We start from the raw sequence: 115,343 nt of genomic DNA, 5'->3' as shown, positions 1-115,343 counted from the left end.
ATAGCGCCAGCCGTATTGCTGTTCGTTCCCGATTACGTTAGACATGGTGAACACGAATACCGTGAACGCCTTGCCGACGGTGGTCAGGTAGTTGACGTTGATGCCGAGCGTGTTGAGGTTGCGCGTGCGGTCGGTCATGAACTCGCTTTGCGGGCGGTTCGGATTGTAATACGGCCGTCCAGTCGCAAAGGTGTAGGTGGCGCCCAGGTTGAGCATCCAGTCGGGGATGAAATGTTTGTACACCAAAGTTGCCGTATGTTCCGCCGCGAAATCGGGCTGCACTTCGTACGGGAAGTTCAGGTGGTCGCGCTTTGTATCGAGCCAGGAGTAGGAAATCCAGTAGTCGGCGTTTTTGATGAGTTTTTTATCGCGCCAGAAAAGCTCCGCTCCTTTCGCATATCCTTTACCGTTATTGTTGTAGGAAGGAACGGTTTTGATCAGATCGTGATATTGTTTGTAGAATACTTCCGTCCTGAACACGCGGAATTGGGAAATGTGCTGATAGCTGGCGATGTAGTGCGTGGCGCGCATGTAGCCGAGGTTATGATCGAAGCGGAGGTACTGTGGCTCGGGCTTCTGGTAAAACTCGCCGTAGGCCAGGGCCACCTGGCTTTTGGCGTCGAGTTTATAGGCGAGCGATGCACGCGGCGCGATGTTGGGGGAACGCAGCAGCGATGAATATTCGTACCGGGTGCCGAGGCGGCCCACGAACCGCGGCGTGATGTATACGTCCGCTTCTGCGAAAGACGCGGTATAGCTGTCTGTGAAATCGGCTTCGAGGTTATTGAATTTCGAAGCTTCCGTTCCGTATTGATATTCGCTGCCGAGGCGGAGTACGGAGAATTTACCGAGGTTTTTCGACAGCACGGCCCGGAACTGCGAGAGGTCTTGCCGGGTTTTTATGCGCGTGGGCTCCGGTTGCTTGCCGAGCGTATCCATGGTGATGCGGTCGCGGTTGGTGCTGTAGGAAGTGCCGAGTTGGATCTTCCAGCCGTTGCCCAGGCTTTCTTTCCAGGAAACGTTGGTGTAGACGAACTGGTTGTTGAGGCGGAATTCTTCCTTCGATCCGGGATACTCCAGGCTTTCGCCTTTAAATCCGAACCGGCCCACGGTACCCATGACGAAGATTTTCAGCATGCCGTTCTTCGAGGTTTTGATGCGGTAGTTGCCGGAAGCGTTCAGGTATTCGGGCGCCACCACGGGCTCCTGCTTTTGCTTCATGATCTTGAAGTAAGGCCAGAGATTGGTGTAGTCCATTTCGAAGCCGTAGCCTTTCTTTTTGTCTTTCGACAGTTTGTCGATGCCGACAGACGGCCCTACAGACCCGAGGCCCACAGAATAGGAGGAGCGTTCCGGCAGGTCGATGGATTCGAGGACGAGCGCGGAGCTGAGGCCCTGGCCGTATTGCGCGGAATAGCCGCCGCTGCTGAAGGTGGTGCCTTTGAAGAGGAACGGCGAGAACCGGCCGCGCGCTGCAAAGTCGGGCATACCGCTGGAGAAGGGATTGCGGACGAGCATGCCGTCTATGAAGGTTTGTGTTTCGTACCCGGTGCCCCCGCGCACGAAGAGGCCTTCCTTCTCGCCTACCTGTTGTGCGCCGGGCAGGGTTTTGAGCGCGCTCACGATGTCGGCGTTGGCGCCGGCGGTGGTCACGATATCGAGGGGTTTTAGGACGGTGTTCTTCTTTTCGTCGCTGGCTTCGAAGCTGCCGGCCGAAATGGTGACCATTTTCAGTTCGTTCACGGTTTCTTTCAGGACGAGCAGCAGGGGTGCGCTGGAGGAAAGGTCCGTTTTTACTTCGATGGAAGCGAAGCCGGCGAGTGTGGCGGTGATGAGGCGTTCGCCCTTTTCGGAAGTGGTGAAGGAGAAGCTGCCGTCTTTGGCGGACGTGGCGCCGTCGTAGCTCCCGACCAGGGAGATGTTCACGCCTGCCAGGGGTTTCTTGCGGGCGTCGGTCACTTTACCGGTGACAACGGTCTGCGCCTGCATAGCCAGGGGGAACAAGAGGCAAACCAGGGGAAGGAATAGCTTGTACATATAAGGTTAGGTCAGAATGATGGACCAAAACTAATTCAGTTTGTTTTATAAACCAAACTATTTTTCAAATTATATTACATGTTAAAACATATATCTGCCGGGCAGAACGGGGAAGATGAAGGGAGTGACACAACGGCGGCCGGGTTGTTGTTCCTGCCGCCGGCCGCCCATGATACAACAACTTCCCTATTCGCCAGTGCCGGCAATCCTGCGCCTGGCGAATAGGGCTGCAGCGCCTTTTCATCTCCGCGCGGCAAAATTACCGGGTGGTTTTCACATACTTAAATCGGCTGATTGGCAGGGATGTGGCATAAAAAAAGCCCTCCGCAAGCGGAGGGCTTTTAAAAACTATATGCTCGATGGCTTAGGCGAAGCGGGGCTTCAGCTCGTCGGCCAGTGCAACCATTTTCTTGATGCCTTCTTCGGGCAGGTTACCTTTCTTGAATTCGCCGAGCACTTCGGGCAGGCGAACTTCCATTTCGTGCAGGAAGGCGTCCTGGAAAGCGGCTACGTTCTTCACGGGCACTTCGCGGAGCAGGCCGTTGGTACCGAGGTAGATGATCGCAACCTGTTTCTCCACGGAGAACGGGCTGAACTGCGGTTGTTTCAGGATTTCCACGTTACGGGCACCTTTGTCCAGAACGGATTTGGTAGCCGCATCGAGGTCACCGCCGAATTTGGAGAAGGCTTCCATTTCGCGGTACATCGCCTGGTCGAGTTTCAGGGTACCGGATACTTTCTTCATCGACTTGATCTGGGCGTTACCACCTACGCGGGATACGGAGATACCTACGTTGATCGCAGGACGGATACCGGCGTTGAACAGGTTGTTCTCGAGGAAGATCTGTCCGTCGGTGATGGAGATCACGTTCGTGGGGATGTATGCGGATACGTCACCAGCCTGCGTTTCGATGATCGGCAGAGCGGTCAGGGAACCACCGCCTTTCACGAGGTGCTTGATAGACTCGGGGAGGTCGTTCATCTGCTTGGCGATATCGTCTTTCGCGATCACTTTCGCGGCGCGTTCGAGGAGACGGCTGTGCAGGTAGAATACGTCACCGGGGTACGCTTCACGTCCGGGGGGACGGCGGAGCAGCAGGGACACCTCACGGTAAGCTACGGCTTGTTTGGACAGGTCATCGTAAATGATCAGCGCCGGGCGGCCGGTGTCGCGGAAGAATTCACCGATGGCTGCGCCAGCGAACGGAGCGTAGAACTGGAGGGGGGCCGGATCGGCAGCGGAAGCTGCAACGATGGTGGTGTAGGCCATGGCGCCGCTTTCCTGCAGCGTTTTCATCACACCGGCAACGGTGGATGCTTTCTGCCCGATGGCTACGTATATGCAATACACGGGTTTGCCCGCGTCGAAAAATTCTTTCTGATTGATGATGGCGTCGATGCAGATGGCGGTTTTACCGGTCTGGCGGTCACCGATCACCAGCTCACGCTGGCCGCGGCCGATGGGGATCATGGCGTCGATCGCCTTGATACCGGTTTGCATAGGTTCCTTTACCGGTTCGCGGTAGATTACACCGGGAGCTTTACGTTCCAGGGGCATTTCGTACAGTTCGCCGGAGATGGGTCCTTTACCGTCGATCGGTTCGCCGAGGGTGTTCACCACGCGGCCAACGAGGCCTTCGCCCACTTTGATGGAGGCGATCTGGCCGGTGCGGCGAACGGTGTCACCTTCTTTGATAGCGGTGGATTCACCCATCAGTACCACACCTACGTTGTCTTCTTCCAGGTTCAGCGCGATTGCTTTTACGCCGTTCTCGAATTCCACGAGCTCACCGGAGCGAACGTTGTTCAGGCCATATACACGGGCGATACCGTCACCCACCTGCAGTACCGTGCCTACTTCTTCCAGTTCCGCGGAAGCGTTGAAGTTGCTCAGTTGCTGGCGAAGTATCGCCGAAATTTCATCTGGTTTAATATCAACCATCGTTATGATTTTTTAAAGAGTCGTTAAGGTTTGTTGTTATAACGACAACAGCTTTGCGGTTACGCAGCGGCTGCTGTTAAATTGCTTGGTTAGCGGATTTCGGAAACGTAAATGTTCTTGAGGAACTGTTTCTTGATATCCTTCAGGTCGCGCAGTACGGAAGCGTCGAACAGTTCGTTGCCGGTTTCGAGGACGAAGCCGCCGATCAGTTCGGGGTTTACTGCTGTTTCCAGTTCTACTTTGCGGCCGGCGGAGGTTTCCACCTTGTCGCGGATGAGGTTCAGCAGCTGCGCGTCGAGCGGAGCGGCGGAAGTCAGTTTCACGCGAACGATGCCTTTGAGGGCATTGTACTGCTTTTCGAACTCCCCGGCGATCTCGGCCAGCACGCTTTCGCGGCCTTTGAGCGTTACCAGGCGGATGAACGCGGAAGTGATGCCGCTGATCTTACCGTCGAGGATGGCGCCCATGATCTTGATCTTCTTATCGGCCTTGATGATGGGGCTGCGGAGCAGCGCAACCACGTCGGCATTGCTGCGGGTGATGGACTGGAGCAGGAGCATGTCGCCATGCACGGCTTCCAGTTCGTTCTTGGCCACCGCCAGGTCGATCAGCGATTTCGCATACCTGTTTGCTAAACGGGGATTCTGCATATTCTTTTATTCAGCCGTTTTAATTAGTTCAGTTTGATTTCGCCGGCCAGTTGCTTGATGTAAGCTTCCTGGTTGGTTTTGTCGGACAGCTCTTTGCGCAGCACTTTTTCCGCTACTTCGATCACGAGGGTGCCTACCTGGTTTTTAACGTCGGTGAGGGCGGCCATTTTCTGGTTCTCGATGGCTACGGAAGCTTCCGCGATGATTTTTTTGGCTTCGGCCTGTGCTTGTTCCTTGGCTTCGCGAATGATCTGCTCTTTGGCGTCTTTCGCTTCTTTCAGGATAGCGCTGCGTTCGGCTTTTGCTTCGGCCAGCACATGTTCGTGCTCGGCTTTCATTTGCGCCATTTCCTCTTTCACGCGCTCAGCGGTGGCGATGGAGTCGGAGATGGAATCTTCCCTTTCTTTCAGAACTGCCAGGATAGGCTTCCAGGCAAATTTCACGAGGATCCACAGAACGATCAGGAAAATGATGAAAGAGATGGTGAATAAGCCTAATTGAGGCATCAACAAATCCATATATAATTATTTATGCGTTGAGATTGTTCGGAAAATTGAATTTACTGCATCTTTTGCCCTTTGCGCCAGATGCAGTAAAAAGTTTCTGCGATTACAGTACTACCGCCAGCAGACCCGCGATAACGCCGAACAGGGCAACACCCTCTACCAGCGCCGCAGCCAGGATCATGTTAGCACGGATGTCGTTCGCAGCTTCGGGCTGACGAGCGATGGATTCCAGCGCGCTCTTACCGATGTTACCTACACCGATACCAGCTGCGATAGCAGCAATACCAGCACCAACAGCACCACCAGCTTTAGCCAGGCCAGAAGCGGATTCAGCAGCCTGCATCATTACAGTTAAAAGTTCCATGATGAAATGTGTATTTGAATTTTAGATTAAACGATGTTATTAATGGTGATGACCGCCCTGGTGTTCCATGGCCTGACCGATGAATACAGCGGTAAGGTTGGCAAAGATGAACGCCTGGATGAAAGCCACCAGCAGTTCCAGCATCATCATCACGATGTTGAACACGATCGTAATGGGCAGGAAGCCGTAACCGGCAACTTTATTCAGCGAACCGAATATGAACACGAGGGAGATAATGCTCAGGATGATGATGTGACCCGCCAGGATGTTGGCGAAAAGCCGGATCATGAGGGAAACCGGTTTGGTGAACACACCGATCAGCTCCACCGGCGCCAGGATCACTTTCACTCCGCCCGGTACGGGAGGGTTGAAGATATGCGCCCAGAAGTGACGGTTCGTAGCCGCCATCATCGCGATGAAGGAAATCAGCGCCAGCGCCGCCGTTACCGCGATGTTACCGGTTACGTTGGCAGAACCCGGCAGCAGGCCCAGCAGGTTGTTGATGAGGATAAAGAAGAAGATGGTCAGGATGAAAGGAACGTACTTTTCACCTTTCGCGCCCGGGATGTTGGGGCGAACCACTTCATCGCGCATAAAAATGATCACCGGCTCAATGAGGCTCTGGAAGCCTTTCGGCGCCTGGCGGTGGCCACGTACGCGGTAAGCCTTGGCCACGTTGAGCATCAGCACCACCAGGAGCACCGCTGCAAAGAGCATGGACGCAATGTTCTTGGTGATGGACCAGTCGTAAATCTTCTGGCCGGTCGGATTGTCGTTCGCATCCACCTCGATGATGCTGCCTTCTGGATACTGGGCGGCGGTCAGGTGGTGAGACTCGAGGTAATGCGCATCCACCAGGCGGTACCCGTCGTACGCGTCATGCCCGTGGTGGAACCTGGAGGAAGAAAACATCGAAACGCCACGCACCGGGTTATAAATAATAACCGGCAGCGGAGCCGTCAGGTGAAAATCGCCCACGTCCAGCAAGTGCCAGTCGTGCGCATCCTTCACGTGCCCGAGGATGACTTCCTTCGCATTAAAACCTTTCTTTTCTTCATGGCCGTCTGATGCTTGGGCCGTGGTAATTGTGCCGGAAACGGTGATGAAAAACACCGTTATCAGGGCTACCAGCTTATATTTGAACCGATTCAAGGAAAACACAGTTTTCTGAAATTTTGTGCAAAGGTAACCGATTTTATATTAAATAGTATGAGGCATCAAAAAAACTGACGAGGATCATATCCACACACCCCTGTACTCCCAACCCGTTCATTATCAATCCTAAAAAAGGAAAGGGCACCCCGGCCCGGGGTGCCCTCCTACTTCTTTGCGTACCGCTTGATGGTATTTTACCACCACACAGGCACAGTATCGTTATTTGAAGGAAATGTATTTCTGCTCCTTCTCCACGATCTTATTAAAAAAAGACTTCATACCTGCAAAGGCGGCCGGCGCTATTTCCGCCCCGGTATCCGCCTGGAACGTCCGCGTCACCTTCAAACGCCCCGGCGCCACTTTCTCATAAGCGATCCCGTACCGCATCCCCTGGAACTGTTCTTCCATATTCCCCGGCACCTGGTCAAACACTTTCCCCTCCGGCAACTCGATCGTCAACTCCGTCACATATTTATCGGTATTCTCGTAAGACCAATACTGGAAAGGGTATTTCCGTTCTTCATCGGTAAAAATATTCTGCGTGGCCACCGCTTCCATGAACGCCGGGCGCAGCATGCTGAAATCCCCCACGTTCACCACCTCGTTCTTAACCACGAAGTCGCAGCTCCAATGCACCGTATCCGAATCGCTTTCCAGGTTCCGGAACGCATATTTGCCCAGTTCAACATGGTTCTTGAAACCATAGCCCACGTGCTCCCGGACGGTTTCGCGCTCCTCATCGGGCGCCTTGTGCAGGTAGCGCTCGCGGAAAATAGCGGCCAGGTTGCCGGTAGCTTCGCAGCTGGTATTCACCTGCACATCGGTCGATTGGATCTTCACATGCACCTTCCGGGTAAGCGTGGTATTTGATTTGCCACCGGAGACGGATTGCAGCGCCGCGGGCTGTTTTTCGTATTTATAAGGCACGCTCAGCATCTGCGCCATTTTCACCGTTTGCGGCAGGGTGCCGAAAGGCAGGTAACGGTCGGTCAGTTCCAGGAAATTATCCTTCCCGTCTGCCTGGTACTGCACGATGCAATGGTTGAATTCCATGCTGGGCAACGAAATACCTTTCGTACCGTTGTTGCGCGTATTCACCAGCACCAGGTTCGCGGGCAGCTCGGCCTTATGCGCGAAGGCGAGGAAAAGGGCGCTCATGTCCTTACAATCGCCCAGGCGGGTGGCCAGCGTTTTCCCTGCGCGCTGGGGCACGTAGGCGCCCTGGCGGAACGAGACGGAGCTATAACCGATGTTCCCCTCAATGTATTGATAGATCCTCCGGGCCTTTTCCGTAGCCGAAAGCCCGGCAGCGCCCTTCGGGAACACTTCGCTGTAAGCCATGTTCAGATCGTAATCTTCGCGGCTTTGCATGCGGGTGATGTCGCTGTACCATTCGCTGATATCGTTCCAGGATTTCACGGTGCTCACGGTCAACACTTCCCCGAAGTCGCCCAGCGAAGGCATATACGGCTCGGATTTGAAGGCGGGCACGTTACTGCGCTCCCAGGTGTAGAGCTTGAACTCGTCTGCCTGCCTGATGTCTGGCTTGAACCCTGGATTGTTGCGCAGGTTGTATTGCAGCGGCACGCCTTCCGCACAGAGCACGCTGTAGCGGGCGTATTTGGTTGGCACATTGGCGGAGAAATAAAAATCGTCCCAGAATTCGCGACCCATGCGGCCGATGCCATAGCTGTTCACTTTATAGTGATAGAAAATCGCATCGCCCGGCTCCAGCTTCGCATATACCACCTGGTTCTGGTACGTTTCAGCGGGGATCTTGCTGCCGTTGGCTTTCACCACTTCGGCTTTCAGGATCGTCATATTATCGTACACGCTGTTATAGGGCAGGCTTAACTCCTTCCAGCTTTCGATACCGCTGTTGTTGCGCACGTATACCGCGGTTTTCACTTCGCGCTCGCTGGCGCCGTCGGCATACAATACCACATTCTTCTCGTCGAAAATATAGCTGGAAGCATAGGCGGTATCCGCCGGTTTCTTCAATGCTTCCTGGATGCGGGCGTAATGGTCGCCGCCGGCGAAATAGGTGAACACGTCCTTCTTCCCTTCCAGGGTACGGATCTGGCGGCGGTAATTATCCATTCCCGCATGCAGGGCCAGCGCTTTCCTGAAGTATTCCAGCGCCTTGTCCGTTTTATTCTGCTGCAGATAGCTATAGGCGATATCTCCGGCCGCTTTATGGTAGTACGGAGAGTTGCTGCGCAGTTTTTCCAGGTACGTGATGGCGGAATCGTACTGCTGGCGCGAGAAATAATAGCTGGAGATCTTTTCGTAGGGGTCCATGGAATACCCCGCAAAATCGAACATCTTCCGGTAGATGGCTTCTCCTTTTTCCAGGTCGCCCCTGCTCATGTAAGACTTTATCAAACGGTTGTACAGCTCTTCGTTGTAATTGTCTGCCAGGTACTTTTCCATCATTTCGATGGCCAGATCGGGCTTGCGGTCCATTTCGGAAGCCTTGTAGCAAAGCATGGACAGGATCTGCACTTCGTCCGGGAACGCTTTGTGGCCCTCTTCGAGCAGGAGGAACATGCTGTCCAGCTTTTCCTGGTAAGCGATGGCCGTTATACGCTTCACCATGGTACTGGCGGTTTTCCGGCCGATGATCTTATCCATTTTATCGATCATCGCCACTGCCCCGGTATAATCTTTTTCTTCCAGCAGCCGGTCCACTTCCAGGTTCATGATCCAGTAGTTGCCTGGCAGCATCGTTTTCAGCTTTTCCAGCAATTCGCGCAGTTCGGTGGTGTTGTGGCCCCCGTTCAGGTTAATGTAATACTGGAGCAGCAGCAACCCGCAATCCGGGTACTTTTTCAGGACGGGCTGCAGCACGGCTTTTGCCTTATCGTATTCCGCGTTGCGGGCGTAAACGCAACCCAGGAGCAGGGGGTTGACGAGGTCGGCGGGCTTTTTGGCGATCAGGTCTTTGAAATATGCTTCCGCGAAATGGGGAATGAGCTTCACCGGCGCGGCGGACGCGTCTTTCCGGTAATCCTTCGGCTCGCTGACGCTCTTCAATCCCGCTACCGGATTGAAATTATCGTCGGTAAACCTTACGAGGAAGTTCGACCGGGCGCCTGCACCCGTATAGCCGAGCTGTACCAGCACGCGGTTATAGCCTTTGTTAAGCTTGCAGCGCACTTTCCAGTAATCGAGCTCCGTCACTTTTTCTTCCGGTTCGCCAATGAGCTGGCGGTCGTTCAGCCAAAGCTTGAAAGCGCCGCTGCCGCCGAGGCAGAGGATCACTTCCTGGTCGGCCGGCGATTCCACGAAAGTCTGCATATACCCGATCCCGCTGGCGGCATTGAAGTACATGAAGGGAAGCACCCATCCCTGCTGGCTTTCGACGGCAGGGGTGAACCAGTCGATGGTGGTATTGTTGTACGCATTAAACCCTTTGCCTTTCGCTACTTCGGTGATGGGGCCGTAGGGCTTGTCGAACCCGCTGCCGTTGATATTATCGAATACGCCCACGTACTGCCAGTTGAGGATGCTTCCCATTTTGGGATAGAGCTGGCTGGCGAGGGCGGTTTTGTTGCTGAACACATAATGCGCGCTTTTAAAATAGTTCGCGGCGGCGCGCATGGAACCGTTGAAGGCAGGGTTTTCCAGCACATAGTCGACATTGGCGAGCCGAACGGCGTCTTTCTTGCCGTAGCTGCCCAGCACCCCGTCATTGAACCAAAGGGCGTACCAGTAAGGATTGGGATCGCTGAACCGGCGGGCAGGATTGTTGTGCTTTGAAATGATGTCTTCACCGAAACCTTCGTTGTTTTCCAGCAACATCAGGGTGGCGAGCGCGCTATTGCGGCTTTCGCTTTGGTTGACGGCCTTTTGCAGGAGGGCTTTCGCTTTCGCGAAGTCGTTCTTCAGGATCGCCTCCCAGGCTTTTTCATAATCTCCGGCGTATGCGGCCGCGGGCGCCAGGGCCCAAAACAGGCAGCTAACAAACAGCCATGCAATTTTTTTCTCATGGTACAGGGTATGGGATTTAAAAACTGGGGTAAAGATAACTAAAATTGTCAGGCTGTATTCGCAGATGCCTGAAACTGCATCATATAGAGCTTGTGGTAGTACCCTCCGAGCTTCAGCAGTTCCTCGTGGGTCCCCGCCTCCCGGATCTCGCCTTTGTCGAGCACGATGATCTGGTCGGCCTTGCTGATCGTGCTCAGCCGGTGGGCGATCACGATGGCCGTTCTCCCGGCGATCAGTTTATCGATCGCTTGCTGGATGAGCATTTCCGACTCGGTGTCTACCGACGATGTGGCTTCGTCGAGGATCAGCACCGCCGGGTCGTACAGCAATGCGCGGATGAACGAAATGAGCTGGCGCTGCCCCAGCGAAAGGGTGCTGCCGCGCTCCATCACCGGGTAATCGTACCCGCCGGGCAGCTGCATGATGAAATCGTGCATCCCGATGAGCCGGGCCGCCCCTTCCACCTGCTCGCGGCTGATATGGGGGTTCCGCAACGTAATATTTTCGAAGATCGACCCGGAAAACAGAAACACGTCCTGCAACACCACCCCTATCCGGCTGCGCAGCTCCGCCAGTTTGTAATCTTCCAGCTTCACCCCGTCGATCGATATCGTTCCTTTCTGGATTTCGTACAGCCGGTTGAGAATGCTGATGATGGTGGTTTTCCCGCTGCCGGTATGCCCCACCAACGCGATCGTCTGCCCGGTTTTGGCGTGGAAACTGACGTCTTTGAGCACGTACCGGTCGTCTTTATACGCAAACCACACATGATCGAATTTGATATCGCCTTTCATATTGGCCGCCGAATGCGTACCGTTGTCGGGCATGTACTCTTCGCTGTCCAGCACCTTGAACACCCGTTCACTGGCTACCATCCCCATTTGCAGGGTATTGAACTTGTCGGCCAGGATACGGAGCGGGCGGAACAGCATGTTCAAATACATGATGAACGCGATCATCACGCCCTGCGTCACTTCATAGTTCAGTACCATGTTGGCGCCCCACCACACCATGAGCCCCAGCGAAATGGCGAGTATGATTTCCACCACCGGGAAAAACACGGAATAGGCGAAAATGGCGTCGATATTGGCTTTGCGGTGATCTTTATTGATGACGCGGAACTTCCCGAACTCGCGGTTCTCCGCCGAAAATGCCTGCACCACCGTCATGCCGGTAATATGCTCCTGCACGAACGCGTTGAGCGCCGCCACGGCATTGCGCACCCGATGGAACGATTTGTTCACCGCCTCCTTGAACCAGTACGTCGCCAGGATCAGCACGGGGAACGGGCTCAGGCTCACGAGCGTCAGCCGCCAGTCTTCGGCGAACATCACGCCCAGGATCGCCAGGATCATGAGCACATCTGCCACGATGGAAATAATCCCTTCCGAAAAAATATCGTTGATCGCCTCGATGTCGTTGATGGTGCGCGTAGTGAGCGTGCCGATGGGCGTACGGTCGAAGAACCCCAGGTTCAGCCGCACCACTTTCCGGTACACGGCCACACGCAGGTCCTTGATCACGGACTGCCCCAGCCAGTTGGTGATGTAGCTGAAGAAAAAGCGGACCGCCGTTTCCACGATCAAAATCCCGATCTGCACGAAAGTGATGATCATCAGCATCTGCGCCCACTGGTTCGTGATGTACTTATCGACCGTTTGCTGGATGAGCCAGGGCCTCACCGGAGAGATGAGCGCCAGCAGCACCGTCAGGAACATCGACAGGTAAAAATAGCGCCGGTAGGGCCTTGCAAAGGAAAAAACGCGGTTCAGCAGACTGACATCGAAAACCTTTTTGGTCTTGTCTTTATTCATCTCTGTAAAAGTAAACGGTAATTCCCAAAACGCAAAAAAGGGAGCCAGGCTCCCTTTTTCACAATCAGTTTTCGTCTTTCATCACCTGCCGGTAGGCCTTGATGAAGATGGCCCCGAGGTTTTTATGCGGCGGAACGTAGTCGTCGAACAGCGCCTTGTTGGCCCCCTCTCCCGCGAACTTGCGGCTGAGGCCGGCCCACATCTGCACCCAGTCTACATTCTTGCCGGCGCGCACCACGTCTTCCAGGCTGCGGATGATGGGCTCGTTCACCCAGCGGGTACCCACCTGTTTAGAGGAAATGATGTGCGCTTCGGGCGCTTTTTCCAGGACGGTCGCCAGGTTATGGTAACCGCCGCAGGAACCCAGCACAACGATCCTCGCCGTGCTCTGCAGGTTATCCAGCGTAGTGTTCACATGGTAACTATGGCCGCGGTGGATGAATATGGTGGGGTGGATGTCTTTCTCGTCGAGGTACTCGCCCAGCTTCTCGATCGCCGTTTTATCTTCCGGCTCTTTCAGCGGATTATTGGCGAAAATGGTGGTGGGCTTGCCTTTGGCGGATGTAATGGTCGTCCAGTAAGTATTCTTCGTCACGTTCCACTCCCCTTTCGGGAAATTCCCCATGAAGCTGGCGTAAGAGCTGATCCCGTCCTCATCCCCGTAGAAAAACACCTGCTGGTAAATGCGGCCGCTGTCGCTGGGCAGCGTGGCGAATTCCACGTAATTGATGGGAGGCAGCTGGAGCTTGGAGCTCATGTCAGACGCCCAGGAGCTGTCGCTGCCATGCCCGTCTTCCGTGAAAATGCTGTTGAGGAGGGAGTAAATGGTAACCCCGCGCTTGTCCTGCTTCTGCTGTACGAACGACAGGTTTTTCCGCACCTCTTCGCGGAGGAAGTCCAGCAGTTTGGGATCGCGGATGGAGCCGAAGGAATTGGCCACGTCCACGGCGTCTTCCAGGTCTTCCGTTTTCTCGAGGCTCCGCACGAATTTCACCATGAGGTAGTTGGCGTTTTCGGGGTCCATCGATTTGAGGAAGTTGTCGAGCGTATTGAAACCCGCCGCCATGGCGATGAATTTCTTGAAACGGTCGAAGCTCACGAGCATGAGGAGGCTGTCGCCCCGCGGCGGTTTCATGCGCAGCATCATCTGGTCGTACAGCCCCATTTTGGCAGCATTGGTGTAGCTGGAGGTGTATAATTCTTCCTGTCCGTTGATAATGAGGTAATACAGTTCTTCGGGCGTAAAGTCTTTCACGATGCGGAAGCGGACGGCGTGCCCTTCTTCGTGCAGGTCGTTCACTTCGCGGATATACCGGAGCGATTTCGCCTTCATATTTTCCTGCATGGCCTTGAGGCCCAGTATATTAGCCCCTTCCGCGCGCTTTTTCTGAAGCACGATGGAGGTGTGGACCATGAGGCGGAAATAGGTATCGTCGTTGGCGACTTTGCTTTCCAGTTCGGAAAGGGTGGCGGAGCCGTCGAGCAGTTGGTCGATGAAGGGCAGCAGTTTGGTGGACTGGCTGCTTTTGCCGATGGCGACGATCTGCTGCACGAGGGGGTCCTGGTTGCGGCGGATGGCGCTGGCGGTGGGGGTGTAGGAAGTGGCGTAGGTGAGCACCTGGTTGGGGTACTTTTTAGCCACGGCGGCCACGATGGTGTCTACGACCGGGTAGTCGAGATAAGGGCCTAGTTTGGGCATGATCTCTTCGAGGTTCTTGAACGCGAACTTGGAGAACATTTCCGCACGGGCCTCTTTGTAGCCGGGGTTTTCCTGGAATGCGTCGATCGTTCGCTCGCCGGCTTCGAAGCTCAGCGTCCGCGCGATGGGGTAAATGCTTTTCCCCCTGATGTCTGCCTGCATCATCTGGTGAAACGCCTGCAGCATGGCGGGCGCCTCTTCGGCGTCGATACGGTTATATGCGCGCTTGACGTTGTAATCGCGGAGGGTTTGGTGGAGGCCGGAAAGGTATTTTACTTTCAGGCGATGGTCCAGCGACGTATCCAGCTCAATTTCCTGCTGCATATCGTCTACCAGTTTGGTAAGGGCGCTGGTGACCTGGAGGTTCATGTTTTCGTCGTCGCCGACCTTTACGTAACCGTCCTGCTTGCCGTCCAGCTTGTCGGCGTTTACCTGCTCCTTGTCGATGTTATCATGGAAGCCTTGCCGGTTGATGGGGATCTGAACTTTCTGACCATAGCTCCAACCACTGTACACAATGCCTAAAGATATGATTAGTAATGCTTTTTTCATATTGATGTGTTACTCCTATGCTATACTGCAAATTTACTACCAATTATAGTAGATAAGCAATCCTATCGCAGGCATTCCGAACATTTTATATGCGTTTTATGTTAAATACCTTATCTGCAACCCGGTTTCATGGCGGATCTCCATTTTCCGGGGCATGTATTCTTTTTGATGGGCGGCGGAAAGGTCTGCCGGATTGGCGGGCGATCGGGGCCGAAAAGGGGCAAAAAAGCGTAATTTGCAGGCGGATAAACGATTTCAGACGGCGAAATTAACAATTACATAATGTTATCTTTTCATGAATCGGGAAAGGGCTGATTAATTTTGTGCCGTCTTTAAACACCCAAATTATGTTGATGGAACCAGCAGTAGCAGTAGGAAAAATTCTGGTAGTAGACGATGAGGCGGATATCCTCGAGATCATCAGTTACAACCTGAAAAGCGCGGGTTACGAAACGGTGACGGCAAAAGACGGGCTCGAAGCCATCCAGAAGGCCAAGATCTTCCGTCCGGACCTGATCATGCTGGACATCATGATGCCCAATAAGAACGGGATCGACACCTGCCGCGAGCTGCGCCGGCTGCCGGAGTTCAAAGAGACCATGGTACTGTTCCTCACCGCGCTCAACGATGAAAAGAGCGAGATCGAAGGGCTGAATATGGGGGCAGACGATTACATCGCGAAGCCCATCAAGCCCAGGCTCCTCGTTTCCCGCATCAACGCCCTCTTCCGCCGGCTTAACAAAACGGAAGAACAGCAAATCCACCTGGGAGACCTCATCATCGACCGCGAAAAATTCACCGTCACCTATAAAGGCACCGAAATCATCCTCGCCAAAAAGGAATTCGAGCTCCTCCAGCTCCTCGCCTCCAAACCCGGCCGCGTGTTCCTCCGCAACGAAATCCTCAACCAGGTCTGGGGCACGGAAGTGATCGTGGGAGACCGCACCATCGACGTGCACATCCGCAAAATCCGCCAGAAACTGGGCGTAGACCTCATCACCACCGTAAAAGGCGTAGGCTACAAATTCGAACTGTAATACATTTTCAACCCACCCGAACTTCCCGTATCCGCAACTCTGTGGCCACCGGCACCGTGATTTATGGCATCTACCTCTACAAGTAAAAAATTTAGTTTAATTTCCAGCTATCACAATCTATCCGCTCTCTGGAGTATGCTGAAAGCCAAAAACCTGTCGCCACAGAAACTTGCCGCCTTCACCGCGTTCATCCTCTCGGTCGTAATGGCCCTCGGATGCCTGTTCATCGGCGCCACCCTCAAACAAACGTTCCTCGCGCTCGGCCTCACCTTTATCGTGGCCTACTTCCTCTATTTCTACACCTTGCAGAACTTCATCTACCGTAAGATCAAGCTCATCTACAAGTTCATTTACCAGACGAAAGCCTCCAAGCGCGAAGAATTCTTCAATAAAAACATCCTGCCCCTCAAAACCATCGAGGAAGTCAGCGAAGACGTGGAAAAATGGGCCTCTCAGAAAAAGGAAGAACTGGAAAACCTCCGCCGCAACGAAGCCTTCCGGAAAGAATTCCTCCTCAACCTGTCCCACGAACTGAAAACGCCCATCTTCGCCGTGCAGGGATACATCCATACCTTGCTGGACGGCGCCCTGGAAGACCCCAACGTCAATAAGGACTTCCTCAAGAAAGCGACCAAGAACATCGACCGCCTTTGCCGGCTGATCGACGATCTCGATGAAATCTCCAAGCTCGAAAGCGGGGAAATGACCATCAACAAGGAACAATTCGTTATCCAGGACCTCATCCGCGACGTGTTCGACACCCTTTCCATCAAAGCCCGGCAAAAAGATATCAAGTTCGGGATAAAGAAAGGCTGCGAGGCGCCCGTGCAGGTATATGCCGACAAGGAAAAGATCCGCCAGGTGCTGATCAACCTCATCGAAAACTCGGTGAAATACGGCAAAACGGAAGGACAGACCATCGCCAGCGTATACAATATGGACGGGAAGCGCGCGCTCGTGGAGATTTCCGACAACGGGATCGGCATGGCCGAAGAACACCTCCCCCGCGTATTCGAACGTTTCTACCGGACAGACCGCGCCCGCAGCCGCGACATCGGCGGAACCGGCCTTGGCCTCGCCATCGTAAAGCATATCGTGGAAGCGCACGATCAGACGATCAACGTCCGCAGCAAGGTGGAAGTTGGTTCCACATTCGGGTTTACCCTGGAACTGGGCCGCGAGAACCTGCTGTAACTTTTCAGGCGGAGCCCCGTTTCATGAGAACAACCAAACAAATTACCCCCCTCATGAAACACATGCTTTTGTTTTTGTCGTTCGCGGCAACCATTATTTTTTCTTCCTGCAAAAAGGACAAATCCCCCGACTATGACGGTACCCCCAATGCCATCAGCGGAGAATGGAAAATAGACGCGTCCGCCATGCAGTTCTCTTCAGATGCCATCCTCCCGGAATGGGGATTCGGTACGAATTATAAGTATGAAAGGAAAGGCGGTACGAAATCCGCGCCCCTCAACGAAAAGGGAACGTACACTTTAGGCCCCGGCCCTGCCGACGGCCTGATCCTCACGCTGAAACCCGGCAGTGGCAACAGTTACACCATCAGTGTTTCCGGGCTCACCGCAAAATCGGTCAACTTCAGGGAAACGCCAGACGGGCCTACGTACACCTTCCTCCGAAAATAGCCCGCCACCGCGCTCATTTCGCAGCAAATCCAGCCCAGATGCAGGTTTCCGGGGCCGGGATGTAACTTTCCGGCCCCGGAAGCCGTTTCGCTCATATCAACCAAACAAAACACCCGATGAAACACATGATCTTGTTTTTGTCGCTCGCTGCTTCCGTTGTTCTCCCTTCCTGCAAGAAAGACAAGGCGCCCAATTATGGAGGCGCGCCAAACGCCATCAGCGGCCAATGGGTTCTGGACGCCGGATACATGCAACTCCAGGCCGGTACCATCCTCCCGGAATGGGGTTTCGGCACGGATTACAAATATGAAAAGAAAAGAGGCATGGCATTTGCGTCGGCAACCGAACAAGGAACATATTCATTAACGCCCGGCCCGGCCAACGGCTACACCCTCACCTTAAAGCCCCGAAACGGCAACAGTTACACCGTCACCGTAACCGGGATCACGGCGAAATCCGCCTATCTCAAGGAATCGGCAGATGCCCCTACGTTCATTTATCTCCGCAAATAGGCAGGCTGCGGCCATATCGCAGCAACTATCGCCAGTCAAGTCTTTCCGGGGCCAGGAAGTAACATTCCGGCGCCTAAAGCCGTTTATAAAGCTATCCACCTAATAATTCCCTTATGAAACAGCTTTTCCTCTTCGTCCTGATGGCTGCCGGCATGGCGGCCGCATCCTGCAAAAAAGATAAGAAACCCGCACCGGCACCGGATTACAACGGCACTCCCAACGTAGTGAGCGGCGTCTGGATGCGCGATGTATACACTATCGCCTCTATCGCCCCCGCGTACTACAATTACGGTTTCGGGACGAATTACATCTATGAAAAGGTGACGGGCACGCCCGATGATAAAAAGACAGAAAGGGGAAGTTATACCCTATCGCCGGTAACTGGCAGCCCGGGCGCATATACCATTCAGCTGAAACCCGGCAGCGGCAATGCTTATACGGTCCATGTAACTGAACTTACCGGGTCAAAAGCGGTTTTTGAAGAGTCGCAGCCGCAAACTAAATTCGGATTCGTAAAAATCCCCCGTCAATGAAGTATCCCCTGATCGCCTGTACCCTCCTGGCCACTACCCTCCTCTTTTCCTGTAAGAAAGACAAAGACACCGGCGTGGAGTTCAATGGGACAGCCAACGAAATCTCAGGCGAATGGATGATGAACCCGGCTACCGTTACGGGAGATCCTGCCGGCACCATCGTCCCAAAATACCAGTTCGGCACCAATTCCCGGTACTCGTTCACACAGGGCCTCCATCCCGCGCCCAGGCGGGAAACCGGTAAGTACATGGTGGTCCAGCGCCCGCCCATCGGGTACTACGTGGTGGTGTTCACGCCAGACAATGCCGCGGAATACAACCTGGAATTACATATCCAGTCGCCCACCACGGCCATGTTCGGCGCACGGATGTTCCATCGTGTAAAATGATCAGAAACGGTACTGGATGCGGGTGGTAAACACGTTGTCGGGGATATCGCCCTCGAACCCGTCGATGGAAGTGCCTTCGTTCCAGACGCGGTCGTACCAGATGGTGGCCTTCATGTTTTCGTTGAAGTATAAAACGTACCCGAAACCGAAAGTATCGAAACGGATATCTGCGGGCGTGAGGTATTTGGCGGCCGCATCGCCGATCTGGCGCCCTTTTACGCTGCGGTTGGGGTCGTACCAGTCGTATTTCATCACCAGTTGGTGCCTGGCGCTGCCGAGGTGCTGGAGGAACGAGAAATAGGCGCCGTCGAACGGCCGGATGTACAGGGGCGCGAAGGCACCGGATTTTTCCATAGGGATCGTTCCGGGCGTTTCGGTATCCAGGGCCGTGGAAGTTTGGGTGCCGCGGATGTATTCCGCACGGAACTGCGTGCTGCCGCGCCCTTTGCCGTTGGGGATTACGAATTGCGCATCGGCGCCGAAATACTGCCGGGGGGCGATGGCACCCACATTATTGGCGCTCGAGTCCACGGAAAAATCTTTCTTCCCCCCATCCATCGTATAAATTTTGTTGGTAAACTGCTCCATCCCGCCGTACAGGATGCTGCCGCCGAAGGAAAGCAGCCAGCCGGCCGAATTGACGGGCCGCGGCTTCATGGCCACCCGTGCGATGAGGTCTTTGTGGCTGTCGAAGTCCGACGGGCCGGAGAGGCCTTGCCCGTTGAACAGGCCCACATCCACTTTCAGGAAATGCAAAGGGTGGGATTTGGCGCGCGGCTCGAAGGTAAGCATGCCGCCCATATCGCGTTCGCTGCGCATCAGGATTTGGCTCATCCGCCCCCGCTCGGGCGCCTCGCGGTCGCCGGAGGAAAGGTTCACTTCGTACCCGAAAGGCCGGGCGAACATACCCATCGTGAGCGCCATCACGTCCCACTGGCCATCAAAAAAACGTCCCCAAAAGTCACGGATGTTCACGCCGCGCTCGGTTCCGTCGAACTGGAACACGAACTGTACCGTGGGCAGGTCCCGCTTGTTGAAGTGGGCGTAATCGAACCGTACACGGCCGCGGCGGAGCATGAACCTGTTGTCTGACTGTTTATTGAAATCCCCGCCGGAATAGCTTTCTATGCCTTTATGCGATGCGTACTGGAACTGGGGTTGCATGTACCCGCTGATCCGCAGGTGATCGTACCGTTTATAAATGGAAATCATCCCCTTCCCCAGCTCGGTCGTGGTGTCGATCATATCCATCAGGAACTGGGCCTTCGCTGAAAACGCAGCCGTGCTGAGAAATAATGCCAGGAAACCTGTCCGAACGATTGTGCGCATTGCCTTCATCGCGCAAAAATACGGAACCGGATACAGCAAACAAAACGCCCGGGCGGCTGCCCGGGCGCTGTAGATTATAACGATTCGACAGATGCGTGATTAGTACGCCTGCTGGCCAGGGTTGAAGTTGGTCCAACCTGCGATCCAGTTGTCGGTACCGAAAGCACCGCGGAAAGTCTCGGTTTTGATACCGGTTGCGGCCTGGAAGGTGCCTTTCAGGGGCTCGGAACCGGTTTTGGGCAGGAAGTTGGGGTTAGCAAAGTTGAACGGATCGGTGAGGCCAACCGCGTCTGCGTTAGCTGCTACCACGTTGAACTGGCCGGCGCCGGTCGCCTTGGCGGTCAGGGCGGCGATGCCTTCGTTGATCATGGCGGCGCGGTCTGCGCTGGACAGCGGGTCTGCACCATATTTGTTACCAGTTACCACGCGGGAAGCGGCGGAATCCAGTACGAAAGGTTTAGCAACGGCGAACACGATGTTGTTCTTCCATTTGCTGGTTTCGTTGTTATAGTCGTTGTAAGCAGCGGCAGACTCGATGGAGAAACCGCCTTTCTGGTTGCCGAGGAGGATCGAGTTCACGAAAGTGAAGTTCGTAGCTCTTCTCCAGCGGTTGCCGTAGTTGTGGTTGGCCAGGGTACCAGCGGCGGCGTTGGGGCCGATGATGGTAACGTTGGACAGTACGGGGTGCGTACGGGGAGTTGCGTTGGTACCGTTACCGTCGTTGTCGCACTCAACACCGTTACCGGCGTCTCCGGGGTCAACGAAATCGGGGCGGCGGAGGGCCACAGCGTATTGCAGGGTGCCGGTGTAACCGAAGTCGAAGTCGAAATCGTCGTCAGCAGTTGCGTAAGCCACCAGGTAAGTGGGGCTAACGGTACCGCCGAAGAATTCGAAAGCGTCGTCGTTAGCGAAAGAAGTCATAACGTGATCGATCACCGTGCCGCGGCCTACGCCACCGCAGGTCAGTGCGTTGATTTCGGAGTTGGGCTGGGCAGCGATACCGGCGTATTCGATACGCACATATTTCAGGATACCGGAGTTATCGTTATCGTCGTTCCCACCGTAGTAACGGCCTACACCGCCTTCGATCTGGGGCTCGGTGGTTCGGTTGGTTTTGGCACGGCCGAGGAGGATGATGCCACCCCAATCGCCGGGGTTACGCTGGCCGGCGGGTTTGCCGGAAGTGAAAACGATGGGTTTCTGGGCGGTACCGGTTGCGAAGATTTTAGCGCCGCGCTCGATGATCAGGGCGCCTTTCTCGGTTACGTCGCTTTTGATAACCGTACCTTCCTGAATAGTGAGGGTGGTACCTTCAGGGAAATACACATATCCTTTCAGCGTCCACACCTTATCATTGGTAAGGGTCTTGCTCGATGTCTGCACACCGCTCAGAACGGTTTCTACAACCGGCGTCGGATCGTCGTCGCCGGAGTCGTTGTTACGGCAGGAAGAAAACGTTACCGCAGCACCTAAAGTAAAAGCAAGGAATTTTACAAGTTTCATTCGAACAGATTTTCAGTGATTGAATTGCAGTGCAAAAGTGCCTTCGTAATGTTATGCGTACTTTAACACGGCGTTATGAAATTGTTACTGTATCGTCTTATTTATTCTTTCCCAAACCGAACTGGTAAGAGAATGTCAGCGAAACGTTCGTGCCGGGGCGCAGGGTGTTGATGATCTGGTCCACGTTCTTGTTGTACGCTTTCTTGTTGTCGTTGTTCTGATAGAAGATCAGCTTCTGGTTGAGCAGGTCGCTCACGTTCAGGCGCAGTTCCCCTTTCTTGTTCATGATCTTTTTGCCGATCTGGAGATCGACGAGGTCGCGGCCCTTTTCGTAGATGTGCTCATAACCCTGGAAGCCCACGAGGTACACGCGCTGGCCCATTTTGTTGTACAGTGCGCTGAACGACAGATCGGTGTCGGGATGCACGTATTGCACACCGGCGTTGATCAGGTAAGGGCTCTGGCCCTGCAGGCCGCGCTGCGACAACTGGTCGGGGGAAAGCCCCTGCAGATCTACGCTCGAGTGGATGTAAGAGAAGTTCGCGAATGCGGTGGTGTTGGCGAAGAAAGGTTCCTGTGACAGGAAGTCCAGCTTCTTGCGCACTTCCAGTTCAAAGCCGTAAGACTGTGCTTTAGACACGTTCTGGAACAGGATCTGGCGGCGGTTCGGCGTAGAGCTGGGGTCTACCACCTGCTCGATCGCGTCTTTAAAGTTCTTGAAGAACACGGAAGCCGTGATCGCCTCGCCAACGCCCGGGTACAGTTCGTAACGGAGGTCTCCGTTGGTGATGAGGCCGCGCTTCAGGTTCGGGTTACCGATCATGGAGCTGTAGGTCACGAAGTCGTAGAAGGAGAAGTAGCTCAGTTCGCGCAGCTCAGGACGGGAAACCGTTCTGCTGCCGCTGAGGCGGATATTCGATTTTTCGTTGAGCGCATAGGAAATGTTGGCGCTGGGCAACAGGTCGAAGAAAGTTACGTCCTGTTTCACACGCTTGCCGGAAGGGTCGGCGGTGCGGATGAACTGGTAGTAGGACTCACCACGGGCGCCCCAAACCACGCGCACTTTTTCACCGATCTTGTTGTCGAACTGAACATAACCGGCTACGAGGTCGGAAGTGGCGCTGTATTTGTCGGAGTTATTGGTGATCTCGTCGATACGCAGGCCGTTATCGTGTATGTTGGATTGTGCGAAGATCTCGCCGGGGCCCATTTTCACGATGCTTTGGTCGAACCCGGGCTTCACGCCAACATATCCGAGGATACGGGCTTCGAAATCACGCTGGCGGTATAATTTCTGTCCGCCTACCTTCACGCTTTGCTTCACGCCGGCGAGGTTGAACGGAACGGTCAGCGAACCTGTTCCGCCGATACCGTATTCATCCAGCGACGACCAGAAGCGGGAGATATTACGTGCCGCAGTATTCACGGGGATCATCGCTTTAAACTCGGCATCGCTTTGATCGTAATCGCGTTTGTAGGTCAGCACTTTCATGTCGGGCTGGTCGCGCTGGGTTTTGGAGTAGTTCAGGTTCCAGTCCAGTTTCCAGTCGCGTGCATTCAGTTTGTGGCTGCCTTCGAGCTGGGAGTTCATCATCGTTTTGATAGTGAGGTCCTGGCCATAGCTTTTCTGCACGCCGAGGATATCCCTGTTTTCGCCGGAGCGGAAAATGTAGTTGTTGTCGAGGATACGGTTGAAGATATTCTTGAACGAAATCTTGTTGTTGCGTTTCACGTACGTGAAGTTGGCGATGGCACCGAGGCTGGTGTTGTAGCGGTACATATCTTCCCCGAAGTTCAGCGTACGGTCTTTTCCGGACTCATAGTCCATACGTTCGCCTTTCTGGATATTCTCCGAATTGCGGTAGGTGACGCTGATGATGCTGCCGAAAGAACCATCTTTCTTCAGGCGGATGCGGTTGCCCCAGGTTACCTGGTAGTTCTGCGCAGGAAGGGCTTTGCCCTGGTTGGATACGGCCCAGTTGTTCTTGAAGTCGCGGGAAAGCGCGAGCTGATCGTTCAGGCCCAGTGCCACGTATTTGGCGCGGCTGGAGGGGAAGGATGCGGGTAATTTGCGCAGCCCGTCGTCGAACCCGAGCCAGTCGTTTTTACCGCGCTCCATGCTCTGGGTTTCCTTGAAAGTGGTCTGGCTGTTGTAGCCGAGGCCGATATTGAAGGAAAGGAAATTTTCGGTAGGGATATCTTTGGTATATACCTGTACAAGGCCACCGGCGAAGTCGGCGGGCATCTCGGGAGATGCGGTCTTGTTGATAACGATGTTATCGATCAGGTTGGAAGGAATGAGGTCGAAGGAGAAAGCCTTACGGTCCGGCTCGGTGCTGGGCAGCATGGCGTTGTTGATGGTGGCGGTATTGTAACGGTCGTTGAGGCCGCGTACGATAATATATTTGTTATCCTGGATGGATGCGCCGCTCACACGCTTGAGCACTTCGGAAGTATTGCGGTCCGGGCTGCGGCGGATGCTTTCGCCGGAGATGCCGCTGGAGATGCTGGGGTTGTTTTTCTGCGCAACGAAGAGGGCGTTGATGGTTTCCTGTTTGTAGGAACCGCGGATCACCACTTCCTGCAGGTCTTTGGATTTGGGCTCGTCCAGCGCGATGTCGAGGTTGGCGGTTTGCCCGGCCTTCACCACCACGTCTGCGATGGATTTGGTTTGGTAGCCCATGTATTTGAAATCGAGCGTATAAGTACCGGGAGCCACCTGGATGAGGTAGCGGCCTTCTACGTCGGTCACGGCGCCTTTTGAGGTATTCTGTACCATCACTGTCACACCGATCAGCAGTTCGCCCGTTTTCTTGTCAGTCAGTTTCCCGGTAATCTTCCCGGACCCGTCCTGCGCGAAAGAAGGAAGGCAGGCGATGCATAAAATCCCGATAATTTGTACAGCAGTAATAATGCGTTTCACGTATTTGTGTGTTGATTACGGCCGCAAAACTACCATGGTCGAATTATGCCAATGTTAAGCCAATATTACCAGAATGTTAATTGTTAAGTAATCATTAAAAAATCATTAACAGCGCTGAAAATGCGCGATGGATAAGGATTTCAGCCGAAAAGCCGGTTATATGGCGGGGTTTCCGCCCTGGCGCAGGAGCCATTCGATGGAGAGGTCGACGCCGCGGGCGGGTGGTTTTTCGGAACAAGGCGGCAGCTGGAACAGCCGGAGGCTTTTATTCATGAAGGGTTTGGAATCCTGGTTGCAGAGTTCGATGGAAAAATGGAATTTCTCTTCGACTTCTTCTTCGAACTCGCGGAGGCTGAGGGTTTCGTCTATAGGGAATTCGATCATGTCCTCTTCTTCGAGGCCGGCTTCGCGAAGGGTATTAAAACCGTTTGCCAGGGTATGACGGATATACACCGCGGCGTTGCAGTGGAGGAGCCGCTGTATCTGCATCTGTAACAGGGATATCGTCATGAGTGGGTGTAGCTTGAGCGTCTTCATCTAGTATTCGGATCGGTTACGCAAACTTATCCGTTCAGGGTTACCTGAATATTAAGCAAACGTTATAAATGTGTGAAAATTAACGTGTGAAGGAAATCGAACGGGCCACGGCGCTCCATTCGAGCTGCAGGGTTTCATCCTCTTCCTCCACCACGGGCGCTTTCTTTTCGGCGTGTCGGTACAGGCTCCACTGTCCTTCTGTGTACTCCAGGGCAGTGAGGCTCTCCACCCAGTCGCCCGAGTTGAGGTACGTCACCGTCCGCCCGTTCACCTGTTCTTCCCGGATCACGGGTTGGTGGATATGGCCGCAGCAGACGACGTCTATTTCCTTGTCCGCCGCAATTTCCACCACCGTTTGCTCGAAATCGGAGATGAATTTGACGGCCTGTTTCACGCCGGCTTTCACTTTCTGGGAGAAAGACATCTTTTCTCGGCCCATTTTCTCCAGCATATGGTTCACGAGGCGGTTGAGGATGATGAGGAGGTCGTACCCCTTTCCGCCGAGCTTGGCGAGCCATTTGGAGTTTTTCATGGTAACGTCGTACACGTCCCCATGGAAGAACCAGTGCTTCTTTCCGTCTACGTCCAGGATTAATTTGTTGTCTATCAGGAAGTTACCCAAACCGAACCCGGCATATTTGCGGAGGGCTTCGTCGTGGTTCCCGGTGAGGTAATAGACATCGGTGCCTTTGCCCATCATTTTGAGGATGCGGCGGATGACTTTGGTGTGGGATTTCGGGAAGTAGCGTTTGCTGAACTGCCAGATGTCGATGATATCGCCGTTGAGGATGAGGATCCTGGGCTGGATGGAGTCCAGGTATTGGGCGAGCTCTTTTGCGTGACAGCCGTAGATTCCGAGGTGGACGTCGGAAATGACTACAATATCCAGTGGTCGTTTGTCTGACATTTGTTGGTTTATGGGCGCTTTTTCAACTTTTTTACATAAAAAATGTTAGTTATATGATTGAGCTGAAAGGCGCCAGGATTCTATCACAAAGGAAAAATCGCTATATTACTTTCATATTAATTCAATGTTACCAAAACATTAATTCTCATTTTTTTCTGGCGCCATTTCTTTTAGAAAACTAATTTTGCGGCAAATTTTCAACAAACACAAACATTTATGGGAGGCTTTAATTCTATTGTGAAACTGTTCATGCCGAAAGACAGGGTGTTCTATTCACTTTTCGAAGATGTAGCGGCGAACCTGGTGGAAATGGGTAAAGTGCTGGTGGAGCTGGTGGAGACCAAGGACCCGGTGATCCGGAAAGATAAAGTAGTCCTGATCGAGCGGCTGGAGCACAAGAACGATGACCTGACGCATCGCATTTTCGTAGAATTGGGGCAGAACTTCATTACGCCTTTCGACCGGGAAGACATTCACTATCTCGCCTCTACGCTGGACGATGTGGCGGATTACATCCATGGTTCGGCCAAGCGTATCGACATGTACAAAGTGGTGGAAATCAACTCCAGTGTGCGCAAACTGGCTGATCTGATCAACCAGGGCGTGGCGGAGCTGGCCAAAGCGATCCCCGAGCTGCGCAACATGAACAATATGCGGGCGATCACGGATGCATGTGTGAAGATCAACAGCCTGGAGAACCATGCCGACGATATTTACGACCGTGCGATCGCGGATTTGTTCGAGCAGGAGAGCAATGCGGTGGAGCTGATCAAGATGCGCGAGATCTATCAGGCGCTGGAAATCGCTACCGACAAGTGCGAAGATTCCGCCAACGTGATAGAAACCATCATCATTAAATATGCGTAGCCGCTAATCCCGACAGCTCATGACATTTCTGGTAGTCATCATTATACTGGCATTTATATTCGATTACATAAACGGGTTCCACGATGCGGCCAATTCCATTGCCACGATCGTGTCCACCAAAGTACTGACGCCGTTCCAGGCGGTGCTGTGGGCCGCGCTCTTCAATTTTGCGGCGTTCTTCGTTTCCAAATACATTTACGGTGAGTTCAAGGTGGGCAATACCATCGCCAAATCCGTGTTCGAGGAATTCATTACCCTGAAGGTGATCTTTTCCGGACTGGTGGCGGCCATTACCTGGAACCTGCTGACCTGGTGGTACGGCATCCCGTCCAGCTCCTCCCACACGCTGATCGGCGGGTTTATCGGGGCGGCGGTAGCCAACGCACACGGGTCGTTCGCCGTGATCAACTTTTCCAAAGTATTGCCTACGGTGTATTTCATCGTGCTGGCGCCTTTCATCGGCATGGTGGTGGCATTCATCATTACCGTGTTCATCGTCAACGTTTCCAAACGGGCCAATCCGTACCGTGCGGAAAACTGGTTCAAGCGCCTGCAGCTGGTATCTTCCGCCGCATTCAGCCTTGGCCACGGTGGTAACGATGCGCAGAAGGTAATGGGCATCATCGCCGCGGCGATGGTGGCACATGGCAGCATCGGTCATTTGAAAGACGTGCCCGACTGGGTGCCGTTCGCCTGCTTCACGGCCATTGGCCTGGGTACGCTGAGCGGTGGCTGGAAGATCGTGAAAACGATGGGTACCCGCATCACCAAGGTGACGCCGCTGGAAGGGGTGAGCGCCGAAACGGCGGGTGCGATCACGCTGTACATGACCGAAAGCCTCGGTATCCCCGTGAGCACCACGCACACCATTACCGGTTCCATCATCGGGGTGGGCGCCACCAAACGCCTTTCGGCCGTGCGCTGGGGAGTGACAGTGAACCTCCTCTGGGCCTGGATCCTCACGATCCCCATCAGTGCGGCCCTGGCCGCGGTGGTGTTCTTCATCGTGAACTTCTTCGTGAAATAACATTTTCGGTCCCGAAATACAAAAGCCGCCTTCCCGGGCGGCTTTTTTTATGGCCCCGGCTTTATTTTCATGACAGTTCCGCATGACAAATCCCCGACCCAGCGGTGGCCGGGCCGCGCAAAACGGGCAAAGGTGCGTTAGATAATTGCATTAAATCCCAAAATATTAGGGGGAATCCATTTGGTTCGACTATTTTTGTGCCTCCAAAAACCTGATTTTTAAGCCATGAAAGGAATTATTCTGGCAGGGGGCTCCGGGACCCGGCTCCACCCCATCACCTACGCGATCAGCAAGCAGATCATGCCCGTTTATGATAAACCGATGATCTATTACCCCCTTTCCACCCTTATGCTGGCTGGGATCCGGGAAATTCTCATCATCAGTACCCCGCACGATCTCCCTGCCTTTCAACGCCTTTTCGGCGATGGCAGCCATATCGGGCTCCAGCTTTCCTATGCGGAACAGCCCGAGCCCAACGGCCTGGCACAGGCATTCGTCATCGGCCGGGAGTTTATCGGGAAAGATCCCGTGGCCCTGGTGCTCGGAGATAATATCTTTTACGGCGCAGGCCTCGGCGGCCAGCTGGCCAACAACACGTCCCCGAACGGCGGCATCGTGTACGCCTACCACGTGGCCGACCCCGAGCGTTACGGCGTGGTGGAGTTCGACAGCAACATGAAAGCCGTTTCCATCGAAGAAAAGCCGGCAAAGCCGAAATCCAGCTACGCAGTGCCCGGGCTTTACTTTTACGACAACGAGGTGGTGGAGATCGCCGCCAACCTGAAACCGAGCGCCCGCGGAGAATACGAGATCACGGACGTTAATAAGGTATACCTTGAAAAAGGCCGCCTGCAGGTGTCTATCCTCCCCCGCGGCACGGCCTGGCTCGATACCGGCACCTTCGATTCCCTCATGCAGGCCTCCCAGTTCGTGCAGGTGATCGAACAACGGCAAGACATCAAGATCGCCTGTATAGAGGAGATCGCCTGGCGGAAGGGCTTTATCGACAACGAACAGCTCCAAAAACTCGCGCAACCGCTGTTGAAAAGCGGTTACGGCGCATATTTGATGAATCTGATTAAATAAACGTTATTCTGTATGCAGAAAGTCCTTGTTACGGGCGGTTGCGGATACATAGGATCCCACACCATCGTAGATCTGATCAACAACGGCTTCGACGTGGTATCGGTCGACAGCAACATTCGCAGCTCCACAAAACTCCTGGAAGGTGTAGAAAAAATCACGGGCCGGAAGATCCGCAATTACAAAGTGGACCTTTGCAACCTGGAAGACACGAACGCAGTTTTCCACGAAAACCGCGACATTGTGGGCGTTATCCACTTCGCGGCCCTGAAAAGCGTCGGCGAATCAGTGAACGAGCCGCTGCTGTATTTCCAGAACAACCTGACTTCCCTTATCAACGTACTGAAATGCATCCGGGAATTCAACGTTCCCAACTTCGTGTTCTCCTCTTCCTGCTCCGTGTACGGCAACGCTACCGATCTGCCCGTGGTGGAAACCACCCCGCTCGGCGAGGCCCAGAGCCCCTACGCGCGCACCAAGCAGATGGGCGAACAGATGATCGAAGACTATAGCCGGGTGAACGCGACCAACAGCATCCTGCTGCGCTATTTCAACCCCGTAGGCGCGCATCCCTCCGCACTGATCGGCGAATTGCCCATCGGCAAACCCGATAACCTCGTGCCCGTGATCACGCAGACGGCCATCGGCAAAATCCCGAAACTGACCGTTTTCGGGACCAAATACAACACCCGCGACGGCTCCTGCATCCGCGATTACATCCATGTGATGGACATTGCCAACGCCCACACCAGGGCGCTGCAGTACCTCATCGAAAAACGCAACGCCGGCAACCTGGAAGTTTTCAACCTCGGTACCGGGAACGGTGTTACCGTGCTGGAAGCCATCCAGGCGTTCGAGAAAGTGTCGGGGATGAAGCTGAATTACGAACTGGGCCCCGAGCGCCCGGGAGACGTGATTGCCATCTACGCCAACAACAATAAGGCGAAGACCTTGCTGGGCTGGGACCCGCAGATCACCATCGAAGACTCGATCCGCACGGCCTGGCAATGGGAAGTTGCGCTGCGCGACCGTGTTTTACAGAATTAATTTATTTTATTTTCTAGCTTTGCGACACAAATTTCTGGCATTATGGTAAAAGACATACAAGTACTGAACGAGAAGGAAACCCGCGGCGGATTCGGCGAAGGGATCCTCGAAGCAGGCAGAAGGAACCCCAACGTGGTGGCCCTCACGGCAGACCTGGCCGGCTCCCTGAAACTGCAGGCGTTTATCAAGGAATTCCCCGACCGCTTCGTACAATGCGGCATCGCGGAAGCCAATATGATCGGTGTGGCCGCAGGTATGACCATCGGCGGCAAAATCCCCTACACTACCACTTTTGCCAACTTCTCCACCGGCCGCGTGTATGACCAGATCCGCCAGTCGGTCGCCTATTCCGGCAAAAACGTGAAAATCTGCGCATCCCACGCCGGCCTCACCCTCGGCGAAGACGGTGCTACCCACCAGATCCTCGAAGATATCGGGATGATGAAAATGCTCCCGGGCATGACCGTCATCGTTCCCTGCGATTTCAACCAGACCAAAGCCGCCACGATCGCCATCGCCGATTACGAAGGCCCCGTGTACCTGCGCTTCGGCCGCCCGAAATGGCCCAACTTTACGGCGGAAGACCAGGATTTCCAGATCGGGAAGGCCCAGATCCTCAACGAAGGCACCGATATCACCCTCTTTGCCTGCGGGCACCTCGTATGGAAGTGCGTGGAAGCCGGCCGCATCCTCGAAGAGAAAGGTTATAGCGTGGAACTCATCAATATCCACACCATCAAGCCGCTCGACGAAGCCGCCGTCATCAAATCCATCACCAAAACCGGCTGCGCCGTTACCGCCGAAGAGCATAACGTGCTCGGCGGCCTGGGAGATTCCATCGCGCAGGTAGCGGCCCGTCACAACCCCATTCCCATCGAATACATCGGCACCAACGATACCTTCGGGGAAAGCGGTTCGCCCAAAGACCTCCTGAAGAAATATGGCCTGGACACTCCCCAGATCGTAGCTGCGGCAGAGAAAGCCATCGCCCGTAAAAAGGGATAAAATTCATAGAAGCGTTAAACCTTCGGCGGAAAAAACCATCTTATAGGTGGTTTTTTCTGTTTTTACAGCAAACCCGGACCGCGGATTATGGTTATATTAGTCTAATATACCGCATGCTCCAACGGTAACCGCTCATTAGACAACCGCCTATGGCTGTAACGCAAGAAGATAAAGAATTACTGGCGCTATTCGGGCACCCGGACACCCGGGAGAAAGGTTTCACCCTCATCGTCAGGAAGTATCAGGAACGGCTCTACTGGCACATCCGCCGCCTCGTCATCGATCATGACGACGCGAACGACGTGCTGCAAAACGTGTTCATCAAAGTCTGGAAAAACCTCGACAATTTCCGGGAAGACGCGCGGCTTTACACCTGGCTCTACAAGATCGCCACCAACGAATGCCTCACGTTCCTCGACAGCCTCAAACGGAAAGCCGCCATTTCCCTGTCTGACGTGGAATCCGGCCTCAGCAACAAACTCCAGGCAGATCCCAATTACGATCCCGCAAAGATCGAATGGAAACTGCAAAACGCCATCCTCAGCCTGCCGGAAAAACAACGGACCGTATTCAGCTTACGATATTATGATGAAATGCCATACGAGGAAATGAGCCGCGTGCTCGACACCTCCGAAGGCGCCCTCAAAGCTTCGTATCATCATGCCGTCAAAAAAGTGGAAGAGTTCTTAAAAAATAATTGAAAATTAAACCATTCGCCTGCCGGTTGGTCTCAAATATATATGTCGCAAAAAGGAAAAGATATCGCTGATGAACTGAACCAGGTGGCTCCCCACCTGCCCGAAATGGGCGGGATGCCGGATTTTTACCTGCCGGACGACTATTTTGCGCAGTTCCCGAAACTTCTCCTCAAACGGATGCGGGAAATGGACGGGCACGACGAAGTAACGGAAGAACTGGAAGCCATCGCTCCCTCCCTCGCCCAACTGCCCCGCAAAACAGCCCCCTTCCACACGCCCCACGGGTATTTCGAAGGGCTCGACCGCGAAATGATCCAGGGCAGCGGCAACGAGCCCGTTACCAAAGTGGTCTCCATCAGCAAAAGGATCCGGCTGTTCAAACGCTGCCTCGCCGCCGCCGCCATCGCCGGCGTAGTGGTAGTTTCCGCCATCTGGGGCGCCAAAAAATGGACCGGCAGCTCCATCGACCGCGAGCTCGCGCAGATCAGCGACCAGGAAATCGTAGATTTTCTCCAGTTCCGGTCCGATGAGTTCGATGATGATAATATATTTGCGAACGTATCTTTCGAAGAAAGCATGCCTTCCGTGCTGCCGGAAGACCTGAGCAATGAAGAAATTGAAACCCTGCTGGAAGACAACCTCTTGCAGCAGACACAGTTAAATAATTGATAACCAGATGAAACGGATCAAGTTGATTGGGGTATTGTTCGGATTCATCCCCATTTTCATGCTATCGGCTTTAGCCGTGCGCTCGCAGGAAGCGCCAAAGGAATCGGGGGAAGATAAAGTGAAATCCCTCGAAATCCTCTATATCTCCCGCGAACTGGACCTCACACCCGAAGAAGCCCAGAAATTCTGGCCGGTCTACAAGCAATATTCGCATGAAGTGAATGAACTGATCTCCGAACGCCGGAAAAAATCGAAAGACCTCAAAACCAAACCGCGGACCGACGAAATGGCCAACGAAGCCCTCGACCGCGAGCTGGGTTTCGAGAAACGCATGCTCGACATCAAAACGAAATATAAAGGCGAGTTCCTCAAAGTACTGCCCCCCAAGAAAGTCTCCGGGCTTTACCGCGCGGAAAGGGAATTCCGCTCGATGATGATCCGCCAGCTCAAGGAGCGCCGCGAAAACCGGGCGATCAATAATCCAAAAGGAAACAAACACCGGCCATAAAAAAAGCCCTCCGATCTGGAGGGCTTTTCGTTTTTATTGTTCCTTGTAGTGGGCTCTCACTTCCTTCACCTTTCCATTTCCATCCACCACCATCATCTCCGCCGCGAGGCGGTTACCAACGCTTTGGTAATACAGCGTCACGGAATCCACGCTTTCGAGCACATGGTAGAGATCAAAGTGCAGCTCCGGATAAGCTACTAAAGCCCTTTCAAAATAGGCTCTCAGCGCGGCTTTACCGGTAATACGGCCTGAAGGGTCGTTGTTGATGCGCTTGATGAACGGCGAATAGAAAACGATGTCGTCGGCATAGTGTTCCATGATGGCGTCGAGGTCGTGGTTGTTCCACGCCTGCACCCAGGCTTCGGCTAAATGGTTCATATTTGGAATTTTGTTGTGGGTTGTTTCGTATCGTGATAAAACAAAAACGTCCAGTCGCCGGCCTTTCCGCGTTCCATATACTCCTGCCGCAACTCGCTCGCACGCTTGCCGTCGTAATCGTATTTGGCGACGAAGCGGCTCCGCATCTGGGAAATCTGCGGCGCTTCGTCTCCCCCGAAAAATACTTTGTCTTCCCCGTCGTCTATCAGGAAAACCTGGTGGTAAGGGCAATGCCCGCCCGACCATTCGTAATGGATATACCCGTCTATCGTGCCTTTCCCTTCGGTAAACACGACGTTGTCGCGCTGCGCGAGGAGGTCGAAATCTTCTTTGTGGTAGGATTTGCCGTCGTTCGCGAAGGCGTAATCCAGCTCGGGTCTGGACACGTAATAAGTGGCGTGGGGGAAGCTCAGGCTACGTTCGCCCGTGACGGGATCGGTGGAAATGACGCCGCCGGAATGGTCTTTATGCAGGTGGCTCATGAGCACCTTGGTCACTTCCATGGGATTGATCCCGTTATCGATGAGGTTTTGATGCAGTTGTAAAATACCGTCGGGATTGCGGAACCCCAGGCCCGTGTCCATCAACAGAATATCCCGGTCCGTTATCACGAGGAAAGGCTGGATCTCCACCAGCAACGAACCGGCAGGGCGGTCCCTGAGCTGGTCTTTCCGGTCATCGAAGGGTACAAATTGCTTGGTCCCGTCTACTGTAAAGCTTCCTTCCGAAAGCGGGATGATGCGTGCCATTATACAAATGTAACGAATATGCCTTATCGCAGTACCATCTGCCGGTCTGCATCGAGGCGCAGCATGATGAAGATGAGCATGGTGAACGTCATGAGCGACGAACCGCCGTAACTCACCAGTGGCAAGGGAATCCCGATCACCGGCGCCAGGCCGATGGTCATCATGATGTTGATGGCCAGGTGGAAAAAGATGATGGAAGCCACGCTATAGGCATAGACGCGACTGAAGGTACTTCGCTGCCTTTCGGCGATGAAAATGATCCGGAAGAGCAGGGACACATAAATCCCCAGGAATATGATGCTCCCGACAAAGCCGAAGTCTTCGCCGATGGTACAGAAAATGAAGTCGGTAGATTGTTCCGGCACGAAATCGAACCGGGTTTGGGTGCCTTTGAGGTACCCTTTCCCCCAGAACCCGCCCGAGCCGATGGCGATCATGGACTGGCGGGTGTTGTAAGTGGCCTTGGGGTCGTTTTCCTGCCCCAGCATCACATAAATACGGCGCACCTGGTAATCTTTCAGCACGTTGGTGAACACGAAAGGCACCACGTACATGACGAACGAGGCGCAGAACGCCCAGATGCCGATGATCAGCGCCAGGCGCGATTTGTTCCGTCTGATCTGGAAGCGGTTGAAATATACGACCAGCGCGGCTACGCCGGTGAAAATGTAAAGGAGGATGAACTTGTCGACCAGCAGGGCGCTCAACACCAGCACGATCCCCGAGAAAGCGATGACGAGCAGCACGCCGGGCAGCCCTTCACGGAACATCACGAGGAAGAAGGCGAAATACACGAGGGCAAGACCGGTTTCGTCCTGCAAAATGATGATCCCCAGCGGCACCAGCACCATGGCCACGGCGATGAGCCGTGATCGGAGCTTAGTGAAATCCGTTTCCATCGCCGATATATATTTCGCCAACGCCAATGCGGTACATAGTTTGGTGAATTCCGCCGGCTGGAACCGGAAACCGCCCAGTTCGAGCCACGAGTTCGAGCCCTTCACCCCCGTTCCTATGGCCAATACCACGAGCAGCAGCAAAATACCGAAGGCGTAGAAAAGATTGGCGGTGGCGGTGAAGAACTTGGAATCGGTGAGCCAGATACCTGTTGCCAGTACGATAGACACGCCAAACCACAATACCTGCCTGGCCCAGTTTTTATTCTGGTGCAGGAGGTTTTGGATCACCTGGTCGCCCTCCCGGTATTCTGCGGCGAATATCGCCAGGAAGCCGATGAATACCAGTGCGAGGTACATCCCGAGAACGGGCCAGTCGATGCCTGCGGTCAGTTTCGCTTGTGAGCGGTTCATGTTATCTATTTGCGCGTTATTTGCTTATTGTCCGAGAATTTTCCGCATGATCACGGCTCCTTCGGTACCAGCATAGTTGACGCTGTTGAGGGAGTCGAGTTTTGATTTATGCTTGATCTCCGAAGAGAACGTATTCGTTTCCAGCATTCTCTGCAAGATGGGCCTACGTTTCGCGGAAATGGTATCTGTCAGGTATTTTTCCATGAGGATGCTGGCGATGGGCACCGCGTAAGTTGCCCCGAATCCGGCGTTTTCCACTACAACGGCGATGGCGATCTTCGGATTGTCTTTGGGAGCAAACGCCACAAACAAAGAGTGGTCTTTCAGTTTCACCAATTTGCCGCCGACTACGGCATTATTCTCTGCCGTACCCGTTTTACCGCACACCGCGATGCCTTCGATTTGCGCACCGCGTGCCGTACCGCTGGTCACCACGTCGCCCATCCCGTCTACCACGGATTGGAAAGCCTCGGCGGAAATATGCGCCACGGAGTGTTTTTCCTTGTATTTTTTAAGCTTGTCGGAATTATCGTTGTCGATACTTTCCACGAAATGCGGGATGTAATACCATCCGCGGTTGGCGATGATACACATGGCATTGGCCATCTGCATCGGCGTGAGCGTTAATTGGCCCTGTCCCATGCCCACATACATTTCGGAGCAGGAGTTCCATACGCCACGGTACACCCGGTTCATGCGAGCCGTATCCGGCACAACACCGGCCGCTTCTGACGGAATGTCGACCCCGATCCTGCGGCCAAGGCCCATCGCCTTCAGGTATTCCACCCATTTGGCCTGCCCGTTCTTGGTACCGCCCCATTTTTTATTGTCGACCGACAGGCGGTAAACGTGCATGAAGTAGCTGTTGCAAGAGTTGGCCAGCGCCACCCGCATATTGGCGGCGTGCCCGGGGTTGCTGTGCGTGCAACGGGCAAAACGGCCGCAAAGTCCGTATCCGCCGTGGCAGGGGAAACCGAATTCCGGCCCGATGATGCCCTCGTCGAGCGCGATCAGTCCCGTGATCGGCTTAAAGGTGGAGCCGGGAGGATATGCAGATTGAATGGCGCGGTTCAGCATGGGTTTAACGGTATCCGTGAAGAGAATACCGAGGTTCTTTGCGCGATATGAACCGGACAACAGGTTCGGATCGAAAGTAGGGCCGCTTACCATGGTGAGGATGCCGCCGGTCTGGGGGTCGATCGCCACGATGGAACCGATCTTGCCGGCCATCATCTTTTCTCCCAGCACCTGCAACTCCATGTCCAGCGCCAGGCGGAGGTTTTTACCGGCGATGGCGGCCGTGTCGAAGATCCCCCCTTCCAGGGAACCCTGAGGCCTGTTGAGATTGTCTTTCACGAGGTATTGGATGCCGCGCTGCCCCATGAGCGTTTCCTCGTAAGTCCGCTCCAGCCCTGTCATCCCGATATAATCGCCCTGCTGGTAAGCACTGTATTTGCCGGTGGTATCGGCCAGCATGTTGGGCGAAATTTCGCTGATATACCCGAGGAAGTTGGCACCCACACCGTAAGGGTACGAGCGCACGGGCCGCTGCACCAGTTCGAATCCGGGCTGGAAGAGGTACATGCTTTCCTGGAGCTTGCCGTACATGTCGGGCGAAAGCAGGCTGGCGAATACCGACGGGCGGCGGGGCCCTTCGCGGTTCCGCGCCACCTGGATGCGGCGGTTGAATTCCTGCATGTCGATATTCAGGATTTCGCACATGTATGCCGTATCGATCCCTTTAACGTTGACGGGCGTCACCATGAGGTCGTACAGCGCCTCGTTGCGCATCACGGCGCGGCCATGGCGGTCGTACACGATGCCGCGGCTGGGATAGATCACCTTGCGGAGGTGGGCGTTGGCGTCTGCCAGTTTGGAATATTTCGTTTCCACGACCTGCAGGTAAAACAGTCTCGACACGATCACCAATACGGTGCCGAGCATGATGAACTGGATGACGCGCCTCCTGGACTGATTAAAAACGGACATGGCAGGTTCCTGGATTTATGACTTTTATGGCTCCCTATTTCCTGCTGAAAAACAACAGTTCGTAGATCAGGATCAGCAACAAACTGGCTGTGGTAGACAACAAGATCTTCGTCAACAGGTACAGGGGATCAGCAAAACTGAAAACGGACAAACAAAAATACGCGATGTGATGCAAAAGGACCATCACGGTCACATAAATCGCGAACTGGGAAATGCCCATCGTGGTAACGGAGGGCGTGCGCTGGGGGCCTTCGAAGCCGCCCTGCGGACTGAGGATGTTGAGCACGAACGGGCGCAGGTAAGCGATAAATACGCATGCTGCGGCGTGGATGCCCATGGAGTCGGAGAACATGTCGAGCGTGAGGCCGAGCAACAGGCCCAGGAACTGGAGCGCCGGGCGGGGGATGTTGAAGGGCAGCAGCAGGATGAAGAGCATGTAGAGATAAGGGTTCACCATCTGGTGCACGAGTATCCGGTCCAGCACCAGTACCTGGAACAGGATCAGCAAAATGAATCGGATGATATTTCTTAACAGTATGCTCATTTCAACATTTTGCGTGTCGAATCCTCCAGCCGCTCCTGCTCGTCGCGCAGCAGGTTCTCGATGACGTACACGTATTGCAGGTTGTAAAAATTAGTGGCCAGTTTGAGGCGGATGGTAAACGAGGTGCTCGCTTTCTCGCCGATGTAAAAGGTGTCGATGTACCCGATGTTCATGTTTTCGGGGAACACGGCCGAAAAGCCGCTCGTCACCACGGTATCGCCCTTGTGCAGTTTGGCGCTGCGGGGCACGTCTTTCATCGTCACATGCCCGCCGTCGTACCCGTCCCAATACACCGTTCCGATCTCGCCGGAGTTTTTGAGGCGGGAACTGAAGCTGAAGGAAGAGGTGCTGCCGCTGGATTTGGTGAGCAGGGAAATGATGACGGCATAGTTTTCCGAAGCCGTTCTCACCACGCCCACCACGCCGTTAGGCCCGATCACGCCCATGTTGGGGCGGATACCGTCTTTGGAGCCGCGGTTGATGGTGATGAAGTTGACGGGTTTGTTGACGGAATTGTTCACGACTTTGGCGCTGCGGTAGAGGAACTTGCGGACCTCCGTGCTGAGGAGCTTGCGGGCCGTATCGTTGGTAAATTTCCGGAGGGTGTCAAATTTCACCAGGGAAGCCGTGTCCTTTTCCTCGAAGCTGGTCGGCAATTGCTGGAGCAGCGCGAGGTTTTCCGACACGAGGCTGTCGTTGGTGGATTTGAGGTGGAAATAATACTGGATATCGTTGTAGCGGGTGTACAGTTTGCCGGAGACGCCGTTGGCGGAATTGAGGTAAACGGTACGTTGGAAATTATTGGTCCGGAAAACGAAAATCAAGCAAATCACTTCCAGCAGCAAAAACAGAAAGAAGTTGAAGTACCGCCGTAAGAAAATGATCAGATTGCGCACTGGATACGAGTCTAAGGATTCCGGATATCATCCCGGCATGCCTGGGGCAAGCCGGGATGTGTTTTTTTTTATTGCATCAGGAAAGGATACTTGCCGATGTGTTTCAGGGCAATGCCGGTGCCTCTTACTACCGCGCGCAGCGGATCGTCTGCTACATGAACGGGCAGTTTGATCTTCTGGCTCAGGCGCTTGTCCAGCCCGCGCAACAGGGCGCCACCGCCGGTGAGGTAAAGGCCGCGGCGGTAAATGTCCGCTGCCAGCTCGGGCGGGGTGGTTTCCAGTGCCTTCAGGATGGCTTCCTCGATCTTGAAGATCGACTTGTCCAGCGCTTCGGCGATTTCCTGGTAAGATACCATGATCTGTTTGGGGATACCGGTCACAAGGTCGCGACCGTTCACGGGGATGTCGTCCGGCGGATTGTCCAGCTCCTTCAGTGCAGACCCGATCTGGATCTTGATCTGCTCGGCCGTGCGCTCACCGATGAGCAGTGAGTGGTAACGGCGAAGGGCTTCCATGATGTCTGCCGTAAATTCGTCGCCCGCGATGCGGATAGACTGGTCGCACACGATCCCTGCGAGGGCGATCACGGAGATGCCGGTAGTACCGCCTCCGATGTCGATGATCATGTTACCGACCGGTTCTTCCACGTCTATACCGATACCGAGGGCCGCAGCCATCGGCTCGTGGATGAGATACACTTCCTTGGCGCCCGCCTGCTCCGCGGAGTCGCGCACCGCGCGTTTCTCCACTTCCGTGATGGACGACGGGATGCAGATCACCATCTTCCAGCTCGGGGCGAACAACGGCTTCTTGGGATAAACCATCTTGATCAGCTCGCGGAGCATCCCCTCTGCCGCATTAAAGTCTGCGATCACACCGTCTTTCAGCGGACGGATGGTGCGCAGGTACTCGTGCGTTTTTTCGTGCATCATCATCGCCTTCTTGCCTACGGCAACGATCTTTCCACTGGCCCTTTCTATAGCCACGATGGAAGGTTCGTCCACCACCACCTGATCGTTATGAATGATCAGTGTATTGGCGGTACCGAGGTCAATTGCAATCTCCTGAGTTAAAAAGTTAAAGAAGCCCATTGTTTGATACGGTCAAAAATATTTGAATGCAAAAATGAATAATTCTAACGAATATACGATGCAATTATTGGATTATTCAAGAAGTTCAGCGGAAATAAATAAAAGAAATGCTATATGCATATTTTCGCTATCCGTGAACCCTGTACGACGAATTACTTAGCTGAATTCATACCCAATGTCGCGACGATAATACTTGCCCCCGAATGAAATGCTGTCGGCAGTCTCCCTGGAATGGGCCAATGCCTGCTGCAAATCGCTTGCCAAAGATGTGATGGCGAGCACGCGGCCGCCGTTGGTGAGCGTTTTTCCGCCATCGGCTTTCGTGCCGGCGTGGAAAACGATCTGATCGGCCGTGGGAGCGGGAATGCCGGTGATCTCCTTCCCTTTTTCGTACGCCTCGGGGTACCCTCCGCTCACGAGCATGATGGTAGCCGCGGCGCGCGGATCTTCGGTAATGGTCACTTTATCGAGCTGCCGGTGCTTCACGGCGGTGAAGAGGTCCAGCAGATCGTTCTGCAGCCTGGGCATTACGACTTCCGTTTCGGGGTCGCCCATGCGGCAGTTGTATTCGATAACGAAGGGGTCTCCCTCCACGTTGATCAGTCCGAAGAAAATGAACCCGTGGTAAACGATGCCTTCGGCGGCCAGTCCGGCCACGGTAGGCCGCACCACGCGGTCTTCCACTTTTTTCATGAAACCCGGGTCTGCAAAGGGAACGGGTGAAATGGCGCCCATGCCGCCGGTGTTGAGGCCGGTGTCTCCTTCACCAATTCGTTTGTAGTCCTTGGCGGAGGGCAGCAATACGTAATGCTGGCCGTCGCTCAGGGCGAAGGCAGACATTTCGATGCCGGTGAGGAATGCTTCCACGACCACCTTTTTGCTGGCATCGCCGAATTTGGCGGATTTGATCATCTCGGTGTATTCGGCGATGGCTTCCTCGTGGGTGGCGGCGATCACGACGCCCTTGCCCAGTGCGAGGCCGTCGGCCTTCAGTACCACGGGGAGGGTGTGGGCGGCGATATAGGCGAGGCCTTCTTCGAAGTTGGCTTCGCTGAATTCGCGGTAGGCGGCGGTGGGGATGTTGTGGCGGAGCATGAACTCCTTGGCGAAGGCCTTGCTGCCTTCCAGTCGGGCGCCGGATTTGGAGGGGCCGATCACTGGAATATGCTGCAGGGCGGGGTCTGCGCCGAAGAAATCGTAGATGCCCAGTACCAGGGGCTCTTCGGAGCCAGGCAGGAGCAAATCGATCTGTTTATCGATACAGAAGGCTTTGATGCCTTCGAAATCGGAGACGGAAAGGTTGACATTTTCGCCATAGGCAGGCGTTCCCGCATTGCCGGGGGCGATGTAAAGCTTCGTACATGCAGGACTTTGAGCCATCTTCCAGGCCAGGGCATGTTCCCGGCCACCGCTACCTAACAGTAAAATGTTCATAATGGATTGAGACGTAATATATGAGGAGATTCCCTGCGCTCCGGCGAAACCTTGCGCGCGCGGAAATTTTTGCAAAGTAAGGTCAAAAAAACCGGTTTTTGGACGCGATAGTCCGAATTTCTTTATATTGCCTGATTAATTGAACTGTAACTGTATATTTTTTATTCAAAACTAACCATTTATGAATCCATCAGCTGTTGCGCTGGAGTCGGAGTCCCTGCAGAAGAAGGGTCATCCGAAGGGTCTCGGTGTGCTGTTCGCTACCGAGATGTGGGAACGATTTAACTTCTATGGAATGCGGGCCCTGCTCTCGCTGTTCCTCGTAAATGCGCTGGCTTTCTCTGATGCGGACGCATCTATTATTTATGGCGGCTTCCTCGGCCTGAGCTATCTCACGCCCATGCTCGGCGGATATATTTCCGACCGCTTCCTCGGCAACCGCAACTGCATCCTCCTCGGCGGCCTCATCATGTCTATCGGCCAGGTCCTGCTGTTCCTCAGCGGCTGGATGTACGAAGGCAGTGTAGACACTGCCCGCGGCGTTATGTGGCTCGCCCTTTTCGTGATCATCATCGGCAACGGCTTCTTCAAGCCCAATATCTCCTCCATGGTAGGCCAGCTTTACCCGAAAGGAGATTCCCGCCTCGATTCCGCTTTCACCATCTTCTACATGGGCATTAACGTGGGCGCGTTCCTCGGTATGACCATCTGCCCGCTCCTGGGCGACGTGAAAGTGGGCACCGGCGAAAACACCGTGCGTGTTGTAACCGCCTTCAAATGGGGCTTCCTCGCCGCCGGCGCGGCCATGTTCCTCGGCACCGTTCTTTTCTTCTACCTGAAAGATAAATACGTGGTAACGCCCGACGGTAAAGCCGTAGGCGCCAAACCGAAATTCACCAACCAGACCGTTCAGGCCGGCGGCGAAGCGGAAAAAGCCCACTTCACCTCCAAAGCCATCGCTATGGCCACGGTTTTGCTGGTTGCGCTTTTCTTCGGTATCCATTACCTTTCCCTCGATCCGAACGTAGCGGTCCAGAACCCCATCAAAGTATGGGTGTACCCGTTCATATACGCCGCCGGCATCAGTCTGGCAGTGCTGATCATGACAGACAAGTCCATCACCAAAATCGAGCGCGACCGTATCCTCGTGCTGTATGCCGTGGCTTTCTTCGTGATCTTCTTCTGGGCGTGTTTCGAGCAGGCGGGTTCTTCGCTGACCTTCATCGCCGACTATCAGACAGACCGCCGCCTCCTGGGATGGGATATGCCTGCCAGCTTCGTGCAAAACGCCAATTCCGCGTTCATCATCATTTTCGCCTTCCCCATGAGTTTCCTCTGGTCGTGGCTGCAAACGCGTAACGCAGAGCCCATTTCCCCCGTAAAACAGGCCATCGGCCTCGCTTTGCTGGCGCTGGGATCCCTCATCATCGGGCTGTCGGTGAAAGGGCTCGGCCAAACCGAAAAGCTCGGCGTGATCTGGCTCATCGTGATGTACCTGTTCCATACCATCGGCGAGCTGTGCCTGTCTCCCATCGGCCTTTCGCTGGTGTCGAAACTCGCTCCGCTCCGTTTCTCGAGCCTGCTGATGGGCGTTTGGTTCATCGGTAACGCATCCGGTTACGCGCTGGCGGGTACCCTCGGCACCCTGCTCCCTCCTACCGGCAACAAGTTCCAGGACGCGGCCAAGGCCGGGATCGACCTGCAAGGCATTCTCGACAAAACCATTACGCCCACGGTGGAGCAGCTTTCCCAGCTGAAATCGCTCAATATCCCGGCGCATTACCCCCAGTTCCTGGGCTTCACCATCCATAACCTGTATGAATTCTTCATGGTAATGGTGATACTCCCCGGCGCTGCTTCCCTGCTCCTTTTCCTGATCTCCGGGATCCTGAAAAAAGGAATGCACGGCGTTCGCTAATAAAATACCGTCGGCAGACGTTTATATCCTTTCAAAAGGAGCAGGCATTTCCCCTGCTCCTTTTTTACTTATATTTAGGCCAAAACTGATATATATCTAACTGCTTATGTCGTCGAAATTCAAACCTTTCGTTGCCCCTGAAGTTAAAATGAAGGAGTTGACGCTCAAGTCGATACTCCTCGGATGCCTGGCCGGCATCATCTTCGGCGCCGCCACCGTTTACCTGGCGTTAAAGGCCGGGCTCACCGTATCGGCGTCTATCCCCATTGCGGTGATCGCCATTACGTTGGGCCGGAAGTTCTTCAAAACCACCATCCTGGAGAACAATATCATCCAGACCACTGGTTCTGCGGGCGAATCGATCGCGGCGGGCGTAGTGTTCACTTTGCCGGGGTTCCTCTTCCTTTCCGCGGGCGAAATGGGCATCAGCAGCGGCGAGAAATACTTCGATTACCTGACCATCCTCGTACTGGCCATTTTCGGCGGGTTGCTGGGTACCCTGATGATGATCCCCCTGCGGCGGTCGCTCATCGTAAAAGAGCACGAAACCCTGCCCTATCCGGAAGGAACGGCCTGCGCGTCTGTATTGAAAGCGGGGGAAAAGGGCGGCACATTCGCCAAAACGGCTTTCATCGGGCTGGGTGTGGCTTTGCTGTACGCCATGCTGCAAAAAGTGCTGCATGTGATCGCCGAAACGCCGGCGTACATGACCAAACAGGCCAATAAAATCTTCCCGTCCGCCAAGCTTTCCGGGGAAATCACCCCCGAATATCTCGGCGTAGGCTATATCATCGGCCCCAAGATCGGCGGCGTACTGGTGGCAGGCGGCGTGCTGGCGTGGCTGTGCCTTATTCCCCTGCTGGCATCCCTCATCCCGGGAGACATCGTGGCCGCGCAGCTCGTCAAACTCGGCATGCTGGCCAATCTCCAGACTCCCGGCGGCCCCGGCGCATGGGACCCCGCTGCGCATTCGTTCAACGACTGGTCATCCGCCATCTACCAGGCATATGTGAAGCAAATCGGCGCGGGAGCCGTTGCGGCAGGCGGTTTCATCACCCTGCTCAAAACCATCCCCACCATTATCTCCTCGTTCAAAGACAGCCTCGGTTCCCTGAAAGAAAAAGGCGCCACCGGCGAGGTGCCCCGTACCGAAAAAGACCTCTCTTTCAAATATGTGATCATCGGCAGCATCGTACTGATCCTCCTCATGGCGCTTTTACCGCAGCTCCCCGGCGAGTCTATCCTCAACAAACTGCTGGTAGGCCTGCTGGTCGTGATCTTCGGCGCGTTCTTCGTGACCGTGAGCTCCCGCATCGTGGGGCTGATCGGCAGCAGCAACAATCCCATTTCCGGGATGACGATCGCCACCATCATGGGCACCTGCCTCATTTTCATCGCAGTGGGCTGGACGGGCAAAATCTATGAGCCCATGGCCCTCGTCGTTGGTGGCATGATCTGTATCGCAGCGGCCAATGCCGGCGCTACTTCACAGGATTTGAAAACCGGTTACATCGTAGGCGCCACCCCGCGCAACCAGCAGATCGCCCTGTTCGTGGGCGCGATCGTTTCGTCGCTGGTGATCGGGTGGACCGTCCACTACCTCGATACTCCTACCAAAGCCATGATGGACCAGGGTATTACCCACGCCATCGGCTCCCCCACTTACGCGGCGCCACAGGCTACGCTGATGGCGACCCTTATTAAAGGTATCCTCGGCGGCGACCTCGACTGGCAGTTCGTGCTCGTGGGCGTGTTCATCGCCATTACGCTGGAACTTTGCGGCGTGAAATCCCTGTCATTCGCTGTGGGCGCTTATCTCCCGCTGTCTACCACCCTTCCCATCTTTATCGGCGGCGCCATCCGCGGGCTGGTTGACTGGAAGCAGAAACGTTCCGGCACTCAGCTTTCCGCCGAAGAGGAAGAACTGGGCAAAGGCAATCTCTTCGCCACGGGACTCGTGGCCGGAGGCGCGGTAGCCGGGGTGATCGTGGCCATTCTTTCGGTGAACGACGGCATATCCGCCACGCTCGCGAAAGTGAGCGCGCACGAAGGGCTCGAGCGGGCGCTCGGCGCGGGCGGGTACCAGCTGCTGGGCGTGCTGTTCTTCGCCGCAATGGGGTATATGCTGTATCGCATCGGCCGTCAGAAACAGGTTTCTATTGATAAACTCTAAAATACCCGATCCTATGTCCTATTCCACCACCACCCTCGCCCTGCTCGGCGTCCTGCTTTTCGGCGCAGGCTGCAGCAGCGATAAAGATGTGGAGCCCGAGCGCAGGTTCATTTCGTTCCAGATGAACGGAAAAATCATGCTTTCCGAACAGCGGAACATGGTGTATTATGTGCCCGGCGACAAGTCTGACACCGACCCCACGAACGATAATGCCCAGATGCTCATCCAGGGCTACACTTACGACAAAGATGCGGTACTGATCCACATCATGGGAGACGATGTGGTGATCAAGCCAGGCGTTTACACCAACAACCAGCCAGGCAACGCATTCACGATCGAGAAATTCCCGACGATGGAATTCATCCGGGCCGATGAAACCACCGGCAACTGGCGCGTCACGATCCACCAGGTGAAAGACAACCTGGTGATCGGGGAGTTCAGCGGAACGGCAGTGTCTATGGACAATGGGACCATCCACCAACTGACACGCGGCTACTTCAAACTGAAATGCCAGACGAACGGGCCGGCCTTACATTGATCCGGATATCAGATTTTCATGATAAAAAATCCCCCATCGTTTTGTATCGATGGGGGATTTCCATTTTCAGGCAACGCGTTCCGATGGCGTGATCCGAAGCTCCACCAGCCGGTTTTGCCGGATCAGCCGGATAAACTGGAACTGGCCGATCTTGTCGCGGTCCAGCAGGCGGAAAAGCCCGTCAGACGTTTCCACCGGCTGGTCGTTGAACGACACTACGATGTCTCCGTCTGCCACACCGGCCTTGTTGGCCGGCCCGTTCCTCTCCACCCCGGTCACGAAAAGGCCGGACTTGTTCTTCAATTCCAGTCCGCTTCTCAGTTTCGGGACCAGGTTCACTTGTTGCAACATCATCCCGAGGTATGCTCTCGACACCTTCCCGCTTTTCATCAGTTCCGCCGCAATCAGTCGCGCCGTATCGATGCTGATGGCGAAGCAAAGCCCTTGCGCACCGCGGATCATCGCAGTGTTGACGCCTACCACTTCGCCACGGTAATTGATGAGCGGGCCGCCGGAGTTGCCGGGATTGAGGGCCGCGTCCGTCTGGATAAGCCCGTCGATCGTGCGGCCGTTCTCACTGCTCAGCGAGCGACCGAGGGCGCTGACCACGCCCGTAGTTACCGTGTGCTGAAAACCCATGGGGTTGCCGATCGCGATCACCAGCTGACCGATCTGCAGGTCAGACGCGGCGCCCAGTTGCGCCGGCTGAAAGTCGAAGGCGGTCGATTTCAATATGGCGATGTCGGTATCGGGGTCTTCCCCGGCCAGCGTGGCAGGGTATACCGAACCGTCGTGCAGCATTACATTGAAATAACTCCCCTTATGCACCACATGGGAATTGGTGAAGAGATAACCGTCGGACGAAAAGAAGAATCCCGATCCCGTACCGGTCACTTGCCTGTTGGCATCCAGCCGTTCTATTTTGACGACTGATTTGCCGGCGGCTTCCACCGCCTGATGGATGATCTTGGAAAATGCATCCATAAAACCTCCTTGTTTAGGGTTTCATCCCTTCCAAAAACAAGCCACATCGAAATCCGGCCAATTTGACAGCGTATTCGAAGCCATGAAGGTCATAACTGGAAAATCCGGTCCATGCACACCCATTTTTCATTGCCGCTGGCCCAGGGCAGGGGCTGTTGGTATTTCCACATGAGCCGTTCCCATTCCTGCACATGCGGATTGGCGGCGTCGCGGGCGGCTTTTTCCTCGTTGCGGAAATCGTCCCGGGTTTCCATGATCATAAACAGGCGGTTGCCGGTGCGGTAGATTTGCATGTCTACGATCCCGGCGTCGAGGATGCTTTTGCGTATTTCGGGCCAACCGTTTTCGGCTTTGTGCCAGTGTTCGTATTCGGCGATGAGGACCGGATCGTTTTTCAGATCGAGGGCGAAGCAGTGTCTTTTCATATGTCAGTTGCGTAAAGATGGGTTTCCGCAAAATGGTTATCGATGAGGTTTTCCGCCGCCATTCTTTCCCAGCATGCAGCCGGAATATTGGTTTTCAGGATATCGACCTGGCTGGCCGCGCGATAATCCGGTGTCATGTTCAATGCGATGGAACGCACGCCCGGGGCGCTTTTCGCAAAAGCGACGCAGGCTGCCGCCGGAAGGATGCCGAATTCCCGGCAAACAGCGTGCATCTTTTCGCGCCAGCGGTACAACTCCGGATGGGTTTGCGGCGACACCCGGCGGTAATTGTAAAAATCCTGTCCCGTTAAAAATCCACCGTTAAAAACGGCCGCGTTGATGACAGGAATCCCCTGGGCACCAAGCTGCCGCATAAATGCCACGAGCTCCGCAGGATGATGATGCATCGTGAAGCTATTGGCGATCATGACCCAATCCATCTCCACCACCTCGCAAATCTCCCTCACCACCGTCCAGTCTTTCGACCCGATCCCCACACCGGTCACACTTCCTTCCCGCTGCAGGTCTTTCAGCGCCTGATAGGCAGACAGCACGTCTTCGAACCGCCGCGCACGGTCGGCCGGGGAAACGGCCGCCGCGAGGTATTCGTCAGGATCGTGGACAGATACCCAGTCTGCCCGGTATCCGTTCAGCAGGGCGTTCCCCTGTTCGTAACAGGCCATTATCCCATCGTAACCGATCCGTTGCACGGCATCGTGCTGCAGATTTTTCCAGACACCTGGCTCGAAAGTTGGCTCCTTTCCTTTCAAGGCCGTCTGGTACCAGCCGAGCTTATTGCTGATAACGACTTCCCGGGGAGGGACGCCCTGTTTCCGCAGCCCTTCGCCCAGCGTTTCCAGCGCCAGGCCCGCGCCGTATTTGCCGGCCGTGTCAAAAACCAACGGGCCCGGGGCCACACGAACGCATTCCGCCACCATCCGCCACTTCGCTTCGGAAGGCCATGCTTCGTAAAGGTTCCCCAGGCCGCTGGTGCCGAAGATCAGCTCCGGCATCGGACATTTCTCTGTGCTTATCATACAAACTTTTGCGTGCTTATCATACAAACAATGCAGGGTAGCCACGGATCAGTAATCCGGGTTTTGTTTCAACGCCGGCGTATTCCGGTCGATTTCCGTTTGCGGAATGGGCCAGCGTTGATATTTGTCTTCATATTTCAGTTTGATGTTCGGCGCGAGCGGATTGGCGACGAAGCCGTTCAGCTTCTGCGTGGGGATGCCCATATTGATGCATCGGCGCCCAGGGCTTCGTTCTGTGCTTCGGCGCGCATAAGCTTTACATCGGCGAAGCGCAGCAGCACGAAGTCATTATTGTCGGGCGTGCCCGTTGCAGGGGCCGGGCGGACCGGTCAAATCCATATTGTATATTTCCGACTTGATAATTTTCGAAACGATTACACCACGGCGCCTTCGATCTTCAGCGCAAAAGCCTCCTTCCCGGGCGCCTGTGCCGGCAATTCCACTTCCAGCCCTCGGTCGCTTTGATGGAATACCAGCTCCCCTTCATGCCCCAGCAGTTTCACGGACGACACTTTCCCTTTGCCCGCTAGACTTTTGACGAGCGTTTTGCCTCCTTCCGGCCAGCCCAGCAAAATGGCGTACAGCGTTGTTCCTTTTTTGGTGAAGCGGATATCCTCCGCTGTAAATGGCTTTCCTTTTCCCTCGTTGAAATTCCCCGCGATGTTCGATGCGGCCGCTTCGGTGGCCGCTCCTTCGCCGAAAACCGTCCATGGCCGGGTGCCGTAGATCGCTTCTCCGTTTACCTGCATCCATGCGCCGATCGCTTCCACGATGGCGCGCTCCTTTTCGTCGATGGTGCCGTTTCCGCGGACGGGCACGCTCAGCATGAGGTTCCCGTTTTTGCTCACCACGTCGGCCAGCGCGTGGATGACGGTTTTGGCGGATTTGTATCGATCGTTTTCATACACCCGCCGGTCGTAATGCCAGCCGCCGATACAGGTATCGGTTTGCCAGGGCAGCGGCTCTATGGCGTGGCTTTGCCCGCGCTCGATGTCCCACACCATGCATTTCCGCTGTTCCGCATTCAGCCCTTTGCCCGTGAGCACGGCTTCCAGCCTGCCGTTCTTTCTGATACTGCGGTTGTACAGGTTGGCGGCGATCCGCAGCCCCACATCGCTGACGGGCCACAGCGGCAGCACGGAATCATCGAAGTAAACAAGCGCGGGATCGTAGTTTTCGATGAGCGCCATCGTGCGCTTGTAGAATTTTTCGGCATAAGCTTTCGAGGGAACGGATGCACCGTCCTGCCAATCCCATTTTTTCATATGATCGCCGCCCGGCTGGCTCAGGGCGTGATTTTGGGAATACAGTTCCTGCGGGTCCAGTCCATCCCACCACTGCCCTTTTCCGTCGGCGGCGGTAAGCTTGCCGTCGTAGGGGACCCCGGCCAGCGGACCGTTCTTATCCGCCTTTTGCGCGGCTTCGTACCACGTCCAGGCATGGGAAGCGTGCACGCTCACACCGAAGGCGAGCCCATGTTCCCGCGCCGCTGCGGCCCATCCGCCAACGATGTCTTTGTGAGGGCCCACGCGCGTGGAGTTCCATTTTTGATACTTATTGGGATACAGATCGAGATTATCGTGGTGATTGGCCATGGCCACGAAGAACTTCGCGCCGGCTTTTTTGTAGAGGCCCAGCAGTTCGGAAGGGTCCCATTTTTCCGCTTTCCATTGGCGGATCACGTCCTTGAACCCGAACTTCGAAGGATGGCCGTATTTTTCGCAATGGTATTTGTAAGTGGCGCTGCCTTCGTGGTACATGGATTGCGCGTACCAGTCGCCGAACTCCGGCTCGCATTGCGGGCCCCAGTGCGCCCAGAGGCCGAACTTCGCGTCGCGGTACCAATCGGGGACCGCATAGTTGGACAGCGAATCCCAGTTGGGCTGGAACGGGGCTGCGGTAGCGGGAGACAATATCCCGGAGAAACCCGCCGCACGGCCAACAGCGCCGGAAAGCAATAACGATGGAATACCGGCGAGCGCGCCTTTGACCAATGTCCTTCTTTTCATATCAATTCGATACTTGGATAACGTGAAATAGTGACGATCCAAACTTACAACCGATCCTCCGCCGAAAACTTGCCTCAAACGGACTTTTTTTTGTATAAATCCGACCTTTTGCTAATTTTTTAATCCTACTTTAGCAGCGATAAGCCGCTCCGATATGATCCAACGAAAATTCCAGCACACTTTCACTTTATTGAATGTAGACCGCGTACAGCTCGATGCAAGATGGAATTACCAGCACGTCATCAGTCCATATTACCGGATTTATTATATCCACGACGGCGATGGTTCGCTGTCGGGTGCAGGAGGAACGGTGACGCTGGAGCCAGGGTTCCTGTACATCATTCCCAGTTTTACGCTGTGCAATATGCGGTGCGACAGTCATCTCGACCAGTATTTCGTCCAGTTTTTCGAGGATTCGACGGACGGGATATCCCTTTTCGCGCAGCAGCGCAGCATTTTGAAAGTGGCGGCAACGGAAATGGATGCATTATTGTTCAACCGCCTGCTGGAAATCAATCCCGGCCGGGGCATCAACCGGTCCGACAATCCGAAGGTATATGAGAAAGACGTGTATTACCGGGAGTACCAGGAACTGAACAATCTCCAGAACATCGCGGTGTCTATGGAAACGCAGGGCATTCTCTGGCAATTGACGGCCAGGTTCCTCAGCCAGCACGCTACAGACGGACAGGAAGCAACGCCCATCCCGGGGAAACTCGCCGAAACGCTGGACTACATTGCCCTTCACCTGCATGCGGAACTGACGGTCAATTTCCTCGCATCCCGCGTGAACCTGCACCCGGATTATTTCTCCCGTCAATTCAAAGCGTTTACCGGCACCCGCCCCCTCAACCACATCCACGAAAAACGGATCGAACGGGCGCAATACCTAATGGCCACCACGCGGCTGAGTTACGCCGAAATAAGCGCCCAGCTAGGGTTTGGCGACATCTCCCATTTTTCGAAAGCCTTCCGGAAATCGACGGGCATGGCACCGAGAGACTACCGGAAACAGCTATACCTCGTGGGCTTTCATCATCACCCGAAAAATATCTCCGAATAGCCGCGCGATGGGTTTCCGATTGCCGTAAATTGCATGCCTAAACCCAACTCCCACCATGCGTTCCTACATCATTTCCGCCACCATCGTCACCCTCATGGCTTCCTGCGCCGGCAACCCGAAACAGCCTGCGGCAGACAGTCTCGCCGTATCCTCGACCTCCACATCGCCCGGCACCGATTCCCTGCGCCAGCAAATCTCCGCCATCGCCGCGGAAGCGAAAGGTATCGTCGGTGTCGCCATTCAGCATTTTACGACCGGAGACACGCTCACGCTTAACGACACCGCGCGCCTCCCGATGCAAAGCGCCTTCAAATTCCCCATCGCTATGGCCGTCCTCAAACAGGTTGACGAAGGCAAACTGACGCTCGAACAAACCCTGCCCGTTACGCCCGACGATCTGTTCGAGACCTACAGCCCGCTGCAGGACAGCTTCCCGAAAGGCACGAAAGACAAAACCATCGCCAACCTCATTTACCTGATGGTAGCCAAAAGCGACAATATCGCCTGCGACGTGCTCATCCGGAAAGTTGGCGGCTGCAAAGTGATCAATGATTACGTGCATAGCCTCGGCGTAAAAAATATCGAGATCGTACTGACAGAAGAAGAAATGAACGGCCCCGGCACCGGATTTGACCTGCAGTTCAAAAACTGGGCGCACGCGTCCGCCTATTCCCAACTGCTGGACATCCTCCGCAAAGGCACGGCATTGTCCAAACCCAGCAACGATTTCCTCATGAATACGATGCTCGCTACCACCACCGGTAAAAACCGTCTGCCCGGCCTGCTGCCGCCCGGCACACCGGTTGCCCACAAAACCGGATCGGGCAGCACGAAAGACGGGCTCGTTTCCGCTACCAACGACGCCGGCATCATCACCCTCCCCAACGGCCAGCAGCTGGCGGTTTCCGTGTTCGTTTCCATGAGCGCGGCAGACGAAGCCTCCCGCGACGCCGTGATCGCAAAGATCGCCAGGGCGGCGTACGATCATTATTCCAAATAATTGACTTGCATACACACGAAGGCCTCCCGCAAACACAGGAGGCCTTTTTCTTTTTTGGGTTTTATACGCGGTCAGATGAAAGATAAATGCTCGTAGGATTGCTGCAGGATGGCGGCATCGTCTGCCCCCAGCCATTTCTTCAGCAGCGTGGCGTACACCGATTTGAAATCGACCTTGAATTGCAGGTCGCCGTCTTTCAGGTCGGTGAGGTTGGGGCCGTCGTTGAGGATGCCTTTCTCCTTCAGGCCACCGCCCACGAGGAACATATTGTTCGCCGTTCCGTGGTCGGTACCACCGCTGGCGTTCTGCGCCACGCGCCGTCCGAATTCGCTGAAAGTCATGACCAGCACGTCTTCGAACCGGTGGTTCTTTTTCAGATCGGCCACGAATGGCGCCAGGGCGTCGCTGAGTTGTGAAAACAGCCGCTGCTGCTGGTTCTGCTGGCCAACGTGCGTATCGAAACTGCCATGGGAAACGTAATACACGCTCGTGTTGATATCCGTCATGATCAGCTCGGCGATCGTTTTCATGTTTTTCCCCAGCTCCGTATTCGGATAACTTTCCTTGCTTTTGTACGTTTTGAACTGCTGCTGGATGTAACCGGCGGATGAAATGGTTTCCGCCATGGTTTTGTAGAGGTAGTCGACGTTATGATGCTCGTCGTCGTGCTGCTGTTTGGCGAGCAGATCGCGGAAATAGCGGTCGTTGCTGGCGCCGTACAACCTTTGCGGATCGGTGAGCGCCAATCCTTTCACATCATTGCCTTTCAGCGCCAGGCTGAGGGTATCGTCTATTTCGAGTGCCTGCGTGGGCTTGTCGCAGCCTTTGCATTGCGCATCGAGGAAACGGCCGAGCCAGCCCGTACCCCAGTAATCCCTGGAATCGCTGGCGCTCTGCCAGATGTCCATACTGCGGAAGTGGGAACGGTCGGGATTGGGATAGCCTACGTTGTTGAGGACGCCCAGCGAACCGTCGTCGTACAGGCTTTTGAAGGTTTTGAGGGCGGGATGGATGCCCAGCTCGTCGTTCAGGGCGAGCGCATCGTCTCTCCGGATGCCCAGTTGCGGGCGGAGCTTGTAGTAAATATCGTTGCGGTAAGGGATGACGGTATTGAGCCCGTCGTTGCCGCCGGAGAGTTGTACCACCACCAGGACTTTATTGCCCGGGGGCACAAAATTCCCCTGTTCCATGGCTTTGAGGAACTTGGGCAGCATGAGGCTGGCCGATGCCAGGGAGCCCACTTGTAGAAAACGACGTCTGTGTATCAGCATGTTGCGGTCCGTTTCTTTGTTAGCACATTTGGTACTCCGGCGTGCTCATCACGTCGATCGTTACCGTTTTGATGTAATTCTCGCGCGAGGAGGCGTCGGAATATTTTTCCAGCAATGCCCGGTCGATGCCTTTGCTCCGCACCAGCAGCGATTGCGCGATGGATTCCGCGAGTTCTTCCCGCTTCACGTCCTTGAACCCTTCGAGGTACGGCTGCCAGTCTACCTGCGCGTTCACGCGGCGGGCGTACTGTTTTTTCAGCAGTTCGTTTACCTGCATCGTCATTTTGTAATTCTGGCCTTCGCCCATTTCGGGGGTGATTTCTTTCGGGCGGATGTTGAATTCCTGCGAATACAAAATGATCTGTGGCACGCGGAGGCGGAACATGAGGCTGGAGCTGTCTATCCAGTTCCTCCCGCCGGGCCAGCCGGCTACGTTTGGCGGATAGAAAAGCGTTTGCCCCAGTACCCGCTGGAACACCAGCATGGCTTCTTCCTGCTCGAAGCGCATGGGCACGGCGCGGCGCAGCCCTACGATGAGCTCTACCGGCGATTTGATCCTGCTTCCCACGATGCTGTCGTCGTAAAACCAGTCTGCCATGAAAATATGTTCCATGAGCGCGCGCAGATCGTACCCGCTGCGGTAGAATTTCTCCGCCAGTTCGTGTTCATGCGCTTCGTTGCCGTTTTCATGAACGAAGTAGCGGTATATTTTTCCGGAGATGAATTTTGCGGTCTGTTTTTGTTCGAGGAGGATGTTGATGACGTCGTCCCCATTATAATTCCCCGTTTTGCCGAGGATGGTTTTGGGCCCGTCGTCGTGCACGTTTTTCCGGAACTGGAATTCGCCCATATCGTTGTACCCCCAACCCGTGAACGCCCTGGCGGCTTCTTTCACGTCATTTTCCGTGTAATGGCCGCGGCCGAGGGTGAAAAGCTCCATCACTTCCCGCGCGAAATTCTCGTTGGGCCTTTGTTTGCGGTTTTGCTGGTTGTTGAGGAAGCCCAGCATGGCGGGGGATTTGGACACTTCACTGAGCAGCGTCCCGAAATTCCCCAGGCCGTGGCGCCGGATGGTGTCGAGCAACTGCTGGTTAAAAAGGACGTTCTGCGTTCTGCAGGCGAAATGCCCGTGCCAGAACAGCGCCATTTTTTCCCGGAGCGGATGATCGCTGGTGATCATGGCGTGCGACCATAAAACGTTGAGATCTTTGATGCCGTCCGTATTGAGGCGTTGTACCATTTTGCGCTCTTCCGCGCCCATGTTGCGCTGGCGCCGGTAATCGGGAAGATCGGTTTCGTCCACCACGCGGATGGGCGGCGGGGCATCTGAGGGGCCGAGGATGACTTTACGCACCACTTCCTTCCGCCGCTTTTTCATCCAGGACCTGATCTCGGGAAGGCCTTCGCCGAAACCGGCCCTCCAGCCCAGGTGCTGCATTTGTGTCTGTAATGGAACAACTGGCATAAAACGGGAAAATTTAGAGTAAGACGGGCAAGCGACGGTCAAAGTTTAACCGGCATCTCCGCAACCGCTAAAAATTTCGCAAATACCGTTCCACCTTGTCAATACCGGGCCATATTGGGGTCGATTTCGCAGGCCCAGGCATGGATGCCGCCCGTCACGTTATACACGTCCCGGAACCCGGCTTGCAACAACAATTCGGCCGAAGCGCGGCTCCGCATCCCGTGGTGGCAGATCATCGCCACCGGCGTTTCCCGCGGGAGGTTCGACAAAGACGCCGACACCCGCCGCAGCGGAATGTGTACCGCCCCTTCGATATGGCAGTATTCCCATTCGTCGCGCTCACGGACGTCTATCAATTGAAAATCACGGCCTTCGTCCAGCCAATCCTTCAATTCCTGTACGGAAAGGAGCTGGAGCGTGCGGGCATCGCAAACGGAGTTGCCGTAACTTTCCTCCAATGCGGTAATATCATGATTGCCGGGTTGCGGCTGGAAAGTGAAGACCTGGTGCGTATTATCGAGCAGCTGGATGGTGAGCAGCTGGTTAGCGAGCGGCTCCCCGATGCCGGTGAGCACTTTCACCGCTTCCGAAGCCTGGTAGCAGCCGATGATGCCGGGCAACACACCGAGCACGCCCACGTCGTTGCAATCCGGCGCATTCCCGGGTTCGGGGAAAAGACAGCGATAGGTGCCACTGCCGTTATGGTTCAGTACGCTCACCTGCCCTTCGTACTGCAAAATGGAACCGTATATGAAAGGTTTTTGGAGGATGACGCAGGCATCGTTGATGAGGTAGCGCGTCCCGAAGTTATCGGAACAATCCACCACCAGGTCGTATTGCGCCACGATGTCGAGCGCGTTGGCGGTGCTGAGATAATGCGGATGAGAAACGAAAACGGTGTCGGGATTGAGGGCGCCCAACCGGCTGATAGCCGCTCCGATCTTCGGTTTCCCTTCATCGGCGGTGGTGTAGATCACCTGCCGCTGGAGATTAGTGACGGAAACGGTATCTTCTTCCGCGATGCCGATCCGGCCCACGCCCATGGCGGTGAGATATTGCAATACCGGCACACCGAGGCCACCGGCGCCAACCACCAGTACGGACGCGTTGCGCAGCATGTCCTGCTTCTCGGTACCGAAGCCTTCCAGCCTGATCTGTCTGTCGTAGCGATTCATTTTCCCTCCGTTTTTCTCCTTTAAATTTCGTGAATTTTTCTATTTCAAACCAGCCCTGATCTGATCCCACGTCGCTTTCAACGGAGCGGGAACGGCGGGCTCGGGGTTAGACAGCTTTTCCTGTACGTATTCCGCGCGGCGCTCCAGGTCGGGATGTGAGCTGAGCCATTCGGAGGGCGCTGACCCGCCGCCCTGGCCGAGCGTTTTGAACAGGAGCACGAACCCGTTGCCGGGAATTTCCTGGTTTTTGAGCATGCTCAGGCCGTTGAGGTCGGCTTCCTTTTCGAGCCGGCGGGAATATTCGAGGTTCTTCAGCGAGCTGGCGTTTTCCACCAGCACGGCGCCGATACCGGTGACGTCGCCGAAAATGAGGCTCACGGCGGTGAAGGTGCCGAGGCTCTGCATGAGCGAGCGCGTGGTATGGCGGAGGTTGACGTGCGAGCTTTCATGCGCCAGCAGCGCCGCCAACTCTTCGGGATGCTGCATGCGCTTGAGCAGGCCGCTGTACACCACGATGTGGCCGCCCGGAACGGCGAAGGCGTTCGTTTCGTCGAAATCCACCACCGTAATCTGAATGGGATAGGGAGATTTCACGCCCATCTGTTTGTAAAATGTATTGACCTGTTCGGTTTGTTTCGGCAGGATTTTATAGTCGGCGATGAGCGATTTATATGCTTCCTCCCCCATCGATACTTCGTATTCCACCGGCAGCGCGTTGGCCGCTTTGCCGGCCAGCCACGGCACGATCCATACGAACGCGGCCACGATCAGCCCCAGGATGATAAGCCCTGTGGTGAAAAAGGTGACCCAGGCAGTGGGGAAAGTCCGTCGTTTTTTCTTCAGCTGCGTATCCGCTTCGGCAGCGAATTCGCCGTTGGGAACGATCAGCGTTTGAAGGGGAAGGCCGGTGTGATGGAGCACGCAGCCGCCGGGGCGCTCTTCGCCCCGCACCACGTTTTCCCAGTACCAGTGCACGATGCGCGGGTTGCCGTGGGCGTCTTTCAAATGGATTTCGATACGTTTGTTCGTAACGGTGATGTCTGCACCCTGGATATGGTCGGGCGTTTCATAGGAGTAATAACCCTGAAAAGTTTTCATCGGTCTTGTATGGGTTTGATACGTTTGCTCATGACCACCAGGTCTACCAGCGAACCATCCGGCTGGATGATACCGCCGGGGATGCGGCCATGTTCCGTAAAATTGAAATTCCGGTACAACTGGATGGCCCGTTCGTTGTTGGCCAGCACTTCGAAATGGATCACTGCGATGCGGGGATGCCCTTCCGCCCAACGGATGGCCGACGTCAGCAAACGCCGCCCGATGCCCATGTTCCAGTATTTATGCAACACCGCGATGCCCAGCAGCGCCATGTGGTGCTGCTTGCGCGTGCGGCCCTGGTTGAGGCTCACCATCCCGGCGATCTCCCCTTCCACATCGGCCACCAGGAACAGGTTGTTCGGATTGTCGATGTAAGACCGGATAAACGCTTCCTCCTTCGCCAGGTTGTACAGCAGGGATTCTTCGTGGGTGAACAGCAGGAAATCCGTTTCCCGGGTAACCGTTTGAAAGGTCGTCAAACAGGCTTGCGCATCCATGACCTGGGGAGGACGGATGATCAGTTGTTTGCCATTGGGAAGGAAGTGTCGCATTCCCGCAAATATAAGGTACCGGTCTGGCTTCCGGGCATAAAAAAGGCGGCTTTCCGGCCGCCGGTTCATTACATACGGAGAGGGATCAGGATGCTTTGGCGTGCTTGGTTACGAATGCCAGCACATCGGCTTTCTGATCGTCGTTCAGTTTTGCTTTTTTCGCCATCCTGTCGATGATGCCGGGCCATTTTTCGGCGGCCTTCGTTTCAGGGAGTTTGTAATGGTGGCATTTCGCGCATTTCTCGCGGAAGATCGCCTTTCCCTGGGAGTCCTCGTACTTGGCGAACGCAGCGTCCACCTTGGCTGTATTGCTGGGGTTGAGGCCACCGGCACATCCCCATAACACAACAGTGATGAGTGATAACTGGATGAGTGTTTTCATAATTTGCATGTTTGACCTGTTGACAAGTTAATTATTTTTTTCTGTAACGGATCAACGCACTTTAACGAAGCGCGCGCCGAATTTCCGCTTTCCGTCTTCATAAACGCCGATCCAGTAATTACCGGCGGGGAGCCCGTTGAGGGGAACTTCCTGCTGGAGGCTTTCCATCCGCAGGCTTTTCCGCACCCGGCCCTGCATGTCCGTCACCACGATCCGCTGCCCGCGCAACCCTTTCGCCAGGAGCCTTATCCATTCGCCGGCGGGGTTCGGGAAGAGGACGTATTCATCGGCGCCGGTAACCGCCACGGGCACAGCGTCTGTCAGTATCCTCCGGCCGTTCGCCAGCTCCAGTTCCGCATAATAATATACGATCCCCTGCGGCGGCCGATCATCCGTTGCCGCATATACGAAAACATTTCCCGGCGTTTCACTTCCCAACACCATTCCCTGCCTGAACCAGCGGATATTCCGCAAGCCGGCGGGCGTTCCCAGCTCCAGCTGCAATTGCACCGCTCCGGAAGCATCCAGATCGGCCGTAAAATTGCGGACGTAGCAGCCGGGCGCGTTGGCAGAAAAACGATGCGCGGTGCTGCGGGGGCCTTCCTCTCGGGCAACGGCGCTTACGGCAACAATGCCGGAAACAACTGCCGACGGACGGAAAGCGAACGTCGTATCCGCCGTTTCGCCAAGCATCCGGTATGCGTCGTTCTCCAGCGCGTAAACCCGGTAGCGGGAAGCGCCCGGGGCCGCGGCCCACCAAACCAGCGCGCTGTCTTCACAGATGAAGCCGGTTGCGGGCCGGAGGCGCGGTGCTACAAGGAATTGCGGGCCCGTAAACGATTTCCCGGCTACATCCATCCGCAATTGCATGGGCCCGAATGCCGGGGGCGTTTCCCATCCCGCATGGCCTTCTTCCACATCCAGTACGTCGGCCAGCGGCTGCCAGTTGCCCGTATCGCCCGTGCGGTAAAAAATTTTCCCTGGGCCGCCGATGTTCGTGCTCCAGCGCAACGTAGCACGGGCGCCCGCATCGAGCGTTTCAGCGGTGGCGGGCGCGTCCCATCCGAAATATCCGTCGGGTATCCATTGCCAGGCCAGGGCGAAGGTTTGCGTTCCGTTCACTTTACGGCCCTGAACGTGAATGGTCAATCCGCCGGCAGCAGACCGTGCCTGCACCTGCTCGGTATTGTTGAGGCTGTCCCGGCCGGGGATCGCGGCGCGGGCAAGACTATCCTTATGCGGGAACGCGGAAAGCGTCCAGGGATCGAAGCGGTTTCCCGACGCGTCGGTCAGCCAGAGGTCGAGGTCGTTGGTGAGGGCGCGGGCGCTGTTGGCCGGCGCTTCCGGGTCGGTGTACCGCATCGTCACGCGGAGCGTTCCCGTTCCTGCGGGGACCGGCATCTGGAAGGTATTTCCCTGCCCCACGGCCCCTGTGGCGTACCTGCGGTCAAGTACCGTTCCCGCCGCGGCGCGCGCGTTTACCGCACCAAAGCCTGTAATAAAATCGGGGCCCGGCGCGCCGAGGTCTCTGGCGGAATTGATCAGCACGGCGGCCAGGAGCGCGGCGGAAGGTGCAGCGCCCGATTGCAGCCGGAATTGTTCCTGCAACAGCAGCCCGATCCCAGACACGAGCGCGGCCGCGTCTGAGGTCCCGCCTTCACCATACGCCACCAGTTCCGGCTTGATGCGCCCGTCGAAAGCAGGGCCCCTGCTGCTGCGGGGGGCTACGGCGCTGTTCCCGTCCGTGGCGCCGACCACCAATATATTTTTCGCCTGTTTGAAACTTCCGCTCAGGTTGGCGAAACCCGTCAAACCGGCATAAATACCTTCCGCCGGCGCATCCGTTCCTATATTCCCGGATGAAAAAACGTGCAGGAAAGTATCCAGTTCCCGGACCTGCGCATCATATGCCACCGCCTCCAGGCCGTAGTAATTTTCGATGCCGGTCCCGTAGGAATGGTTCTGCGCGTGGATCCGCAGCGCGGAGAAAATTCCGGCGTCGTCTGGCAGCAGGCGCGAAAAATCCGATGAAGCGATCATCGCGCGGGGCGCGGCTCCTAGTGATCCGGGGCCACTGTTGCCGTTTCCGGCGATGATCGTGGACATGAGGGTGGCGTGCGTTTCCGTACGCGCAGGTTCGCCGCCGTGGCGGATGTGCCGGGGATGGAGATCGATATCGAGCGTATCGTACAACGTTTCCTTCAGCGAAATCCGCATGCCGCTTCCGCGAAGGGCGGGCATTTCGGCATGGAGGGCGTTGACGCGGTTAACGGAAAGGTCGGCATTCGCGGATGCGGATTCCGTATTGGGATGGCGGGGAATATCGGCCAGGTGCAAAAGCGGATCGGCGGCGAATGCGGGCCAGTCTTTCACCGCGATCCTGATCTCATATACGTTTGCGGCGGGTTGATGGAGGATGTGCGCCGTTCCGGCGGCATCGGCAATAAAAGTGATGCTGTCACGATCATGTAGGGAATAGAGCCGGTCCAACAACTTCGTTGATGCTTTCCAGTTATGATTCGATGGCCATGACAGGACGGTGGAATCGGGGAGCAGATTCCGGACGATGTGGTACCTGGGGTGGAGGGATTTTATCCATCCCCAGCTATCCAGCAGGGATTGGTCCGGAACGTTAGGAAACCTGACGAGAAAAAAAACGCCATCCGGTGTTCCCTGCCGGGCGGATGCAGTCGCCGCAGTGCCGGAAGCGTACCGCTGCACGATGCGGCTTTCCTGCGCCTGTGTCCGCAAATGCAATATGGCGGCCATTATGGCGATGAGCGATAAAATCCGGGAAACATAACGGGCGGACATATATCTAATCTATAATTTTTTTTCTGCGTGAAAAAAAATACCTATTATTGGAAAATCGATAAGCCCAGATCTGAACGAAGAGCATAACAAGAGCAATCTGTATTAACCGAATCTTAACGAGCACATTTATTCCGTTAAACGCTACGTCCTCCGTATTTTATTGAACATCTAAAAAAACCTGTATAGAGAGCATCCTTAACAGCATATTGTAAACGTGCAAGCACTAATACGTGCGTGCCATTGCATTGTTGATAGCCCGATGAAAGGGAGCCGGTTTCCGGAAAGGCCTTTCCATGCTCCATTTAACGATAATTCATTTTTAATTCCAAAATCTACAAAATCTAAACTTCCATGAGAAAGAACACCATTGCAGCCCTGCTACTGGGCGCCACGTTCGCCTTCATTGTTTATGCCTGTAAGAAAGACGGGGCTACCCAGCAAAAGGACACGGAGCCCGTTCCCCAAGATGTGATCGCCAAAATCAAAGCGCTCGGCTTTTCATCCTCCGGCGTCCGCGCAGCGGAAGGGGGATGGCTGGTAGAAGGCGATATCCTGCTGACCGCCGAAAACCTCAGCGAGGCCTCTACATCGGCCAATCTGCGCATCGCTGAAACAGAACAGTACCGAACGAACAACCTGGTAAAGAGCCTGCCGCGCCAGATCACCGTTAAAGTGATGGACCTGGGCCCGGCCTTCGTTTCCGGTGCCGATCTCGCCATTGCCCGCTACAATGCGCAAAACCTGCAGCTCACTTTCCGCCGGATCACCAGCGGTAAGGCAGACATTACCATCAAAGGTTTCTACCAGGGCCCCAGCGGCGGTTTCATCACGCTCGGCTCCGCAGGTTTCCCTACCCGCAACGGCAACCCATATGCCACTATTTCCATGAACACGCACGAACAGGCTTATGGCGCCAACCCGAACGTAGACTACGTTGGTTCCGTGATCCAGCATGAAATGGGCCACTGCATCGGCTTCCGCCACACCGATTATATGGACCGCGCATTCAGCTGCGGCGCCAGCGGCGCGGGCAACGAAGGTGCCTCCAACGTAGGGGCCGTTCACATACCCGGTACGCCCACCGGCCCCGACGCTGCGTCCTGGATGCTCGCCTGCTCCAACGGCGGCAACCGCACCTTCAACGCCAACGACATCGTGGCGCTCAATTACCTGTATTGATCTTTGCCGCATAAAAAAAGCGCACGGAAACGTTCCGTGCGCTTTTGCTTTGATGGGAGAACAACCGCTTACGCGATCCTGTCTCCCCCGAAATATGTATGCAGTACTTCCGGCAGCAAAATGCCGTCGGCCGTCTGGTTATTTTCGAGCAATGTGGCCATGATACGCGGGCACGCCAGCGAGCTGCCGTTCAGCGAGTGCACCAGCTGGTTCTTGCCGTTTTCGTCCTTGAAGCGCACTTTCATCCGGTTGGTCTGGAACGTCTCGAAGTTGGAAACGGACGAAACTTCCAGCCATTTTTCCTGTGCGGCGGACCATACCTCGAAATCGAACGTCTGTGCCGAACCGAAGCTCATATCGCCGCCACAAAGGTTGAGGATGCGATAAGGCAATTGCAGGCTCTGGAGCAGCTTTTCCACATGCGCCACCATTTCCTGCAGGGTATCGTACGATTTGTCGGGATGAACGATCTGCACCAGCTCCACTTTTTCGAACTGGTGGAGACGGTTGAGGCCGCGCACATCTTTACCGTAAGAACCCGCTTCACGGCGGAAACAGGGGCTGTAAGCCGTGATTTTCACCGGCAGCTCCGATTCCTTGAGGATCTCGTCGCGGAAAACGTTGGTCAGCGGCACTTCCGACGTGGGGATCAGGTAAAAATTGTCTTCCGGCATGTAGTACATCTGTCCTTCCTTATCGGGCAGCTGCCCCGTACCGTAAGCAGATGCTTCGTTTACCAGGAACGGCGGCAGGAATTCCGTATAGCCGTTGGATGTATTGAAATCGAGGAAATAGCTGATGAGGGCGCGTTGCAGGCGGGCTCCCTTGTTCTTGTAGAAGGGGAAACCGCTGCCGGTCACCTTATTGCCCAGCTCGAAATCGATCAGGTCGTATTTTTTGGCCAGGTCCCAGTGGGGCACAGCGCCTGCGGCCAGGGTGGGGATATCGCCACCACGGCGCACTTCCACGTTATCTTCCGCCGTTCTGCCTTTGGGAACGTCTGCTCCGGGCAGGTTGGGAAGCCTCACGAGCGTGTCGTGCAGCAATTTCTCCGTCGCGCGCAGCTGCTCGTCGATGGGCCCAAGCGCCTGCTTGAAGGCGGCCACCTCCTGCTTGCGAGACTCCGCGCCCGACTTATCGCCTGATGCCATGAGCTTTCCGATCTCTTTTGAAGCGGAATTCACCTTGGCTTGCGTTTCATCGTAATCGAGCGTCAGCTTCTTGCGCTGATCGTCAAGCGCCAGTACTTCGTCTACGACGGCAGCCGCGTCCGCGAAATGCTTCACGGCCAGCCTTTCCAGTACCAGCTCTTTGTTTTGACGGATAAATTGTACCTGTAACATTTTAATATGAATATTGAAATTTGGACAAAGATAACGGGGTTCTCCCTTAACTCAAATATTTCCCCACGATAGGCACCCGTCGCCCGATCCCGAAGGCTTTGGACGACACCCGGATAATGGGGCAGAACTGGTTCCGCTTGTATTCGTTGGTGTTCACCATTCTCAGGGTGCGCGCCACCAGCGCCTCGTCGAACCCTTGCGCCACGATCTCCTTCGGCCCCTGCCGCCGCTCAATATACTGATACAGGATGCGGTCCAGTATCGTATAATCGGGCAAACTGTCCGAATCCTTCTGGTTGGGCCGCAATTCCGCCGAAGGCGCCTTATCGATGATATTCAACGGGATGATCTCTTTTTCGCGGTTGATGTACCGCGCCAGGGCATACACCTGCATCTTGTACAGGTCCCCCAGCACCGAAAGCCCCCCGGCCATATCGCCGTAGAGGGTCCCGTAACCGGTAGACAGCTCGCTCTTGTTGCTCGTGTTCAGGAGTATATACCCGAATTTATTGGCCAGCCCCATCAGGAGGTTCCCCCGGATGCGGCTTTGCGTGTTCTCTTCCGCCACATTGAACGGCAGCCCCTTGAAGTACGGCTCCAGCGTCTCCAGGAAACGCTCATAAATATTGTTGATGCGGATGATGTCGTACGGATTGCCGAGGTTTTCCGACAGCGCCACGGCATCGTCTACCGAATGTTCCGTACTGTAGGGCGAAGGCATGAGGATGGCGCGGACGTTCTCCTTGCCCAGGGCTTCCACCGCCAAAGCCAGCGTCACTGCGCTGTCGATCCCCCCGGAAGAGCCCAAGATAGCCTGTTTGAAGCCCATTTTCCTGAAATAATCGCGGATACTGAGCACGATCGCCTGTTGGATCCGGGCGATATTATGGTCGAACACCAGCTCTTCCATCACGGAATTAGGCGTAGTGGGCGTTTCGGGATTGGGTTTCTTCTTGCCCAGCGCATCCAGCTCCACGCCGGCCATGTCTTCCTCGAAAAAGGCCAGCTGCTTGATGATCTGCCCTTCCGCGTCGAACACCATCGATCCGCCGTCGAACACGATCTCCGTCTGCGAGCCCACCGTATTGCAGTAATACATCGGCAAGCCGTACTTTTTCACATTTTCGCGGATGATCTCCCGGCGGCTCTCGTCGTGGTCATAATCGAACGGCGAGGCAGACAGGTTGATCATCACGTCGGGATTTTGCAGGATGAGCCGGTCCATGGGGCAAATCCGGTACAGCGGGTTATCGCCGAGGTTCCAGATATCTTCACAGATCGTTACGGCCAGTTTTTTTCCCTTGAAGGGGATAACGTTCCATTCGAACGCCGGCTCGAAGTAGCGGTATTCATCGAACACATCGTAAGTGGGCAGCAGCGTTTTCTGCACCACCTGCTTGATTTCGCCTTCGTAGAGGAAAAAAGCGGCATTGAAGAGGTCTTTCCCTTCACGGTGGGGATTGCGCTGCGGACCGCCCACCAGCACAGCGGTTTTGAGCGTATGCTTGCGGATTTCGTCGATAGCCGCGTAGCTCCGGGCGATGAAGTCTTCGAACTCCAGGAAATCCCTCGGCGGATATCCGCACACGCACAGTTCGGAAAACACGACCAGGTCGGCCCCGCGGGCTTCCGCGGCGTGAATGGCTTCGATAATACGGGCCGTATTGGCCTCGAAGTTGCCGATGTGGTAATTCTGCTGGGCGAGGAAAATATTCATCCGTACTTTTTTGTCTGGCAAATGTACGGACTAAACAGGGTTAAAAATAAACCCCGAGCCGCAAAATGAAGCTATTGGCCGTTACGCGCCCGTCGTTCCACTTGCCGTTGCGGGTGATGTCCACGAAATTATTCTGGTAATTGATGCCCACCACGCCGGTCAGCGTTTCCGTGAGCGGATATTCGATGCCCGCGCCCAGGAGCATCCCCGCCGTAAATGGCTGTATCTGCCGGAGCACGCTCAATTTGTCGAACCGTTGCATATTGCTGATCACGTTGGCACGTGCGCGGATGGGCATGCCCACGAAACCGCCGAACTGTCCGTAAAAGTCGAACCCTTTGGCAGTGGCGGTTTTGAGCTTCAGCGCCACCGGCACTTCGATATATTGCAGGCGGATATCGTATTCCGAAGATGCGGAACGGAAGTCTGACAGGCCTTTCCCGGCTTCGTACTGCATCACGCTGCCGAAGTGCGTCACCTGCACCCCGGTAGCCAGGGCATAGCGTTCCCCGTCGTCGATGAACCAGTCGGCCAGGACGCCGTAGCTAAAGTAAAAACGGCCGCTGTTGCGGGTTACGCCGGCTTCCTGCGGATTGAGGAACGACGCGCCGGGATCGATCTTGAACCCGAAACGCACCTTGCGCCCGGTTTTTTCGGACATGCGGTCACTGAAAGACTGTGCGGAAAGCGAAGCGGCCGATGCGAGCAGCACCGCGGCCATCAGAAAGGATTTCCGGAATACGTTGCGAAACAATATTTTTACCATCTCTAAAGTTATTATAGGCGATGCAAAGTTACCTGAAAATACATTCCCTGTCTATCCTGATCCTCACAGCCGCCATCATGGCCGGTTGCGGACGAAAAAAACAGATCCCCGACGTCAGCCACATCCCCATCACGGTGAAGATCGAACGGTTCGACCGGGCTTTTTCCGGTATTGATACCACTAACGTCGCAACGGGCGTAAAATTGTTGCAGGAAATGTATCCGGGTTTCATGAACGACTATCTTTCGCATATCCTCTATCTTCCCAACACCGGCGATTCCGCTGCATTAATGCGTTCCGTTCATGATTTCCTCTCCAATAAAGACATCCGGGCGCTGAACGACTCCGTGGGCGCGCATTTCGCCGATATACGGCCGCTGGAGCAGGAGCTGACGCAAGCCTTCCGCCTGGCGAAATATTACCAGCCGAAGTTCCGCGCGCCCCAGGTGCTCACGTTCATTTCCGCCGTCAATAATTTCGGTGCCGTTACGATAGATTCCGTACTGGGTATCGGGCTGGACATGTATATGGGCGCGGATTTCAACGTGTACAAGCTGGTGCCCGACATGCCGGAATATATGGTCCGCCGCTTCACCCCCGAAAACATACCCGTCAACGTCATGACCGTGCTGTACCAGCAGCTGGACGCGCCCCGTGAAGGCGCTACCCTGGCCGAGCAACTGATTTACCTCGGCAAGCAGCAATATTTCCTGGAGCAGGTGCTGCCGGAAACGGACGCGCACATCCGCATGGGCTACACGAGCGGGCAAATGAAATTCTGTGAAGAAAACGAGCAGATGATCTGGCAATATTTCGTGGAGAACAAATTACTGTATAACCGTGAAGGACAAACGATCGCACGCTATATCGGCGACGGGCCGTCGACCCAGGGCATGCCAGCCGAGGCGCCGGGTAAAATAGGCGCGTTTACCGGGTACAGGATCGTACGGGCATTCATGGAGCGCCATCCGGAATATACATTGGAAAAACTCATGGGCACGCAGGACGCGATGCTCATCTTCAACGGGGCCAAATACCGGCCCTAGTTCATTTTGAATGGCACCACCATCTGAAACTCGGGGATCTTCACATCGAAGAGCTTCTTGTTCAGCTGGTTTTCCATTTGGTACGTGCCGTACATTTTACCGATTTCCGTGCGGAGATTGGAGCCGGAAACATATTGATAGCTTTCGCCCGGCGCGAGCAGCGGTTGCACACCTACCACGCCTTCCCCTTCCACTTCGCGGTGCGAGCCGTTGGAATCGATGATATACCAATGGCGGCGCAACAGTTTGATGGGGAAGGTATTGTTATTTTCGATGGTGATACGGTAAGCGAACATGAACTCACTGCCGATCGGATTGGAGTAATCCGGCTGGTAAAACGTTTCCACGCTTATCGTGATTCCCTCTGTGACCTTCTTAACCATATTAATCAGCCTTTACCGTAAAAATAAGGAAAATAACCGCGTTGCAACATTTTTTATCCCCACCCCCTTCGTTTTAACGAATCTTTATCGTATCTCCACCCCTTCCAGCTCCCGCGGATTGGCTTCCGCCAGCCGGGCGTCCTTTTCGTAGGGGATGTTGTAATAGCCATACCGGCGCCAGTCGCGCACATAGCGCCACAGGAACCGCCAGAAGCCGGCCTCCCGGTACTGGCGCACGTGCCGCACTTCATGCCGTACCCACGCCGTATTGGCCAGGAACCGCTCCCGGCTTACCCCATGCAGGTGAATGACGTTCCCGAAAACGATCGCGATATTGCCGGAACCCATCTTCCAGGCGGCTATCCGCGCCACCATGGAACCTTCCCGGATACGGCATTTCAATGTTGACATATCCGCAATTTAACGGCTTCGGGCCAAAAACAGCACAATCGTACCCATTCACTTCCCATTAACGGCCTTAATGCCCGCCCAGCGAGAACCGGCGCGAAATATTGAAGCCCCAGCGGAATTGTCCATGCGTCCAGGTGCTCACCGTTTCCGGGATGAACTGGTTTTCCAGGATAGCCGTGGCATTCGTGAAATTCAGGTGGAACACGTGCCCGCCCGTTTCGATCTCCACGCCCACGCCCAGCGAGTTGTAGAACTTCGTGCCGCGGGACTCGTAATAATCCTTGCTTTCCCCGTCGCGGAACGAATAAAAGTAATCGGCCACCAGCGCCACGCGCTTGCTGAACCGCAGCCTGCCGCCCAACCCCATGGCGAACATATTGTTCATGTCCTTGAAACCCACACGGTTACGATGCACGAACGAGGGCAACAGCGCCAGGCTCACCATTTCCCCGAACTTCCGGGAAATCACCACCTGGGCCACAGCACTCCCCCGGTCGGAGAATTTGTCGAAATAATTGGGATCGGCCTTGTCCGGACTGCTTTTCATGGAAGACACCACCGCGTTGGCGAACAGCGTAATGCCGACCGGCACGCGGTTGTCGTGCGTTTGCTGCAGCAGCTTGAATTTGCCCAAAACCTCCCACATCTGTGAAAAGTTGCCGCTGCCCTTGGAACGGCTCAGTCCGGCCGTGAGGCGGTCGGTAATGCCGTATTCGAAGGCGATGCGGATGTCTGTAGAGTTATCGAGCCCGAAAAAGGTGGACGAGCCGCCGCCGGAGCCGCCGATATCCCCGAAACGGTGCGCCACCCGGAAGTCGAGGTCGCCTTTGGCCAGGGTTTCGTTCGACTGCCCGTTGATGATGCGGGTGCTTTTGAATGTGGAAGTCACGGGATCGCGGCGGACGGAGTCCTTCCCGAAAATAGCGCCCAGATCGTCTTGCGCCATGGCCGCCGGGGCCGTGAGCAGAAGGGCGGTGATCAAGCGGAGATGCAACATATTCGCTGGTTTGAAGCTTTTTGGATTAAGGTTTGACGGCCGGTTGATATTGCGCGCTCATGGTCACTTCCACCACTTCCGCGATATTTTTTACCACCAGGCTCGGGATTTTGATGTTATGATCGGCCACCCGGACGTTGAACTTCGCCTCGGCGGCCAGGTTACCGCCCGTAACCGTGATGGTGCCGGTCACGCGGTAGGGTTTGGTGACGCCGTGGATCTGGAGGTCGCCCTCCGCTTCCACGGGCCAGGTGCCGTCTTTGGTGAGGTCTGTAGTGCCGAGGACCTTTCCTTTGAATTCGGTGTAGGGATATTTGTCGCTTTCGAGGTAATTCTCGTTGAAGTGCTCCTGCATCAGTTTCTTTTTGAATTGGAACGAGTTGATGGGCACTTTGAAATAAATGGCGCGCGTGGCGGGATTGATGGCCGATACGCCCAGGGTGCTCACGGCCTCGATGTCTTCCAGCGGTGCGCTGGAGAAGAAACGGAGGCGCACCGAGCGGCACGACTGTACATCCTGCGCTGCCGCCGATATGGCGAGACCGAGGAAAGCGATGGTGATGAAAATGCGTTTCATGCTTGGCTGTTTTGGTGGATCAATCCGGCATTCCCTTGTTTACCCAGCAGGCGATGGAATCGCGCACGGCTTTCGGCAGCGGGGGATAGCCCTGGCTTTGCGGCATATCGGCACCGGTGCCGGTAACGCGGAACGTCCACGATGCGCCGTTGGCGGAAATGTAGCTTTTCAGTTTGGCCGGTGTGGAAAAATCGGCGTTCAGCGGCGATCCGGTGCCGGGATGGCAGTTGCGGTTGGTGCAATTTTGCTGAACGATCTCGTACATCCGGGCGGTGGTGACGTTCACGGTGGAGCAATCGGCGCTGGTAGCGGGCTCCGGCGCCTGTTCAGACGTACAGGCGGCCAGGATGCACAGGGCCAGCAGTGCCGGCATCGTCCATAAATGTTTCCTGCGTTTGCGCATAAGTTGACGGGTTTGCATAGCGTTAATTACGGGTTCGGGCCTTCATAGGTTGCCTGCGAAAGATAATAAAGAAAATGAGGGCCATCATTCCTTATTTTTGTACGCAAATCAGCAACACGTGAATATCGAACAGCTATATACCATCTACCGCCAGCACCCTTCCGTGCAAACCGACACGCGCCAGCTCAAGGCCGGCGATATCTTCTTTGCCCTGCGCGGGCCTAACTTCAACGGTAACCAGTATGCCGATGCGGCCCTGGCATCCCGCGCCAGCTTCGCGGTGGTCGACGATCCCGCGTTTTTCACCCAGCCGGAAAAGATGATGCTGGTGGACGATGCGCTGGCGGCCCTGCAGGCTTTGGCGAGGCATCACCGCCGGCAGTTCAACATTCCGTTCATCGCCATTACCGGCACTAACGGCAAAACCACTACGAAAGAAATGCTCCGCACCGCACTGGGCGCCGCATACCGTACATATGCCACCGAAGGCAACCTCAACAACCATATCGGCGTGCCGCTGACGCTGCTGCGCATCCCCATGGACGCGGAGATGGCCGTGATCGAAATGGGCGCCAACCACCGGCACGAGATCGCCGCATATTGCAAAGTGGCGGAGCCTACGCACGGGATCATCACCAACATCGGAAAGGCCCACCTGGAAGGGTTCGGCAGCGAGGAAGGCGTGCGCCTGGCCAAGGGCGAGCTGTACGATTACCTCCGCGAAAACGGCGGAACGGTGTTCGTCTGCAAGGATTATCCCTACCTCGTGGAGATGAGCAAAGGCATCGGCACGGTGATCACCTATGGTCACGATCCGGCCGATTACGCCGGCGCCCCCTTCCCCGGGACCGCCCTGCTGGAGCTGGAATCCGTGGGCGCGGGGCATGTGCGCACCCAGCTCGTGGGCGCTTACAACTTCCCGAACGTCATGGCCGCCATCGCCGCGGGGCTCCATTTCAAGGTGCCGCCGGAAAAACTGCGCGCCGCACTGGAAGCCTACGCTCCCTCCAACAACCGCTCACAAGTAATGAAAAAAGGCGCCAACACCTTCGTGATGGACGCTTACAACGCCAATCCCTCCAGCATGAAAGCCGCCGTGGAAAACTTCGCGGGGCTCGATGCGAAGCAGAAAGTGCTCCTCCTCGGCGCCATGAAGGAACTGGGGCCCGACAGCGAAAAGGAACACCAGGCACTGGCCGACCTTCTCCAGCTGAGCCACTGGAAAGCCGTTGTGCTCGTGGGAAAGGAGTTCTCCAAAACCCAGCACCCCTACATCTGGTTCGAAACGGCCGATGAAGCCCGCACCTGGCTGGAACAGCAACAGTTCCAGGACACCCACATCCTCGTAAAAGGCTCACGGAGCGTGGGGATGGAAAAAGTAGTGAACTGAGTTTACTTCCCCGCGGGCAGCTTCCTGAACATTTCCGCCATAGCGGCCGGATCGATGGCCTCCATATCCGGCAGCCGCAAAGATTTCACCATCTTCGCGGTGGCCGTTTTGTATTTGATGAAATGCGCCGTTTTTAGATGGCTTTCATATGCTTCGCGGCTGGCGTAGATTTCCAATATCCGCACCTGCGCGGGCCGCGCCTTGTCGAACATCGGGAAAATGGCGATAACGCCCGGCTCCAGTTTTATGGAGGCGGCCGCTTCTTCTGCGAGGAGCGTCTTGTAAGCCGGTAAAGAAAGGGAATCGATTTCGAGTTCGGCGACGCGCACCATCATACGCTGCTGGGCTGCTACAGTCGTTCCCGTTAGCAGGAAAAACATCAGGGCGATAAAAACCGGACGGGCCATAAATAATATCTTTTTTAACGGGAAACGGAATTTAATGTAATCCCTACACTATTCCTCCATTCCCTGCGAATGCCGAAGTGTGCGACGCAACGGCGGCCGGGATTTCTACCGAAGCCGGCTACCCGGGCAAAACACCCGGAATCGTTCACGGATGCTGTAAAAAAAGAAACCTGCGAGTTAAAAAACCCACAGGTTTTCATAACCTATGCCAACTTTAGAGTATTGTGATGAAGCCTGAGCGGCTTGCATTTACGCTGTGTTATACCATTATCAACGCGCGACTAAATAAAAGGTTTAAATACCGACATTTTTTTTCGCGCTTTTTTTATAACAGGCTGATTTCCTTCTATTCGGTCCGTTCCTGCGTTAACTCCACCAGCACGCCATTCGTGCTTTTGGGATGAAGAAAACATACGAGTTTGTTATCTGCTCCCGGTTTGGGCTCGGCAGACAGCAGCTCGAAGCCTTCGTTTTGCAACCGGGCCATTTCGGCGCGGATGTCTTTCACTTCAAAAGCCAGGTGATGCACGCCTTCGCCTTTTTTTTCGAGGAATCTGGCGACGGGGCTGGCGGGAGAGAGCGCTTCCAGCAGCTCGATCTTTGTTTCGCCCTGGCGGAAGAACGCGGTAGACACGCCTTCGGAGGCGATTTCCTCGGTTTTGTAGCATTCCGCGTTCAGCAGTTTTTCGAACAGGGGAACGGAAACGGCCAGCGATTTCACGGCGATGCCGATGTGCTCAACTTTTAACATATAGGTGTATGATTTAATGCCCGGAAAGATGACCCTGCGGTTACCCGCGGCCCGGGCGGTTCCGGGTAAAAGTAGAACTTAAACCGTAATTTTGCATAGATGCAGACAATGCCCGTTTACCTCGACAACAACGCCACCACGCCCTGCGACCCGCGGGTACTGGAAGCCATGCTGCCTTACTTCACCACCCATTTCGGCAATGCCGCCTCCCGCGCGCATGCCTGGGGATGGACGGCCGAAGAAGCGGTACAGCAGGCGCGCGAGGAAGTGGCCGCGCTCATCGGTGCCGAGCCCCAGGAAATCGTGTTCACCTCCGGCGCCACCGAGGCCCTCAACCTGGCCCTCAAAGGCGCTGCCGAAGCATATGCCGTAAAAGGGAAACACTTCATCACCCTGCAAACCGAGCATAAAGCCGTGCTCGACACCTGCCGCCACCTTGAAAAACTCGGTGCGGAAGTTACCTACCTGCCGGTGGACGGCCGCGGCATCTTACACCCGGACGACCTCAAAGCCGCCATCCGGCCAGACACGGTGATGGCGGCCGTGCTCTACGCCAACAATGAAACGGGCGTTATCCAGCCCATCGCCGATATTTCCGGGATCCTGGCGGAACACGGGGTGCTGTTGCTGACGGATGCCACGCAGGCCGCAGGCAAAATCCCCCTGGACGCCACCGGCGAAGGCATCGGGATGCTGGCGCTTTCGGCCCACAAGCTGTACGGCCCCAAGGGCGCGGGCGCGCTGTTCGTCCGCCGCAGGTCGCCGCGCGTGCGGCTGGCGGCGCAGATGGACGGCGGCGGACACGAGCGCGGCATGCGTTCCGGTACCCTGAACGTACCGGGGATCGTGGGACTGGGCAAGGCCTGCGCCATTGCGGCCGACGAAATGGCAGGCGAAGCCCTCCGGCTGGCGGCGCTCCGCGACAGGCTGGAAAAAGCGCTCATCGAAAAAACCGGTGCCCGGGTGAACGGCCAGGGCGCCCCCAGGCTGCCGCACGTCAGCAACCTGCAATTCCCAGACGTACGGGGGGCCGACCTCCTGCGCGGGGTAACCCGGGAAATAGCCGTATCTTCGGGCTCGGCATGCACTTCCGCCAATCCCGAGCCCAGCCATGTGCTGATAGCGATGGGGGTACCCGAAGAACTGGCACATTCTTCGCTCAGGTTTGGATTAGGAAGGTTTACGACCGAATCGGACGTAGACCGTGCCATCGAGACAGTCAACAATACCGTGCGCTCGTTGCACGCAATATATAACCAGTAAATACGGATAAGATGATCTATATCAGTGATAAAGCCAAGCAAAAAGTGGATGCGCTCCGGGCCGAAGGGACCCTGGGCGAGGATTACTTCCTGCGCGTGTCCGTTGTGGGCGGAGGATGCTCCGGCCTCAGCTATAAACTCGATTTCGACAATGAAACCAAGCCGAAAGACCAGGTTTTCGAAGATAAAGGCATTAAAGTGGTGACAGACCTGAAAAGCTTCCTGTACCTCTGCAATACCGTCCTCGAATTCTCCGAAGGGCTCAACGGGAAAGGGTTTTACTTCAACAACCCCAACGCTTCCCGCACCTGCGCCTGCGGCGACAGCTTCGCCGTGTAAGGTTTCGGCCAACACATCCGCACTTCCAGCCGTCCGGTCCACAGTAACCGGACGGCTTTTTTATTGAATCGTTTACGGATGATTAAAAATTCAAATATTGTGGAAACGTAATTGAATTATATTTGCTTCCGTCATGTATGCCATTTTCAAGAAAGACATCCACCAATTTTTCAGCAGTATCACGGGGTATGTAGCCATCGTTTTGTTCCTGCTCGCCAACGGACTGTTCCTGTTCATTTTCCGGGACACGAGCCTCCTCGAGGCCGGGTACGCCGACCTGGACGGGCTTTTCGAGCTGGCGCCCATGATTTTCCTGTTGCTGATACCCGCCATCACCATGCGCAGTTTATCGGACGAGTACCGCAGCGGCACCATGGAGCTGCTGAGCACCAAGCCGGTGACGCCCTGGCAGATCGTTTGGGGGAAATACTGGGCCTGTCTGCTCATCGTGGCCATTGCGCTCGTGCCCACGGCCGTGTATTACCTCGCCATTTCGCAGCTGGCCGCGGCGGGAAACGGGCCCGATACCGGCAGTATCCTGGGGTCTTACCTGGGGCTTTTCCTGCTGGGGGGCGTGTTTACCGCCATCGGGCTCTGGGCGTCGTCTGTCACCGCTAACGCCGTGGTCGCCTTCCTGGTCGCCATCTTCACCTGTTACATCCTCTACACCGGGTTCGACGCCCTCAGCAAACTGGCGGTGTTCGAAGGCGGGGCGGATTATTATCTCGCCATGGCCGGCATCCGCTATCATTATACTTCCATCAGCCGCGGCGTGATAGACACGCGCGACCTCGTGTATTTCGCCAGTGTGGCCGGACTGATGTTATATCTTACCAAAATATCGCTGGAAAGGAAAATCTGGCAGGGTTGATTATGGAACTAACGAGAAAGGACAAACGAAAACAATACCTGAAACGGACGCTGGGGCTCCTGGCCGTGATCGTGGCCATTAACGTGGCGGCAGGGTTCTTCCATACCCGGTTCGACCTCACCGCCGAGAAACGCTATACCCTCGCCCCTTCCACCCGCGATCTCCTCCGCCGGCTCGACGCGCCCGTTCAGATCGAAGTATATCTCAAGGGGAAATATCCCGCCGGCTTCCGCCAGCTGTCTAACGCCACGCGTGAGCTGCTCGAGGAATTCCAGCAGTTCGGCGGGAACAACGTCCGCTTCAGTTTCCTCAATCCCGGCTCCGACCTCCCCGATTCCATGCGCGCCGCTTTCCAGGATACGCTCATGGCGCGGGGCATCCTGCCATTTAACCTGCAGGTGCAGGACGATGGGAAGGATTCCTATGCCGAGAAGCTCATCTTCCCCGGCGCCATCATCAAATACAAAGACCGCGAAACGGCCGTCAACCTCCTGAAAAGCCAGGGCGGCATGGACCCCATGCAGGCGCTCAACAGCTCCGAAGCCCTCCTCGAATACAAATTCGCCAACGCCATTTACCAGTTGCAGCAAAACCATCGTCCGCTCGTAGGCTACATGCTCGGCCACGGCGAACCGGAAGGCCCCGAAGTCTACGATGCGCTGAAAACGCTGCATGAACTGTATGAAGTGGATACCGTCAACCTCGCCACCACGCCTGCGATCCCCGACGAGTTCGACGCGCTGCTGTTCGTCCGCCCTACGCAGACGTTTACCGACGCCGACAAACTGAAGATCGACCAATACGTGATGCAGGGCGGCAACATCGCCTGGTTCCTCGACAACCTGACTGCTTCGACCGACAGTCTGCGCGGGCGCGATTTCGTGGCGTTCGACCGCAATCTGCAGCTGGAAGACCTGCTGTTCAAATACGGCGCGCGGGTGAACCCCGATCTTATCCAGGACCTCCGGGCAGACATTATCCCGCTCGTGGTGGGCAACATCGGCGACAAACCGCAGATCCAGCCCGTGCCGTTCCCTTATTTTCCTTTGCTCAATTCCACCAACGGCCATTCCATCGTCAAAAACCTGGACCTGGTGATGAGCCGCTTTGCGGGATCGGTGGACACGATGGCGGGAGGAGACATCCATAAAACCGTACTGCTCACTTCGTCGGAACATAGCCGGCTGGTGCGCAGCCCTGTGCAGATCACGCTCGAAAGCGTGCAGCAGCAGCCCAATCCGCGGGAGTTCAGGATGCGGAACGTTCCGGTGGCCGTGTTGCTGGAGGGGCGTTTTTCGTCGCTGTTCCGCCACCGGATCGGCGCGGAGGGGCAGCGGCAGTGGGAAACCTCGGCCCACAGGCCTTTCCGGCCGGAAGCGGATACCGCGGGCAGGATGATCGTGGCGGGGGATGCAGACCTGGTGCTGAATGCGGTGACGCGGAAAAGCGGCCCGCTGCAAATGGGGGTTAACGAGTTCAACCCGGATTACCAGTTCGCCAATAAAGAATTTTTCCTCAACGGGATGGATTACCTGGCCAGCAAGAGCCCCGTCATGGAAACGCGCAACAAGGAGCTGACGCTCAGGCTGCTGGACGGTGAAAAGGTGCGCCGCGATAAAACGAAATGGCAGGTCCTCGCATTTGCCGTGCCCATCGGGGCCGTATTGCTGTTTGCCATGGCGTTCCAGTACTTCAGGCAGCGCAAGTATGCCAGATAAAAGCTGCCGGAATCCATTATCTTTGCCATTCATTAAATTTTTCCGCTTTACATGACACCGCAACAATGGACGTATGCAGTTTTCGGGATTGTGATCGTTCTGGCCCTGATCTTCGACCTGGGGTTATTAAGTAAAAAAGGTGAAGTAATGTCCATCAAAAAGGCGCTCCTCCAAACCTGTTTCTGGGTGGCGCTGTCTATGGGCTTCTGTGCATTTATCTGGTACGAAGACGGCTCCAGGCTCGCCGTCGAATTCATGAGCGCCTACCTGATGGAGTGGTCGCTATCCATCGACAATATTTTCGTTTTCATTCTCATATTCGGGTTTTTCAAGATCAAGGAAACCAGTTATGCGCGGGTGTTGCTCATCGGTATCCTCATGGCTATCGTGTTCCGCGCCATTTTCATTACCGTGGGCGTGGCCCTCATCGCCCAGTTCGGCTGGATCCTGTACATTTTCGGCGCGTTCCTTGTATATACCGGCGTCAAGATGTTCATGGTAGACCAGCACGAAGAGTTCAAGCCGGAGGAGAATTTCGCGTACCGCATCATGCAGAAGTACCTGCGGATCTCCAATCAGCCGAATGTAGACAAGTTCACCATCAAGCAGAACGGCAAAGTGTATTTCACGACGCTGACCGTGGTAGTGGTGATGCTGGCGTTTACCGACATCGTGTTCGCGCTGGATTCCATTCCGGCCGTATTCGCTATTTCAAAAGAACCGCTTGTGGTATATACATCCAACATTTTCGCCGTGCTTGGCCTTCGTTCCCTCTTCTTCTTGCTGAGAGGTGCGGTAGACAAGTTCGATTACCTGCAGCAGGGCATCGCCATCGTGCTGGTATTCATCGGTCTGAAAATGCTGGCGGAAATCTGGCATTTCAAGCTTCCTGTCTGGGTATCGCTCGTAGTGATCGTGCTTTGCCTGGCGGGTTCCATCGTGTATTCCATACTGTTCGACAAGAAATTACCGGTTAAACCGACCGAGTCCGAAGAGAGTTAGTTGATCCGAACTGAAAGCGCCCGTACATGAGAGTCTGCGGGCGCTTTTCGATTAAAACCATATAACATTGTATACAGCAGAGAGTATCAGTAAGATCCTGAAGGGAGAATTGTTGCAACAGACCGGGCATCCGGAGATCGAACACATTTTGCTGGACAGCCGGAAATTGCTTGTTGCCGAAACATCCTTGTTCATTCCCCTTGTGAGCGAGCGCCGCAATGCGCATCAGTACATCGATGATCTGTACAAAAAAGGCGTCAGCAATTTCGTGGTCAGCGAGCCCATCGCCCAGGGCCTCTACCCGAAAGCGAACATCATTTTAGTGAAAAACACCCTGCAGGCGCTCCACACCCTCGTGGCATGGCACCGCCAGCAGTTCCACATTCCCGTGATCGGCATCACCGGCAGCAACGGGAAAACCATCGTCAAGGAATGGCTGTACCAGCTGCTGGAAAAAGACAACAACATCGTCCGCAGCCCGAAAAGCTACAACTCGCAGATCGGCGTGCCCTTGTCTGTCTGGCAGATGAAACCCGAGAACGACCTCGCCATTTTCGAGGCCGGCATTTCACAGCCCGGCGAAATGGTGAACCTCGAAAAGATCATCCGCCCCACCATCGGCATTTTCACCAATATCGGCGAAGCCCATAACGAAGGCTTCCTCAACATCCGCCAGAAAGTGAACGAAAAGCTCGTGCTGTTCACCCGCAGCGATGTGCTGATCTATTGCAAGGATTACCTCGCGCTCAACGAGTGCGTCAACAATTTCCATAACCTCGTGGGCAAACGCGAGATCGACAACGCCCTGCAGCTCCTTACCTGGAGCCGCAAGACGGACGCCGATCTCCGGATCATTTCGGTCGACAAGAACGATAACCACACCCGCATCGATGCGCTGTACAAATCGGAGCCGGTCTTCATCCGCATTCCTTTTGTGGACGAGGGCTCCATCGAAAACGCCATCCATTGCTGGGCGCTCATGCTGTACCTGGGCAAGCCACAGGAAACCATCCAGGAGCGGATGGACCATCTCGGCAACATCGCCATGCGGCTGGAAATGAAGCAGGGCATCAATAACTGCTCCATCATCAACGACAGCTACAATTCCGACCTCGGATCGCTCGCCATTGCCCTGGAATTCCTCCAGCAGCAGCGCCAGCATCCTACCAAAACGGTCATCCTGAGCGATATCCTGCAATCCGGGAAAAGCGAAGGCTCGCTGTACGAAGAAGTGGCCGGCATGCTGGAAAGCAAAGGCATCAGCAAGCTTATCGGCATCGGGAAGAATATCTCGCGCGAGAAGAAAAGCTTCGCGCGGGTGAAGAGCGAGTTTTACGCCAGCACCGAAGAATTCCTCCAGCAGGTGAACACCGCGGATTTCCAGAACGAGTCCATCCTCGTGAAAGGCGCCCGCGTATTCCAGTTCGAGCGGATCGGTAAACTGCTGGAGCAAAAAGCCCATCAAACCATCCTCGAGATCAATCTTACCGCGCTGGCGCACAACGTGAAAGCGTACCAGTCGATCCTCAAGCCCGGCACCAAGCTCATGGCCATGGTGAAAGCCTTCGCCTACGGGAGCGGCAGCTTCGAGATCGCCAACCTGCTGCAGTTCCACGGCATCGATTACCTGGCCGTGGCGTATGCCGACGAAGGCGTGGAGCTTCGCCGCGCCGGCATCACGCTGCCCATCATGGTGATGAACCCCGAGCCCAGCAGCTTCGACGCCATTTTACAATGGAACCTGGAGCCCGAACTGTATTCCATGCACCTGCTGGAATTGTTCGAGGAATCCGTCCGCTATGCGAATAAATCCAATTACCCCGTGCACATCAAGCTGGACACGGGCATGCACCGCCTGGGCTTCGAGCAGCAAGACATCCCCGCGCTGGCGCTGCGGCTCAATGCCGAAGGGCTTTTCAGGGTACAGTCCATCTTCAGCCACTTCGCCGCCAGCGAAGACCCGAAGAAAGACGATTTCACCAATATGCAGTTCAACCGGTTCCAGAAAATGAGCAAGGCGCTTCAGCAGCAGCTGGGGTACCCCGTCATCCGCCACATCGCCAACAGCGCGGCCATCCACCGCCTGCCGGAGATGCAGCTGGATATGGTAAGGCTCGGGATCGGGATGTATGGGGTAGACAGCGCCCATGATTTCCAGGACAAACTGCGAAATGTCAGCACCCTGAAATCCACCGTGGCACAGGTGAAGCGCATTCCCAAAGGCGACACCGTCGGCTACGGCGCCACCTGGCAGGCCAAAGTGCCCTCGCTCATCGCTACCGTGCGCATCGGGTACGCAGACGGATATATGCGCGCCCTGGGCAACGGGAACGGGAAAATGCTCATCCGCGGGAAACTGGCCCCTGTGGCCGGCGTTATTGCGATGGACATGCTCATGCTCGACGTAACCGGCATCCCCGATGTTGCGGAGGGCGACGAAGTGATCGTGTTCGGAGAAGGCCTGCCCGTGGAAGACGTGGCGAAATGGGCCGGCACCATACCTTACGAGATCCTGACCGGAATTTCCCAGCGCGTGAAACGGGTTTATTTCCAGGAATAGCAGTGGAGGGGGGCAACTTTGAAATAATACATTATTTTTGGAAAAATTTGAAGTTTTGAAGTATCGTCACATTGTATGGATCGTGATCGGGATCCTTTTCATAGACCAGGTTTTGAAGTTTTGGATCAAGACGAATATGGCGCTGAACGAGAGTTTCCCCATATTCGGGAGCTGGTTCCAGATTCATTTCATTGAAAATGAAGGGATGGCATATGGCCTGAAGTTCGGCGGCGAATTCGGAAAGATCGCCCTCACCATGTTCCGGCTCATCGCCGTGATCGTGGGCTTCTTTTATATGAAGCGGCTCGTGCGCGAGAAATACCATAACGGCCTGCTCGTTTGCGGCGCGCTGATCCTGGCGGGCGCTGCGGGCAACCTGATCGACAGTATGTTTTACGGACTTATCTTTTCCGACAGCACGGATATGACGGTAGCGCAGTTCCTTCCCGAAGGCGGCGGATATGGCACTTTCCTGCACGGGAACGTAGTGGATATGCTCTATTTCCCCCTGTTCAGCGGTAATTTCCCGGAGTGGATGCCGTTCTGGGGCGGCGAGCATTTCATTTTCTTCCGTCCGATCTTCAACATCGCCGATGCCGCTATTTCTGTGGGCGTGATCGCGATCCTCATCTTCCAGAAGCGATTCCTCCACAAACCGGGCGACGAGAATCAAAAGCCGGTCGGAACGCAACCCGCGCTGGACGATACCGTAGCATAAATTATCCGTGCATTACATATTTCAAAGGCCGCTCCTCCGGGATGCGGCCTTTTTTCTTGCCGTTTCGGGGGGAATTGCTTCCCGGCGGATGCGGTCCAGGCGCAGCAACGGTAGCCCCAGGGCCCGCCGGCTGCGGGGCGGACGCGGCGGGCCCATCCTGAAACCCTTTACCATGGCCGATTTAAAAAATTCTTCCCCTCCTTTCTTGCAAAATTCCGATTTCCCATCTAATTTTGTCTACAATTCCTATAGACTAATAGTATTTATCAAGCCAAAAACTATATGAAAACAGTTTACAATCGCCTCCGACTCCTGTTCGCCTTGCCCCTGCTGCTGGTTGCGCTTTTCGCCAGCGGCCAGGAAAGCAACATCGTGCAGATTTCCGGTAAGGTAAAAGACCAGACCACCGGCGAGGCCATTCCCGGCGTCAGCATACAGGTAAAAGGCACTATCGCCGGCACCACTACTGACAATAGCGGGAACTTCGTCCTGAAATCCCGCCTAAAATTCCCCTTTACGCTCGTGTTCTCCAGCCTCGGCTTCCAGTCGCAGGAATTCGAAGTAACCGGCACCGGTTCCCGGCTCGACATCGGCCTGGCCACCCAAACCCTCCTGGGCAAGGAGGTAGTGGTAACCGCATCGCGCGTAGAGGAAGAAGCCCTCAAATCGCCCGTGGCCATCGAAAAACTCGATATCCGCGCCATCAAGGAATCGCCCGCCCCCAGCTTCTATGATGCCCTCGAAAACGTGAAAGGCGTACAGATGACCACATCCAGCCTCACGTTTAAAGTTCCCAATACCCGGGGCTTCAACATCCCCAATAACTTCCGCTTCATGCAACTGGTAGACGGTGTAGACATGCAGGCCGCCACCCTCGGCGTGCCTCTTGGCAACGCCATCGGCCCCACCGAGCTCGACATCCAGAGCGTGGAAATCACGCCCGGCGCGGCTTCCGCTTTGTATGGCATGAACGCCATCAACGGCATGGCCAACCTGCAGACAAAAAGCCCTTTCTTATATAAAGGCCTCAGCGTTTACCAGAAAATCGGCGTGAACCACGTAGACGGTATCGATTACGACCCCAGCGTGCTCACCGAAACCGCTATCCGCTACGCCCACGCCTGGAAAGATAAGGTCGCGTTCAAGGTGAACGTCAGCTACCTCCGCGGTACCGACTGGCGCGCCAGCACCGCCAAAGACCAGAACGCCGCCGCCAACAGCCGCTTCCCCGCGCTCAACGGCGCTGCCAACAATCCCGCTTACGACGCCTGGAACAAATACGGCGACGAGAACAACAACAACGTTTCCGTAGGCGTGACGCTGAACGGCAAGAACGAAACTTTCAACGTTCGTCGCACGGGTTATTGGGAAAAAGACCTCGTAAACCCCACGGTCGAAAATATCAAAGCCGACCTGGGCCTGTACTGGCGCATCACGCCGAAGGCGGAACTGAGCTATACTTACCGTTTCGGTGAAATGGACGGCCTCTTCCAGCGCGGGAACAAAATCCAGCTGGACGGTGTGAAAGTGCAGAACCACAAACTCGAACTGCGCGGCGCGGATTATTTCGTTCGCGGATATGTGATGCTGGAAAATACCGGTAATTCCTATAACCTCAAACCCCTGACCGACAACCTCGACCTTACCAATAAAAGCAACAACGCCTGGAGAGACGCCTTCAAAGCCAAACTCCAGTCGGAAATCAACGCCGGCACCGAGCTCGCCGAAGCCATGCGCCGCGCGCGCTCAACCGCCGACCAGGGCCGCGTTCAGCCCGGAACGCCTGAGTTCGACGCCCTGAAACAAACCATCATCGGCATCAACAACTGGGACCACGCCGCCGCGGTTGCCGGAGCGCCCGCCACCGGCGGCGCCTGGCTCGATCAGCATAGCCGCGTGTATCACGTAGATGCCCAGTGGGACCTTAGCCGCCACGTAAAACTCTTCAACCTGCTGGTGGGAACAGACGGCAGGCTGTATGAAGTGATCCCCGACGGCAATAACTTCGTCGACTTCACCAAGCCCGTGAAAGAAAGGACCACTCCGGGCGGGAAGAACGTCCACTACAAGAAATTCGGCGGCTTCGCGCAGGTGAGCAAAACTTTCTTCGAAGACAAACTGAAGCTGGTAGGCTCCATCCGCGTGGATTACAACCCCGAGTTCGACCCCAAGATCAACCCGCGCCTGGCGGCCGTTTACACCCTTGCGCAGAAACATAACTTCCGCGCCAGCTGGCAGAACGGCTTCCGCTTCCCCGCGCTGTTCGAAGCACTTTCGTTCGTAAACAACGGCAACGTGCGCCGTGTGGGCGGCCTTTCCTACATCAACGATGGATTGGGATACCTGGAGAATTCCTACACCCTCGCCTCCGTGAACAACTTCAATAATGCCGTGAACAAAGACGTGGCCGACGGGCTTTCCGCCAACGACGCCGCCCTGAAAAACAAGGCCCTGCTGGATATCACCGCGCTCAGCCCTACCCGCCCCGAGCGGATCAACTCCTTCGAAGTAGGGTACCGCAGCGTGCTGCTCGGCAATAAATTCGTGGTTGACGCGGATGCGTATTACAACCGGTACGACGGCTTCCTCGGCCAGGTGGAAGTAGCGGTGCCCGCAACGGATAAAGTAGGGACGGACGCTTCCGTGCTCGACATGCTCGCCGCCAACCGCAGCAAGCAAACCCGCTACCGGGTGTATACCAACGCCAAGAATACCTACGACAACTACGGCGCATCGCTGGGTTTGACGTACAATTTCTACAAGAAATGGACCGTGGCGGGTAACCTGAACTACAACGACATCGTCGACAACAAGGAAAAAGACGTGTTCGCCACCGGGTTCAACACGCCCGACTGGGTGAGCAATATCAGCTTCGGCAACCGCGAGCTGCTGAAGAATTTCGGCTTCAACGTGGTGTGGCGCTGGCAGAACACGTTCTATTGGGAAAGCCCGCTGGCCAACGGCGACGTGCCGGCGTTCAGCACCGTAGACGCACAGGTGAACTATCGCATTCCCAAGGCGAAAACCACCATCAAGGTGGGCGGTTCCAACCTGTTCAACCACCGCTATATCCAATACGCGGCGGGCCCTACCATCGGCGCATTGTACTATGCATCCTTCACCATCGAAGGCTTGCTGACCAAATAACTGAAGGCGCGCCGCAGCCCGCTGCGGCCGCTTAACCATACTATTGGAAACCCTGTTACACAAAAACCAACCTGTCCGGCGGAGGCGCTTAGCGGCCTCCGCCTTTTTTTGAATTAAGGACAGAAATATTTGGATAAACCGTGGATTACTTCTATTTTTAGTCCACAATTCCTGTAGACTTAATTAATAATTAGTCATGTCGCATAATGAGGTGATCGATAAGGCGGAACAGCGTGTAGCTACCGATGCCACCCAGAAAGTGCTCATAGACCTCGTGAACGAGGACAATAAAAAGAGTTACTGGATCTGGGTGACGATCGGGCTGTCTATCCTGGCGGTGGCGGCCGGCCTGTGGTTCACGTATCACTACGGCATTTCGCACGATGCGCAAACGCGGATCGCGAAGTCGGTGCAGGACATTTTCACCAGCAAGCTCCTGTTTTTCATGGGTGTGGGGCTGACGGCGCAAATGATCGACGGGGCATTGGGCATGGCGTATGGCGCCACGTCTTCTTCGCTCCTGCTGGGTTTGGGCGTGTCTCCGGCCATGACGAGCACCAGCGTTCACGTGGCCGAAGTGTTCACGACGGGCGCCAGCGGCATCGCGCACTTCAAGCTGGGCAACGTCAACAAGAAATTATTCCTGCATCTCCTCATCCCGGGCATGATCGGCGCTATCGCAGGCGCATGGCTGCTTTCGGACGTTATCGACGGCGATGTCATCAAACCCTTCATGAGCGCATACCTCATGATCCTCGGCGTGCTGATCCTCCGCAAGGCATTGCAGAAACGCAAGCCCAAGAGCAAGACCAAGCGCCTCGGTCCGCTGGCGTTTTTCGGCGGTTTCATGGATTCCATCGGCGGAGGGGGCTGGGGCCCGATCGTGACCTCGACCCTGCTCGCGAAAGGCCGCACGGTGAATTATACCATCGGCTCCGTGAATGCGGCGGAATTCTTCATCGCCGCGTCCAGCGCGGGAACGCTGCTTTTCTTCAACGGGGTAGACAGCTGGCAGGTGATCATCGGGCTCATCCTGGGCGGTGTGATCGCATCTCCCTTTGCCGCCATCCTCGTCAAAAAAATGAAGCGCAAGCCGCTCATGATCATGGTAGCCGTACTGGTGATCGCCATGAGTCTTCGCACGATCATCCTCACCATCATGAAATAATAGCCCCTTCAATACAAATAGCACCTATGTGTCATGTATAACGAATACATTCGTTATACTTTGCATCCCTTTATTAACCTATACCTACGATGAAACTACGCAAGTATCTGGTGGGGATGTTGTGTTTGTTGGCCCCCATGATGGCACATGCACAATTGGATTCCATTGCCAAAGCCCGGACAGCAGCCAGGAGGGCGCTCAATACCACGAAACTGGAGATAAAATACCAGACCAAAACCATACGCACAACCGATTCCAGAGGCCTTCCCCGGGAGTCAAAAGTCACGCTGCAACTTCTCAGTATTAACGGCAGAACCCCTGTCTTAATCTATAAAAATGGCGACATTCTCAGACGGTACTACAACCGCTGTTGGGAAGCCCGTGAAATATTGGATGAGGGCAATAAGCATCTGCAAAAAGCCAGAAGATTTTTATGGGGCGGACTCACAACGGGAACCGCGCTCTTCTTCTCAGGATTCATTGCCAATCCGCAAAACAAAGACAGCCGGCACCTGCTTGCGCTTGGTTTAGGCGCCACTGTTATGACTACCAGCGGCGTCATCTGGCTCGTGAATAAAAATAAAGGAAGGGAGCTTTTCCAAAAATCGGTAAACGTATATAATGAAAAATGTTACGCGTTCCCACTTGGAGATACCATCCTACCGGATGCTCAAACTGATTCCATCCGTAAAGCCAATAAAGAAATAAACAAAAACCGGGTACAACTCGATGAGTTCATGTACTACGATTTGCTGCGCAATGATCCTGGGCATTTCGATCTGTCCGGCATCGCACTTAACCTCGCCAATGCGGATGTCCATATGCTCAATCTCAATATCCGTGGCGGTATTGGTTTCTTTTACACACATCAAAGCAAAATCAGCGTCTTCGCCGACTATCAAATAGCCTATCTCGATAACCCGGGAGCCAGCAAAGGGGGGAAAAACCCGCCCAATAATGGTTCCGAAGTAGGCGGCCCGCTCAACTACAGCAAAACCAGCAACCTGGATATTACCACTGCTTTTTCGGTTAAAAGCTGGAAAAAGGAAGGGAAGTATGGCCTCGGGATAGGCAAGAAAAGACTTGGTCGTACCTTGAACGAAGTAGTAGGCGCTATCAAAGGTGATGTACAAAAATCCATCATGCTCCGCCTGGGATATCAGCGGGACAATCGCCTGGTGCGTAGCGAAACGGGAATATGGTACGCAACCAATACCCCAGCTTACATTTATCACCACCAGGGAACTGACTATGAGATAACGCCCGATCCCACCCGACAATCCACCATATTCAAATCCGGCATCATCACCGCTGGCGCCAGCCTTTCATCTTTTCATGATCTGAAAATCCGGCTTCATGATGACAGTTACGATGGCATCCGGCAAGTCAGGAAACAGACAGACCTTTATGTTGATGTGATGTATGCGCATCAGACGGCATTCCAGGATATGCTGTACTGGTCGTCACTTAAGCAGTATACCGGCGCGGATACATATGTTCCCCAGCGTATCGATGTCAGCCAGACCGAAGTTTCCAAACTGGGGTTCAGGACTGGTATACGTACCAACGCCATTGGCAAATGATATGGGCTCCGCACAGGGGCGGAAGCCGGTATTCGACCAGGCCCCAAAGTAACCCTTGAAAACAGCGGTTATGTATCGCTGAGTATTGGACTCGTGTTTGGAGGATCCCTTTAAAATGAACTTTATGCGCTTTACTGCAAAACTATACATCGCCGCCTGTTTCGTAATCAGTCAGATCTCCTGCAAAAACGAACCCGATAAAATCTGCCCGGACATTCACCCTGTGGCCACTTTCAACGCTGGCGTAGATCCCGGCGAAACGCTCATCCTAAGTATAACCGGGATCGATGATGCCATTTATTATCATTGGTATGGCCCGCTTCACTTCAGCTCTCATGAAAAATCGCCTTCCATCCGGAATGCCAGTGGTTTTAACTCAGGCGTCTATTCCGTCGATATCGTGACGGAGAACGGCTGCCGTTATACCGCGCACACTGATTCACTCGCTATCATGCCGGTGGAATTGCCTTGCTCATTGCCGGATAATACCGGAGGCTTCGCCAATTGGCCATTTGCAAAAGTAGATTACGTGAATAATGAAATAATCGCAGCGCAATATCAAGCCGAAACGACCAGGATCAGGTTTAGAATGGGCGATCCTTTACCCGGGATTTATGCTATTGAGAAAGGCGAAGTGCATGTATCAATGGAAAACCGTGTCGGGAACTTTACTGCGCAGGACGGTAAAGTGTATGTATTAGCAGAAAACGGGAAAAGAATCGTCCAATTCTGCCAACTCGCATTTACCTACACTGATTATTACGGACAATTACATAAATCAGTAGGTAGCGCCCGAATCCTGTTTTGATCACTGCTTATACTCCATAAAAAAAGGTTGTCCGCATCTGCAGACAACCTTTTTCTTTTATCGTTCGGTTTCGCTTATCCGAGTTTACCGACCATGTTGGCGGGGATCACCCAGGCGTCGAATTCTTCGGGCGTTACGTAACCCAGTTTCACGGCCATTTCCTTCAGCGTGGTGCCTTCCTTGTGCGCTTTCTGCGCGATCTCGGCGGCTTTGTAGTAACCGATCTTCGTGTTAAGGGCGGTTACGAGCATGAGGGAATTGTCTACGTGCTTTTTAATGTTTTCCTCGATGGGCGCCAGTCCTTCCGCACACTTGTCGTTAAAGCTTACGCAACCGTCGCCCAGCAGGCGTGCCGAGTGGAGGAAGTTATAGATCATCATGGGTTTGAAGACGTTCAGCTCGAAGTGGCCGGTGGCGCCGCCGATGTTGATGGCCACGTCGTTCCCGAGCACCTGTGCGGCGATCATGGTGAGGGCCTCGCACTGGGTGGGGTTCACTTTACCGGGCATGATGGAGGATCCGGGCTCGTTGTCGGGGATGAAAAGCTCGCCGATGCCGGAGCGGGGGCCGGAGCTAAGCATGCGGATGTCGTTGGCGATTTTCATCAGGCTAACGGCTACCGTTTTCAGCGCGCCGTGGGCTTCCACGATGGCGTCGTGCGCGGCGAGGGATTCGAATTTATTTTCTGCGGTCACGAAAGGCAGGCCGGTGAGCGCGGCGATGTGCTTCGCAACGTTCACGTCGTACCCTTCGGGCGTGTTGATGCCGGTACCTACCGCGGTGCCGCCGAGCGCCAATTCAGACAGGTGGGGCAGCGTGTTGTTGATGGCGCGCAGGCCATGATCGAGCTGGGATACGTATCCGCTGATTTCCTGGCCCAGCGTGAGCGGTGTGGCGTCCATGAAATGGGTGCGGCCGATCTTCACGATGTGCATGTATGCCTTCGCTTTGGCAGCGAGGGTGTTGCGGAGTTTGGTGATGCCGGGGATGGTTACTTCCACGAGCATTTTATACGCCGCGATGTGCATGGCGGTGGGGAAGGTATCGTTGGAGGATTGTGATTTGTTCACATCGTCGTTCGGATGCAATACCTTGTCTTTATCGGTGAGCTGGCCGCCGTTGATGACGTGTGCGCGGTAAGCGACCACTTCGTTCACGTTCATGTTGGATTGGGTGCCGGAGCCGGTTTGCCAAACCACGAGGGGGAATTCGTTATCGAGTTTGCCTTCGAGGATCTCGTCGCACACTTTACCGATGAGCTCTGCTTTTTCTGCGGGCAGTACGCCGGCGTCGCGGTTGGTGAGGGCGGCGGCTTTTTTCAGGTAAGCGAAGGCTTTGATGATTTCCTTCGGCATCCTGTTAATGTCCTGGGCTATCCTGAAGTTGTCGATGGAACGTTGGGTTTGTGCCCCAAAATATGCGTTGGCAGGCACTTTCACCTCGCCCATCGTGTCTTTCTCTATCCTGAAATCCATAATACTTGAAATTTTGGACCGTAAAGTTACAGAACCTGCGGTTTATTCTCCTTTGAAATTGGGTTTACGTTTTTGAATGAAAGCGGAAGCGCCTTCCGTGAGGTCTTTGGTGGCGAAGCAGGCCCCGAATTCGGTGATTTCCGTCTCGAACCCGTTTTCGTCGTATTTGAAGTAGGTATTGACGCATTTGATGACGCGCGCCACGGCCAGGGGCGCCTTTTCACGGATTTTGGCCAGCTGTTCGCGGGTTTTGGGCAGCAGCTCTTCCGGGGAGGTGACGTGGTTGACGAGCCCCCATTTCAAGGCTTCTTCGGCCGAAATCATGTCTCCCGTGAGCATGAGCTCCAGGGCTTTCCCTTTCCCGATGAGGCGCGTCAGCCGCTGGGTGCCGCCATACCCGGGAATGATCCCCAGGTTCACTTCGGGCTGCCCGAACTTCGCATTGGCGCTCGCCAGCCGGAAATGGCAGGCCATGGCCAACTCGCATCCGCCGCCCAGCGCAAATCCGTTCACCGCCGCCACGATGGGCTTATGGCAATCCTCGATCCGCTGGAAAATGGTATGCCCCTTCTTCGCCAGCTCCATCCCCTGCTCGGGCGATAACTCCAGGAACTCGGAAATATCCGCCCCGGCGATGAACGCCTTGGGCCCGCTGCCGGTAATAATGGCCGCATACACGTCCTTGTTCTTGTACACTTCGTCCACCGCCAGCGCCAGGTCGTGCATCACCTCGCGGTTCAGGGCGTTGAGCTTGTCCGGCCGGTTGATCGTGATCTCCAGGATGCCGTCGTTGATTTGCGTGCTAAGGGTTTGGTACATATGGCAAGATGTTTTGTTTCGGTATGATCCGGCTAATTTAAGCCTAATGAAGGGATACGGGAAATAAAAAAGGCGCCGCCCTTCCGGCAGCGCCCTTCTCATTTGTTGGCTAAAATATTGTTAATCAGTAATTTCCGTTCTTTTTTCGATGATCACCTTCGTGCCTTTGCGGTACTCGGTAGTGGTGGTGGTCTTGTTGTGCGACCTGGCCTTGATCCCGAAGTTGTAGCTCAATGTCACGAACATCATATTGGCTTTCAGGTTTTTATAAGGCTGCGTTTTCACACCGCCCTTGGTTTCGGTATAATCTTCGTTGAAGAAATTGTTCAGGTAATACTGTCCTTTCACCCCAAACGCCGACCCAAAGCGGAACCCGGCGAAAAGCGAAGGCATGAACAGGTCCGTCCGGTCGCTGAACCACTCGTTGAACTTGGATTTCTTGTCGCCGTCGAGGAAATATTTCTCCTTGTAATTGAAAGCCATGTCATATTCCCCGCCGAAATACAGGAAGGTCCCGCTGCGGAGGTCCCCGATCTTAATCCCCACCGGAACGCCCAGCGTATATACTCGCTGTTTCAGCTTCACGGAGTCGTTGGGTTTGGTGATAATACCTATATTTTTGATATTCAATCCACTAAATATGCCGATATTATTATTGAAATCATAGTTATAGTTCGTGCCGACGTTGAAGAAAACGGTGAAACGGGGGATGTTGCGCATGCGCTCATCGTTCAGTTTCACATTGGCGAAAGAGAGCAGCGGCCCGTTTCCGCCGGCGGTTATATAGCCTTTACCGGGTTTCGGGGGCGCGTAGATGTGAAAATGGAAGCTCACTTTCTTTTTGGTTTCGGTAGACACGATCGTGGTATCGCTGGTTTTCGTGTCTTCCTGGGCACAGAGAGTGGTTGCGGAGGCGGTAAGGGCCAGGCACAGCGTTGCGTAGCGGACAATTTTCATGATGGTTTCAACTTTACTTGGTTAAGGATGGGGACAGCCGCTTATCATCCGGCCGGGCTTTCCGTTTTGGTTGCCCCGGAAAGCCATCGTTATGCTGCCGTCCGTAAAGAAGACGAACGTGTTTGTGAAAAGTTTCAAAAAAATTAAAATTCCCTGTGCTCCCGTGTCCAGCTATCAATATAATCGGCAATTTCCCGGGTATGGGTGCCGGGCGGGAAGAGTTTCCCCACGCCGAGGGCGTACAGTTCCTGCATATCCGTGTCCGGGATGATGCCGCCGCCGGTCAGCAGCACATCGTCCATCCCTTTTTCCTTCATCAGGGCGATGATTTTCGGGAATACGGTCATATGCGCGCCCGACAGGATGCTTACGCCGATGGCGTCCACGTCTTCCTGCAAGGCTGCGTTCACTACCATTTCCGGCGTCTGCCGCAGTCCGGTATATATCACTTCCATCCCCGCATCGCGGAGGGCGGAGGCGATCACCTTGGCGCCGCGGTCGTGGCCGTCGAGCCCTACTTTGGCTACCAGTACGCGGATGGGACGTTGATTCGGGTTGACCATAATTCCTATAATTGGATTGTAAATGTAGTATTTTCCCCGAAAGTGCGGCAAAAGCGTGTTTTCAATTATATTACCTTTGCAATTCGGATAAACTGCCAAATATGAGCGAAGAAAGATCACTGAATTTCCTGGAACAGATCGTAGAAGAAGACATTGCCAAAGGCGTAAACAGCGGGCGGGTGCTCACGCGCTTCCCTCCCGAGCCCAACGGCTACCTCCATATCGGCCATGCCAAAAGCATTTGCCTCAATTTCGGGCTGGCGCAGAAATACGGCGGCCAGACCAACCTCCGTTTCGACGACACCAACCCCGTTACGGAAGACACGGAGTATGTAGACTCCATCAAGGAAGACATCCAATGGCTCGGTTTCCAATGGGCCAAAGAGTTATATGCGTCCGATTACTTCGAACAGTTGTATCAATACGCCGTGGAGCTGATCAAGAAAGGCTTCGCGTATGTGGACGATTCCACCGCCGCCGAGATCGCCGCGCTAAAAGGCACGCCCACGGAGCCGGGGAAAGATAGCCCCTACCGCAACCGCAGCGTAGAGGAAAACCTCCAGCTCTTCGCCGACATGCGCGCCGGCAAATACCCCGATGGGGCCAAAACGCTCCGTGCCAAAATCGACATGGCATCTCCCAACATGCACATGCGCGACCCTATCATGTACCGTATCAAACATGCGCATCACCACCGCACCGGCGACGCCTGGAGCATCTACCCCATGTACGACTTCGCGCACGGGCAGAGCGACAGCATCGAAAATATCACCCATTCCATCTGCACGCTGGAATTCATCCCGCACCGGCCGCTGTACGACTGGTTCATCCAGCAGCTGGACATTTTCCCTTCGCACCAGTACGAGTTCGCCCGGCTGAACCTCAGTTACACGGTGATGAGCAAGCGCAAGCTACTGCAGCTGGTGAACGAAGGCATCGTGCGCGGATGGGACGACCCCCGCATGCCCACGATCGCTGCATTCCGCCGCCGCGGCTACACGCCGTCGAGCATACGCACCTTCGCGGAAAGGGTCGGCATCCAGAAGCGCGACAACATTATCGAGCTCGGGCTGCTGGAATACTGCATCCGCGAGGAGCTGAACAAAACCGCGCCGCGTGTGATGGCCGTGCTCGATCCCATCAAACTGGTGATCACGAGCTATCCCGAAGGGCAAACCGAGGAACTGCAGGCAGAAAACAACCCGGAAGATGCGGCGGCCGGCCATCGCAACGTGACCTTCAGCAATACGCTGTGGATCGAGCGGGAAGATTTCATGGAGAATCCGCCGAAGAAGTTCTTCCGCCTCGGCGTGGGGCTCAAGGTGCGCCTGAAATACGCTTACATCGTGGAATGCACGGGGTTCGACAAGGATGAGAACGGCAACGTGACCACGGTTTACGCCACCCATATCCCCGAAAGCAAATCCGGTGCGGAAGGCAGCGCCATGAGCGTGAAAGGCACCATCCACTGGCTGAGCGCGGCGCACGCCAAAACGGCCGAAGTGCGGTTGTACGACCGGCTTTTCACCGTCGAAAACCCGGCTGGCGCGGAAGGCGATTTCAAGGACCTCATCAATCCCAATTCCCTCGAAATCATCGAAAAGGCCTACATCGAGCCGTTCCTGGCCGATGCGAAGCCCGGCGAGCGTTTCCAGTTCCTGCGGAAAGGGTATTTCGTGGCCGACGCCGAGTCTACGCCCGAAAAACCCGTGTTCAACCGTACGGTGACGTTAAAAGACACCTGGGCCAAAGAAGCCAAAAAAGCATAACCGGACTTCACCGGAATAGAAAAAGGCCATCCACAGCGGATGGCCTTTTCGTTTATGCGGTCGTGTTATACTATTTCAACATTTCCAGCGCGATCGCGATACGGTCGATCGTTTCGTTTTTACCGATGGTAGCGGCGATATCGAATACCGGAGGACCGAATTTCCCACCGCAAAGCATGATGCGGAAAGGCAACTGCAATTCTCCCGGCTTGATGCCCCTGGCGGCGGCCAGCGCCTTGAAGCCTTCTTCCAGCGCGGCGGCGGAGAAATCTTCCTGATTCAGCAATGCGGCAGACCATTCTCCGAAGAAAGCCTGTTTGTCCGCATTCCACTTGGGTTTCACGGCATCCAGGTCATATTTTTCGGGGCGGATGAAGAAAAAGAACCCGTGGTCCCAGATTTCATTCACGAAATGGCAGCGCTCTTTCACCAGGCCGGCGATTTTTTCCACATAATCCGCATCCGCAGCTACGCCCTTCGCTTCCAGCACGGGGAAGAACAGCGCGGCGAGGCGGTCGTCCGGCGTGCGCATGATCCATTCGTGGTTGAACCATTTCGCCTTGTCGTAATCGAACTTGGCGCCGCCTTTGTGGACGCGGGAGATGGAGAATTTTCCGATCAGTTCCCCGATGGTAAAAATTTCCTGTCCGGAGCCGTCGTTCCAGCCGAGCATCGCCAGCATATTGATGAACGCTTCGGGGAGGAAGCCATTTTCGCGGAAGCCACGGGTGAGATCGCCGGTTTTGGGATCGGTCCAGTTCATGGCGTAAACGGGGAAGCCGAGGCGGTCGCCGTCGCGCTTGGACAGTTTACCGTTGCCATCGGGCTTCAGGATGAGCGGAAGGTGCGCCCATTGCGGCATTTCGTTGCCCCATCCCAGGTATTGCCAGAGCAGGATATGCACCGGTGCGGAGGGGAGCCACTCTTCGCCGCGGAAGGCGTGGGTGATCTTCATGAGGTAATCATCGACCACCACGGCCAGGTGATAGGTGGGCATTCCGTCTGCTTTGAGCAGCACTTTATCGTCTACGATATTGGTCTGGAAGGTAACGTCTCCGCGGATCATGTCGGTGAACGTCACTTCCTCGTTTACCGGCATTTTGATGCGGATGACGTGGGGCGTCCCTTTATCGAGGAGCGCTTTCACTTCGGCCGGTTCCATATTGAGCGAGTTGCGCATGTGGCCGCGGATGGCGTGGCCGTATTGCGGGGAATGGTTGCCGCGGGCGCGTTCCACTTCCTTCATGGCTTCCAGCTCTTCGGGGGTGTCGAACGCATAATAGGCGTTGCCGGAGGCGACGAGCTGTTCGGCGTACTGGCGGTACAGGGGTTTGCGCTCGGATTGGCGGTATGGGCCGTAGGGGCCGCCTTTCAGGGGGCTTTCGTCAGGCTCCAGACCGCACCAGCGGAGGCATTCCACGATATATTCCTCGGCGCCGGGCACAAAGCGTGTCTGGTCCGTGTCTTCGATCCGGAGGATAAACTCACCGTTGTGGTGGCGGGCGAAAAGATAATTGAACAGCACCGTGCGTACGCCGCCGAGGTGAAGCCCGCCCGTAGGGCTCGGCGCAAAGCGCACCCTTACTTTATTGTGACTCATACGGCGCAAAAATAATAATTTCGGGGCAGGGAACGATCACGCTAATCCGCTTAACATGTTCTATTTTACGAAAACACCCGGCTTTCTGAAGTCGCTCTACAAAAGCTGCACCTGGAATTTCTCGCCTGCCGTACCGGCGGTGTACCTGACGTTCGACGATGGTCCGCATCCCAAGGCCACGCCTTTCGTGCTGGAACAGCTGAAAAAATACGGTGCGAAGGCCACGTTTTTCTGTATCGGGAAGAATGTGGTGGAGCATCCTGCCATTTACCAGCAGATTTTGCTGGACGGGCATGCGGTCGGCAATCATACCCATAACCACCTCAATGGCTGGAAAACGGCTACAGACAAGTATCTCGCCAATATCAAGGAAGCGGCGCAATACATCCGTACCCGGTTGTTCCGTCCGCCGTACGGCCGGATTTCACCGTTCCAGATCAGGGAGCTGAAGAAGGAATACCAGATCATTATGTGGGACGTGCTCAGCGGGGATTTCGACACGGCGATCACGGGCGAGGCCTGTGTGCAGAATGTGGTGTTCAAGCTGCAACCCGGTTCCATCGTGGTTTTTCATGATAGCGAGAAGGCCTGGGACCGGATGAGCTACGCGCTGCCGCGGGTGCTGGAGCACTGTAAGCGCCAGGGTTGGGAGGTTCGCGCGATCGTGTAGGGGAGATATGGAAACGGCAACGCCGCATGCCCGGGAGGGTCATGCGGCGTTGTTATTATCGGGCCCGTTTACGGTTACAGGGTGATTTCCTTGGTTTTGTCGCCTACGGTGAGGATGGCTTTTTTGTCGCACTCGCCGTTGCCGTAGTTCAGTTTGCCGCTATGGCCGTTGAGGGTAACGGTCACTTCGCCAGACTGGATCCAGGGGCAGATGAGGCCGCGTTTAAGCGGAGTGGTGATGGCTACGGTAGCGGTTCCCAGGCTGTCTTTCAGCAGGGCGTTCCCAGTGATCTCGAACAGATCGTCTTTCGTGTCTACCGTGTTATTGTCTTTATATTCTACCGTGCGCGTGCCGCTGTAGGTGGCGGTGTAGCCGTTGGGATAGGTCACTTTGCCGTCGGTTACCGTGTACGTGAAGGTTTTCTTCGCGGAGAGCCAGCTGGTGGTGGTGATGACAACCGTACCTTCCACCTTGATGCCGTTCACGAAATAATTTTCGAAGGTAACGGTGGCTTTGGCGTCTTGCAGCCAGAGGATGCTGGTGAGCTTGATTTTGAGCTTGCCTTTGCGGGTGATGCCGCGGCCGTCTGTACAACCGTTCTCGAAATCGATCGTGAGCGTTTTGGGATAGGTGAGCACATCGCCCGGTTCGGCGGTGAAAACGCCATAGCAAACGTTCGGATTGGGATCGGTGTCTGCCTGTTCCGGTGCCTTACGGCCTCCGGGAGGCAATTCGCGGCGGTTATAGTCGATCGATGCGTTGAACACATCTTCATATATGGCGTTGACGTTGGCTTCGGAAACAGCGGCGGAGATGGTGTTGTTGTCTTTCTTGTCGTCTGCCCCGGATTTGGCGTCGTCCTTTTTGCAGGCGAAGAAAATGGTGATGGCGCCGATGGCGAGCGCAGTAACAGACAGCACCTTGTTCGTGTTAAAATAGTGTTTCATCGTAGGAGGTTTTTTATAGGTATTGGCATAGTGAGACTTACCTTTGACGGACGGTTTATCTCAAATATTAAATTTTTCTCAAAATTAAAGATAAACAATTAACTGAAAAAAACAATATATAATGAACTGGATTGACACGCACGCCCATTTATACTCCGATAACTTCGACTCCGACCGGCCGGAGATGGTGCAGCGCGCCATCCGGCAGGGGGTTGGGACGATGTTGCTTCCCAATATCGACGAAGATTCCATCGGGGTGATGCTGGCGCTGGAAGCGGCTTTCCCGGAACATTGCCTGCCCATGATGGGGTTGCATCCCGTTTACGTGAAAGAAAACGTCGAAGAGCAGCTGGCTATTGTGCGGAAGTGGCTGGAAACGCGGAAATTCTGGGGCGTGGGGGAAATCGGGCTGGATTTTTATTGGGACAAGTCGCTCCAGGAGCAGCAATACCATGCTTTCCGCAGCCAGATCAGGATGGCGCTGGAGTTCGGCCTGCCTATCGCCATCCACAGCCGGGAGGCCACGCGGGCCTGTATCGACGTGGTGAAAGAGCTGCACGACGGGCGGCTTACCGGCGTGTTCCACTGTTTTTCGGGCACGCTGGAGGAGGCGGAGGAGATCATCGGCCTGGGGTTCTACCTTGGCATCGGCGGCGTGGTCACGTTTAAGAAGTCGGGCCTCGACGCCATTGTGGCACAAATCCCCCTCGAGCACATCGTCCTGGAAACCGACGCGCCCTACCTGGCGCCGGTCCCCTATCGCGGCAAAAGGAACGAAAGCAGCTACATCCCGCTGATCGCGCAGACGGTCGCAGATGTAAAAAATCTAAAAATTGAGGATGTGGCTTCGATTACCACTGCCAATGCACAACAATTATTCAAAATGCTCTAACTGATTCCGCGGTACATTTGCATGCAATTCCATAGCATTACATGACGAAGATTCTCATCATCTATACCGGGGGCACCGTGGGGATGATTTACGACGAAAAGACGACCGCACTGCGGCCCATCGGTTTTAACGAGATCAGGAACAATCTTCCCGAGCTTTACCGGATGGGAATTGATTTTTACGTGTACGCATTCAATCCGCCGATGGACTCATCGGATATGCATCCTGAAGTATGGTCCGAGCTGGCCGGTATTATCGAAGACCGGTATGAGCGATACGATGGGTTCGTGATCCTGCACGGTTCCGATACCATGGCGTTTACCGCGTCCGCACTGAGTTACATGCTGGAGAACCTTTCCAAGCCCGTGATCCTCACCGGCAGCCAGTTACCCATCGGCAAGATCCGGACAGACGCCAAGGAGAACATCATCACCGCCATGGAAATCGCCAGCACCAAGGCGAACGGGCATTGTATGGTGCCGGAAGTCTGCATTTATTTCGACTTCATGCTCTTCCGCGGCAACCGCGCCAAGAAGTACAACGCCGAAAAATTCGAAGCTTTTTATTCCATGAACTATCCCGCGCTCGCAGAAGCCGGCATCGATATCAAGTACAAGCAGAATTTCATGCTTCCCGCGCCCACGAAGGAGTTGAAGGTGCACAAGAGCATGGACAACAACATCGGCGTGCTGAAGATTTTCCCCGGCATCACCCGCCGCGCGGTGGAAGCGATCGTGAACACGCCCGGCATGCGCGGCCTGTTGCTGGAAACCTTCGGCAGCGGCAACGCCACCACGCAATCGTGGTTCACGGAATGCCTGCAGAAAGCGGCAGACAAGGGGATCATTATGGTTGATATTACGCAGTGCGACGGTGGTTCCGTGGAGCTCGGCAAATATGAAACATCGACCCACCTGCAGAAGATCGGCGTGGTGAGCGGGCATGACATGACGTTTGAGGCCGCCACCACCAAACTGATGTTCCTGCTTGGCCAGAACCTGCCGCCCGAAGAGATAAAGCGGCTGCTGGAAGTGCCGCTGCGCGGGGAACTGACGCCTTCGGAGCCGGAGATTGAGTAGCGGCAGTTTTTTGCGGTATCCTTATATTTGCTAAAACCTTCACTATTTAACCATGCAACGCGATTTCAGCAATCTCAAAAGAGCCCTTCAGCCTATGCCCGATTATGTCGGGGAGGCTTTACAGCGCGAGGGGCTGATGGAAAAATACGAAGCCCGGCCGGCTTATCAGCAAAACGATTACCTGTCCTGGATCTCCAGGGCCGTTCGCGAGGAAACCCGCGAAAAGCGCCTCCGGCAGATGCTCGACGAGCTGAAGAAAGGCGGGGTGTATATGCGGATGGCCTACAACTGCCAATAAATCCAAAAAATAAATTGGAAAGTTTCAACAAAAGTCTATCTTTGCAACCCTGAATTGAATAATTCAACCGCCGGAGGAGTGCAGGAGTGGTTGAACTGGCACGCCTGGAAAGTGTGTATAGGTGAAAGCCTATCAAGGGTTCGAATCCCTTCTCCTCCGCAGTTCTTTACTAGCTTGTGTTTTAGTGATTTCCGGAGCGCCGATTAAATTAACGTCAACGAAAAAGTCAACGAAAATTTAATTGGTTATGCTGAAGCAAGGCTACACTGATCCTCAATTACACCGGTACAGTGGCGATACTGACCAAGAATGGTATGTGGACTTTTACCACACATGCATTCAAAGGAATAAACGCAAACGTGTACAGGTGCGGTTGGGGATCAATTTTTTTAAGACAGCCAAGGAACGGGACAGAGAAGCCCGTGCTGTCATCAAGATCATCCGCGACAGTCTCGAAGCCGGATGGGATCCCCACGATTGCAAACTCGATGTTTGGCTCCAAACCCATCAGCCGAAAATCCCGGAACCGATTGTTACCGTACAAGAGTTGAAAACGCCGGACGGCATTCCCGTTCCTACCCCCGCTACTTTACTACCCGAAGCGCTGGAACTCGCCTACAAAATCCGCCAAAAAGAATTAAAGAAGAAAAGCTGCCAGAACTATGAAACTGGTTTACGCTATGCAATTCCAGCTATCAAGGCCGCAGGAATGGATAAACTCCCATTGGAGAAAGTAAAACGAGTTCACATCCGTATGGTGCTGGAGCAGATAGGGAAAATTCGCCAGGCGGAATACGATAAGCAGGGCAAGGGCAAAATCTGGACACCCAATGCTTTTAACCGATACAAATCATACATCAGTGCTTATTTTGATGCCCTGGAGGAGTGGGAGGCCGTGGAATTCAACCCTTGTGACAAGATTGCGGACAAAGACCCTATCGATTTTGGAACCCACCGGCACGCTACCGATGAGGAATTGAGGATACTAAAACAGGAGCTTCCAAAGCTGCACCCAGAATTATACAACCTTGTCCGATTTGAACACGTAACGGGGATGCGCCCGAATGAAATCCTGCAATACAAGTACAGTATGACTGATTGGCTCAATTCCGAAATAAAGTTGAGTTATATGGAAGGGAAAACGCGAATATATCGCGTTGTACCAGTACCGGCTTTTATGTTGGAGTGGATCAAGGCCCGGAAAGGAATGCAACCGGATAACTATTACGTTTTTGGCAAAGGCCTAAAATCCGGCCCAAAAAGCCTGACCGCAAATAGTTTATCTCGCCGCTGGAGTAGTTATGTTAAAGAGAAATTAGGTTTGAATATCAGCCTTTATTCTTTCAAAGGTCTCGGTGGCGATGCAAAGCGTGACGCTGGGGTTTCCTATGGCGGCGTGCAGGCGGGATATGGTCACGCGTTGGGATCCAGTTCGACGAAGGCGTATTTGAGGAAGGAGGGCGAGCGTTTACGTCAAGAGATAAAGGACAGTATTGTGGATTTATAGTCCCTTCAGGAGTTCAGATACAGTTATTCCTAACGTGTTTGCGATTGCTCGGAGGGTGCAGATCCGAGAGTCTAACTGCCCCGTTTCAATCCGGTGAACCTGCGAATGGGATATACCCGCAGTATTGGCGAAATCTCGATCGGACATGCCCGCACTTCGGCGTAACTCCTTAATTCGAGCACCGAGCGACGCTAAAAAGTCCTCATCCCTAATTTCATCCATTCCACCAAATTGGAACAAAGCCACAAAAATATTGACCGCATTTATGCGGTCAAGTAGAATTTCCCTTATATTCGCTTACTTTGCAGCCTCAAAAATATTGAAGGCATCGCTTAGAACCTGTCCTTACCGACCACTTTCAAGGAAAACAGGGGATCAAGTGAGGCCCGCGTTAGTGCGCGGGCTCTTCTTGTCCGTTTTCCAAACCTTGGTCGGTAAGGGCGGCAAGTTGAGTTCCGCGCCTTTTTTATGTCCGGCGCACCCAAACCCGGATCCCATGGAAAAAGAAAAGCTTACCCCTTCCGAAATCGCCGCATTCATTGCAGTCTTCATTGTCATCGCATCTGCTTATTACTGGATTCCTGTGGTTGTCAATACCCTTAGCGGCACCGGTAAGCCAATACGGGAACATAAGTGGTCAGAGCCCGACTCATACGGCATCCAGCATTGCACTCTCAAATGCGGCACCTCCAGATTCAACCGGGTGCATCCAGGGTACTTCTTCCCGAAAAAAGTGCCGTATTACGAGAACAAGGGGGTGAAGTCCGCTGTGGGGTTCCCCTGCATGGTCGATGAAGCGCACCGGATCAAACTCCCGCCAATTCGAGAGCCCCGAGAATACTAATATTTTTAGCATTTCAGGGAATTCCGTTAAGTTTGTGGCGTAAAATGTGAGCCATGAACAGAGACAGGAAACCGCGAGAGAAAGACTTATACGTCCGGGTCGGCGCCCGAATTTCCAGCCTGATGAAGGAGCGCGGCCTTTCGAACCGGCAGATGTATTATCTCACCGGCATCGACCGGGGCGACATGAGCCGTTATAGGAACGGGATAAGAGAAGCGACACTGTTGACTTATGCGAAGATCGCCGAAGGCTTGGAGGTCGACATTACAGACTTGTTTGTCGATGATGGGCAAAAGCCCAACAGCCTGTAGGTACAAGCATCGTATCTTCCCTTTGACATTTTTAGTATTGCATCTCATGAAATAGCCGGGCATTCTTACTCGGCTTTCAACTTTTTGGCCCTGTGCCGTGTTATCTACGCCTACAAGTATTCACGGGAAACCGTGATTTATCTTGGGATTAACATTTCATGGAGCTACCGGGTAGTCTTGCCCGGCATATTTTAAAATATCTTCGCCGCCTGATTGTACATTGATGAGAAGCTTGCTACTTCCGCAGGGCCGGGAAGATACTTGGCGTTCCCCGTCACCCACTCGCGTTTGTAAGCCGTACAGAGATCTTCGACTGTTTGGACAGCCATTTTCACAATTCGCCAAGTCTGCCCACCTACAAAAAGGCCGCGGCGCTGGGCGTTATTCACGGTGAAGTCTACGCTATCCTCCCACCGATGGAAACAAACGAATCTGCGGAGATTGCCAGTCCCGTTTTCCTTCTTCAAGCTGGTGCCGGCAATCTTCGAGTCGAACTCTGCTGGCCACCGTGCGCCGTCTGCCTGGATGCCGGCGTAGTTATTATTTACGCCACTCTTGCCGTTTGCAGACTCGATCCGGAAGAAGACATAGGCGGCGCATTTGATTTCTTTGGGCACATTCAGGGATTTGATATAGGCGACCACAAGCCCCATTTCTACCGATGTACGTTGGTACAGGAGTTCTGGCTTTTCAGGATATGCGTTTTTCATTTCATACGTTTAAAGAGGCCAAAGCCGACGGTTTTGAATTTGTAGATCATCCAGCCGATCACGGCTACTGCAAGGGCGAAGCCGACGATGGTTACGTTTCTCAGTTTCCGGCCTTTATCGGAACTTTCCGCCTTTAGCTGGGCGTTATCCGCCTCCAGGAGCGCGATCTTCTTGTCCTGCAGTTTCTCCTTCGCATCCGCCAAGCTGCGCGCGGCAATTGCGAGCTTAAAAATTGGATTATTCCGGACGAGACTGTCAGCATTTACATGGTGATCTGGGCAAACGACCCGCAGCTTCCCGGCAGAGGACTTTACGGTCCCGCTGTCGAAGTCGGCGCATGGTGCCTGGAGGGCGATCATTCCTCCGGGTACAGTAAATGGTGATGCCACTGGCGCCTCAAGGATAAGCCCGGCCATCAGATTGTTGAGGGCTGAAATCTCCTGCTCGGTTTCGGTTGCCTTACGGGACGCCGAACAGCCGGCCAGGAGGATCAGGAAAGGAATGAGTCGTTTCATTTCGGCAGAATTTCCATATTGGTTACTTTTTGTTCTAGAATGGCCAGGCGCACCTTGATTTCAGAATACTCTGCTTCCATTTTTGCCTTCCATGTTCGGTCTCGCTCCCGTTCCTCCTTCCCCTCCTGCTTCATTTCGGCAAGCCCGTCAGCGATCATCTTGATGTCGGATTTCATCATCATGATGAACACCGCTCCAAGTACAACCTGGATACAGATTCGGATTACTTCGTTAGCCGTGAATTTGATATTGTTCCAAGTCATTTCGAGTCAGTTTATAATGGTTATTTCGGCTTGTATTTGGACTCCTCGGCAATTCCGGCTTTCTCCGGGTCTTTCACCGTAGCCGTGGCGGCACCGCCTGTTCCGAGAAGACAGCCCGCAAAAAAGATAAGTGCGCCGGAGAGCTTTGCAGGAATGATAAATACCTCCAGCCATTCCAAGCCGAACGCGGCGCCGATCGCCAAAAGGATGTAAATGCTATACGACTGGATCTTCTTCCAGAATTCGGGAGTATTCCCGCTGCCGGAATTGATTCGAAGCCAGATTTCTTTTAAGAGTGCCAGTTTGTCCATTTTATTAAAGTGTTGTCGCCGAAGCGTATGAAGAAATTATAAACCAGGCAGTTCCATTGCTGCGAAACCGGATACTGCTCCACTGAAGGGTAAGTGTTTTCGTGGTTGCCCCGTCGATGGTCTCCGACCCATCACCGTCGATTATGACATCATTGGAAGCGGCGCTGATCTTTTTCACCTCATATACACGCCCCCTACAGCCAGCAGCCGGCGGCAAGGTGATCGTTACCGATCCAGAGTTATTGACCAAAAGCGTGTGCTGCGCCGCCGTCATCGTGGTGTTACCTGTGACGGTGGCAATAGCATTCGATACCGATCCGTTTACATCCAGCGTGGAAACGGGCGCTTCAATGCCAATGCCAAGATTCCCAACCGGAAAGGAGTTGTTCTGTGCCGTATATGAGCCGGAAATATTATAAGTGCCGTTCGAGGCGCCGTATATATTGTTGATCCCGATATGCAAAGCCGTGTCCGAAGTAAAGTAGGCTTTGTAGGCGTGGCTGGCCGCGGTGCTCCCGCCGTTATTCCCGTTGAACCAAACCCGGCCGTTATTAATGATGAAATAAGCCGTATTGAATCCGCCGGCGACGCCGTACCCTTCTGCATGGTTGTCGGAGATATCCAACGAGCCGTTACGGTTGGCGTACAGCGCATGGACGTTGGTACTATCAATTGTATTGCCTCTTACTTGGACGTGCCGGGAGAAGTCCACACGGGTACCGGCATACCTGAGGACGTTATTGGTCACCTTCACGTTATTGAACCGGGCGGAACCGCTGGTCCCGAGCGCGATAATGCCCACATGGGCCTGTGTGGTGGGCGGATGGATGACAGTATTCCCGTCAATTACAACGTTGGTATTCGTTGTCGCGCTACCGAGTGCCACATAGATCGTATTTGTCAAGCTTCCGGTGCTGGCGCGGTACAGGTATTTGTTACCCGTGATCCGGATCTCCCCGCCCACCTTTTCACTGCCGCTGCCGGAATATGCCAGGCCACTCCCCAGGGTCTCATATACGGGCCCGGTGAAAATGAAGGTATTGCCCTTGATGTTGAAGGAAGTCTCCCGAACCTCGAACAGTAAAACACCGTAGCTTTTGGTTGACCCCATAATCACGGTGTTGTCCGAAATAGTATTGTTCGCCCCGCCGGTGCTGATCGCACCGTAGGAGGTGTTGTTCACGATGCTGCTGTTCTCAACGTTACCGTGGAAGTCAATGGCGCGGCCACCGTTGGTGGTGCTGTCCAGGAAGGTATTGTTCAATACCCGAATCCCGCGGTTGACCAGCGGATAAGAATCGATTCCGCCCACCGTAAGGCCGTGGGATTGCCCATAAGCGTAGTTGCGTTCTACGACTATGTTCTGGCTGTTGGCCACCACGATCCCGTATGGGTTTACCTGTTGGGTCAGCTGAACGGCGTAACAATCCTGTATCGCGCTATTAATGCAGTGATAGTAGTTGATATTCCCACGGTTCCCGTTAATGCTCTTCACGTTCCGGATGGTATAGTTCATCCCGTGCTTTATCCCGATGCCGATGGTGTAAGTCTTACCGTCTATGGTCAGGTCGGAGATGCTGCCGGTGATAGGTGTTACCTTATACACAGTCGTCGAAGCAGTCGGATAGCTGCCGTTCAGTCCGTTCTGGCTGTATATCGTGGTCCCGGTGGTGCTTTTTGTAGTAAAGAAGTATTCTCCCTGACGGTAATAGTTCCGGTAGGCGCTGTAGCTAAAAGACGTAGTGTCACCGATCATGATCAGGTCGTTCTGGGTCACTGTTGCCGATGACGCCAAGGCCAGGGATGTATCCAGGGGATTCGCGTTGCTGGCCAGGTTCGGGAGCTGGGTCACAGTACCTTCCCCGTAAATAGCCCAGGTATCGGGTGCTCCAACGGGCGGCGGCGTGCCTGTGGAGGGTAATGCGACGATCACGGTTTTATCTATCCCGGCACCTATAAGGTTAACACCGTTTCTCATCACGATATCGTCGCTAATAGCATATGGAAACGCTGAAAGGTGTACGTTCGGATAACCGTTCAGGTGCGCGGCATTGATTGCACCCTGTATTGCCGGCAAGTCATCCGTGGTGCCATCCCGAAAGGTTCCGAACCAGTCCACGAAGACGTTCCTCCGGTCGAAGATGCGACGCCAGTACCCGGAGGATCCGGCGAAGGTGATTCCATTATCAACAATTCCTGAAGCTTGCCATTGGAACCAGCCGCCGCGTAGTGTGTCCGCTACATGTACAAGCTTGGTGGGCGGGCCAAATAATACCAGCTCCCCTACGGAAGCAGCTTTACCGAACAAAGAGTCCTTCATCTGTCCGAGTGTTACAGCCTGCTCGTTGGCTATCGCCGGTACTGTTTGTATATTCCCCTCAGCCACAATCGAAAGATTCGCATATGATGGAAGCGTCCCCACTTGTAGCGGCGCGGCAGGAAGCGTGCTGGTTGCAATTCTAAATGCATTGTCAACCCTTCCCTGCCCGCTGATCCAAAAACTTGCATTTTGCGCCGCGGAGAACTGGTTGGATATCCCGAACTGAGGCAAATCCGCCTTCCGCAAGTACGGTATCAGCATTGAGGCGGAGTCGGAGTATTTCATGTAGGCGGATAAATCCACGAGAGTCGCAAACTCCCTCCAGATCCCGAGGTTATCTCTCCACCAGGGGCGGTTGTGCCAGTAGCCCAACTGACCGGAATCCCCAACAGGATTAAAGTTTTCATCCATGATGTTCTTTCGGGTCGTGTCCCTTGTGAGCAGGAAATACCCGCGCGGCCAAAGACCGTCGTAGGCGTTGTTCACCGCATTGTAATTCCACGGCGTTTCGTTCTGGGCTTGCGCCACGGCGGAGATAAAGACCGCCAAAATCGTAAGTAATCTTTTCATCGTCATATACGTATTAATGCGGGGAATCCCACGTTTTCAGGACGAGCCTCCGAGCCGCCCGAAGCCAACATACCCCCCGATGAGCCGAGGTTCGGCTCGCCAGGCGTATTGTCGCGAGAGGCAACAGTGTTTGTCCCATCACTTTTCAATAGTTCGTCGTAACCACCGTTGGTGTGGTTATGCAGCAGGTTTTGCGATGCTTGCGTCGAACCAACGATATTTGGTTCCGTCCGGTCGGGATCTTTCCCCGAACCGAGGTCAAGGAAACGCGGAAACCAACCATCGTACTTCGGAACCATGATTACGCCGCCCCCGCGCGCCCATTTCGTCGGGTTCGCTGCCGCCTGGGCAATGGATACCACAGAACCGGGATAGGCCGCCGCAAGCGCGACGCAGTAGTCGTCCACGCCGGGGAACTCGTTGGCCTGCAGCGTCTGACGCTGTGCGCGAATGAGATCCGGGCCTGGTATGCCGCCGAAGACAGGCATGCCGACGTACTTCCACCGGTCGCCCTGGGCAACTACGTACCACACGGTACCAATCCGGACAAGCATTACGTAGTCGATTTCCCCGAGAACAACCCGGGCAGGATTGAGAGAGACGCCGCGCACCATGGTCTGCCCTACCGGAGCGGCTACGATGGACTGTTTATTCATCCCGCCGCCGGTTCGGATCACGCACAGTACGTTTTCCGGGTAGGCGGCGTTCAGGGTGTAGGTGATCGCCAGCGTGGTCGCGGACTGCAACAGGATCAGTTTCCGGTCAAACCCGGCACCTGCTGTTACGCTGGATGTAACCACCTGCACGCCGGAGGTGAACCGGGCGATTGCATCAGGAGTGGCCACCACGCTACTGATTACCGGCTTGAATTCCAGTTTATACTTCTGCCCGTTCACGAAATACGCGCCGGTCTTGGTGTGGTGGAATCCGCCACCGGAAACGTTGTTCTGCCATTCCGGGCCTTTCTCCATGAAGCCGGTACCACGCAGATCAACCCCGTATTCTTTACCGTCCAGGTAAGCATCCACCAACCGGATCGGCTTGCCGAACGTTGGACTGCCGGGGGTTGCGTCATTCTCCAGTGTGGCACCATGCATCTCGCCGCCGATGGTGTACACCCGGTCAGGTACATTCACGGCCGAGCCCAGCTGGTCAGCGATAATGTCACCGGCTGTTTCTACAGGTATTTTATACGCCCTTTTGGTCGCAGGGTCACCCACCACCATCGGCCAGTCTTTGGTGACGGCTATTCCGGGCGGCAGATCCTGGACGGCGACAAGGTTCACGATATCAACTTCAGGCATAACCAGGGCTTATTAAGTCGTTATTGTCAAGGTTCGGGCTTACCCCCTCGTTGCTCTGTCCCGTCCACAGGCCCATGTCAGGCGTGGAGGACGCGAAAATGACAGACGGCACGAAAGGTGCATCCCACTCAGCCAGCAGGCTGAAATCGCACCCGGACGTATAGCCGGTTAACTGGAAATATTGATTCTCCGCATAGGCGTTGAATACGCTGATGACGTCGTCGGCATTGTAGGCGATGCCCATCAGGGCGCCCGGAGCAGTGCCGTCGGAATTGTACCAGAACAGCGACACCGGGTAAGGATCCGGGCAACCGAAAAGGCGATCCATGGAGGCGTCGGCGAGGAATACGTCCGCCGGTATCGGCTGGAACACGTCCTCCTGCATCCCGGTGCCGGTGGCGGACATGTCGAATTTGATCACGTCGCGCATCTGGCTGGTGAAATTCAGGCTGGTGATCAGCATGCTGCCAGAAAGGGAGTACCCACCTACGGCATATGCTGAAGCCCGCCATTTCACCTCCGCGCCGGCGTCGGCCCACTTCTTCAGCTGCACCCAGTTGATGTTGGCGCGGAATACCACGACGCCCGGCACCTGTATGGTGTAGCTGATATCGTCGGCCAGGAACTTCCGCCAGCGGGTCGTAGGATCAACGATCCGACGGGTGCTGTACTGGAAGTCGAAAACGCAGTCGGTGGCGTAACAGATCGGCGTTTCCACTCCGTTCAGCTCTGTATAGATTATGAAATCTTTGCCTTTCATTCGTCTCCCTCCTCTTCGATATCAAATTCACGGATTTCAACCTGCGCGCCGCCTTCCGGCATGATCTCGATCAGCGAGACCTCGTGCGTGCAGGTGAGGTTGTTATAAGTGTCGCGCAGTTGGAGGAATCGCTTCCCCGGCAGCGCGTCGAATTCGATGACGCTGTAGTATTCCAGCGAATTACTGTACAGGCTTCCCTCCCAGCTTTGAAGCGACCGGGCGTATTGGTCGATGTGTGCCCGCGCCATGTGCCGTTCGATATCGTCGGCGGCAATGCCTGGTTTGCTACTCTCCCAACTGGCCACCGGCTCCATCGCGGCACCGGTGAAAAGGGTATTGGAGGCCCCGTCGTCGCCGGTATCGATGAACTGGAAGGACTGCGGATCTGTACGCTCCCTGGAGAATTTTGCACCGTTGATGGTAATCAGCCGGCGGCCTTTGGATGCCAGGTTGATGATGCCGAGTTTGGGCGGCCACAGTGTGATGGAATCTACAAACGGCCCGTCTACTGTCTCGGATAGCTCAAACGGGGTATAAAAAAACAGGGATAGCTTAAACGAAGTGGGTGGCGGCCCTGCGGGCGAACCGAGAGGGCGCGGTGGCGGTACAGGAAGTGATTTTACCTTAAAATTACCGTCTCGTTTCCTTCCACTCCGGGAAAGCGTCTGCCGGGAAGTGTCTTCCACGCCAGGGCCATCAGGAACCCATTCGCCTCCCGACCCCATGGTGAAGCCGCCATAATCCGGGTCATCGCTATCCAGATTGATGAGAAATGCGAACGATTTGGTGTTACTGAACTGGTATTTCAGTTGCAGGTCGATGATCTCTCCGGGCTTGATACGCATGTCCTGCGTATCAGGATAAAACCCCTGACTGATGTTGTGCAGGCTGTTGGTACTGAATGGGATCAACGCTCTATACGGGCTTTCAATGGTACCATCCCCAACGCGCGAAAGCGCCGGCGTGCCCAAAGAGCGATGCCATTGGTCAAAGCTTGATCCATCGAATGTTTCCCAAGTGAAATTTAATAATTGGTTAATCCCCTGGTATTGGACTTCAAAAGTCGCTTTCTTCAACGCCGGCACCATCGGCAGTTCCGGATCATCGTCGATCGGTAGCACGTCAAAAGCGCCAACGGTAGACCCACCGGAAGCCAGCATTTCAGGAGCGGCGACATCGGCCACGGTGGATTCGTCGTCGTAACGCTCCACGGTGAACGTATCGCTGGTAAGATCCTGCATGCGGACAAACCAGACCTGCCCGCCGGCAATAAAGCAGCGGGCGTAAAAGGCTTTGCAGAAGGCCGTAATCACATCGTGTACGCTGACAGGGCCGGTAACGAAATCGTACAGGATGTCCGTATGAACAAACACCCCGTTCAGCAGGCGCTTTCCCGCTTCGACGTTTGAGGGGATCAGGGAGCACAGCACGTTGATTTTGGTGCCGGGATCCACGATCTGGTACAGCGCGCGGGTCATGATGGCCTCGTACAGGCTCACCTGGTCGTATAGCAGCTTCTGGTCGGCATCGTACATATCGAAGTTGACAGCCTTGGCGTAGGCGAAACCGTCCACAGCTTTCAGGGTGATGGTGTACGGCACGTGCTTCCAGGTTCGGGTGCAGAAATCAGGTTTGATGTAATACACGCCATCCAGCACACTGTTCCGATACACTTCCACCCGCCAGCGGCGTTCACTGGATTCAAAGAACTCCTCAGGCAACGGTTCACCGGGAGCGCCGGTATACTCGTAAGCGAACGTGATCTGGCGGCCAATGATGAAATTGGCTTTTTCGTCGTCCGTCTCGATCCGCTCAGTGATGAGGGGATCGCCGGACGGGATCAGCGTGTATACGGAGCCAGCCGCCTGTTCGCCATCGAGGATATCGACGCGCCAGGTCGCCGGTGTCACGGTGTGACGATCGCGGAAGGAGAAGGTATATTTCAGTTCGTACGCCATCAGTTCACCCTCCCCTGCTGCGCCGCAGCTTTTTTCATGATGATGTACAGATCCTGCCCACGCACTTTGGTGATGAGCTCGCCGTCGAAACCGCGCATCCCCCCGAATGCCTCGCGCCAATCTTCACTGGGTACAATGGCTTCTTTACGGCCGGGATTGTCACCGACGCGCGCCAATTGGTCGCCGTAAACGATACCGCCGGTCGCAAATGAGGGAATTTGGGAGGCGTAAGCTTTTAGGGCACCTCCTGCTATAATTGCGGCAGCACCAGCAACTACAGCTGCCGTGGAGTTAAGTCCACTGATTGCTATTTTGATACCATCCAGCACACGACTGTACACAATTAGCTCTTTACCGAGCGCTTGCATGTAGTTACCCAGGATTGTTAAGAATGATGTCATTGCGGATCGGATCCCATCTTGCGAACCGATAATTGCGGCCCCAATTCCGTCACCTAAGGCCGTAAAGGCGTCCAAAACAGTCTGTTTAGCTTGTGCAGATAACCTTTCATTTAAAGCCAAAAGCTCTTTAGAAAGTACATTGCCTAAACTATCTACTCCTTTCTTGAATGCTTCATGATTAAAACCAACAGTGGGCAAAGCTTCAATCTTCACCGGCAACTTAATTGTGACCGGTGTACGCGTCAACGAGTTTTGCAGCTGTTCGATCTGCGTTTTAATCTGGTTGAACAGCTGATCACCCGGCCTCACCCCGAGATCAGAAAGATCCTTCAAGGCCTTCTCGAACACGCGGATTTTATCCACGGCGAGGCTGGATACGGTACCGCCGACGGCCGCGAAAGCGACGTTCAAGCCGGTAAGGTCTTTATTCATCTCCGCAATCACATCGGAAATGGTTTTGCCGGCCGCTTTTGCTTTATCGGCCTGTATATCGAAAATTTTGCTACCGAATTTCGCCGCCAGGGCGTCCTGACGTTTGATCAGTTCGTCGATGGTTTTAGCCAATTCCTGATCCTCCTTATTCAAACCGGAGATGTCGCTCTGCAGCCCGCTGACTGTTGCTGCGGCAGCAAGGCCGGCCGCCTGGAACCTATCCAGCTGCTGCGTGGCACCTATACCGATGCCTCCTTTCGGCGCCTTTGCGGCCTGTTCGTCGATACGACGTGCATTTTCCTGCGCTTTGGCCAGCTTCTCAATCTGCTTTGTGCGCTTCAGGTCGATTTCCAACCGTTCGGCGGAAATCTCACCAATCTTCTTTTCGATGGCGCGAGCCTGGGCAGTAGCGATAATAGACTGGCGGAGTTTGTCGTATGCGGCGGCGCCCTGACCTGCCAGAATGGCCTCATTGCTGAGATTCCGGAAATAGTCGGGGTATTTCTTCTGCAGTTGGTCGATGATCTTGTTGCGCTCAGAGAGCGGAACGTTGAGATTTTGGGTCGCACGGTACAGACCGTCCAGTTTGGCCAGTTCCTTCTGTGCATCCTGCGTGCCCTCCAGCATCGTCTGGTTTACCGCTTTCTGGATACGGGCCTGTTCGTTGAGCGGGTTAAGGATAGCATCAATAGCCTCCGTCAGGCTGCCGTACTTCTGCACAGCCATCGTAGCGGCGGTAATCGCCAGGTTCAGGCCGAGTACAACGCCACCGGGGCCAATTATCGACTGCCCCAATGCTTTCAGAGCACCACCAGCACCTCCCGCCTGTTTGCTGAGGCCGCCCAGCTGCGTAATAAGTTCAGAAATGTTATTGCCCACGGCGATGAAGCCAAATGGGGCATCCTGCACGATTCGGGTTAAACCAGTGAGAGAGGTACTGGCGTCAGCAGCACCTTTCCGGATGTTGACGAGCCCCGCACTGGTTTTCTTGGTAACCTCGGGGATAACATTTCCCATAGAGGTCAATGCATGCATCGAGATGCGCGTCGTCCGCGCCACCTCCTCCAGCAGTTTTTCGATCTTACTGAGATCGACGATCGCGGCATTGGCACTTTTTCCGACGGATTCCAGCGCTTTACTGACGTCGTTGGCGGCATTGCGCGCATTATTGGTGTCTGCTGCAAATATTAGTTTGATCCCGGCATCTTCCATCACTCACGGTTTTGCAGACGTTCCCACGCCTGGTTCATCACTTCTATATCCGGCATTGAGTTGTCCAGCTTGTCGGTGTACAGCGGCCACTCATCCTGCATCATACGGAACGACTTCTGTTTCTTGCTGTTCGCATTGAACGTCAGCCAGTACAGCATGCGGAAAGGCTCCTGCCGCTGCGCGTCGCGCGTCCGGTAACCCTCAATTGTCCAAACCAGCTCTTGCGGGCTCAGCTCGTCAAATTGTTCAGGAGAAAGGCCAACATCGCGGATGGCCGTTTTCTCCAAATCGACGAGGGTTATTTTTTTTTATCGCCTTCCTCCTGCGGTGCATCTTCTGAAGGCTGCAGCCCCATGGCGTCACGGAACGCGGATAACACCGGCACCTGTTCGGTGGGCGACATGTCGTCCATCCACTCTTGCACCTCCAGCAGGGAAATCTGGCAAATCGTTTTCCTACGGGCATGTTCCCGCTGAATTCCGGCCAGCACAATTTTGGCAGCCTGATCTTCATCCTGCCCGTCGTCTTCAGCAAGCGGATCTTTGTTCAACAAAGCACGCAGGAATTTCAGGGTGCCGGCGTCAAATCGCAGAGCACGGGGTTCACCACCCAATTCAAATACTACATCTTTCATAATCACGGTGTTGGTGCGGTTGCTACGGTACCGGAAACATTCAGTTCGCCGGAGAAGGTTACGAATTCGTTGTACGGGGCGCTCTCGTTATAGGACGAGATGTATGCGGTAAAGGCGCGGTAGTAGGAATCGTCCGCGTTGGAAATCTTCCACTCCTTTTTGCTTTTGGCCTGGGCAATCTCCAACAGGTTTTCCCCGCTTACCTCTGTGGCGGTCGGATCCAGTTTGAAGAAGCCCTCAAACGATCCCGTCCAGGTAACATCGCCGGCCTCCCGGTCGATCCCGCATTTGGAATCCCCGTTCAGTTCTTCGACGGCGAGGTCGATATCAGTGGCGGTAAGGCAGGCGAGCACTTTCCAGACTGGCACCGCGGTCGTTCCTGTATTCAGGTAAAGACCGACGTCATTCGCTTTCAGCTTTGCCATTATTTTACATTTAGAGTTGGTTTACAATAAGTTGAAACCGGATGGCCTTCTCAACGTAGCGGTAGCGGGCGTCGGAATACCGACGAGAATCGCTGCCCTCTACGTTGGTGACCACTAACTGAAAATCGGGAGCCAGTGAAAGCTGGGTAACAGGATCTGGGTTAACAATTTGGGTAATTTGGTTGGCAATGTTGTCCGCGAACAGGGTATTGCCGGGATCGGCAAGTGCAAACCGGGTGACAACATGCACTATAATCGTATTGTATGTGATGAAAGTCTGTTTATCGCCGTTCTGGTTACAGGTCTGCGACCCCAGAACGATATACTGGTCAGGCGCTGATACGTCCGCCGTCCCGTCGTAAATAGGCACCGGCTGCCCCTGGTGGAGCACCGCGCCGTTACAGGCGAGGAAGATGGCATTTCGTATGGCTGCGCCGGGATCTTTCATTTGAATAATTCTTTCAGTCTTTTTACTACTTCCGCTTTGTTCTTCACGTATGCCGGGTACAGGAAAGGCCGAGCCGGTAAACCGCGTTCGAGGATCTTCACCATGATGGAGTAGGTCACGTTGATGTAACTTTCCGTCCCATCAGAAGCGGTGTAAATCTGGCGTTCCGGGATTCCGTGGCGCTTCATCCACGCCCGGATGTTTTCTTCGAACTCGTCCCAGGTGCCAGGATACGGCCCCTTATACTTCATGGCGTATTGCGCCCACTCCGTCGGGACCTGCACCTGCCGACCAGTGCCCCATTCGATGAACGGGGCGTATTTGGACGAATTCAGCACCTCGTACTTGTTCTTCCCGATCGCACGTACCTGCTGGTGGGAAATAAGCCCGCCGCCTGCACCGAGATCGATAGCGCCTTCCCGCTGGATATTGCTGATCGCATCGTCGTTGGTGTCAAAGGCAGCAGCCTGTAGGATATCATCGACATCATCGGCCAGCTTCTTGTCCACCTTCTTCAATTTGGCGAAAGCCTTATCCATGCCCTCGATCTTCAGCGTATATCGTACACGCCCCATGGCCTATACTTTTTCGGTGATCGTAATGAACCAGAACCGCTCACGGAGCGTCGGATCGATGGAGGAGACGGCGTAAACCTTCCCCAGCATAAAAACCAGCATATCCAATCGCGGCTCAAAGCCATCGCGGAACCGCAGGCCGATCTTCCTGGCATTCGCCAGGGACGGCCGCATACCTTCCTCATCCGTTTTACTGCTGACTTTCTGAGAGGAAACCCAGTCCGTTAGCACGTCATTGTATGTGGTGACCCTGCCGCCGCCGGCTACCGGGGTTGATACGGGAAACCGGAAAGTGGCCCTGTAGCGCATCTGCCCGATCATAACCAACGGTTTTTGTCGTACCCTGCCAACATGTAAAGAACATCTGTGTTGAGCTCGCCGGTCTTGGTGGTGTCACCCCGGTTTTCGTACATCCAGGCGACCTGCTTCAGGATTCCCTGTTTCAGCGCCTCCGGGGCAACTTGATACCCCGCGTTGTACGTAAGAGTCCACCAACCGGGAGCGCCTTTGAACTGTTTGAATTCGTCGCCGATCACGGTATATTGAGAAGTGGTGATAATCACCGTGTCGTCCCAGTCATACCGGAATGTGGATTCCGTGATCTCGCCGATGGGGCCGTAAGGCAACTGCAGCGGATAGCATCCATCGTGGGAAAAAGTCACTTTCAGCGGCCGTACCGCCAAGAAGATATTCAGACGCTTCTCCAGTAGCTGACGGGCGCCGGTGAGCATGCCGGTGATTACCGCATCGTCATCGTCAAAGCTCACCCGCAGGAAATCCTTTGCTTCCTGGAGCGTTACCGGTTCAGCGCTTGGGCTGGTCAGTTCCTTGACGTCTTTTATGCGGTTGCGGATCATTTCTTCTTGTTACGGTTCTTTCCTGCAGGTTTAAGCGCTTCCGGTGATTCCGGTGATTCCGGTGATTCCGGTGATTCCGGTGATTCCGGTGATTCCGGTGATTCCGGTGATTCCGGTGATTCCGGTGATTCCGGTGATTCCGGTACGT

At 54.9% G+C, this 115,343-nt stretch carries 108 protein-coding genes, 1 tRNA gene and 1 pseudogene (1 of these 110 only partly in view); 42 read left to right on the top strand and 68 right to left on the bottom strand.

Going from position 1 to position 115,343, the window contains the following annotated elements:
• From ACQKLP_RS22385 to ACQKLP_RS22345, 9 genes are all read right to left on the bottom strand, one after another.
• Window positions 1-2,037, bottom strand: the 5' portion of a protein-coding gene (locus ACQKLP_RS22385; protein WP_427325199.1) for a TonB-dependent receptor. Its footprint begins 117 nt before the window's first position; 2,037 of the gene's 2,154 nt are visible here — the first part of the coding sequence; it begins with the start codon at window positions 2,035-2,037; the stop codon falls past the left edge of the window.
• Between the two features lie 364 nt (window positions 2,038-2,401).
• Window positions 2,402-3,979 (bottom strand): F0F1 ATP synthase subunit alpha, encoded by a 1,578-nt coding sequence (gene atpA, locus ACQKLP_RS22380; protein ID WP_427325198.1) that lies wholly within the window; start codon window positions 3,977-3,979, stop codon window positions 2,402-2,404.
• Between the two features lie 89 nt (window positions 3,980-4,068).
• Window positions 4,069-4,629, bottom strand: coding sequence for an ATP synthase F1 subunit delta (atpH, locus tag ACQKLP_RS22375; protein ID WP_427325197.1), 561 nt, complete (start codon window positions 4,627-4,629; stop codon window positions 4,069-4,071).
• Between the two features lie 23 nt (window positions 4,630-4,652).
• Window positions 4,653-5,135: a F0F1 ATP synthase subunit B gene (gene atpF, locus ACQKLP_RS22370; protein WP_240646548.1), complete on the bottom strand. Its 483-nt coding sequence runs from the start codon at window positions 5,133-5,135 to the stop codon at window positions 4,653-4,655.
• Window positions 5,136-5,238: 103 nt separating this feature from the next.
• A complete protein-coding gene (gene atpE / locus ACQKLP_RS22365) occupies window positions 5,239-5,499 on the bottom strand; it encodes an ATP synthase F0 subunit C (protein ID WP_126244254.1) in 261 nt (86 codons plus the stop codon).
• Window positions 5,500-5,538: 39 nt separating this feature from the next.
• Window positions 5,539-6,660 carry a F0F1 ATP synthase subunit A gene (gene atpB / locus ACQKLP_RS22360; protein WP_427325196.1) on the bottom strand — a complete coding sequence of 374 codons (1,122 nt, stop codon included), beginning with the start codon at window positions 6,658-6,660 and terminating at the stop codon, window positions 5,539-5,541.
• A gap of 213 nt (window positions 6,661-6,873) precedes the next feature.
• Entirely contained in the window at window positions 6,874-10,458 is a 3,585-nt protein-coding gene (locus ACQKLP_RS22355; RefSeq protein WP_427325195.1) for a DUF3857 domain-containing protein, read from the bottom strand.
• 236 nt (window positions 10,459-10,694) lie between these two features.
• A complete protein-coding gene (locus ACQKLP_RS22350) occupies window positions 10,695-12,461 on the bottom strand; it encodes an ABC transporter ATP-binding protein (RefSeq protein ID WP_427325194.1) in 1,767 nt (588 codons plus the stop codon).
• A 64-nt stretch (window positions 12,462-12,525) separates the two neighbouring features.
• Window positions 12,526-14,712: a hypothetical protein gene (locus ACQKLP_RS22345; protein WP_427325193.1), complete on the bottom strand. Its 2,187-nt coding sequence runs from the start codon at window positions 14,710-14,712 to the stop codon at window positions 12,526-12,528.
• 347 nt (window positions 14,713-15,059) lie between these two features.
• Here ACQKLP_RS22345 and ACQKLP_RS22340 point away from each other — a divergent pair, with 347 nt between their 5' ends.
• The 6 genes from ACQKLP_RS22340 (at window position 15,060) to ACQKLP_RS22315 (ending at window position 18,826) form a co-directional block, all read left to right on the top strand.
• Complete coding sequence (locus ACQKLP_RS22340; protein ID WP_126244259.1) at window positions 15,060-15,749, top strand: response regulator transcription factor; 690 nt, start codon at window positions 15,060-15,062, stop codon at window positions 15,747-15,749.
• 135 nt (window positions 15,750-15,884) lie between these two features.
• Window positions 15,885-16,943, top strand: a complete 1,059-nt coding sequence (locus ACQKLP_RS22335; protein ID WP_427325192.1) for a sensor histidine kinase — start codon at window positions 15,885-15,887, stop codon at window positions 16,941-16,943.
• Window positions 16,944-16,996: 53 nt separating this feature from the next.
• Window positions 16,997-17,392 carry a hypothetical protein gene (locus ACQKLP_RS22330; RefSeq protein WP_427325191.1) on the top strand — a complete coding sequence of 132 codons (396 nt, stop codon included), beginning with the start codon at window positions 16,997-16,999 and terminating at the stop codon, window positions 17,390-17,392.
• A gap of 116 nt (window positions 17,393-17,508) precedes the next feature.
• Window positions 17,509-17,904, top strand: coding sequence for a hypothetical protein (locus ACQKLP_RS22325; protein WP_427325190.1), 396 nt, complete (start codon window positions 17,509-17,511; stop codon window positions 17,902-17,904).
• A gap of 113 nt (window positions 17,905-18,017) precedes the next feature.
• Window positions 18,018-18,437 carry a hypothetical protein gene (locus ACQKLP_RS22320; RefSeq protein ID WP_427325189.1) on the top strand — a complete coding sequence of 140 codons (420 nt, stop codon included), beginning with the start codon at window positions 18,018-18,020 and terminating at the stop codon, window positions 18,435-18,437.
• A complete protein-coding gene (locus tag ACQKLP_RS22315; protein WP_427325188.1) occupies window positions 18,434-18,826 on the top strand; it encodes a hypothetical protein in 393 nt (130 codons plus the stop codon). The genes ACQKLP_RS22320 and ACQKLP_RS22315 overlap by 4 nt, the downstream gene beginning before the upstream one ends.
• Here ACQKLP_RS22315 and ACQKLP_RS22310 read toward each other — a convergent pair whose 3' ends face one another.
• The 5 genes from ACQKLP_RS22310 to ACQKLP_RS22290 form a co-directional block, all read right to left on the bottom strand.
• Window positions 18,827-20,155 (bottom strand): porin, encoded by a 1,329-nt coding sequence (locus ACQKLP_RS22310; RefSeq protein WP_427325187.1) that lies wholly within the window; start codon window positions 20,153-20,155, stop codon window positions 18,827-18,829.
• A gap of 99 nt (window positions 20,156-20,254) precedes the next feature.
• Window positions 20,255-21,658 carry a hypothetical protein gene (locus ACQKLP_RS22305; protein ID WP_427325186.1) on the bottom strand — a complete coding sequence of 468 codons (1,404 nt, stop codon included), beginning with the start codon at window positions 21,656-21,658 and terminating at the stop codon, window positions 20,255-20,257.
• 97 nt (window positions 21,659-21,755) lie between these two features.
• Window positions 21,756-24,581: an outer membrane beta-barrel protein gene (locus ACQKLP_RS22300; RefSeq protein WP_427325185.1), complete on the bottom strand. Its 2,826-nt coding sequence runs from the start codon at window positions 24,579-24,581 to the stop codon at window positions 21,756-21,758.
• 156 nt (window positions 24,582-24,737) lie between these two features.
• A complete protein-coding gene (locus ACQKLP_RS22295; protein ID WP_341841674.1) occupies window positions 24,738-25,091 on the bottom strand; it encodes a hypothetical protein in 354 nt (117 codons plus the stop codon).
• Window positions 25,092-25,197: 106 nt separating this feature from the next.
• Window positions 25,198-26,025 (bottom strand): UDP-2,3-diacylglucosamine diphosphatase, encoded by an 828-nt coding sequence (locus ACQKLP_RS22290; RefSeq protein ID WP_427325184.1) that lies wholly within the window; start codon window positions 26,023-26,025, stop codon window positions 25,198-25,200.
• A gap of 216 nt (window positions 26,026-26,241) precedes the next feature.
• Here ACQKLP_RS22290 and ACQKLP_RS22285 point away from each other — a divergent pair, with 216 nt between their 5' ends.
• The 8 genes from ACQKLP_RS22285 to ACQKLP_RS22250 all read left to right on the top strand — a co-directional run bounded on the left by ACQKLP_RS22285 (window position 26,242) and on the right by ACQKLP_RS22250 (window position 32,929).
• On the top strand, window positions 26,242-26,892 hold the full coding sequence (locus ACQKLP_RS22285) for a DUF47 domain-containing protein (protein WP_427325183.1): 651 nt from the start codon (window positions 26,242-26,244) through the stop codon (window positions 26,890-26,892).
• Between the two features lie 19 nt (window positions 26,893-26,911).
• Window positions 26,912-27,919, top strand: a complete 1,008-nt coding sequence (locus ACQKLP_RS22280; RefSeq protein WP_341841676.1) for an inorganic phosphate transporter — start codon at window positions 26,912-26,914, stop codon at window positions 27,917-27,919.
• 225 nt (window positions 27,920-28,144) lie between these two features.
• Window positions 28,145-29,005 (top strand): glucose-1-phosphate thymidylyltransferase RfbA, encoded by an 861-nt coding sequence (gene rfbA, locus ACQKLP_RS22275; RefSeq protein ID WP_427325182.1) that lies wholly within the window; start codon window positions 28,145-28,147, stop codon window positions 29,003-29,005.
• Between the two features lie 12 nt (window positions 29,006-29,017).
• Window positions 29,018-30,049, top strand: coding sequence for a UDP-glucose 4-epimerase GalE (gene galE, locus ACQKLP_RS22270; protein WP_427325181.1), 1,032 nt, complete (start codon window positions 29,018-29,020; stop codon window positions 30,047-30,049).
• Window positions 30,050-30,091: 42 nt separating this feature from the next.
• The gene (locus ACQKLP_RS22265) at window positions 30,092-31,054 is read left to right on the top strand and encodes a transketolase family protein (RefSeq protein WP_164714090.1); all 963 of its coding nucleotides are present in this window, start codon (window positions 30,092-30,094) and stop codon (window positions 31,052-31,054) included.
• 149 nt (window positions 31,055-31,203) lie between these two features.
• Window positions 31,204-31,755, top strand: a complete 552-nt coding sequence (locus tag ACQKLP_RS22260) for an RNA polymerase sigma factor (protein WP_341841679.1) — start codon at window positions 31,204-31,206, stop codon at window positions 31,753-31,755.
• Between the two features lie 39 nt (window positions 31,756-31,794).
• Complete coding sequence (locus ACQKLP_RS22255; protein WP_427325180.1) at window positions 31,795-32,421, top strand: hypothetical protein; 627 nt, start codon at window positions 31,795-31,797, stop codon at window positions 32,419-32,421.
• Window positions 32,422-32,479: 58 nt separating this feature from the next.
• Window positions 32,480-32,929 (top strand): hypothetical protein, encoded by a 450-nt coding sequence (locus ACQKLP_RS22250; RefSeq protein WP_427325179.1) that lies wholly within the window; start codon window positions 32,480-32,482, stop codon window positions 32,927-32,929.
• 33 nt (window positions 32,930-32,962) lie between these two features.
• On the opposite strand, the gene ACQKLP_RS22245 is transcribed toward ACQKLP_RS22250, so the two are convergent.
• From ACQKLP_RS22245 to purD, 8 genes are all read right to left on the bottom strand, one after another.
• Window positions 32,963-33,307: a nuclear transport factor 2 family protein gene (locus tag ACQKLP_RS22245; RefSeq protein WP_341841682.1), complete on the bottom strand. Its 345-nt coding sequence runs from the start codon at window positions 33,305-33,307 to the stop codon at window positions 32,963-32,965.
• Window positions 33,304-34,056, bottom strand: a complete 753-nt coding sequence (locus tag ACQKLP_RS22240) for an MBL fold metallo-hydrolase (protein ID WP_427325178.1) — start codon at window positions 34,054-34,056, stop codon at window positions 33,304-33,306. Before ACQKLP_RS22240 ends, ACQKLP_RS22245 begins: the two co-directional genes overlap by 4 nt.
• A 23-nt stretch (window positions 34,057-34,079) precedes the next feature.
• Entirely contained in the window at window positions 34,080-35,366 is a 1,287-nt protein-coding gene (rodA, locus tag ACQKLP_RS22235) for a rod shape-determining protein RodA (protein WP_341841684.1), read from the bottom strand.
• Between the two features lie 24 nt (window positions 35,367-35,390).
• On the bottom strand, window positions 35,391-37,355 hold the full coding sequence (gene mrdA / locus ACQKLP_RS22230) for a penicillin-binding protein 2 (RefSeq protein WP_427325177.1): 1,965 nt from the start codon (window positions 37,353-37,355) through the stop codon (window positions 35,391-35,393).
• Between the two features lie 34 nt (window positions 37,356-37,389).
• On the bottom strand, window positions 37,390-37,899 hold the full coding sequence (locus ACQKLP_RS22225; protein ID WP_341841686.1) for a rod shape-determining protein MreD: 510 nt from the start codon (window positions 37,897-37,899) through the stop codon (window positions 37,390-37,392).
• Window positions 37,896-38,795, bottom strand: a complete 900-nt coding sequence (gene mreC, locus ACQKLP_RS22220) for a rod shape-determining protein MreC (RefSeq protein ID WP_427325175.1) — start codon at window positions 38,793-38,795, stop codon at window positions 37,896-37,898. The genes ACQKLP_RS22225 and mreC overlap by 4 nt, the downstream gene beginning before the upstream one ends.
• A 68-nt stretch (window positions 38,796-38,863) precedes the next feature.
• Complete coding sequence (locus tag ACQKLP_RS22215; RefSeq protein WP_126244279.1) at window positions 38,864-39,886, bottom strand: rod shape-determining protein; 1,023 nt, start codon at window positions 39,884-39,886, stop codon at window positions 38,864-38,866.
• A 156-nt stretch (window positions 39,887-40,042) separates the two neighbouring features.
• Window positions 40,043-41,320, bottom strand: coding sequence for a phosphoribosylamine--glycine ligase (gene purD / locus ACQKLP_RS22210; RefSeq protein ID WP_427325174.1), 1,278 nt, complete (start codon window positions 41,318-41,320; stop codon window positions 40,043-40,045).
• Window positions 41,321-41,501: 181 nt separating this feature from the next.
• Here purD and ACQKLP_RS22205 point away from each other — a divergent pair, with 181 nt between their 5' ends.
• The 3 genes from ACQKLP_RS22205 (at window position 41,502) to ACQKLP_RS22195 (ending at window position 45,949) form a co-directional block, all read left to right on the top strand.
• The gene (locus ACQKLP_RS22205) at window positions 41,502-43,238 is read left to right on the top strand and encodes a peptide MFS transporter (RefSeq protein ID WP_427325173.1); all 1,737 of its coding nucleotides are present in this window, start codon (window positions 41,502-41,504) and stop codon (window positions 43,236-43,238) included.
• Window positions 43,239-43,344: 106 nt separating this feature from the next.
• Entirely contained in the window at window positions 43,345-45,411 is a 2,067-nt protein-coding gene (locus tag ACQKLP_RS22200) for an OPT family oligopeptide transporter (RefSeq protein WP_427325172.1), read from the top strand.
• 13 nt (window positions 45,412-45,424) lie between these two features.
• Window positions 45,425-45,949, top strand: coding sequence for a hypothetical protein (locus tag ACQKLP_RS22195; RefSeq protein ID WP_427325171.1), 525 nt, complete (start codon window positions 45,425-45,427; stop codon window positions 45,947-45,949).
• Between the two features lie 66 nt (window positions 45,950-46,015).
• On the opposite strand, the gene ACQKLP_RS22190 is transcribed toward ACQKLP_RS22195, so the two are convergent.
• The 6 genes and pseudogenes from ACQKLP_RS22190 to ACQKLP_RS22165 form a co-directional block, all read right to left on the bottom strand.
• A complete protein-coding gene (locus tag ACQKLP_RS22190) occupies window positions 46,016-46,933 on the bottom strand; it encodes a S1C family serine protease (protein ID WP_427325170.1) in 918 nt (305 codons plus the stop codon).
• Window positions 46,934-47,022: 89 nt separating this feature from the next.
• Entirely contained in the window at window positions 47,023-47,358 is a 336-nt protein-coding gene (locus ACQKLP_RS22185) for an L-rhamnose mutarotase (protein ID WP_427325169.1), read from the bottom strand.
• Window positions 47,355-48,395 (bottom strand): aldo/keto reductase, encoded by a 1,041-nt coding sequence (locus ACQKLP_RS22180; protein ID WP_427325168.1) that lies wholly within the window; start codon window positions 48,393-48,395, stop codon window positions 47,355-47,357. Before ACQKLP_RS22180 ends, ACQKLP_RS22185 begins: the two co-directional genes overlap by 4 nt.
• Window positions 48,396-48,443: 48 nt before the next feature.
• Window positions 48,444-48,599 (bottom strand): RagB/SusD family nutrient uptake outer membrane protein, encoded by a 156-nt coding sequence (locus ACQKLP_RS22175; protein ID WP_427325167.1) that lies wholly within the window; start codon window positions 48,597-48,599, stop codon window positions 48,444-48,446.
• A pseudogene (locus tag ACQKLP_RS22170) lies at window positions 48,575-48,691 on the bottom strand (RagB/SusD family nutrient uptake outer membrane protein); the annotation flags it as partial. The pseudogene ACQKLP_RS22170 and the gene ACQKLP_RS22175, both read right to left, overlap by 25 nt.
• Before the next feature lie 78 nt (window positions 48,692-48,769).
• Window positions 48,770-50,404: an alpha-L-fucosidase gene (locus ACQKLP_RS22165; RefSeq protein WP_427325166.1), complete on the bottom strand. Its 1,635-nt coding sequence runs from the start codon at window positions 50,402-50,404 to the stop codon at window positions 48,770-48,772.
• Between the two features lie 154 nt (window positions 50,405-50,558).
• On the opposite strand from ACQKLP_RS22165, the gene ACQKLP_RS22160 reads away from it, so the two are divergent.
• Both ACQKLP_RS22160 and bla read left to right on the top strand, forming a co-directional pair.
• Window positions 50,559-51,467, top strand: a complete 909-nt coding sequence (locus ACQKLP_RS22160; protein ID WP_427325164.1) for a helix-turn-helix domain-containing protein — start codon at window positions 50,559-50,561, stop codon at window positions 51,465-51,467.
• 55 nt (window positions 51,468-51,522) lie between these two features.
• Window positions 51,523-52,467, top strand: a complete 945-nt coding sequence (gene bla / locus ACQKLP_RS22155) for a class A beta-lactamase (protein ID WP_427325163.1) — start codon at window positions 51,523-51,525, stop codon at window positions 52,465-52,467.
• 71 nt (window positions 52,468-52,538) lie between these two features.
• Here the strand turns inward: bla and ACQKLP_RS22150 are convergent, their stop codons facing one another.
• The 7 genes from ACQKLP_RS22150 to ACQKLP_RS22120 form a co-directional block, all read right to left on the bottom strand.
• The gene (locus tag ACQKLP_RS22150; RefSeq protein ID WP_427325161.1) at window positions 52,539-53,738 is read right to left on the bottom strand and encodes a DUF1501 domain-containing protein; all 1,200 of its coding nucleotides are present in this window, start codon (window positions 53,736-53,738) and stop codon (window positions 52,539-52,541) included.
• Window positions 53,739-53,757: 19 nt separating this feature from the next.
• Window positions 53,758-55,203: a DUF1800 domain-containing protein gene (locus tag ACQKLP_RS22145; RefSeq protein ID WP_427325160.1), complete on the bottom strand. Its 1,446-nt coding sequence runs from the start codon at window positions 55,201-55,203 to the stop codon at window positions 53,758-53,760.
• A 98-nt stretch (window positions 55,204-55,301) separates the two neighbouring features.
• Window positions 55,302-56,378, bottom strand: a complete 1,077-nt coding sequence (locus ACQKLP_RS22140) for a ThiF family adenylyltransferase (RefSeq protein WP_427325159.1) — start codon at window positions 56,376-56,378, stop codon at window positions 55,302-55,304.
• A 39-nt stretch (window positions 56,379-56,417) separates the two neighbouring features.
• Window positions 56,418-57,476, bottom strand: a complete 1,059-nt coding sequence (locus ACQKLP_RS22135) for a M48 family metallopeptidase (protein ID WP_427325158.1) — start codon at window positions 57,474-57,476, stop codon at window positions 56,418-56,420.
• On the bottom strand, window positions 57,473-58,027 hold the full coding sequence (locus ACQKLP_RS22130; protein WP_427325157.1) for an N-acetyltransferase family protein: 555 nt from the start codon (window positions 58,025-58,027) through the stop codon (window positions 57,473-57,475). Before ACQKLP_RS22130 ends, ACQKLP_RS22135 begins: the two co-directional genes overlap by 4 nt.
• Before the next feature lie 85 nt (window positions 58,028-58,112).
• Complete coding sequence (locus ACQKLP_RS22125) at window positions 58,113-58,409, bottom strand: hypothetical protein (protein WP_427325156.1); 297 nt, start codon at window positions 58,407-58,409, stop codon at window positions 58,113-58,115.
• Between the two features lie 51 nt (window positions 58,410-58,460).
• The gene (locus ACQKLP_RS22120; protein WP_427325155.1) at window positions 58,461-61,223 is read right to left on the bottom strand and encodes a S8 family peptidase; all 2,763 of its coding nucleotides are present in this window, start codon (window positions 61,221-61,223) and stop codon (window positions 58,461-58,463) included.
• Window positions 61,224-61,574: 351 nt separating this feature from the next.
• On the opposite strand from ACQKLP_RS22120, the gene ACQKLP_RS22115 reads away from it, so the two are divergent.
• Window positions 61,575-62,402: a M57 family metalloprotease gene (locus ACQKLP_RS22115; RefSeq protein ID WP_427325154.1), complete on the top strand. Its 828-nt coding sequence runs from the start codon at window positions 61,575-61,577 to the stop codon at window positions 62,400-62,402.
• A 68-nt stretch (window positions 62,403-62,470) separates the two neighbouring features.
• Here ACQKLP_RS22115 and serS read toward each other — a convergent pair whose 3' ends face one another.
• The 3 genes from serS to ACQKLP_RS22100 are packed head-to-tail and all read right to left on the bottom strand — an operon-like array spanning window position 62,471 to window position 66,183.
• Window positions 62,471-63,745, bottom strand: a complete 1,275-nt coding sequence (gene serS / locus ACQKLP_RS22110) for a serine--tRNA ligase (RefSeq protein ID WP_427325153.1) — start codon at window positions 63,743-63,745, stop codon at window positions 62,471-62,473.
• A gap of 46 nt (window positions 63,746-63,791) precedes the next feature.
• Entirely contained in the window at window positions 63,792-65,462 is a 1,671-nt protein-coding gene (locus ACQKLP_RS22105; protein ID WP_427325152.1) for an NAD+ synthase, read from the bottom strand.
• Between the two features lie 40 nt (window positions 65,463-65,502).
• Window positions 65,503-66,183, bottom strand: coding sequence for a porin family protein (locus ACQKLP_RS22100; protein ID WP_427325151.1), 681 nt, complete (start codon window positions 66,181-66,183; stop codon window positions 65,503-65,505).
• 65 nt (window positions 66,184-66,248) lie between these two features.
• On the opposite strand from ACQKLP_RS22100, the gene ACQKLP_RS22095 reads away from it, so the two are divergent.
• Complete coding sequence (locus tag ACQKLP_RS22095; RefSeq protein ID WP_427325150.1) at window positions 66,249-67,274, top strand: hypothetical protein; 1,026 nt, start codon at window positions 66,249-66,251, stop codon at window positions 67,272-67,274.
• Here ACQKLP_RS22095 and apaG read toward each other — a convergent pair.
• The 5 genes from apaG to ACQKLP_RS22070 all read right to left on the bottom strand — a co-directional run bounded on the left by apaG (window position 67,271) and on the right by ACQKLP_RS22070 (window position 70,045).
• On the bottom strand, window positions 67,271-67,657 hold the full coding sequence (apaG, locus tag ACQKLP_RS22090) for a Co2+/Mg2+ efflux protein ApaG (RefSeq protein WP_109699698.1): 387 nt from the start codon (window positions 67,655-67,657) through the stop codon (window positions 67,271-67,273). The genes ACQKLP_RS22095 and apaG overlap by 4 nt on opposite strands.
• A gap of 84 nt (window positions 67,658-67,741) precedes the next feature.
• Entirely contained in the window at window positions 67,742-68,068 is a 327-nt protein-coding gene (locus tag ACQKLP_RS22085; RefSeq protein WP_427325148.1) for a DUF4157 domain-containing protein, read from the bottom strand.
• 67 nt (window positions 68,069-68,135) lie between these two features.
• Window positions 68,136-69,065: a DUF5777 family beta-barrel protein gene (locus ACQKLP_RS22080; RefSeq protein WP_427325147.1), complete on the bottom strand. Its 930-nt coding sequence runs from the start codon at window positions 69,063-69,065 to the stop codon at window positions 68,136-68,138.
• Window positions 69,066-69,090: 25 nt separating this feature from the next.
• Window positions 69,091-69,642 carry a YceI family protein gene (locus ACQKLP_RS22075; protein WP_427325146.1) on the bottom strand — a complete coding sequence of 184 codons (552 nt, stop codon included), beginning with the start codon at window positions 69,640-69,642 and terminating at the stop codon, window positions 69,091-69,093.
• Between the two features lie 19 nt (window positions 69,643-69,661).
• Window positions 69,662-70,045, bottom strand: a complete 384-nt coding sequence (locus ACQKLP_RS22070; protein WP_427325144.1) for a hypothetical protein — start codon at window positions 70,043-70,045, stop codon at window positions 69,662-69,664.
• 118 nt (window positions 70,046-70,163) lie between these two features.
• Between ACQKLP_RS22070 and ACQKLP_RS22065 the strand changes: the two genes are divergently transcribed.
• Entirely contained in the window at window positions 70,164-71,435 is a 1,272-nt protein-coding gene (locus tag ACQKLP_RS22065) for a UDP-N-acetylmuramoyl-tripeptide--D-alanyl-D-alanine ligase (protein WP_427325142.1), read from the top strand.
• 2 nt (window positions 71,436-71,437) lie between these two features.
• On the opposite strand, the gene ACQKLP_RS22060 is transcribed toward ACQKLP_RS22065, so the two are convergent.
• On the bottom strand, window positions 71,438-71,842 hold the full coding sequence (locus ACQKLP_RS22060) for a putative quinol monooxygenase (RefSeq protein ID WP_427325141.1): 405 nt from the start codon (window positions 71,840-71,842) through the stop codon (window positions 71,438-71,440).
• A 346-nt stretch (window positions 71,843-72,188) separates the two neighbouring features.
• The gene (gene mce, locus ACQKLP_RS22055) at window positions 72,189-72,593 is read right to left on the bottom strand and encodes a methylmalonyl-CoA epimerase (protein ID WP_427325139.1); all 405 of its coding nucleotides are present in this window, start codon (window positions 72,591-72,593) and stop codon (window positions 72,189-72,191) included.
• A gap of 99 nt (window positions 72,594-72,692) precedes the next feature.
• On the opposite strand from mce, the gene ACQKLP_RS22050 reads away from it, so the two are divergent.
• From ACQKLP_RS22050 to ACQKLP_RS22000, 11 genes are all read left to right on the top strand, one after another.
• A complete protein-coding gene (locus tag ACQKLP_RS22050) occupies window positions 72,693-73,856 on the top strand; it encodes a cysteine desulfurase family protein (RefSeq protein WP_427325138.1) in 1,164 nt (387 codons plus the stop codon).
• Between the two features lie 11 nt (window positions 73,857-73,867).
• Window positions 73,868-74,194, top strand: coding sequence for a HesB/IscA family protein (locus ACQKLP_RS22045; RefSeq protein WP_126244307.1), 327 nt, complete (start codon window positions 73,868-73,870; stop codon window positions 74,192-74,194).
• Between the two features lie 133 nt (window positions 74,195-74,327).
• Window positions 74,328-75,065: a gliding motility-associated ABC transporter permease subunit GldF gene (gene gldF / locus ACQKLP_RS22040; protein WP_427325137.1), complete on the top strand. Its 738-nt coding sequence runs from the start codon at window positions 74,328-74,330 to the stop codon at window positions 75,063-75,065.
• A gap of 2 nt (window positions 75,066-75,067) precedes the next feature.
• Window positions 75,068-76,783: a gliding motility-associated ABC transporter substrate-binding protein GldG gene (gene gldG, locus ACQKLP_RS22035; RefSeq protein ID WP_427325136.1), complete on the top strand. Its 1,716-nt coding sequence runs from the start codon at window positions 75,068-75,070 to the stop codon at window positions 76,781-76,783.
• 51 nt (window positions 76,784-76,834) lie between these two features.
• A complete protein-coding gene (locus ACQKLP_RS22030; protein WP_427325135.1) occupies window positions 76,835-77,785 on the top strand; it encodes a TerC/Alx family metal homeostasis membrane protein in 951 nt (316 codons plus the stop codon).
• A gap of 67 nt (window positions 77,786-77,852) precedes the next feature.
• Window positions 77,853-80,345, top strand: coding sequence for a bifunctional UDP-N-acetylmuramoyl-tripeptide:D-alanyl-D-alanine ligase/alanine racemase (locus tag ACQKLP_RS22025; protein WP_427325134.1), 2,493 nt, complete (start codon window positions 77,853-77,855; stop codon window positions 80,343-80,345).
• Window positions 80,346-80,400: 55 nt separating this feature from the next.
• Entirely contained in the window at window positions 80,401-81,063 is a 663-nt protein-coding gene (locus ACQKLP_RS22020; RefSeq protein WP_427325133.1) for a lipoprotein signal peptidase, read from the top strand.
• A 282-nt stretch (window positions 81,064-81,345) separates the two neighbouring features.
• A complete protein-coding gene (locus ACQKLP_RS22015; protein WP_427325132.1) occupies window positions 81,346-84,210 on the top strand; it encodes a TonB-dependent receptor in 2,865 nt (954 codons plus the stop codon).
• A 196-nt stretch (window positions 84,211-84,406) separates the two neighbouring features.
• Complete coding sequence (locus ACQKLP_RS22010; RefSeq protein ID WP_427325131.1) at window positions 84,407-85,378, top strand: sulfite exporter TauE/SafE family protein; 972 nt, start codon at window positions 84,407-84,409, stop codon at window positions 85,376-85,378.
• Between the two features lie 89 nt (window positions 85,379-85,467).
• Window positions 85,468-86,961, top strand: a complete 1,494-nt coding sequence (locus ACQKLP_RS22005; RefSeq protein WP_427325130.1) for a hypothetical protein — start codon at window positions 85,468-85,470, stop codon at window positions 86,959-86,961.
• Window positions 86,962-87,085: 124 nt separating this feature from the next.
• A complete protein-coding gene (locus ACQKLP_RS22000; RefSeq protein WP_427325129.1) occupies window positions 87,086-87,769 on the top strand; it encodes a hypothetical protein in 684 nt (227 codons plus the stop codon).
• A 74-nt stretch (window positions 87,770-87,843) separates the two neighbouring features.
• Here ACQKLP_RS22000 and fumC read toward each other — a convergent pair whose 3' ends face one another.
• The 4 genes from fumC to ACQKLP_RS21980 all read right to left on the bottom strand — a co-directional run bounded on the left by fumC (window position 87,844) and on the right by ACQKLP_RS21980 (window position 91,583).
• Window positions 87,844-89,244, bottom strand: a complete 1,401-nt coding sequence (gene fumC / locus ACQKLP_RS21995; RefSeq protein ID WP_427325128.1) for a class II fumarate hydratase — start codon at window positions 89,242-89,244, stop codon at window positions 87,844-87,846.
• Window positions 89,245-89,286: 42 nt separating this feature from the next.
• A complete protein-coding gene (locus ACQKLP_RS21990) occupies window positions 89,287-90,063 on the bottom strand; it encodes an enoyl-CoA hydratase/isomerase family protein (RefSeq protein ID WP_427325127.1) in 777 nt (258 codons plus the stop codon).
• 120 nt (window positions 90,064-90,183) lie between these two features.
• On the bottom strand, window positions 90,184-91,020 hold the full coding sequence (locus ACQKLP_RS21985) for a hypothetical protein (RefSeq protein ID WP_427325125.1): 837 nt from the start codon (window positions 91,018-91,020) through the stop codon (window positions 90,184-90,186).
• Between the two features lie 143 nt (window positions 91,021-91,163).
• Entirely contained in the window at window positions 91,164-91,583 is a 420-nt protein-coding gene (locus ACQKLP_RS21980) for a cobalamin B12-binding domain-containing protein (protein ID WP_341841730.1), read from the bottom strand.
• A gap of 101 nt (window positions 91,584-91,684) precedes the next feature.
• Between ACQKLP_RS21980 and ACQKLP_RS21975 the strand changes: the two genes are divergently transcribed.
• On the top strand, window positions 91,685-93,352 hold the full coding sequence (locus tag ACQKLP_RS21975; RefSeq protein ID WP_427325124.1) for a glutamine--tRNA ligase/YqeY domain fusion protein: 1,668 nt from the start codon (window positions 91,685-91,687) through the stop codon (window positions 93,350-93,352).
• A gap of 70 nt (window positions 93,353-93,422) precedes the next feature.
• Here the strand turns inward: ACQKLP_RS21975 and gltX are convergent, their stop codons facing one another.
• Window positions 93,423-94,952: a glutamate--tRNA ligase gene (gltX, locus tag ACQKLP_RS21970; RefSeq protein ID WP_427325123.1), complete on the bottom strand. Its 1,530-nt coding sequence runs from the start codon at window positions 94,950-94,952 to the stop codon at window positions 93,423-93,425.
• A gap of 55 nt (window positions 94,953-95,007) precedes the next feature.
• Between gltX and ACQKLP_RS21965 the strand changes: the two genes are divergently transcribed.
• Window positions 95,008-95,622 (top strand): polysaccharide deacetylase family protein, encoded by a 615-nt coding sequence (locus ACQKLP_RS21965; RefSeq protein ID WP_427325122.1) that lies wholly within the window; start codon window positions 95,008-95,010, stop codon window positions 95,620-95,622.
• 74 nt (window positions 95,623-95,696) lie between these two features.
• Here ACQKLP_RS21965 and ACQKLP_RS21960 read toward each other — a convergent pair whose 3' ends face one another.
• Window positions 95,697-96,569 (bottom strand): hypothetical protein, encoded by an 873-nt coding sequence (locus ACQKLP_RS21960; RefSeq protein WP_427325121.1) that lies wholly within the window; start codon window positions 96,567-96,569, stop codon window positions 95,697-95,699.
• A 121-nt stretch (window positions 96,570-96,690) separates the two neighbouring features.
• Here ACQKLP_RS21960 and ACQKLP_RS21955 point away from each other — a divergent pair, with 121 nt between their 5' ends.
• From ACQKLP_RS21955 to ACQKLP_RS21935, 5 genes are all read left to right on the top strand, one after another.
• Complete coding sequence (locus tag ACQKLP_RS21955; protein WP_427325120.1) at window positions 96,691-97,461, top strand: TatD family hydrolase; 771 nt, start codon at window positions 96,691-96,693, stop codon at window positions 97,459-97,461.
• 41 nt (window positions 97,462-97,502) lie between these two features.
• On the top strand, window positions 97,503-98,540 hold the full coding sequence (locus tag ACQKLP_RS21950) for an asparaginase (RefSeq protein ID WP_427325119.1): 1,038 nt from the start codon (window positions 97,503-97,505) through the stop codon (window positions 98,538-98,540).
• A 52-nt stretch (window positions 98,541-98,592) separates the two neighbouring features.
• Window positions 98,593-98,838 (top strand): YdeI/OmpD-associated family protein, encoded by a 246-nt coding sequence (locus tag ACQKLP_RS21945; RefSeq protein ID WP_427325118.1) that lies wholly within the window; start codon window positions 98,593-98,595, stop codon window positions 98,836-98,838.
• A 72-nt stretch (window positions 98,839-98,910) separates the two neighbouring features.
• Window positions 98,911-98,997, top strand: a tRNA-Ser gene (locus ACQKLP_RS21940).
• Window positions 98,998-99,085: 88 nt separating this feature from the next.
• Window positions 99,086-100,345, top strand: coding sequence for a tyrosine-type recombinase/integrase (locus ACQKLP_RS21935; protein ID WP_427325117.1), 1,260 nt, complete (start codon window positions 99,086-99,088; stop codon window positions 100,343-100,345).
• On the opposite strand, the gene ACQKLP_RS21930 is transcribed toward ACQKLP_RS21935, so the two are convergent.
• On the bottom strand, window positions 100,340-100,567 hold the full coding sequence (locus tag ACQKLP_RS21930; protein WP_427325116.1) for a helix-turn-helix domain-containing protein: 228 nt from the start codon (window positions 100,565-100,567) through the stop codon (window positions 100,340-100,342). The two genes, ACQKLP_RS21935 and ACQKLP_RS21930, sit on opposite strands and share 6 nt — an antisense overlap.
• 274 nt (window positions 100,568-100,841) lie before the next feature.
• Here ACQKLP_RS21930 and ACQKLP_RS21925 point away from each other — a divergent pair, with 274 nt between their 5' ends.
• The gene (locus ACQKLP_RS21925) at window positions 100,842-101,189 is read left to right on the top strand and encodes a hypothetical protein (RefSeq protein ID WP_427325115.1); all 348 of its coding nucleotides are present in this window, start codon (window positions 100,842-100,844) and stop codon (window positions 101,187-101,189) included.
• Window positions 101,190-101,242: 53 nt separating this feature from the next.
• Window positions 101,243-101,500, top strand: coding sequence for a helix-turn-helix domain-containing protein (locus tag ACQKLP_RS21920; RefSeq protein WP_427325114.1), 258 nt, complete (start codon window positions 101,243-101,245; stop codon window positions 101,498-101,500).
• Window positions 101,501-101,691: 191 nt separating this feature from the next.
• Here ACQKLP_RS21920 and ACQKLP_RS21915 read toward each other — a convergent pair whose 3' ends face one another.
• The 16 genes from ACQKLP_RS21915 to ACQKLP_RS21840 are packed head-to-tail and all read right to left on the bottom strand — an operon-like array spanning window position 101,692 to window position 115,195.
• Window positions 101,692-102,210 carry a hypothetical protein gene (locus ACQKLP_RS21915; protein ID WP_427325112.1) on the bottom strand — a complete coding sequence of 173 codons (519 nt, stop codon included), beginning with the start codon at window positions 102,208-102,210 and terminating at the stop codon, window positions 101,692-101,694.
• Complete coding sequence (locus tag ACQKLP_RS21910) at window positions 102,207-102,725, bottom strand: hypothetical protein (RefSeq protein ID WP_427325111.1); 519 nt, start codon at window positions 102,723-102,725, stop codon at window positions 102,207-102,209. The genes ACQKLP_RS21915 and ACQKLP_RS21910 overlap by 4 nt, the downstream gene beginning before the upstream one ends.
• Window positions 102,722-102,988 (bottom strand): hypothetical protein, encoded by a 267-nt coding sequence (locus ACQKLP_RS21905; protein ID WP_427325110.1) that lies wholly within the window; start codon window positions 102,986-102,988, stop codon window positions 102,722-102,724. Before ACQKLP_RS21905 ends, ACQKLP_RS21910 begins: the two co-directional genes overlap by 4 nt.
• Before the next feature lie 20 nt (window positions 102,989-103,008).
• Entirely contained in the window at window positions 103,009-103,299 is a 291-nt protein-coding gene (locus tag ACQKLP_RS21900) for a hypothetical protein (RefSeq protein ID WP_427325109.1), read from the bottom strand.
• Between the two features lie 4 nt (window positions 103,300-103,303).
• Complete coding sequence (locus ACQKLP_RS21895) at window positions 103,304-106,189, bottom strand: hypothetical protein (RefSeq protein WP_427325107.1); 2,886 nt, start codon at window positions 106,187-106,189, stop codon at window positions 103,304-103,306.
• 2 nt (window positions 106,190-106,191) lie between these two features.
• A complete protein-coding gene (locus ACQKLP_RS21890) occupies window positions 106,192-107,493 on the bottom strand; it encodes a hypothetical protein (protein WP_427325106.1) in 1,302 nt (433 codons plus the stop codon).
• On the bottom strand, window positions 107,486-108,253 hold the full coding sequence (locus ACQKLP_RS21885; RefSeq protein ID WP_427325105.1) for a hypothetical protein: 768 nt from the start codon (window positions 108,251-108,253) through the stop codon (window positions 107,486-107,488). Before ACQKLP_RS21885 ends, ACQKLP_RS21890 begins: the two co-directional genes overlap by 8 nt.
• On the bottom strand, window positions 108,250-110,211 hold the full coding sequence (locus ACQKLP_RS21880) for a hypothetical protein (RefSeq protein ID WP_427325104.1): 1,962 nt from the start codon (window positions 110,209-110,211) through the stop codon (window positions 108,250-108,252). The genes ACQKLP_RS21885 and ACQKLP_RS21880 overlap by 4 nt, the downstream gene beginning before the upstream one ends.
• Complete coding sequence (locus tag ACQKLP_RS21875) at window positions 110,211-112,256, bottom strand: hypothetical protein (protein WP_427325103.1); 2,046 nt, start codon at window positions 112,254-112,256, stop codon at window positions 110,211-110,213. Before ACQKLP_RS21875 ends, ACQKLP_RS21880 begins: the two co-directional genes overlap by 1 nt.
• On the bottom strand, window positions 112,256-112,543 hold the full coding sequence (locus ACQKLP_RS21870; protein ID WP_427325102.1) for a hypothetical protein: 288 nt from the start codon (window positions 112,541-112,543) through the stop codon (window positions 112,256-112,258). The genes ACQKLP_RS21875 and ACQKLP_RS21870 overlap by 1 nt, the downstream gene beginning before the upstream one ends.
• 11 nt (window positions 112,544-112,554) lie before the next feature.
• Window positions 112,555-112,890 carry a hypothetical protein gene (locus ACQKLP_RS21865; protein WP_427325101.1) on the bottom strand — a complete coding sequence of 112 codons (336 nt, stop codon included), beginning with the start codon at window positions 112,888-112,890 and terminating at the stop codon, window positions 112,555-112,557.
• 2 nt (window positions 112,891-112,892) lie between these two features.
• Complete coding sequence (locus tag ACQKLP_RS21860) at window positions 112,893-113,315, bottom strand: phage tail tube protein (RefSeq protein WP_427325100.1); 423 nt, start codon at window positions 113,313-113,315, stop codon at window positions 112,893-112,895.
• A gap of 10 nt (window positions 113,316-113,325) precedes the next feature.
• Window positions 113,326-113,763 carry a hypothetical protein gene (locus tag ACQKLP_RS21855; RefSeq protein ID WP_427325098.1) on the bottom strand — a complete coding sequence of 146 codons (438 nt, stop codon included), beginning with the start codon at window positions 113,761-113,763 and terminating at the stop codon, window positions 113,326-113,328.
• On the bottom strand, window positions 113,760-114,338 hold the full coding sequence (locus ACQKLP_RS21850) for a hypothetical protein (RefSeq protein WP_427325097.1): 579 nt from the start codon (window positions 114,336-114,338) through the stop codon (window positions 113,760-113,762). The genes ACQKLP_RS21855 and ACQKLP_RS21850 overlap by 4 nt, the downstream gene beginning before the upstream one ends.
• A gap of 3 nt (window positions 114,339-114,341) precedes the next feature.
• A complete protein-coding gene (locus ACQKLP_RS21845; RefSeq protein ID WP_427325096.1) occupies window positions 114,342-114,659 on the bottom strand; it encodes a phage head completion protein in 318 nt (105 codons plus the stop codon).
• Window positions 114,656-115,195, bottom strand: a complete 540-nt coding sequence (locus ACQKLP_RS21840) for a phage head-tail connector protein (RefSeq protein ID WP_427325095.1) — start codon at window positions 115,193-115,195, stop codon at window positions 114,656-114,658. Before ACQKLP_RS21840 ends, ACQKLP_RS21845 begins: the two co-directional genes overlap by 4 nt.
• Between the last annotated feature and the right edge of the window lie 148 nt (window positions 115,196-115,343).

The organism is Chitinophaga sp. NPDC101104 (genome assembly GCF_050277495.1).
GTDB lineage: Bacteria > Bacteroidota > Bacteroidia > Chitinophagales > Chitinophagaceae > Chitinophaga.
The sequence above is the reverse complement of the archived record's forward strand: the minus strand, read 5'-3'. Positions and strand labels throughout refer to the sequence as shown.

Coding starts and splice junctions, on each gene's coding strand:
- atpA (WP_427325198.1), bottom strand. CDS start 3,979: ATGGTTGATATTAAACCAGATGAAATTTCGGCGATACTTCGCCAGCAA.
- atpH (WP_427325197.1), bottom strand. CDS start 4,629: ATGCAGAATCCCCGTTTAGCAAACAGGTATGCGAAATCGCTGATCGAC.
- atpF (WP_240646548.1), bottom strand. CDS start 5,135: ATGCCTCAATTAGGCTTATTCACCATCTCTTTCATCATTTTCCTGATC.
- atpE (WP_126244254.1), bottom strand. CDS start 5,499: ATGGAACTTTTAACTGTAATGATGCAGGCTGCTGAATCCGCTTCTGGC.
- ACQKLP_RS22355 (WP_427325195.1), bottom strand. CDS start 10,458: ATGTTGCTGGAAAACAACGAAGGTTTCGGTGAAGACATCATTTCAAAG.
- ACQKLP_RS22350 (WP_427325194.1), bottom strand. CDS start 12,461: ATGAATAAAGACAAGACCAAAAAGGTTTTCGATGTCAGTCTGCTGAAC.
- ACQKLP_RS22345 (WP_427325193.1), bottom strand. CDS start 14,712: ATGAAAAAAGCATTACTAATCATATCTTTAGGCATTGTGTACAGTGGT.
- ACQKLP_RS22340 (WP_126244259.1), top strand. CDS start 15,060: ATGTTGATGGAACCAGCAGTAGCAGTAGGAAAAATTCTGGTAGTAGAC.
- ACQKLP_RS22335 (WP_427325192.1), top strand. CDS start 15,885: ATGCTGAAAGCCAAAAACCTGTCGCCACAGAAACTTGCCGCCTTCACC.
- ACQKLP_RS22330 (WP_427325191.1), top strand. CDS start 16,997: ATGAAACACATGCTTTTGTTTTTGTCGTTCGCGGCAACCATTATTTTT.
- ACQKLP_RS22325 (WP_427325190.1), top strand. CDS start 17,509: ATGAAACACATGATCTTGTTTTTGTCGCTCGCTGCTTCCGTTGTTCTC.
- ACQKLP_RS22320 (WP_427325189.1), top strand. CDS start 18,018: ATGAAACAGCTTTTCCTCTTCGTCCTGATGGCTGCCGGCATGGCGGCC.
- ACQKLP_RS22315 (WP_427325188.1), top strand. CDS start 18,434: ATGAAGTATCCCCTGATCGCCTGTACCCTCCTGGCCACTACCCTCCTC.
- ACQKLP_RS22310 (WP_427325187.1), bottom strand. CDS start 20,155: ATGCGCACAATCGTTCGGACAGGTTTCCTGGCATTATTTCTCAGCACG.
- ACQKLP_RS22305 (WP_427325186.1), bottom strand. CDS start 21,658: ATGAAACTTGTAAAATTCCTTGCTTTTACTTTAGGTGCTGCGGTAACG.
- ACQKLP_RS22295 (WP_341841674.1), bottom strand. CDS start 25,091: ATGACGATATCCCTGTTACAGATGCAGATACAGCGGCTCCTCCACTGC.
- ACQKLP_RS22290 (WP_427325184.1), bottom strand. CDS start 26,025: ATGTCAGACAAACGACCACTGGATATTGTAGTCATTTCCGACGTCCAC.
- ACQKLP_RS22285 (WP_427325183.1), top strand. CDS start 26,242: ATGGGAGGCTTTAATTCTATTGTGAAACTGTTCATGCCGAAAGACAGG.
- ACQKLP_RS22280 (WP_341841676.1), top strand. CDS start 26,912: ATGACATTTCTGGTAGTCATCATTATACTGGCATTTATATTCGATTAC.
- rfbA (WP_427325182.1), top strand. CDS start 28,145: ATGAAAGGAATTATTCTGGCAGGGGGCTCCGGGACCCGGCTCCACCCC.
- galE (WP_427325181.1), top strand. CDS start 29,018: ATGCAGAAAGTCCTTGTTACGGGCGGTTGCGGATACATAGGATCCCAC.
- ACQKLP_RS22265 (WP_164714090.1), top strand. CDS start 30,092: ATGGTAAAAGACATACAAGTACTGAACGAGAAGGAAACCCGCGGCGGA.
- ACQKLP_RS22260 (WP_341841679.1), top strand. CDS start 31,204: ATGGCTGTAACGCAAGAAGATAAAGAATTACTGGCGCTATTCGGGCAC.
- ACQKLP_RS22255 (WP_427325180.1), top strand. CDS start 31,795: ATGTCGCAAAAAGGAAAAGATATCGCTGATGAACTGAACCAGGTGGCT.
- ACQKLP_RS22250 (WP_427325179.1), top strand. CDS start 32,480: ATGCTATCGGCTTTAGCCGTGCGCTCGCAGGAAGCGCCAAAGGAATCG.
- ACQKLP_RS22245 (WP_341841682.1), bottom strand. CDS start 33,307: ATGAACCATTTAGCCGAAGCCTGGGTGCAGGCGTGGAACAACCACGAC.
- ACQKLP_RS22240 (WP_427325178.1), bottom strand. CDS start 34,056: ATGGCACGCATCATCCCGCTTTCGGAAGGAAGCTTTACAGTAGACGGG.
- rodA (WP_341841684.1), bottom strand. CDS start 35,366: ATGAACCGCTCACAAGCGAAACTGACCGCAGGCATCGACTGGCCCGTT.
- mrdA (WP_427325177.1), bottom strand. CDS start 37,355: ATGTCCGTTTTTAATCAGTCCAGGAGGCGCGTCATCCAGTTCATCATG.
- ACQKLP_RS22225 (WP_341841686.1), bottom strand. CDS start 37,899: ATGAGCATACTGTTAAGAAATATCATCCGATTCATTTTGCTGATCCTG.
- ACQKLP_RS22215 (WP_126244279.1), bottom strand. CDS start 39,886: ATGGGCTTCTTTAACTTTTTAACTCAGGAGATTGCAATTGACCTCGGT.
- purD (WP_427325174.1), bottom strand. CDS start 41,320: ATGAACATTTTACTGTTAGGTAGCGGTGGCCGGGAACATGCCCTGGCC.
- ACQKLP_RS22205 (WP_427325173.1), top strand. CDS start 41,502: ATGAATCCATCAGCTGTTGCGCTGGAGTCGGAGTCCCTGCAGAAGAAG.
- ACQKLP_RS22200 (WP_427325172.1), top strand. CDS start 43,345: ATGTCGTCGAAATTCAAACCTTTCGTTGCCCCTGAAGTTAAAATGAAG.
- ACQKLP_RS22195 (WP_427325171.1), top strand. CDS start 45,425: ATGTCCTATTCCACCACCACCCTCGCCCTGCTCGGCGTCCTGCTTTTC.
- ACQKLP_RS22190 (WP_427325170.1), bottom strand. CDS start 46,933: ATGGATGCATTTTCCAAGATCATCCATCAGGCGGTGGAAGCCGCCGGC.
- ACQKLP_RS22185 (WP_427325169.1), bottom strand. CDS start 47,358: ATGAAAAGACACTGCTTCGCCCTCGATCTGAAAAACGATCCGGTCCTC.
- ACQKLP_RS22180 (WP_427325168.1), bottom strand. CDS start 48,395: ATGATAAGCACAGAGAAATGTCCGATGCCGGAGCTGATCTTCGGCACC.
- ACQKLP_RS22175 (WP_427325167.1), bottom strand. CDS start 48,599: ATGGGCATCCCCACGCAGAAGCTGAACGGCTTCGTCGCCAATCCGCTC.
- ACQKLP_RS22165 (WP_427325166.1), bottom strand. CDS start 50,404: ATGAAAAGAAGGACATTGGTCAAAGGCGCGCTCGCCGGTATTCCATCG.
- ACQKLP_RS22160 (WP_427325164.1), top strand. CDS start 50,559: ATGATCCAACGAAAATTCCAGCACACTTTCACTTTATTGAATGTAGAC.
- bla (WP_427325163.1), top strand. CDS start 51,523: ATGCGTTCCTACATCATTTCCGCCACCATCGTCACCCTCATGGCTTCC.
- ACQKLP_RS22150 (WP_427325161.1), bottom strand. CDS start 53,738: ATGCTGATACACAGACGTCGTTTTCTACAAGTGGGCTCCCTGGCATCG.
- ACQKLP_RS22145 (WP_427325160.1), bottom strand. CDS start 55,203: ATGCCAGTTGTTCCATTACAGACACAAATGCAGCACCTGGGCTGGAGG.
- ACQKLP_RS22140 (WP_427325159.1), bottom strand. CDS start 56,378: ATGAATCGCTACGACAGACAGATCAGGCTGGAAGGCTTCGGTACCGAG.
- ACQKLP_RS22135 (WP_427325158.1), bottom strand. CDS start 57,476: ATGAAAACTTTTCAGGGTTATTACTCCTATGAAACGCCCGACCATATC.
- ACQKLP_RS22130 (WP_427325157.1), bottom strand. CDS start 58,027: ATGCGACACTTCCTTCCCAATGGCAAACAACTGATCATCCGTCCTCCC.
- ACQKLP_RS22125 (WP_427325156.1), bottom strand. CDS start 58,409: ATGAAAACACTCATCCAGTTATCACTCATCACTGTTGTGTTATGGGGA.
- ACQKLP_RS22120 (WP_427325155.1), bottom strand. CDS start 61,223: ATGTCCGCCCGTTATGTTTCCCGGATTTTATCGCTCATCGCCATAATG.
- ACQKLP_RS22115 (WP_427325154.1), top strand. CDS start 61,575: ATGAGAAAGAACACCATTGCAGCCCTGCTACTGGGCGCCACGTTCGCC.
- serS (WP_427325153.1), bottom strand. CDS start 63,745: ATGTTACAGGTACAATTTATCCGTCAAAACAAAGAGCTGGTACTGGAA.
- ACQKLP_RS22105 (WP_427325152.1), bottom strand. CDS start 65,462: ATGAATATTTTCCTCGCCCAGCAGAATTACCACATCGGCAACTTCGAG.
- ACQKLP_RS22100 (WP_427325151.1), bottom strand. CDS start 66,183: ATGGCCGCGGTGCTGCTCGCATCGGCCGCTTCGCTTTCCGCACAGTCT.
- ACQKLP_RS22095 (WP_427325150.1), top strand. CDS start 66,249: ATGCAAAGTTACCTGAAAATACATTCCCTGTCTATCCTGATCCTCACA.
- apaG (WP_109699698.1), bottom strand. CDS start 67,657: ATGGTTAAGAAGGTCACAGAGGGAATCACGATAAGCGTGGAAACGTTT.
- ACQKLP_RS22085 (WP_427325148.1), bottom strand. CDS start 68,068: ATGTCAACATTGAAATGCCGTATCCGGGAAGGTTCCATGGTGGCGCGG.
- ACQKLP_RS22080 (WP_427325147.1), bottom strand. CDS start 69,065: ATGTTGCATCTCCGCTTGATCACCGCCCTTCTGCTCACGGCCCCGGCG.
- ACQKLP_RS22075 (WP_427325146.1), bottom strand. CDS start 69,642: ATGAAACGCATTTTCATCACCATCGCTTTCCTCGGTCTCGCCATATCG.
- ACQKLP_RS22070 (WP_427325144.1), bottom strand. CDS start 70,045: ATGCGCAAACGCAGGAAACATTTATGGACGATGCCGGCACTGCTGGCC.
- ACQKLP_RS22060 (WP_427325141.1), bottom strand. CDS start 71,842: ATGGCCCGTCCGGTTTTTATCGCCCTGATGTTTTTCCTGCTAACGGGA.
- mce (WP_427325139.1), bottom strand. CDS start 72,593: ATGTTAAAAGTTGAGCACATCGGCATCGCCGTGAAATCGCTGGCCGTT.
- ACQKLP_RS22050 (WP_427325138.1), top strand. CDS start 72,693: ATGCAGACAATGCCCGTTTACCTCGACAACAACGCCACCACGCCCTGC.
- ACQKLP_RS22045 (WP_126244307.1), top strand. CDS start 73,868: ATGATCTATATCAGTGATAAAGCCAAGCAAAAAGTGGATGCGCTCCGG.
- gldF (WP_427325137.1), top strand. CDS start 74,328: ATGTATGCCATTTTCAAGAAAGACATCCACCAATTTTTCAGCAGTATC.
- gldG (WP_427325136.1), top strand. CDS start 75,068: ATGGAACTAACGAGAAAGGACAAACGAAAACAATACCTGAAACGGACG.
- ACQKLP_RS22030 (WP_427325135.1), top strand. CDS start 76,835: ATGACACCGCAACAATGGACGTATGCAGTTTTCGGGATTGTGATCGTT.
- ACQKLP_RS22015 (WP_427325132.1), top strand. CDS start 81,346: ATGAAAACAGTTTACAATCGCCTCCGACTCCTGTTCGCCTTGCCCCTG.
- ACQKLP_RS22010 (WP_427325131.1), top strand. CDS start 84,407: ATGTCGCATAATGAGGTGATCGATAAGGCGGAACAGCGTGTAGCTACC.
- ACQKLP_RS22005 (WP_427325130.1), top strand. CDS start 85,468: ATGAAACTACGCAAGTATCTGGTGGGGATGTTGTGTTTGTTGGCCCCC.
- ACQKLP_RS22000 (WP_427325129.1), top strand. CDS start 87,086: ATGCGCTTTACTGCAAAACTATACATCGCCGCCTGTTTCGTAATCAGT.
- fumC (WP_427325128.1), bottom strand. CDS start 89,244: ATGGATTTCAGGATAGAGAAAGACACGATGGGCGAGGTGAAAGTGCCT.
- ACQKLP_RS21990 (WP_427325127.1), bottom strand. CDS start 90,063: ATGTACCAAACCCTTAGCACGCAAATCAACGACGGCATCCTGGAGATC.
- ACQKLP_RS21985 (WP_427325125.1), bottom strand. CDS start 91,020: ATGAAAATTGTCCGCTACGCAACGCTGTGCCTGGCCCTTACCGCCTCC.
- ACQKLP_RS21980 (WP_341841730.1), bottom strand. CDS start 91,583: ATGGTCAACCCGAATCAACGTCCCATCCGCGTACTGGTAGCCAAAGTA.
- ACQKLP_RS21975 (WP_427325124.1), top strand. CDS start 91,685: ATGAGCGAAGAAAGATCACTGAATTTCCTGGAACAGATCGTAGAAGAA.
- gltX (WP_427325123.1), bottom strand. CDS start 94,952: ATGAGTCACAATAAAGTAAGGGTGCGCTTTGCGCCGAGCCCTACGGGC.
- ACQKLP_RS21965 (WP_427325122.1), top strand. CDS start 95,008: ATGTTCTATTTTACGAAAACACCCGGCTTTCTGAAGTCGCTCTACAAA.
- ACQKLP_RS21960 (WP_427325121.1), bottom strand. CDS start 96,569: ATGAAACACTATTTTAACACGAACAAGGTGCTGTCTGTTACTGCGCTC.
- ACQKLP_RS21955 (WP_427325120.1), top strand. CDS start 96,691: ATGAACTGGATTGACACGCACGCCCATTTATACTCCGATAACTTCGAC.
- ACQKLP_RS21950 (WP_427325119.1), top strand. CDS start 97,503: ATGACGAAGATTCTCATCATCTATACCGGGGGCACCGTGGGGATGATT.
- ACQKLP_RS21945 (WP_427325118.1), top strand. CDS start 98,593: ATGCAACGCGATTTCAGCAATCTCAAAAGAGCCCTTCAGCCTATGCCC.
- ACQKLP_RS21935 (WP_427325117.1), top strand. CDS start 99,086: ATGCTGAAGCAAGGCTACACTGATCCTCAATTACACCGGTACAGTGGC.
- ACQKLP_RS21930 (WP_427325116.1), bottom strand. CDS start 100,567: ATGGATGAAATTAGGGATGAGGACTTTTTAGCGTCGCTCGGTGCTCGA.
- ACQKLP_RS21925 (WP_427325115.1), top strand. CDS start 100,842: ATGGAAAAAGAAAAGCTTACCCCTTCCGAAATCGCCGCATTCATTGCA.
- ACQKLP_RS21920 (WP_427325114.1), top strand. CDS start 101,243: ATGAACAGAGACAGGAAACCGCGAGAGAAAGACTTATACGTCCGGGTC.
- ACQKLP_RS21915 (WP_427325112.1), bottom strand. CDS start 102,210: ATGAAAAACGCATATCCTGAAAAGCCAGAACTCCTGTACCAACGTACA.
- ACQKLP_RS21910 (WP_427325111.1), bottom strand. CDS start 102,725: ATGAAACGACTCATTCCTTTCCTGATCCTCCTGGCCGGCTGTTCGGCG.
- ACQKLP_RS21905 (WP_427325110.1), bottom strand. CDS start 102,988: ATGACTTGGAACAATATCAAATTCACGGCTAACGAAGTAATCCGAATC.
- ACQKLP_RS21900 (WP_427325109.1), bottom strand. CDS start 103,299: ATGGACAAACTGGCACTCTTAAAAGAAATCTGGCTTCGAATCAATTCC.
- ACQKLP_RS21895 (WP_427325107.1), bottom strand. CDS start 106,189: ATGAAAAGATTACTTACGATTTTGGCGGTCTTTATCTCCGCCGTGGCG.
- ACQKLP_RS21890 (WP_427325106.1), bottom strand. CDS start 107,493: ATGCCTGAAGTTGATATCGTGAACCTTGTCGCCGTCCAGGATCTGCCG.
- ACQKLP_RS21885 (WP_427325105.1), bottom strand. CDS start 108,253: ATGAAAGGCAAAGATTTCATAATCTATACAGAGCTGAACGGAGTGGAA.
- ACQKLP_RS21880 (WP_427325104.1), bottom strand. CDS start 110,211: ATGGCGTACGAACTGAAATATACCTTCTCCTTCCGCGATCGTCACACC.
- ACQKLP_RS21875 (WP_427325103.1), bottom strand. CDS start 112,256: ATGGAAGATGCCGGGATCAAACTAATATTTGCAGCAGACACCAATAAT.
- ACQKLP_RS21865 (WP_427325101.1), bottom strand. CDS start 112,890: ATGAAAGATGTAGTATTTGAATTGGGTGGTGAACCCCGTGCTCTGCGA.
- ACQKLP_RS21860 (WP_427325100.1), bottom strand. CDS start 113,315: ATGGCAAAGCTGAAAGCGAATGACGTCGGTCTTTACCTGAATACAGGA.
- ACQKLP_RS21855 (WP_427325098.1), bottom strand. CDS start 113,763: ATGAAAGATCCCGGCGCAGCCATACGAAATGCCATCTTCCTCGCCTGT.
- ACQKLP_RS21850 (WP_427325097.1), bottom strand. CDS start 114,338: ATGGGGCGTGTACGATATACGCTGAAGATCGAGGGCATGGATAAGGCT.
- ACQKLP_RS21845 (WP_427325096.1), bottom strand. CDS start 114,659: ATGATCGGGCAGATGCGCTACAGGGCCACTTTCCGGTTTCCCGTATCA.
- ACQKLP_RS21840 (WP_427325095.1), bottom strand. CDS start 115,195: ATGATCCGCAACCGCATAAAAGACGTCAAGGAACTGACCAGCCCAAGC.